104 protein-coding genes, 3 pseudogenes and 1 riboswitch (2 of these 108 cut by a window edge) are annotated in these 115343 nt (G+C 69.8%); of the genes and pseudogenes, 45 read left to right on the top strand and 62 right to left on the bottom strand.

Annotated elements, in window-relative coordinates; genetic code table 11:
* The 6 genes from ACFY0T_RS27565 to ACFY0T_RS27540 form a co-directional block, all read right to left on the bottom strand.
* On the bottom strand, window positions 1–1957 hold the 5' portion of the coding sequence (locus ACFY0T_RS27565; RefSeq protein WP_388875836.1) for a glycoside hydrolase N-terminal domain-containing protein. 266 nt of this gene lie to the left of the window's left edge; the window shows 1957 of its 2223 coding nt (coding positions 1–1957); the start codon lies at window positions 1955–1957; its stop codon lies beyond the left edge, outside the window.
* Entirely contained in the window at window positions 1954–3933 is a 1980-nt protein-coding gene (locus ACFY0T_RS27560; RefSeq protein ID WP_388875834.1) for a beta-galactosidase, read from the bottom strand. The genes ACFY0T_RS27565 and ACFY0T_RS27560 overlap by 4 nt, the downstream gene beginning before the upstream one ends.
* Complete coding sequence (locus tag ACFY0T_RS27555) at window positions 3933–6152, bottom strand: WD40/YVTN/BNR-like repeat-containing protein (RefSeq protein ID WP_388875831.1); 2220 nt, start codon at window positions 6150–6152, stop codon at window positions 3933–3935. The genes ACFY0T_RS27560 and ACFY0T_RS27555 overlap by 1 nt, the downstream gene beginning before the upstream one ends.
* Before the next feature lie 149 nt (window positions 6153–6301).
* Entirely contained in the window at window positions 6302–7249 is a 948-nt protein-coding gene (locus tag ACFY0T_RS27550; protein ID WP_388875987.1) for a carbohydrate ABC transporter permease, read from the bottom strand.
* 8 nt (window positions 7250–7257) lie between these two features.
* Complete coding sequence (locus ACFY0T_RS27545) at window positions 7258–8298, bottom strand: ABC transporter permease (RefSeq protein ID WP_388875829.1); 1041 nt, start codon at window positions 8296–8298, stop codon at window positions 7258–7260.
* A gap of 27 nt (window positions 8299–8325) precedes the next feature.
* Window positions 8326–10014 carry an extracellular solute-binding protein gene (locus tag ACFY0T_RS27540; RefSeq protein ID WP_388875826.1) on the bottom strand — a complete coding sequence of 563 codons (1689 nt, stop codon included), beginning with the start codon at window positions 10012–10014 and terminating at the stop codon, window positions 8326–8328.
* A 359-nt stretch (window positions 10015–10373) separates the two neighbouring features.
* Here ACFY0T_RS27540 and ACFY0T_RS27535 point away from each other — a divergent pair, with 359 nt between their 5' ends.
* Window positions 10374–13241 carry a glycoside hydrolase family 3 C-terminal domain-containing protein gene (locus ACFY0T_RS27535; protein WP_388875823.1) on the top strand — a complete coding sequence of 956 codons (2868 nt, stop codon included), beginning with the start codon at window positions 10374–10376 and terminating at the stop codon, window positions 13239–13241.
* A gap of 206 nt (window positions 13242–13447) precedes the next feature.
* On the opposite strand, the gene ACFY0T_RS27530 is transcribed toward ACFY0T_RS27535, so the two are convergent.
* The 3 genes from ACFY0T_RS27530 to ACFY0T_RS27520 form a co-directional block, all read right to left on the bottom strand.
* Window positions 13448–14893, bottom strand: coding sequence for an aldehyde dehydrogenase family protein (locus tag ACFY0T_RS27530; RefSeq protein WP_388875820.1), 1446 nt, complete (start codon window positions 14891–14893; stop codon window positions 13448–13450).
* A gap of 328 nt (window positions 14894–15221) precedes the next feature.
* Window positions 15222–16889: a PucR family transcriptional regulator gene (locus ACFY0T_RS27525; protein WP_388875817.1), complete on the bottom strand. Its 1668-nt coding sequence runs from the start codon at window positions 16887–16889 to the stop codon at window positions 15222–15224.
* A gap of 151 nt (window positions 16890–17040) precedes the next feature.
* A complete protein-coding gene (locus ACFY0T_RS27520; RefSeq protein WP_388875814.1) occupies window positions 17041–19452 on the bottom strand; it encodes an ATP/GTP-binding protein in 2412 nt (803 codons plus the stop codon).
* 297 nt (window positions 19453–19749) lie between these two features.
* On the opposite strand from ACFY0T_RS27520, the gene gabT reads away from it, so the two are divergent.
* A complete protein-coding gene (gabT, locus tag ACFY0T_RS27515) occupies window positions 19750–21084 on the top strand; it encodes a 4-aminobutyrate--2-oxoglutarate transaminase (protein ID WP_388875811.1) in 1335 nt (444 codons plus the stop codon).
* Window positions 21085–21253: 169 nt separating this feature from the next.
* A complete protein-coding gene (locus tag ACFY0T_RS27510; RefSeq protein WP_388875809.1) occupies window positions 21254–22093 on the top strand; it encodes a phosphatase PAP2 family protein in 840 nt (279 codons plus the stop codon).
* On the opposite strand, the gene ACFY0T_RS27505 is transcribed toward ACFY0T_RS27510, so the two are convergent.
* From ACFY0T_RS27505 to ACFY0T_RS27470, 8 genes are all read right to left on the bottom strand, one after another.
* Window positions 22081–23895 (bottom strand): chitinase, encoded by a 1815-nt coding sequence (locus tag ACFY0T_RS27505; protein WP_388875806.1) that lies wholly within the window; start codon window positions 23893–23895, stop codon window positions 22081–22083. The genes ACFY0T_RS27510 and ACFY0T_RS27505 overlap by 13 nt on opposite strands.
* A 96-nt stretch (window positions 23896–23991) precedes the next feature.
* Window positions 23992–24444 (bottom strand): hypothetical protein, encoded by a 453-nt coding sequence (locus ACFY0T_RS27500; protein WP_388875803.1) that lies wholly within the window; start codon window positions 24442–24444, stop codon window positions 23992–23994.
* 212 nt (window positions 24445–24656) lie between these two features.
* On the bottom strand, window positions 24657–26084 hold the full coding sequence (locus tag ACFY0T_RS27495; protein ID WP_388875800.1) for an NAD(P)/FAD-dependent oxidoreductase: 1428 nt from the start codon (window positions 26082–26084) through the stop codon (window positions 24657–24659).
* 30 nt (window positions 26085–26114) lie between these two features.
* A complete protein-coding gene (locus ACFY0T_RS27490; protein WP_388875797.1) occupies window positions 26115–26915 on the bottom strand; it encodes an ABC transporter permease in 801 nt (266 codons plus the stop codon).
* On the bottom strand, window positions 26916–27839 hold the full coding sequence (locus ACFY0T_RS27485; RefSeq protein ID WP_388875795.1) for an ABC transporter permease: 924 nt from the start codon (window positions 27837–27839) through the stop codon (window positions 26916–26918).
* Window positions 27839–28990 carry an ABC transporter ATP-binding protein gene (locus tag ACFY0T_RS27480; RefSeq protein ID WP_388875984.1) on the bottom strand — a complete coding sequence of 384 codons (1152 nt, stop codon included), beginning with the start codon at window positions 28988–28990 and terminating at the stop codon, window positions 27839–27841. Before ACFY0T_RS27480 ends, ACFY0T_RS27485 begins: the two co-directional genes overlap by 1 nt.
* Before the next feature lie 5 nt (window positions 28991–28995).
* Window positions 28996–30243: a spermidine/putrescine ABC transporter substrate-binding protein gene (locus ACFY0T_RS27475; RefSeq protein WP_388875792.1), complete on the bottom strand. Its 1248-nt coding sequence runs from the start codon at window positions 30241–30243 to the stop codon at window positions 28996–28998.
* Window positions 30244–30319: 76 nt separating this feature from the next.
* Window positions 30320–31846 (bottom strand): gamma-aminobutyraldehyde dehydrogenase, encoded by a 1527-nt coding sequence (locus ACFY0T_RS27470; RefSeq protein ID WP_388875789.1) that lies wholly within the window; start codon window positions 31844–31846, stop codon window positions 30320–30322.
* 175 nt (window positions 31847–32021) lie between these two features.
* Here ACFY0T_RS27470 and ACFY0T_RS27465 point away from each other — a divergent pair, with 175 nt between their 5' ends.
* Window positions 32022–32603 carry an NADAR family protein gene (locus ACFY0T_RS27465; RefSeq protein ID WP_388875786.1) on the top strand — a complete coding sequence of 194 codons (582 nt, stop codon included), beginning with the start codon at window positions 32022–32024 and terminating at the stop codon, window positions 32601–32603.
* Window positions 32604–32645: 42 nt separating this feature from the next.
* On the opposite strand, the gene ACFY0T_RS27460 is transcribed toward ACFY0T_RS27465, so the two are convergent.
* Entirely contained in the window at window positions 32646–33890 is a 1245-nt protein-coding gene (locus ACFY0T_RS27460; RefSeq protein ID WP_388875784.1) for a DUF4190 domain-containing protein, read from the bottom strand.
* Window positions 33891–34241: 351 nt separating this feature from the next.
* Between ACFY0T_RS27460 and ACFY0T_RS27455 the strand changes: the two genes are divergently transcribed.
* Together ACFY0T_RS27455 and ACFY0T_RS27450 are read left to right on the top strand one after the other, a co-directional pair.
* Window positions 34242–35303: an adenosine deaminase gene (locus ACFY0T_RS27455; RefSeq protein WP_388875781.1), complete on the top strand. Its 1062-nt coding sequence runs from the start codon at window positions 34242–34244 to the stop codon at window positions 35301–35303.
* Window positions 35304–35329: 26 nt separating this feature from the next.
* Window positions 35330–36013 carry a glycerophosphodiester phosphodiesterase gene (locus ACFY0T_RS27450; protein WP_388875778.1) on the top strand — a complete coding sequence of 228 codons (684 nt, stop codon included), beginning with the start codon at window positions 35330–35332 and terminating at the stop codon, window positions 36011–36013.
* 106 nt (window positions 36014–36119) lie between these two features.
* On the opposite strand, the gene ACFY0T_RS27445 is transcribed toward ACFY0T_RS27450, so the two are convergent.
* The 6 genes from ACFY0T_RS27445 to ACFY0T_RS27420 form a co-directional block, all read right to left on the bottom strand.
* Complete coding sequence (locus ACFY0T_RS27445) at window positions 36120–37787, bottom strand: RNA polymerase sigma factor (protein ID WP_388875982.1); 1668 nt, start codon at window positions 37785–37787, stop codon at window positions 36120–36122.
* Window positions 37788–38334: 547 nt separating this feature from the next.
* Window positions 38335–38868, bottom strand: coding sequence for a hypothetical protein (locus ACFY0T_RS27440; RefSeq protein ID WP_388875776.1), 534 nt, complete (start codon window positions 38866–38868; stop codon window positions 38335–38337).
* A 31-nt stretch (window positions 38869–38899) separates the two neighbouring features.
* A complete protein-coding gene (locus tag ACFY0T_RS27435; RefSeq protein WP_388875773.1) occupies window positions 38900–39316 on the bottom strand; it encodes a hypothetical protein in 417 nt (138 codons plus the stop codon).
* Window positions 39300–39791, bottom strand: a complete 492-nt coding sequence (locus tag ACFY0T_RS27430) for an RNA polymerase sigma factor (protein ID WP_388875770.1) — start codon at window positions 39789–39791, stop codon at window positions 39300–39302. The genes ACFY0T_RS27435 and ACFY0T_RS27430 overlap by 17 nt, the downstream gene beginning before the upstream one ends.
* A gap of 130 nt (window positions 39792–39921) precedes the next feature.
* On the bottom strand, window positions 39922–40536 hold the full coding sequence (locus ACFY0T_RS27425) for a class F sortase (protein ID WP_388875767.1): 615 nt from the start codon (window positions 40534–40536) through the stop codon (window positions 39922–39924).
* The gene (locus ACFY0T_RS27420) at window positions 40533–40913 is read right to left on the bottom strand and encodes a sortase-dependent protein (protein ID WP_388875764.1); all 381 of its coding nucleotides are present in this window, start codon (window positions 40911–40913) and stop codon (window positions 40533–40535) included. The genes ACFY0T_RS27425 and ACFY0T_RS27420 overlap by 4 nt, the downstream gene beginning before the upstream one ends.
* Window positions 40914–41104: 191 nt before the next feature.
* Between ACFY0T_RS27420 and ACFY0T_RS27415 the strand changes: the two genes are divergently transcribed.
* Window positions 41105–41605 (top strand): cupin domain-containing protein, encoded by a 501-nt coding sequence (locus ACFY0T_RS27415; protein WP_388875979.1) that lies wholly within the window; start codon window positions 41105–41107, stop codon window positions 41603–41605.
* Here ACFY0T_RS27415 and ACFY0T_RS27410 read toward each other — a convergent pair.
* A complete protein-coding gene (locus ACFY0T_RS27410) occupies window positions 41538–42833 on the bottom strand; it encodes an MMPL family transporter (protein ID WP_388875761.1) in 1296 nt (431 codons plus the stop codon). The genes ACFY0T_RS27415 and ACFY0T_RS27410 overlap by 68 nt on opposite strands.
* A 334-nt stretch (window positions 42834–43167) precedes the next feature.
* On the opposite strand from ACFY0T_RS27410, the gene ACFY0T_RS27405 reads away from it, so the two are divergent.
* The gene (locus ACFY0T_RS27405; RefSeq protein ID WP_388875759.1) at window positions 43168–43362 is read left to right on the top strand and encodes a hypothetical protein; all 195 of its coding nucleotides are present in this window, start codon (window positions 43168–43170) and stop codon (window positions 43360–43362) included.
* A gap of 329 nt (window positions 43363–43691) precedes the next feature.
* On the opposite strand, the gene ACFY0T_RS27400 is transcribed toward ACFY0T_RS27405, so the two are convergent.
* Window positions 43692–45131, bottom strand: coding sequence for a gamma-aminobutyraldehyde dehydrogenase (locus ACFY0T_RS27400; protein WP_388875756.1), 1440 nt, complete (start codon window positions 45129–45131; stop codon window positions 43692–43694).
* A gap of 165 nt (window positions 45132–45296) precedes the next feature.
* On the opposite strand from ACFY0T_RS27400, the gene ACFY0T_RS27395 reads away from it, so the two are divergent.
* From ACFY0T_RS27395 to ACFY0T_RS27360, 8 genes and pseudogenes are all read left to right on the top strand, one after another.
* Window positions 45297–45812: an Lrp/AsnC family transcriptional regulator gene (locus tag ACFY0T_RS27395; RefSeq protein ID WP_388875753.1), complete on the top strand. Its 516-nt coding sequence runs from the start codon at window positions 45297–45299 to the stop codon at window positions 45810–45812.
* Window positions 45797–47179 (top strand): aspartate aminotransferase family protein, encoded by a 1383-nt coding sequence (locus tag ACFY0T_RS27390; RefSeq protein ID WP_388875751.1) that lies wholly within the window; start codon window positions 45797–45799, stop codon window positions 47177–47179. The genes ACFY0T_RS27395 and ACFY0T_RS27390 overlap by 16 nt, the downstream gene beginning before the upstream one ends.
* Before the next feature lie 346 nt (window positions 47180–47525).
* Window positions 47526–48263, top strand: a complete 738-nt coding sequence (locus tag ACFY0T_RS27385) for an ABC transporter ATP-binding protein (protein ID WP_388875976.1) — start codon at window positions 47526–47528, stop codon at window positions 48261–48263.
* A pseudogene (locus ACFY0T_RS27380) lies at window positions 48245–48749 on the top strand (hypothetical protein); the annotation flags it as partial. The gene ACFY0T_RS27385 and the pseudogene ACFY0T_RS27380, both read left to right, overlap by 19 nt.
* 965 nt (window positions 48750–49714) lie before the next feature.
* Window positions 49715–50320, top strand: a pseudogene (locus ACFY0T_RS27375) (hypothetical protein); the annotation flags it as partial.
* A 186-nt stretch (window positions 50321–50506) separates the two neighbouring features.
* Complete coding sequence (locus ACFY0T_RS27370) at window positions 50507–50914, top strand: VOC family protein (protein WP_388875748.1); 408 nt, start codon at window positions 50507–50509, stop codon at window positions 50912–50914.
* 50 nt (window positions 50915–50964) lie between these two features.
* Entirely contained in the window at window positions 50965–52080 is a 1116-nt protein-coding gene (locus ACFY0T_RS27365; protein ID WP_388875745.1) for an LOG family protein, read from the top strand.
* Window positions 52081–52269: 189 nt separating this feature from the next.
* Window positions 52270–52923 (top strand): LAETG motif-containing sortase-dependent surface protein, encoded by a 654-nt coding sequence (locus tag ACFY0T_RS27360; protein ID WP_388875742.1) that lies wholly within the window; start codon window positions 52270–52272, stop codon window positions 52921–52923.
* A 68-nt stretch (window positions 52924–52991) separates the two neighbouring features.
* On the opposite strand, the gene ACFY0T_RS27355 is transcribed toward ACFY0T_RS27360, so the two are convergent.
* The 5 genes from ACFY0T_RS27355 to rlmN all read right to left on the bottom strand — a co-directional run bounded on the left by ACFY0T_RS27355 (window position 52992) and on the right by rlmN (window position 58957).
* Entirely contained in the window at window positions 52992–53792 is an 801-nt protein-coding gene (locus ACFY0T_RS27355) for a maleylpyruvate isomerase family mycothiol-dependent enzyme (protein WP_388875740.1), read from the bottom strand.
* A 10-nt stretch (window positions 53793–53802) separates the two neighbouring features.
* Complete coding sequence (locus ACFY0T_RS27350; RefSeq protein WP_388875737.1) at window positions 53803–54837, bottom strand: ABC transporter ATP-binding protein; 1035 nt, start codon at window positions 54835–54837, stop codon at window positions 53803–53805.
* Window positions 54838–56529, bottom strand: coding sequence for an ABC transporter permease (locus ACFY0T_RS27345; protein ID WP_388875734.1), 1692 nt, complete (start codon window positions 56527–56529; stop codon window positions 54838–54840).
* Window positions 56505–57629, bottom strand: a complete 1125-nt coding sequence (locus ACFY0T_RS27340; RefSeq protein WP_388875731.1) for a thiamine ABC transporter substrate binding subunit — start codon at window positions 57627–57629, stop codon at window positions 56505–56507. Before ACFY0T_RS27340 ends, ACFY0T_RS27345 begins: the two co-directional genes overlap by 25 nt.
* Window positions 57630–57707: 78 nt before the next feature.
* A riboswitch (TPP riboswitch) is annotated at window positions 57708–57826 on the bottom strand.
* A gap of 24 nt (window positions 57827–57850) precedes the next feature.
* Entirely contained in the window at window positions 57851–58957 is a 1107-nt protein-coding gene (rlmN, locus tag ACFY0T_RS27335) for a 23S rRNA (adenine(2503)-C(2))-methyltransferase RlmN (RefSeq protein ID WP_388875728.1), read from the bottom strand.
* A gap of 350 nt (window positions 58958–59307) precedes the next feature.
* Between rlmN and ACFY0T_RS27330 the strand changes: the two genes are divergently transcribed.
* From ACFY0T_RS27330 to ACFY0T_RS27320, 3 genes are all read left to right on the top strand, one after another.
* Window positions 59308–61161: a pentapeptide repeat-containing protein gene (locus tag ACFY0T_RS27330; RefSeq protein ID WP_388875725.1), complete on the top strand. Its 1854-nt coding sequence runs from the start codon at window positions 59308–59310 to the stop codon at window positions 61159–61161.
* A 248-nt stretch (window positions 61162–61409) separates the two neighbouring features.
* Window positions 61410–62645: a helix-turn-helix domain-containing protein gene (locus ACFY0T_RS27325; protein WP_388875722.1), complete on the top strand. Its 1236-nt coding sequence runs from the start codon at window positions 61410–61412 to the stop codon at window positions 62643–62645.
* Window positions 62627–63205: a flavoprotein gene (locus ACFY0T_RS27320; protein WP_388875719.1), complete on the top strand. Its 579-nt coding sequence runs from the start codon at window positions 62627–62629 to the stop codon at window positions 63203–63205. The genes ACFY0T_RS27325 and ACFY0T_RS27320 overlap by 19 nt, the downstream gene beginning before the upstream one ends.
* A 216-nt stretch (window positions 63206–63421) precedes the next feature.
* On the opposite strand, the gene ACFY0T_RS27315 is transcribed toward ACFY0T_RS27320, so the two are convergent.
* The gene (locus tag ACFY0T_RS27315; protein ID WP_388875717.1) at window positions 63422–63817 is read right to left on the bottom strand and encodes a GntR family transcriptional regulator; all 396 of its coding nucleotides are present in this window, start codon (window positions 63815–63817) and stop codon (window positions 63422–63424) included.
* 684 nt (window positions 63818–64501) lie between these two features.
* Here ACFY0T_RS27315 and ACFY0T_RS27310 point away from each other — a divergent pair.
* The 21 genes from ACFY0T_RS27310 (at window position 64502) to ACFY0T_RS27210 (ending at window position 79818) form a co-directional block, all read left to right on the top strand.
* Window positions 64502–64768 carry a DUF6284 family protein gene (locus tag ACFY0T_RS27310; protein WP_388875714.1) on the top strand — a complete coding sequence of 89 codons (267 nt, stop codon included), beginning with the start codon at window positions 64502–64504 and terminating at the stop codon, window positions 64766–64768.
* Window positions 64768–65364, top strand: a complete 597-nt coding sequence (locus tag ACFY0T_RS27305; RefSeq protein ID WP_388875711.1) for a hypothetical protein — start codon at window positions 64768–64770, stop codon at window positions 65362–65364. The genes ACFY0T_RS27310 and ACFY0T_RS27305 overlap by 1 nt, the downstream gene beginning before the upstream one ends.
* The gene (locus tag ACFY0T_RS27300; protein WP_388875708.1) at window positions 65361–65726 is read left to right on the top strand and encodes a hypothetical protein; all 366 of its coding nucleotides are present in this window, start codon (window positions 65361–65363) and stop codon (window positions 65724–65726) included. The genes ACFY0T_RS27305 and ACFY0T_RS27300 overlap by 4 nt, the downstream gene beginning before the upstream one ends.
* Window positions 65723–66709, top strand: coding sequence for a DUF2637 domain-containing protein (locus tag ACFY0T_RS27295; protein WP_388875705.1), 987 nt, complete (start codon window positions 65723–65725; stop codon window positions 66707–66709). The genes ACFY0T_RS27300 and ACFY0T_RS27295 overlap by 4 nt, the downstream gene beginning before the upstream one ends.
* Entirely contained in the window at window positions 66706–67356 is a 651-nt protein-coding gene (locus ACFY0T_RS27290) for a GGDEF domain-containing protein (protein WP_388875702.1), read from the top strand. Before ACFY0T_RS27295 ends, ACFY0T_RS27290 begins: the two co-directional genes overlap by 4 nt.
* Window positions 67353–67682 (top strand): hypothetical protein, encoded by a 330-nt coding sequence (locus tag ACFY0T_RS27285; RefSeq protein WP_388875700.1) that lies wholly within the window; start codon window positions 67353–67355, stop codon window positions 67680–67682. Before ACFY0T_RS27290 ends, ACFY0T_RS27285 begins: the two co-directional genes overlap by 4 nt.
* A gap of 29 nt (window positions 67683–67711) precedes the next feature.
* Window positions 67712–69199, top strand: coding sequence for a DNA cytosine methyltransferase (locus tag ACFY0T_RS27280; protein ID WP_388875697.1), 1488 nt, complete (start codon window positions 67712–67714; stop codon window positions 69197–69199).
* A gap of 162 nt (window positions 69200–69361) precedes the next feature.
* Entirely contained in the window at window positions 69362–71599 is a 2238-nt protein-coding gene (locus ACFY0T_RS27275) for a cell division protein FtsK (protein WP_388875695.1), read from the top strand.
* Between the two features lie 141 nt (window positions 71600–71740).
* Complete coding sequence (locus ACFY0T_RS27270; RefSeq protein WP_388875692.1) at window positions 71741–71995, top strand: hypothetical protein; 255 nt, start codon at window positions 71741–71743, stop codon at window positions 71993–71995.
* Between the two features lie 15 nt (window positions 71996–72010).
* Entirely contained in the window at window positions 72011–72196 is a 186-nt protein-coding gene (locus tag ACFY0T_RS27265) for a hypothetical protein (protein WP_388875689.1), read from the top strand.
* On the top strand, window positions 72196–72390 hold the full coding sequence (locus tag ACFY0T_RS27260; protein WP_388875686.1) for a hypothetical protein: 195 nt from the start codon (window positions 72196–72198) through the stop codon (window positions 72388–72390). The genes ACFY0T_RS27265 and ACFY0T_RS27260 overlap by 1 nt, the downstream gene beginning before the upstream one ends.
* A gap of 14 nt (window positions 72391–72404) precedes the next feature.
* A complete protein-coding gene (locus ACFY0T_RS27255) occupies window positions 72405–73010 on the top strand; it encodes a hypothetical protein (protein WP_388875684.1) in 606 nt (201 codons plus the stop codon).
* The gene (locus ACFY0T_RS27250) at window positions 73007–73336 is read left to right on the top strand and encodes a MazG-like family protein (RefSeq protein WP_388875681.1); all 330 of its coding nucleotides are present in this window, start codon (window positions 73007–73009) and stop codon (window positions 73334–73336) included. The genes ACFY0T_RS27255 and ACFY0T_RS27250 overlap by 4 nt, the downstream gene beginning before the upstream one ends.
* The gene (locus tag ACFY0T_RS27245; RefSeq protein WP_388875678.1) at window positions 73333–73608 is read left to right on the top strand and encodes a hypothetical protein; all 276 of its coding nucleotides are present in this window, start codon (window positions 73333–73335) and stop codon (window positions 73606–73608) included. Before ACFY0T_RS27250 ends, ACFY0T_RS27245 begins: the two co-directional genes overlap by 4 nt.
* A gap of 16 nt (window positions 73609–73624) precedes the next feature.
* Window positions 73625–74092: a hypothetical protein gene (locus ACFY0T_RS27240; RefSeq protein ID WP_388875675.1), complete on the top strand. Its 468-nt coding sequence runs from the start codon at window positions 73625–73627 to the stop codon at window positions 74090–74092.
* A gap of 5 nt (window positions 74093–74097) precedes the next feature.
* Window positions 74098–74580: a single-stranded DNA-binding protein gene (locus ACFY0T_RS27235; RefSeq protein WP_388875672.1), complete on the top strand. Its 483-nt coding sequence runs from the start codon at window positions 74098–74100 to the stop codon at window positions 74578–74580.
* 89 nt (window positions 74581–74669) lie between these two features.
* Window positions 74670–75548: a DNA primase gene (locus ACFY0T_RS27230; protein WP_388875669.1), complete on the top strand. Its 879-nt coding sequence runs from the start codon at window positions 74670–74672 to the stop codon at window positions 75546–75548.
* Window positions 75549–75678: 130 nt separating this feature from the next.
* Entirely contained in the window at window positions 75679–77103 is a 1425-nt protein-coding gene (locus ACFY0T_RS27225; protein ID WP_388875666.1) for a phage/plasmid primase, P4 family, read from the top strand.
* Between the two features lie 69 nt (window positions 77104–77172).
* Window positions 77173–77445: a helix-turn-helix domain-containing protein gene (locus ACFY0T_RS27220; protein WP_388875663.1), complete on the top strand. Its 273-nt coding sequence runs from the start codon at window positions 77173–77175 to the stop codon at window positions 77443–77445.
* An 85-nt stretch (window positions 77446–77530) separates the two neighbouring features.
* The gene (locus ACFY0T_RS27215) at window positions 77531–78781 is read left to right on the top strand and encodes a tyrosine-type recombinase/integrase (protein WP_388875660.1); all 1251 of its coding nucleotides are present in this window, start codon (window positions 77531–77533) and stop codon (window positions 78779–78781) included.
* 509 nt (window positions 78782–79290) lie between these two features.
* Window positions 79291–79818 (top strand): hypothetical protein, encoded by a 528-nt coding sequence (locus ACFY0T_RS27210; protein WP_388875657.1) that lies wholly within the window; start codon window positions 79291–79293, stop codon window positions 79816–79818.
* Window positions 79819–80205: 387 nt separating this feature from the next.
* Here the strand turns inward: ACFY0T_RS27210 and ACFY0T_RS27205 are convergent, their stop codons facing one another.
* From ACFY0T_RS27205 to rpsB, 5 genes are all read right to left on the bottom strand, one after another.
* Complete coding sequence (locus ACFY0T_RS27205; RefSeq protein ID WP_388875654.1) at window positions 80206–81345, bottom strand: phosphatidate cytidylyltransferase; 1140 nt, start codon at window positions 81343–81345, stop codon at window positions 80206–80208.
* Window positions 81345–81902, bottom strand: a complete 558-nt coding sequence (gene frr / locus ACFY0T_RS27200; protein WP_010984060.1) for a ribosome recycling factor — start codon at window positions 81900–81902, stop codon at window positions 81345–81347. The genes ACFY0T_RS27205 and frr overlap by 1 nt, the downstream gene beginning before the upstream one ends.
* A 172-nt stretch (window positions 81903–82074) precedes the next feature.
* Window positions 82075–82845 (bottom strand): UMP kinase, encoded by a 771-nt coding sequence (gene pyrH / locus ACFY0T_RS27195; RefSeq protein ID WP_388875650.1) that lies wholly within the window; start codon window positions 82843–82845, stop codon window positions 82075–82077.
* Between the two features lie 178 nt (window positions 82846–83023).
* On the bottom strand, window positions 83024–83860 hold the full coding sequence (tsf, locus tag ACFY0T_RS27190; RefSeq protein ID WP_388875647.1) for a translation elongation factor Ts: 837 nt from the start codon (window positions 83858–83860) through the stop codon (window positions 83024–83026).
* A gap of 95 nt (window positions 83861–83955) precedes the next feature.
* Window positions 83956–84852 (bottom strand): 30S ribosomal protein S2, encoded by an 897-nt coding sequence (gene rpsB, locus ACFY0T_RS27185; protein ID WP_388875644.1) that lies wholly within the window; start codon window positions 84850–84852, stop codon window positions 83956–83958.
* A gap of 270 nt (window positions 84853–85122) precedes the next feature.
* On the opposite strand from rpsB, the gene ACFY0T_RS27180 reads away from it, so the two are divergent.
* Window positions 85123–85746 (top strand): M23 family metallopeptidase, encoded by a 624-nt coding sequence (locus ACFY0T_RS27180; RefSeq protein WP_388875641.1) that lies wholly within the window; start codon window positions 85123–85125, stop codon window positions 85744–85746.
* Window positions 85747–85951: 205 nt separating this feature from the next.
* On the opposite strand, the gene ACFY0T_RS27175 is transcribed toward ACFY0T_RS27180, so the two are convergent.
* The 18 genes from ACFY0T_RS27175 to proS all read right to left on the bottom strand — a co-directional run bounded on the left by ACFY0T_RS27175 (window position 85952) and on the right by proS (window position 100803).
* Window positions 85952–86509, bottom strand: a complete 558-nt coding sequence (locus tag ACFY0T_RS27175; RefSeq protein ID WP_388875973.1) for a TetR/AcrR family transcriptional regulator — start codon at window positions 86507–86509, stop codon at window positions 85952–85954.
* Window positions 86510–86633: 124 nt separating this feature from the next.
* The gene (whiG, locus tag ACFY0T_RS27170) at window positions 86634–87476 is read right to left on the bottom strand and encodes an RNA polymerase sigma factor WhiG (protein ID WP_388875638.1); all 843 of its coding nucleotides are present in this window, start codon (window positions 87474–87476) and stop codon (window positions 86634–86636) included.
* 272 nt (window positions 87477–87748) lie between these two features.
* The gene (gene dprA, locus ACFY0T_RS27165; protein WP_388875635.1) at window positions 87749–88894 is read right to left on the bottom strand and encodes a DNA-processing protein DprA; all 1146 of its coding nucleotides are present in this window, start codon (window positions 88892–88894) and stop codon (window positions 87749–87751) included.
* Window positions 88891–90516, bottom strand: a complete 1626-nt coding sequence (locus ACFY0T_RS27160; protein ID WP_388875632.1) for a YifB family Mg chelatase-like AAA ATPase — start codon at window positions 90514–90516, stop codon at window positions 88891–88893. Before ACFY0T_RS27160 ends, dprA begins: the two co-directional genes overlap by 4 nt.
* Window positions 90516–90887 (bottom strand): YraN family protein, encoded by a 372-nt coding sequence (locus ACFY0T_RS27155; RefSeq protein WP_388875629.1) that lies wholly within the window; start codon window positions 90885–90887, stop codon window positions 90516–90518. Before ACFY0T_RS27155 ends, ACFY0T_RS27160 begins: the two co-directional genes overlap by 1 nt.
* A 185-nt stretch (window positions 90888–91072) precedes the next feature.
* On the bottom strand, window positions 91073–91381 hold the full coding sequence (locus ACFY0T_RS27150) for a DUF2469 domain-containing protein (RefSeq protein WP_003965949.1): 309 nt from the start codon (window positions 91379–91381) through the stop codon (window positions 91073–91075).
* 55 nt (window positions 91382–91436) lie between these two features.
* On the bottom strand, window positions 91437–91913 hold the full coding sequence (locus ACFY0T_RS27145; protein ID WP_388875970.1) for an NUDIX hydrolase: 477 nt from the start codon (window positions 91911–91913) through the stop codon (window positions 91437–91439).
* A gap of 64 nt (window positions 91914–91977) precedes the next feature.
* A complete protein-coding gene (gene lepB, locus ACFY0T_RS27140) occupies window positions 91978–92754 on the bottom strand; it encodes a signal peptidase I (protein ID WP_388875626.1) in 777 nt (258 codons plus the stop codon).
* A gap of 168 nt (window positions 92755–92922) precedes the next feature.
* Window positions 92923–93855, bottom strand: a complete 933-nt coding sequence (gene lepB, locus ACFY0T_RS27135; RefSeq protein WP_388875623.1) for a signal peptidase I — start codon at window positions 93853–93855, stop codon at window positions 92923–92925.
* A complete protein-coding gene (gene lepB / locus ACFY0T_RS27130) occupies window positions 93740–94834 on the bottom strand; it encodes a signal peptidase I (protein ID WP_388875620.1) in 1095 nt (364 codons plus the stop codon). The genes lepB (ACFY0T_RS27135) and lepB (ACFY0T_RS27130) overlap by 116 nt, the downstream gene beginning before the upstream one ends.
* Window positions 94827–95543 (bottom strand): signal peptidase I, encoded by a 717-nt coding sequence (lepB, locus tag ACFY0T_RS27125; protein WP_388875617.1) that lies wholly within the window; start codon window positions 95541–95543, stop codon window positions 94827–94829. Before lepB (ACFY0T_RS27125) ends, lepB (ACFY0T_RS27130) begins: the two co-directional genes overlap by 8 nt.
* A gap of 45 nt (window positions 95544–95588) precedes the next feature.
* Window positions 95589–95939, bottom strand: a complete 351-nt coding sequence (rplS, locus tag ACFY0T_RS27120; RefSeq protein ID WP_030675924.1) for a 50S ribosomal protein L19 — start codon at window positions 95937–95939, stop codon at window positions 95589–95591.
* A 132-nt stretch (window positions 95940–96071) separates the two neighbouring features.
* Window positions 96072–96893: a tRNA (guanosine(37)-N1)-methyltransferase TrmD gene (gene trmD / locus ACFY0T_RS27115; protein ID WP_388875614.1), complete on the bottom strand. Its 822-nt coding sequence runs from the start codon at window positions 96891–96893 to the stop codon at window positions 96072–96074.
* Window positions 96893–97441 (bottom strand): ribosome maturation factor RimM, encoded by a 549-nt coding sequence (rimM, locus tag ACFY0T_RS27110; protein ID WP_388875611.1) that lies wholly within the window; start codon window positions 97439–97441, stop codon window positions 96893–96895. The genes trmD and rimM overlap by 1 nt, the downstream gene beginning before the upstream one ends.
* A gap of 84 nt (window positions 97442–97525) precedes the next feature.
* Window positions 97526–97765 (bottom strand): RNA-binding protein, encoded by a 240-nt coding sequence (locus ACFY0T_RS27105; RefSeq protein ID WP_003973401.1) that lies wholly within the window; start codon window positions 97763–97765, stop codon window positions 97526–97528.
* 2 nt (window positions 97766–97767) lie between these two features.
* The gene (rpsP, locus tag ACFY0T_RS27100) at window positions 97768–98187 is read right to left on the bottom strand and encodes a 30S ribosomal protein S16 (RefSeq protein WP_388875608.1); all 420 of its coding nucleotides are present in this window, start codon (window positions 98185–98187) and stop codon (window positions 97768–97770) included.
* 352 nt (window positions 98188–98539) lie between these two features.
* Window positions 98540–99136 carry a hypothetical protein gene (locus tag ACFY0T_RS27095; protein ID WP_388875605.1) on the bottom strand — a complete coding sequence of 199 codons (597 nt, stop codon included), beginning with the start codon at window positions 99134–99136 and terminating at the stop codon, window positions 98540–98542.
* 251 nt (window positions 99137–99387) lie between these two features.
* Window positions 99388–100803: a proline--tRNA ligase gene (proS, locus tag ACFY0T_RS27090; protein ID WP_388875602.1), complete on the bottom strand. Its 1416-nt coding sequence runs from the start codon at window positions 100801–100803 to the stop codon at window positions 99388–99390.
* Window positions 100804–101003: 200 nt separating this feature from the next.
* Between proS and ACFY0T_RS27085 the strand changes: the two genes are divergently transcribed.
* Window positions 101004–101861, top strand: a complete 858-nt coding sequence (locus tag ACFY0T_RS27085) for an SAM-dependent methyltransferase (RefSeq protein WP_388875599.1) — start codon at window positions 101004–101006, stop codon at window positions 101859–101861.
* A gap of 137 nt (window positions 101862–101998) precedes the next feature.
* Here ACFY0T_RS27085 and ftsH read toward each other — a convergent pair whose 3' ends face one another.
* The 6 genes from ftsH to ACFY0T_RS27055 all read right to left on the bottom strand — a co-directional run bounded on the left by ftsH (window position 101999) and on the right by ACFY0T_RS27055 (window position 111819).
* A complete protein-coding gene (gene ftsH / locus ACFY0T_RS27080) occupies window positions 101999–103924 on the bottom strand; it encodes an ATP-dependent zinc metalloprotease FtsH (protein WP_388875596.1) in 1926 nt (641 codons plus the stop codon).
* Window positions 103925–104046: 122 nt separating this feature from the next.
* Entirely contained in the window at window positions 104047–105597 is a 1551-nt protein-coding gene (gene ffh, locus ACFY0T_RS27075; protein ID WP_388875594.1) for a signal recognition particle protein, read from the bottom strand.
* Between the two features lie 164 nt (window positions 105598–105761).
* A complete protein-coding gene (locus ACFY0T_RS27070; protein WP_388875591.1) occupies window positions 105762–108215 on the bottom strand; it encodes a [protein-PII] uridylyltransferase in 2454 nt (817 codons plus the stop codon).
* 38 nt (window positions 108216–108253) lie between these two features.
* Complete coding sequence (locus tag ACFY0T_RS27065) at window positions 108254–108592, bottom strand: P-II family nitrogen regulator (protein ID WP_028802442.1); 339 nt, start codon at window positions 108590–108592, stop codon at window positions 108254–108256.
* Window positions 108589–109926: an ammonium transporter gene (locus tag ACFY0T_RS27060; RefSeq protein WP_388875587.1), complete on the bottom strand. Its 1338-nt coding sequence runs from the start codon at window positions 109924–109926 to the stop codon at window positions 108589–108591. The genes ACFY0T_RS27065 and ACFY0T_RS27060 overlap by 4 nt, the downstream gene beginning before the upstream one ends.
* Window positions 109927–110343: 417 nt before the next feature.
* On the bottom strand, window positions 110344–111819 hold the full coding sequence (locus ACFY0T_RS27055; protein WP_388875584.1) for a hypothetical protein: 1476 nt from the start codon (window positions 111817–111819) through the stop codon (window positions 110344–110346).
* Between the two features lie 448 nt (window positions 111820–112267).
* Here ACFY0T_RS27055 and ACFY0T_RS27050 point away from each other — a divergent pair, with 448 nt between their 5' ends.
* On the top strand, window positions 112268–112930 hold the full coding sequence (locus ACFY0T_RS27050; protein WP_388875581.1) for a bifunctional DNA primase/polymerase: 663 nt from the start codon (window positions 112268–112270) through the stop codon (window positions 112928–112930).
* Between the two features lie 254 nt (window positions 112931–113184).
* On the opposite strand, the gene ftsY is transcribed toward ACFY0T_RS27050, so the two are convergent.
* Window positions 113185–114396 (bottom strand): signal recognition particle-docking protein FtsY, encoded by a 1212-nt coding sequence (gene ftsY / locus ACFY0T_RS27045; RefSeq protein ID WP_388875578.1) that lies wholly within the window; start codon window positions 114394–114396, stop codon window positions 113185–113187.
* Window positions 114397–114534: 138 nt separating this feature from the next.
* On the opposite strand from ftsY, the pseudogene ACFY0T_RS27040 reads away from it, so the two are divergent.
* A pseudogene (locus ACFY0T_RS27040) lies at window positions 114535–115099 on the top strand (cytosine permease).
* Between the two features lie 47 nt (window positions 115100–115146).
* A protein-coding gene (locus ACFY0T_RS27035; protein ID WP_388875575.1) for an LLM class flavin-dependent oxidoreductase crosses the window boundary here: on the top strand, window positions 115147–115343 show its 5' portion. 784 nt of this gene lie beyond the right edge of the window; the window shows 197 of its 981 coding nt (coding positions 1–197); it begins with the start codon at window positions 115147–115149; its stop codon lies beyond the right edge, outside the window.

The following is a 115343-nucleotide window of genomic DNA, read 5'->3' as shown; positions in this document are numbered from 1 at the left end:
CGGGCAGCGTGTGCGCGGCGTCCGCGTTGTAGACGTGGCGTTTCGGGTAGTGCCCGCTCATCAGGGAGACGTGGAAGAAGTCCCCGGCCAGGACGTTGTCCAGGGCCCTGGCCACTCGGTCGCCGTCCCTCAGCCGGGCCGCCAGCAGGGCGTGGTGGAGGTGGCCGTGCGCGGAGTCGTTCTCGGCGCCGCGCAGTTCGAGCGCGCGATGGGCCGCCGCGGCGAGGTCCGGCGTGTCGTACGGGTTGATCTCGTCGAGCGGCCAGACGCCGTAGAGGTGGCTGAGGTGGCGGTGGTCGTAGGCGTCGTCGAGGCCGGGCCAGGCCCACTCGGCCAGGGCACCCTCGGCGTTGACACGGTGCGGCGGCAGCCGGTCGGCGAGCGCGCGCCAGCGCTCGGCGTCGGGTCCGGGGTGGTAGTCGGCCGCCGTGCGCAGGGCGTGCCGGGCCGCGGAGAGGTCCATGGCGGCGTTGAGGGTGACCCAGCTCGCGTTGGCGGGCCGGTTCTCCGGGGAGTACGACGGCACGATCACGAGGTGGCCGTCGTCGTCGGTCCGGGTGAGGAAGTCCTCGTAGAAGTACGCCACTTCGGCGAGGGCCTCGCCGAGGCGCGGGTCGTGTTCGCCGCGGGTCTCGTCGTGGTCCACCAGCGGCTTGAGCATCCAGTCGGCGCCCGCGGTCCACACATGCAGCGGGTACTCACGACTGAGGTGGTAGATGTGCCCGGACTCGCCGTCGGTGTGCGCGGGGGCCACGACGCCCCGAGTGCCGTAGATCGCCCGGGCGTTGTCGCGCCAGTGGGGCAACTGGCCGTGGATCAGGGCGGCATGGGCCTCGGTGACCTCCGGGAGCGCGGCAGCGGCGGCCGACGCGGTCTGGAGGTTGAGATTGGCGTCCGTGGTGAACGCCCCGGACCAGGCGGTGTCCCAGTCGCCGGTCCACAGTCCGGTCAGCCGCGGCGGCAGCGTCCCGGCTGCGGACAGCAGGTGGTAACGGCCCGCCGCGAAGAGCCGCTCCAGGAGGGCTGGGCTCTTGGGGCGGTGCACCAACTCCGAGCCGGGGAGTGCGCGTTCGGTGGCGTCGGCGTGCAGGTCGAGCGCGGTGCGGAGGTAGGCGGGGCGGTGGAGGGCGGTGTGGCGGACGAGGAGGTGGGTGTACGTGTCTTCGGCTCCGGCGTCGGCTCCGGCTCCGGCTCCGGGCAGCAGGGCGCGCAGCTCGCGCGCCTCCGCCAGTACGTCCAGTTCCCCGGTGTGCCGCCGTACGCGCGTGAGCAGGAGCAGCGAGCGCGCGCCCTCGACGCGAACGCCGGGCAGGGCGGTCCGGGTCCGGCCGCCGGTGACGACGGCGAGCGTCACTCCCGTGTACGCCTTGTCGCTGCCCGGGTAGCGGGCGCGCAGCGTGAGGAGGGCACCCTCGGCGGTGAGGACGGTGCCGTGGCCCACCATCAAGTCCGCCGGAGCGCCCGGCAGTCGGTGGTCGAGGGTCACGTCGACGGTGAGGTCGGCCCCGGTCACGTACTGGACGACGACATCGTCGGCACGTGAGACGAAGACCTCGCTGCGCCGGCTCCCGCACTCGGCACGGACGACGCCGGTCGTGAAGTCGACCTCGCGCCGGTACGAGCGATGCTCCGCGGCCGTGCGGCGCAGTCGCACCTGGAAGGCGGGATGGAACGGCTGCACCCAGAGCAGCGGCCGCCCGTCGGTGAAGTCCTCCCCCGCCGTGACGTCCCCGGCCAGCAACCGGTCCTGTACGTGCGCGAGTCGGTCGGCGAGAGCGGGTGGACGCGCGTCCTCGCTGCCGTTCGGCCGGACCAGGCTGTGATGGTTGACGATGACCCGGTCGTCGTTCGGATCACCGAACACCATGGCGCCATGTGTGCCGTTCCCGCTCAGGAAGGCGTCCTCCCAGCGGGCGGCGGGCTGCGGCTCCCAGGTGCCGTGGACGGGCTCGCTCATGGGGTCGCCTCCAGCACGGCGACGCCATAGCGGCCCAGCTCCACGGTGTCCGCGACGTCGGCACCGGTGAGCAGGTCACGATGGCGTCCGGGCACGGATACGGTGACCCCGTCCCGCCCGTGATTCAGGAGGAACAGCAGCCCGCCACGGCGTACGGCCTCGACCCCGGCGGGCAGGCCGTCGAGGGGCGGCCTCGCACCCGCGTCCGCGGCGATACCGGCCAGCAGGGCGCGCAGCGCCTCGGGCTCGGGAAGCGTGGAGACGTACCATGCCCCGCCCCTGCGCAGCACGGCCGGCAGCCCGTCCAGTTCACCGCCCTTGTACACGGCCTCCGTGACCGCGTCCTCGGCCGGCTCGATCTCCTCGGACCACAGCGTGCCCCGGAAGCCGTCGCACTCGGCGGTCTCCCCCGCGTCCAGCGGCCACCACTCGTGCAGCGTGCGGATGCCGAACAGCTCCCGCAGCCGCGGGTCCATGCCGCCGGGCCGCACCCGGTCGTCCTCGTCGGCGACACCGGTGAGGAAGCCGCAGACGAGGGTGCCCCCTCCTCGTACATACGCGAGGAGGTTGTCGATCGCCGCGTCGGTGAGCAGATACAGCTGCGGTACGACGACCAGCCTGTACGCGGAGAGGTCGTGCTCGGGGTGCGCGAAGGCAGTGGTGAGGTGGGCCTCCCACAGGGCGCGGTGCCAGGCCCGTACGACCTGGGGGTAGTCGACCTCGGAGGAGGGGCGGCCGCCCTGCGCTCCGGCCCACCAGGAGTTCCAGTCGTGCAGGATGGCGATGTCGGAGGGGGGAAGGTGATGGCTCGTCACCTTGCCGCTGATGCTGGCGAGTTCGGCGCCGAGCCGCTTCACCTCCTGGAAGGTGCGCCCGCGCTCCCCGGCGTGGCTGACCATCCCCGAGTGGAACTTCTCCGCGCCCTGCCGGGACTGCCGCCACTGGAAGTAGCAGACGGCGTCGGCGCCGCGGGCCACGGCCTGGAGGGACCAGAGGCGGTTGAGGCCGCGCGGCTTGGGGTGGTTCACGCCGCGCCAGTTGACCGGTCCGGCCGCCTGCTCCATGAGCATCCAGGGGCCGCCTGCGGCCTGGGAGCGCGTCATGTCCTGGATGAGCGCTCCGTTCTGGGCGCCGAAGGGGTCGCGCGGATCCGGATAGATGTCGACGGAGACGACATCCTCCTCGGCGGCCCACCTCCAGGCGTCCTGACCTACCCACATCGGCATGAAGTTGCTGGTGACGGGGATGTGCGGGGTGTGCCGGCGGACGATGTCCCGCTCGGCGACGTAGCACTCCAGGAGCATGTCGGAGGTGTAGCGCTTGAAGTCGAGCAGCTGCGTCGGGTTCTTCAGGTAGTGCGCGTGGCGGGGCGGGAGAACCTCGTGCCAGCCGTCGTAGCCCTGACTCCAGAAGGCCGTGCCCCAGGCCTCGTTGAGCGCCTCGATCGTGCCGTACTTGTCCTGGAGCCAGCGGCGGAAGGTGGCGGCCGCCTCGTCGCCGTAGTCGAAGGTGCAGTACTCGTTGTTGATGTGCCACATCGTGAGGGCGGGGTGGCTGCCGTAGCGGGCAGCCAGGTCCTCGGTGATCGCGGCGGCGTACCGGCGGTAGACGGCACTGGAGTGCGAGAAGTGCTGGCGGCCGCCCCACCACTCGGTGCGCCCCTCCTCGTCCCGGGGCAGCGTCTCGGGGTGGAGACGGCCCATCCAGGGCGGGGGCGAGGAGGTGGGCGTGGCCAGCACGACACCGATGCCGTTCGCGTGCATCAGGTCCATCAGCCGGTCGAGCCAGCCGAACTCCCTTGCTCCGGGGCGTGGTTCGAGCTTCGCCCAGGAGAAGACACCGAGGGTGACGGAGTTGACGCCGGCCTCCTTCATGAGGCGGACGTCGTCGTGCCAGGTCTCCTCGGGCCACTGCTCGGGGTTGTAGTCGCCGCCGAAGAGGATGCGGCCGCGGGTGGCGTCGGTCATGCTCGGCATCAGACGGGCTCTCCGTACTGGATGCCACGCCCGTTGGTGGCGAGGTACACCCGCCCGTAGACGCGCGGATCGCCGACGATCGTCTCGCCGGTCCACCCCCACTGATGCTGGTCGTCGTTGATCCGCACCCAGGTCTTCGCGCCGTCGTCGGAGCGGTAGACGGCGGTGATGGTCTCGGTGGAGCCGACCTGGTAGATCGCCGGGTAGTCGGCACCGTCGGCGGCCTTGCCGAAGCCGAGGGTGTACGAGGCCCAGCAGCTCTCGGCCTTGGAGAAGGTGGCGCCGCCGTCGGTGGACCGGTAGAGGCCGTTCCACTTGGCGGAGAGCCACAGGTCACCGGATCTGCCGGGCGCCGCGACCAGCTTGAACTGGCTGTCACCGGAGGGCAGACCCTCGGCACGCTTGGTGAAGGAGAGGCCACTGTCAGTGCTGGCGAGTAGCGTTCCCGTGTCGGTGTCGTACGCGTAGAAGAGCGTCGGGTCGGCCGGGTCGGCGACCGGCGTGGCGCCCTTCGGGAAGGAGGAGACCTCGGGCCAGGTGACGCCGTTGTCCGCGGAGCGATAGGCGGGGTACTTCGTGCCGTCCCAGTGCACGAAGGTCCACAGCAGCACACTGCCGTCGGCGTTGGTGGCGATCGGCCCCGGTGCGTTCTTGGCGAGGTCGGGCTGGCCCTTGAAGGGCGCCCAGGTCTGCCCGCCGTCGTTGGAGTGGGCGCCGTTGCCGTGGTCGCCCCAGCCGGTACGGACGACGTACGCCGGCTTCTTGGCGGCCTGGGCGAGTCCGGTCGCCGACCCGAAGACGGGGTTGGAGGCCATGCCGCGCGAGGGCGACGCCGTGAGCGACTCGTGGTACATCACACCGATGTCCCCGGACCCGCTGATCAGATGCGCCTCTCCGACCGGGGGCGAAATCAGCTGGCGCGCGGACGCCTCCTCGATGCCACGGATCTGCGGGGCCCAGTTCTTCAGGTCCCGTGTGCCGTAGAGGGTGGCGCCGGTGCCGTAGACGATGTGCTGGGAGTCGTACGGGTCGACGGCGACCGCCTGGATCCACCAGCCGAACTTCGGCTTGTCGGCACCCCACTTGAGGTAAGGAGTCTCGGATACGTCGAAGACAGCAGCGTCCTTGAGGGACGTCCAGGTGCGACCTCCGTCGGTGGTCCGGAAGAGCGTGTCGACGTTCGCCCACCGGTTGTTGGTGGAGACGACGACAGTGCCGGGGCGACGGGCGTCGACGGCCACGCCTCCATACCCGAAGGTGTCGGCGGACCCGTCGGCCGTCGTCCCGCCCGGCTTGACCGGCGTGACGTCCTTCCAGACGCCGGTGGCGGTGCACAGCTTGCGCACGGCACCGTCGGACTGGCCGTTGGGGCCGGGCGCGTTGGCGTACGTGATGTACAGCTCGCGCGTGGAGCGGTCGTACCCGGCGCGGATCGGAACCTTGACGGCAGTGCCGGAGGGCTGGCCGGGGACGGCTTCCCAGGTGGTGCCGTCGGAGGTGCGGTACAGGTTCTTGGTACCGGAGGTCCCGTCGCCGTCGCCCCAGCCGGCGTAGAGGGTACGGCCCGCGGCGACGAGGAAGGTGACGCCCTGCCCGGAGGCACTTGGGCTGCCCGGGAATCCGGTCGCGGCGGCCCAAGTAGCGCCCCGGTCGGTGGACTTGAGCAGCCCGTCGTGCCGGGTACCGAGCCACAGCACATCGCTGTTACGCGGATCGACGAGCAACCGCTCCCCCGCGCCACGCCCGTCCTCGTTGGCGCCGAGCTTCACGGTGAGGTCGGTACGGGTCCAGGTGGCCCCGCGGTCGTCCGAGCGCAGGACGGCGCCGTTGCCCGCCCAGGACTGGGCGTAGGTGCCGAGGGCGAGGTAGACGCGGTTGGGGTGCGCCGGGTCGACGGCGATCGCCTCGACGCCGAGGAGATTCCAGTCGTCCCAGCCCAGATGGTCAGTCAACGGGACCCAGTTGGCGGCGCGTTCGTCCCATCGGTAGGCGCCGCCGATGTCGGTACGGGCGTAGGCGAGACCGCGCACCGAGGGGTGGAAGAGGACGCCGGTGACGAAGCCGGTACCGCCCATGACGGCGTTGCGCCAGCGGTAGGTAGGGGTGACGGCGGACTCGGCGGCATGCGCACGCCCGGAGAGGAGGGGGACGGTGGTGAGCGCGGCGGCAGCCGCGGTCCCAGCTAGAACGGCCCGACGGCTCAGACGGGACGCGAGCATGACATACCTCGTTCTACGAGAGGGGGGAGTGGAGAGACCTAAAGGGGCGCGGGGCTGTATCAATTTGCGGCTCCGCCGCGTGGGCGCGACCAGCCACAAACAACCCGCAGCCGCCGGACAACCGAAGCTCCCCGTTGGGAAGGCTCAGGTCAGCCCTTCACCGCGCCCGTCAGCATGCCCTTCTTGAAGTGCCGCTGGACAAAGGGCGACAGAACAGCAACCGGCAACAGAGCCATGACCATCACAGCCATCTGCACGGCCAACCCCGACAGCTGCCCGGTCTTGATGGCCTGCCCCAGCCCGACCGGAGCCTCCTGCTTCTGCACGAGCTGAATCATGACGTTCTGCAGCGGCATCATGTCCTGGTCGTTGAGATACAGGGACGCGTTGAACCAGGCGCTCCAGTAACCGACGGCGTAGAACAGCGTGATCACCGCGATCACCGCACGGGACAGCGGCATGATGATCTGCCAGAGGATGCGGAAGTCACCGGCGCCGTCGATGCGTGCGCTGTCGACGAGTTCCTGCGAGATCCCCGTGAAGAAGCCACGCAGGACAAGGATGTTGAAGACACTCACCGCACTCGGCAGGATCAGCGCGAGATAGCTGTCCGTCAGGCCGAGGGTCTGCACCAGCAGATAGGTCGGGATGAGGCCGGCGCTGAAGAACATGGTCGCCAGCAGGATCATCAGGATCCAGCGGTGAGCGAGCGACCCCGGGCGGGACAGCCCGTACGCGCACAGCACGGACACGGTCATGGAGAACGCCGTGCCGATCAGGGTGACGAGGATGCTGACGATCGCGGCCCGGGTGACCTGGCCGCCGCTGAGCAGCTCCTTGTAGGCGATGAAGGTGATGCCCTTGGGCACCATCACCAGGCCGCCGACCTCGTCGATGGTCTTGCGCGAGGAGAGGCTGGTGACGACGACGATCCACAGCGGGAAGAGGATCGCCAGGCAGGCCAGCGTCAGGGTGAGCCCCTTGCCCGCGAGGCCGGCCTTGGAGGGCTCCTCCTCCCAGGTGGGCCGGGGCGGGGCCTGCCACCAGCGGGGCGCCTTCTGCCGTACCGGTTCGGTGTCCTGGCGTGGCTCCCACATCACGGACGTCATTTCTTGTACACCCCCTGCTCGCCCATGAGATGGGCCACCTTGTTCGCGGCGAGGACCAGGCCGAGGCTGACGACGCCCTTCACCAGGCCGGCGGCAGCCGCGTAGCTGAAGTCCTGGTTGCGCACGCCGTTCCACCACACGAAGGTGTCGAGGACCTCACCGGCGCCCGGTCCGACGGCGTCGCGTTGCAGCAGGATCTGTTCGAAGCCGACCGTCAGCGCGTCACCGACCCGCAGCACCAGCAGCAGGGCGATCACCGGCCGCAGCGCGGGCAGCGTGACGTGCCACATGCGGCGCCAGCGCCCCGCGCCGTCCATCGCGGCGGCCTCGTAGAGGTCCGGGCTGACCGAGGCCAGCGCAGCGAGGAAGACGATGATCCCCCAGCCGGCGTCCTTCCACACGCTCTGCGCGGTGATCAGCAGCGGGAAGGTGTCCGGGTTGGTCATGATGTTGATGCCGTCGTACCCGTTCTCCCGCAGCAGCTGGGAGAGGACCCCGGCGCCGCCGAAGAGCTGCTGGAACACGGCGATGACCAGCACCCAGGAGAAGAAGTGCGGCAGGTAGAGCACGGCCTGCGCGACCGCCCGCACCCGGGGCCTGACCACGCTGTTGATGAGCAGCGCGACCAGGATCGGGATCGGGAAGAACAGCACGAGCTGGAGGAAGAACAGGATCAGGGTGTTCTGGACGGCGTTCCAGAAGGCCGAGTCCTCGAAGATCCGCTGGAAGTTCTCCAGGCCCACGAAGGGGCTGTTCAGCATGGAGACGACGCCGTTGTCGCTGATGTAGGGGTCGTACTCCTGGAAGGCGATGACGTTGCCGAGGATCGGTATGTAGTTGAACACCAGGACCAGCAGGACGGCCGGCAGCGTCATCAGGAGCAGAACGCGGTCGCGTCTGAACCTGAGCCGCAGGCTGAGCTTGCCCGACGCCTTCTCGTCCCCCGGGCCGGTGGCTCTGCCGGACGCCACCGGAGTCTGTGTCGGGCTCTTCTTCTTCGCCTCGGCCCTGCTGCGAGGCACCGTGCTGTAGGACACGGCGTTCTCCTTGCCTCGAACCCCGGATCAGTTGGCCGCGCTGCCGTTCTCGTCGAGGAGCTTCTTGTACCAGTCCCGCAGCTTGTCGCCGCCCTTGCTCTTCCAGTCGGAGACGGCCTGCTGCATGTCGCTGATCTTCTTGCGACCGCGGATGATGTCGTCCTCGAGCTGCTCGAAGTCGTTGGCGAGGTTGGTGTAGCGGGCGGGCTCGGTGATCTGCAGGCCCCAGAAGGACGACTTCTTGGTGAAGCCGCCCATGCGCTGCTCCCACTCGACCATGGCCTTGGTGTAGTCCGGCAGGTCGGGGTGGGCGGTGGTCGCGGCGGGGCTCGCCACCATGACAAAGGCGTTGATAACCTCGTTGTTGCCCTTGTCGTTCTTGACGGGAATGCCGTCCTTGATCGTGTAGTGCGTGCCCTCGACACCGTAGTTGGTCATCATCCACTCCTTGGTGCCGTACTGCGCCGCGGTGACGTTGGCGACCGCCAGGACGTCGCGGATGACGGACTCGGAGGCCTTCTTGTTGACGAAGGCGAAGATGCCGGCCGGGTTCGCGGCGTACAGCGTCGGGGCACCGCCGTCGTGGCCCCAGATATCCATGCCCCAGACCTTGAAGTCGGGGTTCTGGGTGGCCTGGGAGGCCTGCTGGGCGTACCAGTTGACGATGTTGTTGTTCCAGATCAGGAACTCGCCGGCGGCGAACTTGGGGGCGGGGTCGGTCGCCTGGCTCTTGCCCAGCTTGGCGTCGGGGTGAACGACTCCTGCGGCGAACAGCTTGCGCGTCCACTCGATGGCTTCCAGGTACTCCTGGGTCTCGATGCGGTTGATCAGCTTGCCGTCGACCATGTTCCACCAGAGCGGCTTCTCGCCGCCCCCGAGCACGCCGAAGTTGTTCATCGCGGTCCACTTCATGTCACCGCAGGCCCACCGCTTGGCCCTGGCGTTGGTGATGTCCTTGCACAGGGCCATGAACTCGTCGGCGGACCGCGGGACTTCGTAGCCCTCCTTGTCGAAGATGTCCTTGCGGTAGAGGGGCACGATGGTCGGGACCGACGGGGCGGGCATCGGCAGGCCCATCAGCTTGCCGCCGAAGATGGAGCGCTGCCAGGCGTCGCTGGGGATCGCCGCGAGGTTGGGGTACTCCTTGACCTTGTCCCCGGACAGGTACGGGCCGAGGTCGGCGAACTTGCTGATGATGGCGCTGGGTATCTTGCCCATCATGTTCCAGCCGGGGACGACGACCACGTCCGGGACGTCGCTGGAGGCGAGGACCGCGCCGAGCTTCTGGTCGTAGGTATTGCCGTCCTGGTTCCGCCACTGGACGTCGACGCCGATCAGGTCGTTCATCGACGTGTAGTAGGGGTTGTTCTGCTTCGGCGGCGAACCCCAGAACGGCGACATGATGGTGACCTTGCCGCCCTTGCCGAGCTTCTTCGCGACCGAGGTCTTGAGGGTGTCGACGTCGAGCTTGGCGGTGAAACCCATTGACGACCCGTTCTTGGACGGGATGTCCGGCGTCACCACGTTGCTGGCCACGTAGGCCGGCAGGATCTTCTTGGCGTCCTTGCCCGACGTGGTTCCGTCACGCGAGCCGCTGTCCGAACCGCCGCAGGCGGTGAGCAGCGGCATCCCTCCCGCCACCGCTGCGGCGGCGACCGCCGTGGAGGCGAGGAAGCTTCTCCGGCTGGGGGCGGAGGTGGCGGAGTTCGGCGTCATTGCGTCAACCCTTCATGGCGCACCAGGACACCCGGCGGTGGCCGTCGGCTGCGGTGTCTTGAGTGGAACTGGCTGAGCTGAAGCGGTCCTCGGGGGATTGCGCCCTCTGAGGAGGGCGGTCGATCAGTCGAAGCGCTTCGATGTTGCTGTGAGGTTAAGTGAACGCCTGGGGGTGCACAAGAGTCGATTCCAAGATTCCTCGGAGGTATCGCGTAACAGGGCAGCTCCGCCTGGCACTTGAAATCAGGGCAAGAAAACGGAGTTGTTGCGCCGGGGTGTCTTGACACCCACCCCTCGGTCGAATGAGCATCGAAGCGCTTCGAAAGCGCCCCATCGCTCCATCGCAAAGGGATCACCACGTGACCGCACAAACGCCGCCTACGCCGCCTTTCCGCGATCCGCGACTGCCGTTCGCGAAGCGCATCGACGACCTGCTGGCGCGGCTCACGCTCGACGAACGGATCGCGTTCCTGCACCAGTTCACGCCCGCCGTCGAGCGGCTCGGCGTCGCCGCCTTCCGCACCGGGCAGGAGGCGCTGCACGGGGTGGCCTGGATGGGCCCGGCGACGGTGTTCCCGCAGGCCGTGGGGCTGGGCGCGACCTGGAACGACGACCTCGTACGCCGGATCGGCGAGGCGGTCTCGGCGGAGACCCGCGCGATGCGCGCCCGCGACGACCGCGTCGGCCTCAACGTCTGGTCCCCCACGGTCAATCTCCTCCGGCACCCCCTGTGGGGCCGCAACGAGGAGGGCTACTCGGAGGATCCGAAGCTCACCTCCGCCATCGCCGCGGCGTACACCCGGGGCCTGCGCGGCGACCACCCCGCCTACTGGCGCACGGCGCCGGTCCTCAAGCACTGGCTCGCGCACAACAACGAGACGGACCGCGACACCACGTCCTCCTCGGTCCGCCCGCGCGTGCTGCACGAGTACGATCTGCGCGCCTTCCGCGAGACGGTCGAGGCGGGCGCGGTGGCCGGGGTGATGCCCGCGTACAACCTGGTCAACGGCCGCCCCAACCACGTCTCGCCGTATCTGCGCGAGCACCTGCGCACCTGGACCGACCAGGAGCTGCTGGTCTGCTCGGACGCGGGCGCGCCCTCCAACCTGGTCGACTCCGAGCACTACTTCGACACCCACGAGGAGGCGACCGCGGCCGCGATCCTCGCCGGGGTCGACAGCTTCACCGACCACGGCACGGACAGCTCGAAGATCGTCGAACGCGTCCAAGGTGCCCTGGTCCAGGACCTGTTGAGCGAGGCCGACATCGACGAGGCGGTCCGCCGCCAGCTCGCGATCCGCTTCCGGCTGGGCGAGTTCGACCCGCGGCTGGACCCGTACGCCGACACCAAGGACTTCGACACCCCCGCCCACCGCGCGCTCGCCCAGGAGGCCGCGGAGCAGGCGATCGTGCTCCTCAAGAACGACGGCCTGCTGCCGCTGGGCCCCGACGTCCGCGTCGCCGTCGTCGGCCTGCTCGCCGACGAGTGCAAGCTCGACTGGTACAGCGGCACGCTCATCCACCGCTCGACACCCCTGGAGGGCCTGTACGAGCGTTTCGGCGCCGACCGTGTCGAGTTCGCGGAGGGCGTGGACCGGGTCCGCCTGAGGACGGCGTCCGGGACGTATCTGTCGGTGCCCGCCGTCGACGACGCGGCCGACGAGGTGCGTGGCGCCGAGGGCGCGCTGGACCCGGCGCTCCTCGCGGGCCGCACGGACCTGCCCCCGCTGACCGCCGACGCCACCGGCACCGAGCTCGCGCTGATCGACTGGGGCGAGGGCCTGCTGACGCTGCGCGCCCCCGACGGCCGCTACCTCTCGGTCGCCGAGGACGGCTGTGTGCGCGCCTCCGCCGACCAGCCCGGCGGCTGGGTCGTCCAGGAGACATTCCGCCTGGAACCCGCCGAATCCCAGGCAGGATCCCCTCCCGAATCCCACCAGAACGGCCACCTCCTGAAACACGTAGGGACGGGCAGGTACGTCTCTGTCGCCGCCGACGGCGTAAAGGTTGCCGACGACGGCGCGGAAATCTTCGAGCTGGAGTTCACCGAGCGCGGCGAGGACGCGGTGGCCCGCGCGGCGGCCTCCGCCGACGTCGTCCTCGTCGTCGCGGGCAACGACCCGCACATCAACGGCCGCGAGACGGAGGACCGGACGACGCTGCGTCTGCCCGCGCACCAGGAGCGCCTGCTGCGCGCGGCCCGCGCCGCGAACCCGAACACGGCGCTCGCCCTGGTCTCCGCGTACCCGTACGCGGTGGACCCCGCCGACCTCCCCGCCGTCCTCTGGACGGCCCACGGCGGCCAAGCGGCCGGCACCGCCCTGGCCCGCGTCCTCGCCGGCGACGTCTCCCCCGCGGGCCGTCTCCCGCAGACCTGGTACGCCTCCGACGACGACCTGCCCGACCTCCTCGACTACGACGTGATCGGCGGCCGCCAGACGTATCTGTACTTCGAGGGCACGCCGCTGTTCCCGTTCGGACACGGGCTGTCGTACGCGTCGTTCGCCTACGCGGATCTTCAAGTCCGGCACCGCGCGGGCGCGTTGGCGATCTCCTTCACCGTCACCAACACCGGCGAGGTGGCCGCCGACGAGGTGGCCCAGCTCTACACCCGCGCCGCCGACCCGTCCGTGCCCCGCCCCCGCCGCGAGCTGGTGGCCCACCGGCGTGTCCACCTCGCCCCCGGTGCCTCGACGGACCTCACCTTCGAACTCCCGCTCTCCGCCTTCGAGTTCTGGGACGTGGCACTCGGCCGCCCGCGCCTGGAGCCGGGCGCGTACGACGTGCTCGTCGGCGCCTCCAGCGAGGACATCCGGCTCCGTACGACGGTCGAGCTCGACGGCGAGCCCGGCGCACCCCGCCCCGTCCGCGAACGCGGCCTGAGCGCCGCCGACTTCGACGAGCAGCGGAACATCGCCCTCGTCGACCGTACGAAGGTGGCGGGCGACTCGGTGACGCCGGTGGACGGCGGGACGGGCGAACTCCTCTTCCGGGACTGCGACTTCGGCGACGGGGTTACGCAGTGGACGGTCGAGGTGGCGGGCGAGGGAGTCGTGGAACTCTCCCTGGACGGCGGCCCGTTGACCGCCGCACTGACCCTGAGCGCCACGAAGGGCCCGTACGACTACACCGCGCTCGGCGCCGAGATCGCCGTCGCCGGTGTGCACGACGTACACCTCAGGCTGCGCGGCCCCTTGCGGCTCGCGCACGTCGGCTTCTCCGGTTGAGGGTCCGGAGGAGCTGACACAGGGGCCCGGCACCGGAAGGCATCGGTGCCGGGCCCCTTCACGGGGAGAATATCTGAAAACGATTGTCGTTAGCTAGGGGGCACTTCAAAGGTGTGCCTCAGAGGTACGCCGCCGATCCCCCGACACGGCGACGGCCGGAGCCCCCGCACAGCGGGCTCCGGCCATCGGCTGGTTGCGGGGTCCGGTCAGAGGGCGAGGCCCGTCAGCACCAGCACCCGCTCGTAGGTGTAGTCGTCCATCGCGAACTTCACGCCTTCGCGGCCGACACCGGACTGCTTGGCGCCGCCGTACGGCATCTGGTCGGCGCGGTAGGACGGCACATCGCCGATCACGACGCCACCGACTTCCAGCGCACGGTGGGCGCGGAAGGCGGTCTGCACGTCATGCGTGAAGACGCCGGCCTGCAGCCCGTACTTGGAGTCGTTGGCGGCGGCGAAGGCGGCGGCCTCGCCGTCCACCTTCTGCACGGTGAGGACGGGCCCGAAGACCTCCTCGCAGGAGAGGGCGACGTCCGCGGGTACGTCGGCGAGGACGGTCGGCGCGTAGGAGGCGCCGTCGCGCTTGCCTCCGGTGAGCAGGGCGGCACCGGCCTCGACGGCCTCGTCGACCCACGACTCGACGCGCTGGGCGGCGGCCTCGCTGACCAGCGGGCCGACGTCCGTCGTGGCGTCGGACGGGTCACCGGTGACCTGGGCCTCGACGGCGGCGACGATACGGGGCAGCAGCCGCTCGTACACGGACGCGTCCGCGATCACCCGCTGCACGGAGATGCAGGACTGGCCGCCCTGGTAGTTGGAGAAGGTCGCGATGCGCGTGGCGGCCCAGTCCAGGTCCTCGTCGCTCGCCCAGTCGGCGAGCACGACCGCCGCGCCGTTGCCGCCCAGCTCCAGAGTGCAGTGCTTGCGCGGCACCGAGTCCATGATCGCGTAACCGACCTTCTCGGACCCGGTGAAGGAGATGACGGGCAGCCGCTCGTCCTGCACGAGGGCGGGCATCCGCTCGTTGGAGACGGGCAGGATGCTCCACGACCCGGCGGGCAGCTCGGTCTCGGCCAGCAGGTCGCCGATGATGAGACCGGACAGCGGGGTCGCGGGCGCGGGCTTCAGGATGATCGGCGCGCCGGCGGCAATGGCCGGGGCGATCTTGTGGGCGCACAGGTTGAGGGGGAAGTTGAACGGCGCGATGCCAAGGACGACACCCTTCGGGAACCGGCGGGTGAGGGCGAGCCGGCCCTGACCACCCAGGTCGGTGTCGAGGCGCTGCGCCTCGCCGCCGTTGAAGCGGCGGGCCTCTTCCGCGGCGAACCGGAACACGGACACCGCGCGGCCGACCTCGCCGCGGGCCCACTTGATCGGCTTGCCGTTCTCGGCGGAGATGAGCTGTGCGATCTCCTCGGTGCGCTCGACGAGGCGGCGCGACACGTGGTCGAGGGCGGCGGCGCGGACGTGGGCCGGCGTGGCGGCGAAATCGTCGCGCACTGCGTAGGCGGCGGCCACGGCCTCCTCGACCTGTGCCTCGGTCGGGACGCTGACCTGGCCGACGAGCCGCCCGTCCCACGGGGAGGTGACGTCGAACGTGGTCTCACCGGTGGCCTGGCGGCCGGCGAGCCAGAAAGCGTGGGTGGAAGTCATGTGCGAGTCCCGGCCCTTCCGTGTTGGGGGTGTTGTCCTTGGTTTCCTGGTCCACGGTAGGGCCGCGGCGGCGGGGGGTCGTTTGTCCGAGTCGTAGCAGTCGGGGTGGGGGGTGCGCCGCTTTGGCACGGTAGCCCCGTGGGGGCGGGCCTCGGGGTTTTCTTCGCCCCCTCCGCCCCTGCCCTCCCCCAAGCTCTCGGCTTCGCTCGAGCAGGGGGGACCCCCATCGTCCCTGGGGGCTCCGCCCCCCAGACCCCCTGGATCGCGCTTCGCGCTCGTCCTCAAACGCCGGACGGGATGAAACTGGAGCCGAGGGGGCGAAAAACCTCTACTCCCCGGCCGTCGTCGTCGCCTTCAGGGCCAGCCAGAGTTCCATCCGCACGTCCGGATCATCCAGCGACCGCCCCAGGATCTCCTCGACCCGCCGCATCCGGTACCGCAGCGTGTGCCGGTGCACCCCCAGGTCGGCGGCCGCCGCATCCCACTGCCCGTGCCGCGACAGCCACGCCCGCAGCGAGGCCACCAGATCCCCCCGCCCGGTGGCGTCATGCTCGCGCAGCGCCCGCAGCAGCCCGTCCGCGAACGCCCGCACCGCGTCGTCCGCGAGCAACGGCAGCACAGACCCGGCCGCCAGCTCCTCGTGCTCCACGAGGAACCGCCCGCGCCGTCGCGCCACGGACAACGCCTGCTCGGCCTGCTTGTAGGCGGCGCCCGCCGCGATCGGCCCGGCGGGCGCCGACAGCCCGACGACCAGTTCGTCCTCGTCCCCGGCGGGCTGTTCCCGCGCGGCGGCCCGCGCGGCCTCCAGGGCCACGGCGTGCTCTCCGCACGCGGCGACCGCCGCGCCTCCGTCCACGGCGAGCACGACGAGCCGCTCGCCGTCCGGCACGACGAGCACGGACTCACCGGAGCGCGCGGCGGCGGACTCGACGATCTCGGCAAGCCCGCCGAGCGGGTCGCCGTTGGTTTCGGGCACGGCGACGGCGGCCGCAGAGGGCGCCGTCGCGGCCACGCGCGCGTGCCCGTCCGCATGCGCTCGCGCGGCCGACGCGGACGCCGACTCGGCGAGGATCAGCCGGAAGGGCGCGTCGAGCAGCGCGCCGTACAGGTCCCCGGCGACGGCCCGGGCGTGATCGGGCTGCCCGGCGAGCAGCATGCGCAGTACCGCCGCGCCGATCCGCTGCTCGGCCGCGTGCAGCGACCTCGACCGCTCCGTGGTGAGTGTCAGCAGGGCGATTGCCGAGTGCACGGCGTACCGCTCGGCGGTGCCGAGGGCGGCGGCCGTCCCCACGGCGAGCGCGGCACGCGGCCGCCGCCCGGTTCCGAGGGAGTGCAGTTCCACTCGGTCTTCCCGGTCCTCGCCGCCGACGACGGAGCTGGCCGGGGCGGGCCGCTCCCGCAGCCGCTCCACGTCCGGGGTGAGCCGCGCGGCCCGGCGTCCCGCCCACTCGGGCGCGGTGGCGACGACAGCGCCGGACGCGTCGTACAGCGCCGCCCACCCGTCGACCTGCCCGGCGAGCGAGGTGAGCAGCCCCTCGGGCCCGTCGTTCAGCGCCTGCTTGGTCAGCTCGCGCTGCGCGGCGAACCCGGCCGTGACCGCCCGGTACTGGTCGGCCGCTATCGCGGCGGACACCGCCTTGCTGATGGCAAGGAAGGGCGTACGCCGGGGCACTTCCAGGAGCGGCAGCCCCTCCTCCTCCGCGGCGTCGACGAGCGCCTTCGGGATCTCCTCGTAGTTGACCCCGACGGCGAAGCCGAGCCCGACCACCCCGGCTCCCACCAGCCGCTTCACATAGCGCCGCATGACCTCGGGGTCCTCCGCGTCCAGCTTGAGCGCGGTGATCAGCAGCAGTTCCCCGCCCTCCATGTAGGGCACGGGGTCGGCGAGCTCGCTGACGTGTGCCCAGCGGACGGGCACGTCCAGGCGGTCCTCGCCCGCGCGCACGGTGAGTCTGAGCGCGGAGTGGTGGACGAGCGAGGCGAGCGTGGGGGGCATGAGGCCTTCAGGTCTGTGTGATCTTTGTGATCTTTTGGCCGCCACGTATGAACGGCCTGTGTCGATTCTGCCTCACCGTACGGTCGCCGCGTGACCTCATGTCCATACGTCCTGCTCAACACATCGCGACGTCCCGCTCAACACATCCCGCTCACCCCCGCAGATCCACCAGCAGCGGCGGCGCGTGCTCCCCCTTCACATTGGTCAGCGACAGCACCGCGTGCCCCGGTGGCACTCCATGGGCCAGCTCGGACGCGGACCACCGTTCCCGCTCGACCTGCCGCACGGTGACGGCGTCCGTGGTCACCGCCTTGCCGGTCACCAGCTTGCGCAACGCGTGAATGGCCCGGGTCATGGGCTGATCCGCGAAGACGGTGTGTTGGGCCACGTCGCGTGCTTCCACCCACTCGGTGCCCCAGGCCTCGGCGAAGCGGCCACCGTCCCACGTCGTGACGCCGGAGAACGCCATGCGGCAGCCGACCGCTCCGTACAGCGGCCCGTGCAGGGCCTCGGGGATGTCCCCTATGGTCCGCAGCGCAAGGACCACTCCCGCGTTCTGCGAACGGAAGCCCTGAATACGACGTACCGTCTCGGTGGTCAAGGCCCCGGTCGCGTCGTCGAGAACGAGGCAGGCGAAGTGCCTGCGCTCGCCGCCACTGCGGACGACGGCGGCGAACTGGGCGAGCAGGAGTCGCGTGATCAGCCGGGACGCCTCTTCGTACCCATGTTCCGGGAGATCGATCCGGACCCGCAGCGGATGATGGGCCACGGCCCGGAGTGAGAACGGCCGGGCGCTCCCGCCCGAGCCGAAGAAATCCGCGAAGACAGGCCGGTCCAGGAGCGCCAGCCGGTCGGCGAGTACCGGGCCGGGGTCGGTCGCGCTGCCCGTCTGCCGCAGACGCGCTTCCAGTTCACGGCGCATCGCGGGATGGCCCTCGGCCGACAGAGCTTCCTGCAACGGCTCCAGTGCCGAGGGCACTCCTTCCAGCAGTTCACGCAGTACGGGAATCGAGGGGAACCTGCCGTGCACCGCCCGGTAGGGACCGAGCAGCTGGGCGAGGGCGGTGGCGGCACGCCGGCCGCCGACGGCGTCGATGTCCCCGACCAGGCCTTCGGCGAGAAAAGCGGCCGCTTCGTCGGGGTCGTCGAAGTCGGCGTACAGATCCAGATCATGGGTGGACTCGGGATTCCCGAGCTTCACGACGACGTCGTACGACGTGTCCGGGCCCACCGGCGCTCCGGCGGCGGCCACCACGACAACGGCGCACCGTGCGGTGAGTGCCTGCAACCCGAGCGATTCGGCGACGGGCCTGACGAGGTGTCGTGTCTTCCCGGAACCCGCGGGCCCGACCGCGAGGAGCGAGGTGCCGAGTGTCGCCGGGTCGAGGGCGACGCCCGCGCCGGAGTAAGCGAGCGGAGTGCGTTCCCGGGCGACCCACCGGCCGAGCCGCACCTGGGCCACGAGCAGGTCGTGGGAGGCGGCGCGGGACGGCAGATCGCGGGCTCCGGACGGATGGGGCCAGGCCGCGGCGCCCCGCTGCAGCACCGTGTCGGTGAAGACGGCGAGCCGCCCGTCCCTCTTCGCCGAGGCCCACGCACGCAGAATCCTGGCGCAGTCCACATCGTTCATGCGTCCTGTCAGCACCTCCGAGGACAGCAGTTCGGCCGCTTGGTGCTGTCCGGCCGCCCTCAGCTGGGGCCATTCGGCCGGAGGCCCGGCCGGAGCCGGTGGCTCGGGCGAGGACGCCGCCGTGCCGGCTTGAGCCGACCGGGAGCGGAGCCAGTCCCTGGCGAGCGGCCACCAGCCGCCCAGCTTGGCGAAGGGCAGCAGGACCAGCACGGTGATCAGCGTGTAGATCCCATAGCTGATCGTCTGCGACTGGAACACCTCGTGACCGCCCGCGATCAGCGCCACGAGAGACAGCACCGGATTGACGATCGGCAGGGGGTCCCACCCCACGCCCGGAAAGGCGTCCGGCCAGACGAACGTCAGGGTGAGCAGGGCTGCCAGGGCCGCGATCACGGCCCGTCCGGGCTGTGCGCGCCGGACGACGACATGGTGGGCGACCTCACGCCAGCTTCCGAGACGTCCCATCGTGTAGATCAGCGCGCCGAAGAACAGTCCGTCGTAGACGACGATGACGTCCACGCCCTGCCAGGACTTCGGAGACGTCGTCCCGCCCCACCACCAGTCGTCCGGCGTGAACAGCCTCAGCACGGCCAGCTGATAGGGAATGCTCCCTTGGCGCCACAAGGACCAGACGATCAGCCCGACCACCAAGGGGATCGCCAGGCCGACGATCGTCACGGGAGCGAGCCGGTCCCGGTCCTTCGACGGCCGGGGGGCGACGTACCCGTACCGCCAGATTCCCAGTGCGGCGTCGGGGCGGGGCGCGTTGAGCCAGTCACGGACAGCCGGCTGGGGCGTCGGCGGCTGTCCGGGCACGGGCGGCGCTCCCGAGGGCTTCGGCGGGACACCGCCGGGAACCCCAGGGGGTGCGGCCGGACGAGGCACGGGATTGGCATGTGTGCCACGTGCGTCGCGCGTGCCGTCGAAGTCCATCGTGTGTGCCCCCTGACCAGCCAGTCCGCTTGTCGCTCGCAGGTCAATCTAGTGCCAACCACGGTGAGTTCACCGTGTACACGGCCGGGCCCCCGGCGATACCGGACCACCGGGGGCCCGCCGCTCTATGTCCATCACGGACAAGCAAACCCTCGGACAACGCCCACATGGAGCATGCCCGCCCCCCGCCTCCGGCCCTAGCCTGCGAAGAAAGAAGTCAAGCGTCCGAAAACACCCCCGCCCGGAGCGCCCCGTTCTCCGGGGCGTCCGGTTCGCAAGATCATCAGGGAGCCCCTCATGACCGCACTTCCGCAGGAGCGCCGCGTCGTCACCGCCATCCCCGGCCCGAAGTCGCAGGAGCTGCAGGCCCGCCGTACCGCCGCGGTCGCGGCCGGTGTGGGCTCGGTGCTCCCTGTGTTCACCACGCGCGCCGGCGGCGGCATCATCGAGGACGTCGACGGGAACCGGCTGATCGACTTCGGTTCCGGCATCGCCGTGACCAGCGTCGGCGCCAGCGCCGAGGCCGTCGTCCGCCGGGCCTCCGCCCAGCTGCAGGACTTCACGCACACGTGTTTCATGGTCACGCCGTACGAGGGCTACGTCGCCGTCGCCGAGGCGCTGGCCGAGCTCACCCCGGGTGACCACGCCAAGAAGTCGGCCCTGTTCAACTCGGGCGCCGAGGCCGTCGAGAACGCCGTCAAGATCGCGCGTGCGTACACCAAGCGCCAGGCCGTCGTCGTCTTCGACCACGGCTACCACGGCCGGACCAACCTGACCATGGCGCTGACCGCGAAGAACATGCCGTACAAGCATGGCTTCGGCCCGTTCGCGCCCGAGGTCTACCGCGTGCCGGTGGCGTACGGCTACCGCTGGCTGACCGGCCCGGAGAACGCCGGCGCCGAGGCCTCCGCCCAGGCGATCGACATGATCAACAAGCAGATCGGCGCCGACAACGTCGCCGCGATCATCATCGAGCCGGTGCTCGGCGAGGGCGGCTTCATCGAGCCCGCGAAGGGCTTCCTTCCGGCCATCAGCAAGTTCGCCAAGGACAACGGCATCGTCTTCGTCGCGGACGAGATCCAGTCCGGCTTCTGCCGCACCGGCCAGTGGTTCGCCTGCGAGGACGAGGGCATCGTCCCCGACCTGATCACCACCGCGAAGGGCATCGCCGGCGGCCTCCCGCTCGCCGCCGTCACCGGCCGCGCCGAGATCATGGACGCCGCGCACGCGGGCGGCCTGGGCGGCACCTACGGCGGCAACCCGGTGGCCTGCGCCGGTGCGCTCGGCGCGATCGAGACCATGAAGGAGCTCGACCTCAACGCCAAGGCGAAGAACATCGAGGCGACCATGAAGGCCCGCCTGAACGCCATGGCCGAGAAGTTCGACATCATCGGCGACGTCCGCGGCCGTGGCGCCATGATCGCCATCGAGCTGGTCAAGGACCGCGCCACCAAGGAGCCGAACCCCGAGGCGACCGCCGCGCTCGCCAAGGCCTGCCACCAGGAGGGCCTGCTGGTCCTGACCTGTGGCACCTACGGCAACGTCCTCCGCTTCCTGCCCCCGCTGGTCATCGGCGAGGACCTGCTGAACGAGGGCCTCGACATCATCGAGCAGGCCTTCGCCCGCATCTGACGTCCCATGCGCCCCAGCACCGCAGCCAAGCCGGTTCTCGCACTGGATTCCGGTTGGTTCCGCGGCTGGGGCCGCCAGGGTCGGAGCGTGTGAAGAACGTGTGCGAGGTGCATGACGGGACGCGTTTCCGTCTGTCTATGACCCACCCCCTGTCGTAGGTTCTAAGCAGATGAGAGATACACCCCGCCCACAGGGGACTGTGGGTGACACCGGGTCGAGGCCTCCCCAGCTTCGCCCTGGTCGTGCCCTCGCGCACACACCCGGAGCTTCCGGCTCCGGATCTCCTCACCGATCGGACAGTCGCCCGCCCCAAACCCCCCGGGGCGCGCGGCATTCCGATCCGGACGGCCGCCTCGGAACTACCCCCCCTGTTCCGGGGCGGCCGACCTTCCTCCTCGGCCTTCCGGTCCTGCTCTTCGCGCTCATCACCTGGCAGGTCGTCGTCCACGGCCCCCTCGCCCGCGCGGACGAACGCCTCAGCCGTGCCGTCGTGCATCCGGACCGGTTCTACGCATTCCTCGCCGATCTCGGCAGCGTCACGGTCGCCGTACCCGTCCTCGCCGTCGTCCTCGTGTACGTGGCCTGGAGCGCCCGCGAAGCCGGTACCGACCGGTGGTGGCTGCCGTCCGCGGCCGCTGCCGTGCTGATGGCCGCCGTGCCCGCGCTGATCGTGCCCCTCAAAGCGCTGGTCGACCGCCCGGGCCCGGCCACAGGCACGGGTTTGTATCCCTCAGGCCACACGGCGACCGCCGCCATCGCCTACGGCGCCGCGACCCTGCTCCTCCTCCCCTCGCTCCGCAGCGCCTACGCCCGCCGCGAACTGGTCATCGCCTGCCTCGTGTTGAACCTCGCGGTCGGCTTCGGCCTGGTCCTCCGCGGCTACCACTGGCCGCTGGACGTGGTGGCGAGCTGGTGCCTGTGTGCGGTGCTGCTGACCGCGCTCGCCCTGTTCCTCGACAGAAGCCTCACCACGGACAAGCGCACGGCCCGTGAGCCTCAGCCGAAGTAACCGTCGAAATTCCTCGAGAACTCCCAGCTCCCGTACCGGTCCCAGTTGATCGACCACGTCATCAGGCCGCGCAGGCCCGGCCAGGTGCCGTGGGTGGCGTACGAGCCGCAGTCGGTCTTTCTGGTGAGGCAGTCGAGGGTCTTGTTCACCTCCGTCGGCGATACGTAGCCGTTGCCGGCGTTCGTCGAGGCCGGCATGCCGATGGCGATCTGGTCGGGGCGCAGGGGCGGGAAGACGTTGTTCGCGTCGCTGGCGACCGGGAAGCCGGTGAGGAGCATGTCGGTCATGGCGAGGTGGAAGTCGGCGCCACCCATGGAGTGGTACTGGTTGTCGAGGCCCATGATCGGGCCGGAGTTGTAGTCCTGGACGTGCAGCAGGGTCAGGTCGTCGCGCAGGGCGTGGATCACCGGGAGGTACGCGCCCGCGCGCGGGTCCTGACCGCCCCATTTGCCCGTGCCGTAGTACTGGTAGCCGAGCTGGACGAAGAAGGTCTCCGGGGCCATGCTCAGCACGAATTTCGATCCGTACTTGGCCTTCAGCGTCTTCAGTGCCGAGATGAGGTTGACGATCACGGGCGTGGTCGGGCTTTTGAAGTTGGTGTCGCTCGCGTCCAGGGAGAGCGAGTGGCCCTCGAAGTCGATGTCCAGGCCGTCCAGGCCGTAGGTGTCGATGATCTTCGAGACCGAGGAGACGAAGGTGTCGCGGGCGGCCGTCGTCGTCAACTGCACCTGGCCGTTCTGGCCGCCGATCGAGATCAGGACCTTCTTGCCCGCCGCCTGCTTCGCCTTGATCGCCGCTTTGAAGTCGGCGTCGCTCTCGACGGTCGGGCACTCGGTGACCGGGCAGCGGGTGAAGCGGATGTCGCCCGAGGTGGTGGAGGTCGGCTCGCCGAAGGCCAGGTCGATGACGTCCCAGCTGTCGGGCACGTCGGCCATGCGGGTGTAGCCCGCGCCGTTGGCGAAGCTCGCGTGGAGGTAGCCGACGAGGGCATGGGCGGGGAGATCCGAGGAGCCTCCGCCCGAGCCGGCGGAGGTGGTCGCGGTCACCGTCGCCGACTTCGCCGACTCGCCCGTGTCGTTCGTCGCGGCGACCTGGAAGGAGTACGCCGTGGCGGCGGAGAGGCCGCTCACCGTCGCCGAAGTCCCCGTGACCGTCTGGACTTTGACGCGGTCACGGTAGACCGCGTAGCCGGTGGCGCCCGGCACCGCGGACCAGGACAGGGCGACGCTGGAGGACGTGACCGTGCCGACCGTCAGTCCGGTGGGCGCGGCGGGGGGCTGTCCCGTGTCGACGCCGGGGCCGACCAGGGAGAGGTCGTCGGCGTAGTAGGTGCCGGTGCCGTACCAGCCGTGCGTGTAGATCGTGACCTTGGTGGTGGACGCGCCGGTGCGGAAGGTGGTGGTGAGCTGCTGCCAGTCGGTCGCGGACTGGGTCCAGGTGGAGACGTCGGTGGTGCCGGTGCCGCTCGCGCCGAGGTAGACGTAAGCGCCGCGGACGTAACCGGAGAGGGTGTACTGGGAGTCGGGTTTGACGGTCACGGTCTGCGAGCACTGCGCGTGGTCGCTGCCGGCCGGGGTCGCCTGCAACGCCGAACTGCCGCTGCGCACCGGCGAATTGACGGTGCTGCCCGCCGTACAGGTCCAGCCGTCCAGACCCGACTCGAAGCCGCCGTTCCTGGCGAGGTCGGCGTCGGCCGCACGGGCGGCCGACGAGAGGGCGGTGATGCCGGTCACGGCCAGCGCCGCGGCCGTGAGCGCGGAAAGGAGCCCGCGTTGACGCGCGATTGGTCTGTGGCGATCCACAACTGCCTCCAGGCATGGGGGAATTGGAGGGTGGAGCGCGCCCAACTTGGTCCAGACCAATCCGCTTGTCAAGACCTCTGGCACATCACAGGGCCGTCATATGTCCCCCTCGGTCGCAAGACCCGCCGCCGCCTCGTGCATGGCCAGTTCCAGCAGGGCGGGATCGGTGAGCGTGCCGGAGCCGTCCGGCGGGATCAGCCAGCGGACCGAGCCGGTCGACCTTCCCGGGTACGGCACCACGATCCACGTACCGCGACCCGCCGTGCGCACCCCCGTGCCGAGCCACCGGGCCGCGGTGCCCGGGGGCACGAAGAACCCCATCCGGGCGTCGCCGAAGTCGACGAGCACAGGGCCCAGTTGGTCGATCACCCTGGTGAGCACGTCGAGAGTCGGGTAACCGAGCTCGCCCGGCAGGATGAGTACGTCCCAGGCCTTGCCCGCCGGCAGCAGCGCGACCCCCCGCGGATTGCGCTCCCACTCCCACCGGCAGGCCGCGGGATCCGGAGCCACGGATGCCAGCCACTCGACCGCCGGCTTAGCCCCTGTCATGGCGGAACCTCCCTTTCTCGTGTCGACGCTGGTCGCGTCACAGGGGAGAGGGAGGTTCGGGCCGGGCATTACGCGGGTCCGGCTACTTGTTGGTAGTGAATCGGGTCGCGATGATCACGCAGGGCGCACGCCGAGCCGAGCGAGGCGCGCGCCGCTTGATCACGAACGCTTCAATGCGCCCCCACCAGGCCAGACTGCCGAAGAACCAAGGCCTAACTGTCGAAGCCGAGCCCCAGCTTGTCCATCGTCTTCAGCCACAGATTGCGCCGGCCGCCATGCGAATCCGCCCGCGCCAGGGACCACTTGGTGAGCGCGATGCCGGTCCAGGCGAAGGGCTCGGGCGGGAACGGCAGCGGCTTCTTGCGGACCATGTCCAGCTCGGTGCGCTCGGTGCGCTCCCCCGCCAGCAGGTCGAGCATCACGTCCGCGCCGAACCGGGTGGCGCCCACTCCGAGTCCGGTGTAGCCCGCCGCGTACGCGACCTTGCCCTGGTGGGCCGTGCCGAAGAACGCCGAGAAGCGCGAGCAGGTGTCGATCGCGCCGCCCCAGGCGTGGGTGAAGCGCACGCCCTCCAACTGCGGGAAGCAGGTGAAGAAGTGCCCGGCGAGCTTGGCGTACGTCTCCGGGCGGTCGTCGTACTCGGCGCGCACCCGGCCGCCGTACGGGTAGATCGCGTCGTAACCGCCCCACAGGATGCGGTTGTCCGCGGAGAGCCGGAAGTAGTGGAACTGGTTCGCGCTGTCGCCAAGGCCCTGGCGGTTCTTCCAGCCGATGGACGCCAGCTGGTCGGCGGTGAGCGGTTCGGTCATCAGCGCGTAGTCGTAGACCGGCACGGTGTACGCGCGCACGCGCTTGACCAGGTTGGGGAAGATGTTGGTGCCGAGGGCGACCCGGCGGGCGCGGACCGAGCCGTACGGCGTGCGTACGGCCATGCCGGCGCCGTACGGCTTCAGCTGGAGCGCGGGGGTGTGCTCGTACACCCGTACCCCGAGCTCCAGGCAGGCCCGCTTCAGGCCCCAGGCGAGCTTGGCGGGGTGCAGCATGGCGACGCCGCGGCGGTCGTGCAGCCCGGCGAGGAATGTCGGTGAGTCGACTTGTTCCCGTACCGCGTCGGTGTCCAGGAACTCGATGCCGTCCGCGAGGCCCTCGCGTTCCAGTTCCCGGTGCCAGTCGCGCAGTTCGGCCGCCTGGTGCGGCTCGGTGGCCACATCGATCTCGCCGCTGCGCTCGAAGTCGCAGTCGAGGGAGTAGCGGGCGACCGCCGCCTCGATCTCGTCGAGATTGCGGGCGCCCAGCTCCTCCAGCTTCCTGATCTCGTCCGGCCAGCGGCTGAGGCCGTTGGCCAGACCGTGTGTGAGGGAGGCGGCGCAGAAGCCGCCGTTGCGGCCGGAGGCGGCCCAGCCCACCTCACGGCCTTCCACGAGGACCACGTCGCGCCCCGGGTCGCGCTCCTTGGCGATCAGCGCGGTCCACAGTCCGCTGTAGCCGCCGCCGACGACCAGCAGGTCGCAGGTCTCGGCACCGGTGAGCGCGGGCTCGGGACGGGGTTTGCCGGGGTCGTCCAGCCAGTACGAGACCGGCTGGGCGTCGGAGAGTGACTTTGTCCAATGATTCCAACGGGTCATGGCGCTTGGGGCCATGATTTCAACTCCCTACAAGGGTTTACGGGGTTATGCCTTTTGCTTGTTCCGGCGGTTCCCGATGACCATCCCGGCCAGGACGAACAGTACGGCGACGAGGAACATGGCCGTACCGATGACATTGATCTGAACGGGCGTTCCGCGCTGCGCCGAACCCCAGACGAACATGGGGAAGGTGACGGTCGAGCCCGCGTTGAAATTGGTGATGATGAAATCGTCGAAGGAGAGCGCGAAGGCGAGCAGCGCGCCCGCGGCGATTCCGGGGGCCGCGATGGGCAGGGTGACCCGCAGGAAGGTCTGCGCGGGACCGGCGTACAGGTCCTGTGCCGCCTGCTCCAGGCGCGGGTCCATCGACATGACACGCGCCTTGACGGCCGTCACGACGAAGCTGAGGCAGAACATGATGTGGGCGATCAGGATCGTCCAGAAACCCAACTGAGCACCCATGTTGAGGAAGAGGGTGAGCAGCGAGGCCGCCATGACGACCTCGGGCATCGCCATCGGCAGGAAGATCAGCGAGTTCACGGCGCCGCGCGCGCGGAAGCGGTAGCGGACCAGCGCGAAGGCGATCATCGTGCCGAGGATGGTGGCCCCGATCGTCGCCCACAGCGCGATCTGGAGGCTGATGGAGAGCGAACCGCACATGTCGGCGACACCGCACGGATCGGTCCAGGCGTCCGTGGAGAACGCCTGCCATTCGTAATTGAAGCGCCCCTTCGGTTTGTTGAAGGAGAACACCGTGACGATCACGTTCGGCAGCAGGAGATACCCGAGCGTCAGCAGTCCCGCGATGACGACGAGATGGCGCTTGAGCCAGCGTACGAAGGCCATTTAAACCAGATCCTCCGTCCCGGACTTGCGGATGTAGAGCGTGACCATGATGAGGATCGCGGCCATGAGGATGAAGGAAAGGGCCGCGGCCGTCGGATAGTCGAGAATCCGCAGGAACTGCGTCTGGATGACGTTGCCGACCATGCGGGTGTCCGTGGAGCCGAGCAGATCGGCGTTGACGTAGTCGCCGCTGGCCGGGATGAAGGTCAGCAGCGTGCCGGAGACGACACCGGGCATCGACAGCGGGAAGGTGACCTTCCGGAAGGTGGTCCAGGGCTTGGCGTACAGGTCGCCCGCCGCCTCGTGGAGGCGTCCGTCGATGCGCTCCAGGGAGGTGTAGAGCGGCAGGATCATGAACGGCAGGAAGTTGTACGTCAGACCGCACACCACCGCGAGCGGCGTGGCCAGTACACGGTCGCCGGAGGTGATGCCGAGCCAGCTGGTGACGTCCAGGACGTGCAGCGTGTTGAGGGCGCCGACGACCGGGCCGCCGTCCGCGAGGATCGTCTTCCAGGCGAGCGTACGGATCAGGAAGCTGGTGAAGAACGGCGCGATCACCAGGATCATGATCAGGTTGCGCCAGCGGCCCGCGCGGAACGCGATGAGGTACGCGAGCGGGTAGCCGAGCACCAGGCACAGGATCGTCGCGGCACCGGCGTACAGCACCGAGCGCAGGAACTGCGGCCAGTAGTCGGCCAGGGCGTCCCAGTAGGTCGCGAAGTGCCAGGTGACCTTGTAGCCCTCCTCCAGGGAGCCCGTCTGCACGGACGTGGAGGCCTGGTAGATCATCGGCAGCGCGAAGAAGACCAGCAGCCACAGGATGCCGGGCAGGAGCAGCCAGTACGGGACGAGGCGGCCGCGTTTGCGCGGCGGCTTCTCGACGGGAGCGGGCGCCAGGGGTGGCGCCTCGGTGACAGCGGCCATCAGGCGACCTCTTCCTCGACCGTCTCCACACCCGCGTCGATGTCCTGAGCGGCGTCCAGGCCGAAGGTGTGCGCCGGGCTCCAGTGCAGGACGACCTCGGTGCCGGGCACCAGCCGGGAGTCGCGGTCGATGTTCTGCGAGTAGACCTCGAACCCGGGGCAGACGGCGCTGTCGATGACGTACTGCGTGGAGACGCCGATGAAGCTGGAGTCGGCGATCTTCCCAGTGATCCGGTTGCGGCCCTCCGGGATCTCGCCCGCGTCGTCCGCGTGCGTGAGGGAGATCTTCTCCGGGCGCACGCCGACCAGCACCTTGCCGCCGGTCGTCGTCGACGCGGAACAGCGCGCCTGGGGCAGCAGGAGCTTGCCGCCGCCGGCCTTGAGGACGATCTCGTCACCGCTCTTGGTGTCGACCTCGGCCTCGATGAAGTTGGAGGTGCCGAGGAAGTTGGCGACGAAGGTCGTCTGCGGGTTCTCGTACAGGTCGGCGGGCGAGCCGAGTTGCTCGACACGGCCCGCGTTCATCACGGCGACCGTGTCGGCCATGGTCATGGCCTCCTCCTGGTCGTGCGTGACGTGGATGAACGTGATGCCGACCTCGGTCTGTATGCGCTTGAGCTCCAGCTGCATCTGGCGGCGCAGCTTGAGGTCGAGGGCGCCGAGGGGCTCGTCGAGGAGGAGCACCTTGGGGTGGTTGATCAGCGCGCGGGCTACCGCGACGCGCTGCTGCTGGCCGCCGGAGAGCTGGTGCGGCTTCTTGCGGGCCTGCTCGCCGAGCTGTACGAGGTCGAGCATCTCCTCGACCTGCTTCTTCACCGACTTGATGCCGCGCCGGCGCAGGCCGAACGCGACGTTCTCGAAGATGTCGAGGTGCGGGAAGAGGGCGTACGACTGGAAGACCGTGTTCACCGGCCGCTTGTACGGCGGGAGGTGGGTCACTTCCTGGTCGCCGAGGAAGACGGTGCCGGAGGAGGGTTCCTCCAGGCCCGCGATCATGCGCAGAGTGGTGGTCTTGCCGCAGCCGGACGCGCCGAGCAGGGCGAAGAAGGAGCCCTGCGGCACGGTCACGTCGAGCGGGTGGACGGCCGTGAACGAGCCGTACGTCTTGCTGATCCCGGAGAGGCGGACGTCGCCGCTGTTGTCTGTCGTCATCATCGTCACGCCCCTGTGAGCTTCGCGAACTTCTCTTCGTAGGCCGTCTCTTCCTTGCCGCTGAGCAGGCGGAAGGCATGGGACTTGGCGGCCATGGCCTTGTCGGGAATGATCAGCGGGTTGTTGGCCGCGTCCTCGTCGATCTTCGCGAGATAGGGCTTCACTCCGTCCACCGGACAGACGTAGTTGATGTAGGCGGCGAGCTCGGCGGCCGGCTCGGGCTCGTAGTAGTAGTCCATGAGCCGCTCGGCGTTCGTCTTGTGACGCGCCTTGTTGGGGATCAGCATGTTGTCGGTCGACGTCATGTAGCCGCTGTCCGGGATGATGAAGTCGACGTCCGGGCTGTCCGCCTTGAGCTGCACCACGTCACCGGCCCAGGCGATACAGGCCGCGAAGTCGCCCTTGGTGAGGTCGGACGTGTAGTCGTTGCCGGTGAAGCGCCGGATCTGGCCCTTGTCGACGGCCTTCTGGAGGCGGGCAATCACCGCGTCGTAGTCGTCGTCGGTGAACTTCGCCGGGTCCTTGCCCATGTCGAGCAGGGTCATGCCGATGCTGTCGCGCATCTCCGAGAGGAAGCCGACGCGCCCCTTGAGCTTGGGATTGTCGAGCAGGTCGGAGACCGACTTCACCTCGATGCCGTCGAGCGCCTTCTTGTTGTACGCGATGACGGTCGAGATGCCCTGCCAGGGGTACGAGTAGGCGCGGCCCGGGTCCCAGTCGGGGCTGCGGAACTGGGCGGAGAGATTGGCGTACGCGTGCGGCAGGTTGGCCGGGTCCAGTTTCTGGGCCCACCCCAGGCGGATCAGCCGGCCCGCCAGCCAGTCGGTGAGGACGACGATGTCGCGGCCGGTGTCCTGGCCCGCGGCGAGCTGCGGCTTGATCTTGCCGAAGAACTCGTTGTTGTCGTTGATGTCCTCGGTGTACTTGACCTTGATACCGGTCCGTTTGGTGAACGCGTCCAGCGTCGGGTGGTGCTTCTCGCTGTCGTCGACGTCCATGTACTCGGTCCAGTTGGAGAAGTTGATCGTCTTCTCCTTGGCCGAGTGGTCCTCGGCGGAGACGCCGCCCTGGGTCTTGCCCGCCGCGGGGATCCCGCAGGCGCTCAGCGCCCCGAGACCGCCGACGGCGAGCGCGCCGCCCGCGGAGGCGCGCAGCAGCGAACGGCGGGTGAGGGAGGCCCTGCCGTTGCGGAAGCTGCGCCGCATTGCGGCCACTTGGGCCGGGGTCAGGCGCTCGGGCTCGTACTGCTCCATGCTCGTGGTGCCCTTTCGGGAGGGTCGCGGCCGTGGTCTCGGCCTGGTCTGTCACTCGGCCTGAGCCGACTGTCCGCTAGGCGCGGTCCCCGAAGATCGTGCGGTGCCATTCCTTCTTGGCCACCGCGGTGTTGTCGAACATGACGTGCTTGATCTGCGTGTACTCCTCGAAGGAGTACGCAGACATGTCCTTGCCGAAGCCGGACGCCTTGTAGCCGCCGTGCGGCATCTCGCTGATGATCGGAATGTGGTCGTTGACCCAGACACAGCCCGCCTTGATCTCGCGGGTCGCGCGGTTCGCCCGGTAGACGTCGCGGCTCCAGGCGGAGGCGGCGAGTCCGTACGGTGTGTCGTTGGCGAGCGCGATGCCCTCGTCGTCGGTGTCGAAGGGCAGCACGACGAGCACTGGGCCGAAGATCTCGGCCTGCACGATCTCGCTGTCCTGGGCGGCGTCGGCGACGAGCGTGGGCGCATAGTACGCACCGCTCTTGAGATCCCCCTGGGGGGCGACTCCGCCGGTGACCACGCGCGCGTAGTCACGGGCCCGGTCGACGAATCCGGCGACGCGGTCGCGCTGGGCGTGCGAGATGAGCGGGCCGAGGTCGGTGTCCGGCGCGAACGGGTCGCCCACGCGGACGCTCGCCATCAGGGCGGCGGTCTTCGCCACGAACTCTTCGTAGAGGGGCCTTTGCACGTACGCGCGCGTGGCGGCCGTGCAGTCCTGCCCAGTGTTGATCAGCGAACCGGCGACCGCGCCGTGCACGGCGGCCTCCAGATCCGCGTCGTCGAAGACCACGAAGGGCGCCTTGCCGCCCAGCTCCAGATGGAGCCGCTTGACGGTCGAGGTGGCGATCTCCGCGACGCGCTTGCCGACGGCGGTGGACCCGGTGAAGGAGGTCATGGCGACGTCGGGGTGCCCGACGAGATGCTCACCGGCCTCTTTGCCCAGACCCGTGACGATGTTGATGACGCCGTCCGGGATCCCCGCCTCCGTGGCCGCCTCGGCGAACAACAGCGAGGTGAGCGGGGTCAGCTCGGCGGGCTTCAGGACGATCGTGTTGCCGGCGGCGATGGCCGGCAGGATCTTCCAGGCAGCCATCTGGAGGGGGTAGTTCCAGGGCGCGATGGAGCCGACGACGCCGATGGGTTCACGGCGTACGTACGAGGTGTGGTCGCCGGAGTACTCGCCCGCGGACTGGCCCTGGAGGTGCCGGGCCGCGCCCGCGAAGAAGGCGGTGTTGTCGATGGTGCCCGGCACATCGAACTCGCGCGTCAGCTTGAGCGGCTTTCCGCACTGGAGGGACTCCGCCTGGGCGAACTCCTCGGCGCGCTCGGCGAGCACGGCGGCGAAGCGGTGCAGCGCGTCGGAGCGCTCGCCCGGGGTGGCGCCCGACCAGCCGGGGAACGCCTCGCGGGCGGCGGCGACGGCCGCGTCGACGTCGACGGTGCTCGCCAGCTCGTACGTGTAGACCTCGTCGCCGGTGGCAGGGTCGACGACCGCGTGCGTGCGGCCGGAGGTGCCCTTGGTCAGTCGGCCCGCGATGAACTGCGCGCCGTCCGCGAAGCGGTCCTGCGCCTGGAAGCGATGGCCCGGATTGTGCATGTCGCTCTCCTCCGCCGTCCTCCCCGTTGCGGGGGTCGGCGTAGCTCCAGCTCGATTTGAGTGCCGATCCTGACAGAGCAATGGCCCTCCAACAAGTGATTCCGTTGTTGCCATTTGGTTACGCGACGGAATCTGTCGACCAGGTGTCGAGCCCCACTGGAAAAGGCGGGACGGAATGTCAGTGGTGCGTGCCAGAGTGGCGTGCATGGGGAAGATCGATTCTTGGGAAGCGCTGGTCAGCGCGGTCCACTCGGGGGCAAGGGTCAAGTACCTGCACTTCTGGGGGCACCGCCCGCGACCGGACGGTCAGGTGAGTGCGAGCTGTCTCAGCCAGTGGTGGCCGTCACCGTTCGTGGTCGACGATGTCGCATACGCGACGGCGGAGCACTGGATGATGGCGTCGAAGGCACGGCTCTTCGAGGACGAGGAGGCGGAGCGACAGGTCCTAGCGGCCTCGAACCCCGCCCTCGCCAAGAAGGCCGGGCGGCTGGTGCGCGGCTTCGACGAGGCCATATGGGAGCGCGAGCGGTTCGGGATCGTGGTCGAGGGCAGCGTCCACAAGTTCGCCGCGCATGACGATCTGCGGGAGTTTCTGCTGGGCACGGGCGAGCGGGTGCTGGTCGAGGCGAGCCCGCTGGACCGCGTGTGGGGCATCGGACTCGCGGCGGACGACGAGCGGGCGGCGGATCCCGAGCGGTGGCGGGGGCCGAACCTGCTGGGGTTCGCGCTGATGGAGGCGCGGGAGCGGCTCCGCTAGCCGTTCACGGCTCCCCCAGGGCTGCTCACTGACACGGCTCCCCTACGACTGCTCTCTTACGAGGGACGTGGAGAAGCCGTCGCCGCCGCCCGAGTCGCCGTCGCCACTGTCGTCCGGGACCACGATGAGGAAGACGAGCATCGCGATCCCCAGGGCGATACCGACGGCTCCGCAGATGATCCCGGCCAGCGCCTGCCCCGGGTTCGTCGCCTCGCCCCGGCGCACCTTGCGGCGGCCGATCACGCCGAAGATCACCCCGAGAATGCCCATCACGATGGCGAGCGGCCACAGACAGAACACGACCGCCGCGATGATCCCGAGCACGAGGCCGGCGGTGCCCATCCCGTTGCTCGGCGCGAGCGGCATCACCGGGGGCCAGCCGTAGCCGGGGGCGCCTTGGTAGGCGGCGTGCGGTGGGGCGGGGTCGTACTGCGGATAGCCGTAGCCGTACGGAGGCCGGCCCGGGCCATCCGGGGCGATGGGCGGCGGGGGGACGTGCTCTCCCGGGTAGGGCTGGGGGTAGGGGGTGCGGGCGGCTGGGGGTGCGAAGGGGTTGCCGGAGTTGCCAGGGGGCGTGGGGCCCGTAGTGGATGGGAGGCCGCCCGGGGGTGCGAAGGGGTTGGCGGGCGCGGAGGGGGACGGCGGGGCGAAGGGGTTGTCCCAGGGGTGGGAGCCTGGCGCGCCGGGGACGGAGGTGACCGTGGGCTGGTCGTGCACCGGGGGTGGCGTGGGCGCGGCGCTCCCGCTGGAGGGAGCCGTGTCCATGGGCGGGGCCCAGGGGTTCGGCTCGGGGCGGGGGGCCGTCTCCTTCGGCGGAACCCAAGCGTTCGGCTCCGGACGGGGATCCGTCTCCTTCGGCGGAGCCCAAGCGTTCGGCTCAGGACGGGTATCCGGCTCCTTCGGCGGAACCCAACGGTTCGACTCGGGGCCCAGGTCGGTGCTGGGCTTGTCCAGGGGGACCTTGGGAGCGGAGGCGGCGGGCTCGGGTTCGGCACCCGGCGCATGGCCTTCCGACGACGCGGCCTCCGGCTCGGAACCCGCCGTGCGGCCCTCCGCGGGCCTTGCGTCCTGCGGCTCGGCACCCGGCGCACGGCCCTCCGACGACGCGGCCTCCGGCTCGGAACCCGCCGTGCGGCCCTCCGCAGGCCTGGCATCCTCCGGCTCGGCACCCGGCGCACCGCTCCCCGCAGGCACCGCGTCGCCCCCAGCCGCCGGAACGTCCTGGCCCGGCGGAGCCCAAGCGGCGGCGTTGCGTGGCGCTTCCGGCGTCGAGGCGTCGTCGGACATGCGCGGGGTCCCCTCATCTGTCGAACGTTCCGTCATGCTACGGCCCTGGGTCATGTCCTTCGGATCAGCCCTGGACCGCGGGGTCCGGCTCCCCCAAGCTCTTCGAGCGAGAAGGCACCCCCATCTCCAAGCTCTTCGAGCGAGGGGTACCCCCTGCCGCGTTGCCGTCACTCGCCGAATCACTGGCTCACCGACTCACCGACTCACCGGGAGCCGAAGCCGGCCCGGTCCGAGAGACAGGCCCAAGCCGCGCCGCACGGGCCGCCGCCTACGATGATCCCCGAGTCACCGATCAGCCGATCACCCGCGTCCCCCGACCACGGTCCGGGGACGCCGTTCCGGGGAGGAACCTTGACCGACCACAGCACCGCACGCGACGAGGCCCGCGACCTGCACGCCTTCATCGCCGGACTACCCAAGGCCGAACTGCACGTGCACCACGTCGGCTCCGCCTCCCCCCGCATCGTGTCCGCCCTCGCCGCCCGGCACCCCGACTCCAAGGTGCCGACCGACCCCGAGGCGCTCGCGGACTACTTCACGTTCACGGACTTCGCCCACTTCATCCAGGTGTATCTGTCCGTCGTCGACCTCATCCGCACGCCGGAGGACGTACGGCTGCTGACGTACGAGGTGGCGCGGGACATGGCCCGGCAGCAGGTCCGCTACGCCGAGCTGACCCTCACCCCGTGGTCCTCCACCCGTCGCGGTATCGACGAGCTCGCCTTCATGGACGCGATCGAGGACGCCCGCAAGGCCGCGGAGGCCGAGCTCGGTGTCGTACTGCGCTGGTGCTTCGACATTCCGGGTGAGGCGGGGCTCGAGGCCGCCGAGGAGACCGTGCGGCTCGCCACCGAGGACCGGCTGCGGCCGGAGGGGCTGGTCTCCTTCGGGCTCGGCGGCCCCGAAATCGGCGTGCCGCGGCCGCAGTTCAAGCCGTACTTCGACCGGGCGATCGCGGCCGGACTGCGGTCGGTGCCGCACGCCGGTGAGACGACGGGCCCGGAGACGGTCTGGGACGCGTTGAACGTCCTGCGCGCCGAGCGCATCGGGCACGGCACGAGCTCCGCGCAGGACCCGAAGCTGCTCGCCCATCTCGCCGAGCACCGGATCGCCCTGGAGGTCTGCCCGACCTCCAACATCGCCACTCGTGCGGTCCGCACCCTCGACGAGCACCCCATAAAGGCGTTCGTCCAGGCCGGGGTCCCCGTCACCATCAACTCCGACGACCCGCCGATGTTCGGCACCGACCTCAACAACGAGTACGCGGTCGCCGCCCGTCTCCTCGACCTCGACGAACAGGGCCTCGCCGCGCTCGCGAAGAACGCGGTCGAGGCGTCGTTCCTCGACGAGGCCGGCAAGACGAAGCTCGCCGAGGAGATCGACACGTACGCCTCGACCTGGCTCGCCCCCTGACAGTTCGCACCGCCACAATGGGCGCCATGCGTACCGTGACCGCCGTCGCCCATCGCGGCGCCCCCTACCATGTCCGCGAGAACACGATCGACTCGCTGCGTGCCGCGCTCCAACTCGGCGCGGACACGGTCGAGATCGACGTGCGACTGACCCGCGACGGCGTGCCCGTGCTGCTGCACGACGAGACGCTGAAGCGGCTGTGGGAGCAGGACCGGCCGCTGCGCTCGCTCTCCTCGGACGAGGTGCGCGGGCTCACGGCCGGTGGCGTGCCCACGCTCGTCGAAGCACTCAAGGAGACCGAGGACAGCCGCATCATGGTCGACCTGCCGGGTGCGCCCGACGGCAGGGCGGTACGCCGGATCATCGACGTCATCCGCGACTGCGGGGCGCAGGAGCGGGTGTACTACTGCGCGGGCGCCCCGGCCATGCTGGCGGTGCGCGCCGCCGACCCCGCCGCGGAGATCGCGCTGACCTGGACGAGTGTCGCGCCGCCGCGGCCGGCGCTGCTCGACGCCGTACGGCCGCGCTGGCTCAACTACCGCTTCGGGCTGGTCGACCGGCACCTCACCGACCGCGTCCACCACGGCGGTTACCTGCTCTCCGTGTGGACCCCGGACACCCGCCGCTCCATGCGGCGGCTCCTGGACCTGGGCGTCGACTCGATCACGACGAACCGCATCGACGCGCTGTGCGCCCTGCGCAAGGTCTGAGTCAGGCGACCGCGCCGAGCCCGCGTACGCGGGCCAGCGGCTGCCGGGCGAGCTCGGCCCATGTCCCCGGGGACGACGTGATGGAGGCGCAGGAGCGGGCGGAGGGTCAGGGAGTGACGACGTCCGAGTGCTGGGGGACGGTCGCCGGGTCGGTGGGGGTGGAGCGGGTGAGGTACTGGGGTACCGGAGCCGTGTCCTTGCCGTTGTCGCGGACCAGGCCGTAGCGGATCGCGCCCTGGGCGGGCCCGGTGGTGATGTCCTTGGTGACCTCGTCGCGGCTGGACGGGAAGACGATCAGGCCGTAGTCGCAGCCCCGTTCGTTCTGGGTGAGGGTGACGGTGCCGTCGAGGTAGAAGTACTCGTTCTGCCACATCTGCTGGGTGCCGGACGGCAGTACGGCGTATCCGATACTGGGCCCGCCCATGCCCGTGGCGTAGCCGTCGGGGCTTCCCGCGAGGGCGTCGTCCATGCGACGGCCACCGCCTGACGCCACGTGGAAGAGCTTCCCCTCGAGGCCGGTCCAGGATGGCATGACCAACGCGCCGGGCCGGCTCTTCGGCGAGATCTGCCAGCGCACCAGGACATAGCCCTGCCCACTGAGCGTCACGCTCTCTCCGCGGTGCTGCATCACGGCCTTCGCGCCGCCGGTGCTGGTGATCCCGGACTCGGGCCGGTCCGGGAGGGCGGCGGGCCGCGTGTTTGGGTCCGGTGCCCGGTCGACGGCGTCGACGACCGCGCCGTACGGGCCGGCCTTCCGCTTCGTCGACGACGGCGAGGGCGAGGGCGACGCGGACCGCGTGGGGGACGGGGTGGCGGACGGGGGGCGGGCCGTGCTCGCCGCCGTGGGGGTGACCGCGGCCCGCGGGGGCGGTGCGTCCGGGGTGTGGGTCACGACGTACGCACCGCCGGCCGCGATCGTCGCGCCGGCCGTCACCGCGACCGCGGGCTTGGTGAGCGCACTGATCACCTTGGCGGACCATCCGACGCCGGTGGCGGCCACCGCCGTCTTGCCGCCCAGGGCCAGCGAGAGCGTGAAGCCGACCGGTACCGGGACGAGCGCGATCCCGACGAGGAGCCGCTCGGCCGGTACGACGGCTTCGCGCGCGCCGGAGCAGTACGCGCAGCCCCGGATGTGCCGGGCGAGGCGTTTGCGCCACACCGAGTCGGGCCGCCCGTCCCAGCGGGCGGTCACCTCGGGCAGGTCGGGGCAGGACGAGTCGAGCGCCCGGACGATGCCGCGCGCGGTCTCCAGGCGTTCCTTCATGCGCTGGACGCGGACGGCGGCGTGCTGCCGGCTGATGCCGACGGCCGCCGCCAGTTCGCGCCGGGTGAGCTCGCCCGCGACCTCCAGCCACCACAGTGACAGCAGTTGGCGGTCCTCGTCGTCGAGCCAGCGCACCGCCTCCGCGACTTCGCGCCGCTGCCCCTCCAACTGGAGCCGCAGTACGGTCAGTTCGGCGAAGTCGGCGGCCTGTTCGCCGGCGCCGTCGTCGAGCGTCTCGGAGGTCTGGCGGCGCGCCCGGTCACGTATCTGCCGCATCGCGATGGCGACCAGCCAGGACCGGAAACTGTCCGGGTCGCGCAGCGAGCCGAGGTTGTCGACGGCGCGCAGCATGGTCTCCTGCACGACGTCGTCGACGTCCGCGTGGCCGTTCAGGGCGCGGCCGACGATGTTGTAGACGAGGGGGAGCCAGCCCGCGACCAGCTCGTCGAGCGCGCGCCGGTCACCGGCCTGCGCGGCCGCGATGGTGGAGCGCCACTCCCGCCCGTCCACATCCGCCCTTCCCACGATCACCTACGGTCAACTGCGTGCTCGGAAGCTACTTTCTCAGCCATCGCTGTGCGGGACGGAGCCGCGTCCACGACGGATCACGCAGAAACGACGTATAGCGGTCCGAGCGGGGCATACGGTTCGCTCCTGTGCGTCGGAAACAGGCGTCGTTGGAGGAGACGGAGCCAGACGCTCCGCGATAACAGTTTTTTGCGGGGCCCGGAACTTTCGCCGCATGCCGAGCGCCGGGCCCGGAACCCTCGCCGCGCGCCGGCGCGGGCCCATCCACTAAGGGCGACCCCCCGCCGCGATGCCGGGGGCGGCGCCCTCCTTGATGAGGATCCGGAGGGCTGCGCGCGGCCGGAGGATGACCATCATCTCGGCCGCCACACCGCCCACAGGAGTACTCAATTCCCGTAAGCCGCCCCGTAGTTACCCTCGCCGCCGCTCTCGCACTCGGTCTCGTGGCCGGCCCCTTACTCGGTCAACTCGACCGACGCGAAGGGCGAGTCGATGAACCGGGTGGCCCAGCGGATCGCGCCGGCGGCGCTCAAGTAGCGAGCGTCGGCGTGGAATGCGTGGCCGGACTCGAGGTGAGCGCTTCCAGCCGTTTGATCTTCTTCCGTACGACATACAGCGGGATCACCCCGAAGACGCCGAAGGACATGTCGATGACGGTCCACCAGAAGGGGATCCCACGGATCGGCCCGCAGATCAGCGCGAGCGGGACGATGCCGGCGCAGGCGATCATGCCGAACTCGACGACCCATATGTTGCGGACGGGATCGCGGTACGGCCCGTAGAAGGCGACCGCGATGACGAGGTGCGCGAACGCCAGCCAGTCCGTGCCGTACAGCACGAAGGGGTACTTCGCGTCGGTGGCGTCGATTCCGCGCCGGACCCGCTCGATCCAGTCCATCAGGGCGGGCAGGTGCTCGGGCACGGACAGGGACCGCAACAGGTCCTCGGTCCAGCGGAGTTCGTGCACCAGGGGGAATGCCGTGGCGCCGCTGAGCACCAGGCAGACGACAAAGCTGACCAGCCATGCGCGGATGCCCTTCAGGAGGGCGGCTCTGTCACTCATGGCAGGAGCGTACGCCCCATCTTGAACATGTTCAAAAATGCCGTGTCGGTATCGCCGACGGCGCGCGGGTGGGCACGACGGAGGGGGTCGCGGTGCCGGGGCTGTCGGTCCGGGTCGTGTCCGCGGGGCGGGGGGTGGCGGGCTCGGGCGACGCCGACGGGGTCGGCACGGCCGAAGGGCTGCTCGCGGGCGGCGGGGCGAGCGGGACCGTCGGGGACGCGGGCGCCTCGGACGTCGCCAGGCGGAACGGCAGCGCGACGAGGGCGGCGACGGCGCAGGACACGCCGACCCCGGCCGCGGTGCGGAGCAGCCTGCGCCGGGCCGCACCGCGGCGGATCGCTTCGTAACGGCCGGGGGGTGGGCCGAGGTAGTCGGAGCTGGGCCGCAGAATGACGGCGAGGGGGTCGTGGGGTTCGAACTCCGGCCCCTCGTCAGAGTGTGTGATCAAGGCTTCTCCTCAGATGGGCGCGGAGCAGTTCGCGGGCCGTGTGGAGGTCGGCCTTGATGGTTCCTTCCTTGCGCCCGGTCAGCACGGACACCTCCCGGATCGGCATGTCAGCGTAGTAGTGCAGCAGGATCGGGACGCGCAGTCGTTCTGGCAGCGACTGCACCAGCAGGCGTACCGACGGATCGGCCTGTTCGCTCTGCGGGCGGACGGCAGCCTCGGCGGTGGCACGGTGTACGGCCCTGCGTTCGCGTTCGAGCTTGCGCCAGTGGTCCCGGACGAGGTTGGCCGCGGTGACGTAGAGGAAGCCCCGGGGCTCCGCCACGGATGTCCAGCGGGCCCATAGCCGGGTGAACGCCTCCGAGGCGATCTCGTGCGCCGTCTCGTCGTCGTCGACGAGCCGACGGCACCAGCCGGCGAGGCGCGGGTAGAGGGCGGCGAACAGCTCGGACGCTGCCTTCTCGCGGGACCGTTTCAACGCTCTCCAGGGTCGTGACGTCGTGAGGGCATTCGTACAGAAGGGTGTCAGGGCCGGGTGTCAGGGGCTGGGTGTCAGGGGCCGGGTGTCAGGGACCGGGTGTCAGGGACCGGGTGTCAGGGACCGGGTGTCAGGGGCTCGCGGAGCTCAGGGCGGCGAAGACGATCACGTTGTCGAGGTACCCGTCTCCGGTACGGGGGCCGCCGCACGTGATGAGCCGCAACTCCGGTCGGTCCACGTCCCCGTAAACCGCGTCCGCAGGGAAGTCCGCCTTGGCGACCGTCCGTACGTTGGTGACGGCGAACACCGTCGTCGTCCCGTTCTCCAGGCGCGCCTCGATCCGGTCGCCCCGGCGCAGCCGCGCGAGGTGACGGAAGACCCCGTCGCCGTAGGCGCCGACCGTGACATGGCCGAGGATCACCGACGGGCCGGTCTGACCCGGCGTCGGAGAGTGCCGGTACCAGCCCGCCCGGTCGTGGGCCGTGACCGGGGGCACCTGCACGCTGCCGTCCGAGGCCAACCCCAGCCGCATGACCGGGGTGTCGACCCCGATGGCCGGGATCCGCAACCCGACGGGGACCGAACGCACAAGGGCAGGCGCGGCCTTGGCGGGCGACCGCGAAGGCGAGGGCGTGCTCCTGGGGCGTCCGGGCGCGGTCTGTCCCGTTCGGTCGTGGCCGCCGCAGCTCACGAGCAACGAGGCCATCGCCGCGGTGGCGAACGCGCGCCTGGAGAGCGAGGTCATGCCCCGGTCGCCCGCCGGCGCCGTACGACGAAGACCGCCGCGCCGCCGACCGCGAACACCGCGGCGGCACCCCCGCCGATCAGCCCGCCCCCGGCCCCGGACCGCGCCGACTTCGGCGCCACACCGGTGTCGGGCGCTCCGCTCGGTACGACGCTGACCTGGCTCGGGGCGGGCACCCGGGTCGGTACGGCGCTCGGAGCCGCGGCAGTGGGGGTCGGGGTCGGGGCAGTGGTGGCGGGGGCGGGTGTGGGCGTGGCGGCAGTGGCCGTCGGGCGGCTCGTGGGGGTCGGGGTCGTCCCGTCGGCGAACGCGGGCACCGTGCTCGCCAGCACGGCGGTGCACGCGAGTGCCGTGGCACTGAGGACAGTTCGGCGCATGAATCGCTCTCTCTCGTCGGTCCGCCCGGCCGGTGGGCCGAGGGACTGCGTTACGGATCGAGCGGAGAGACGAGGCAGCGGCGGGACGGGTTGTAAAGAGACGGCAAAGGCGTGAGAAGCCGCCGTCGCGGTCGCGCTGAGCGGACACGTGTGACCAGGATTGCTGGTGGGCACCAACCGCTGTCCCTGACCTGCGCGGGCCCACGGTTCATCGATGCTGCAAGTGCTGCGCGATCCCCCTTGGGCGGTCCAGTACCGGCCCTCTCCCCCCGCTGACGTTGCCCGCGGTCGTGCGGGGCAGCGGATGGGTCGCACTCGACAATGCCGAGCCGATGTGGCTGGCGGAACGCGACGTCGCCGTCGTGCGCGGACCAGTCCCGATCCGGATCGCCAACTCGCTCTTCACCCCGGCCCAGTTGGTGGTGGAGGGCACCCTCTTCATCCGCACCTTGCGCACCTGGTTCGGGCAGCCCGGCGGCGCTGCGCCTTCGTGGTTCCGCACGCTGGAAGATCCGGTCACGGGAGCTGCCCCGAAGCGGTTCCACGAACGTCCCGACCACCCCTGGACGGTCGCCGCGCTCGCCGCCGCCCCCGGTGTCTCCCGCGCCGGTCTGGCGCGGCGGTTCAAGGAGCGCCTTCATCGACGACCACGGTCAGCGGGCCGTTGTAGCCGTCGCCGAAGCCCTTGGTGATGGTGTCGTAGGCGATCCGCTCGCTGCTGCCGGGCGCGGACATGCTGTCGTCGGGCAGGGTCATCCGTAGCGACAGCGCCGGAATGGCCAGCACGACAAGCGCAGTGACCGCGACGGCCAGCACCTTCACCGGATTGCGGGTGACGAACTTCGCCCAGCGCACGCCCAGCGCCTCGCCCTCGCCGCGTTCCAGGGCCTGCAGGCGGCGGGACTTGAGCCGACCCCGCATGATGCGCGTCCCGACGAAGCCGAGGATGGCGGGCAGCAGGGTGAGCGCGATGACGACGGCGACGACGACCGCGAAGGCGGCGGCCAGCCCGATGGCGGTGAGGTTCTGGATGCCGATGACGCTCAGGCCGGCCAGCGCGATGACCACGGTCAGGCCGGCGAACACCACCGCCGAACCGGCCGTGCCCAGCGCCCGTCCGGCAGCCTCCTCCGGCTCGTGGCCGGCCCGGATCTCGCTGCGGTAGCGGGAGACGATGAACAGGGCGTAGTCGATGGCCACCGCCAGGCCCAGCATCAGGGCCAGCGTCGAGGAACTGGAGCTCATGTCGAAGACCGCGGTGGCCATCGTCAGGGCGAGGACCGCCAGCCCCACGCCGAAGATCGCGGTCAGCAGCGGCAGCCCGGCCGCGAGCAGCGAACCGAAGGTGATCACCAGCGTGACGGCGGCGACCGCGACACCGATCAGCTCCGCCGGGCCCGCTCCGGCCTTGCCCTGTACGGCGTTGCCGCCCAGGTTCACCGCCAGGCCCGCCTTCTCGCCCTGGCCGACGACACGGTCCAGGGCGTCGTGCGCCGCCTTGGTGATGTCGGCTGCGGCGACCTTGTAGGTGACCTGGGTGTAGGCGATGCTGCCGGACTCGCTGACCAGGTGGTTGGCGTACGGGTCGGCGACGTTCGCGACCTGCGGCGCCGTCTTCAGCTCGGCGATCAGCGACCGGATCTCGGTCTTGTTCGTGCCGGACGTCAGTTTCTGCCCGCCTGGCGCCTCGAAGACGACCCGGGCGGTGGCGCCGTCGGCGGAGGCCTGCGGGAACTCCTCCTGGAGCAGGTCGATCGCCTTCTGCGACTGCGTGCCGGGCAAGGTGAAGCCGTCCGTCGTCTTGCCGGACACAGTGAGGCCGCCGATCCCCACGGCGGCCAGGACGACTATCCACACCATCAGGAAGAGCCTTCGCCGCCTGAAGGCGAGCCGGCCCAGCCGGTAAAGGAACGTGGCCACGGTAGTACTCCCACCAAAGAGAGGGGCTGTGCTGAAGGGGGCCGCTGCGGCCCGTTCACCAAGCTAAAAGCGCTGTTGGCCGACCTCGGGGCCCGAAGGGACACACTTCGCATCCGGCGGTCTCGTCCGAAAGTAGGAAGGGCGCTCATCCCCGGAGGGCATCCGGCGGCGGAGGCGGGACGGGGCAGGCGGCACAAGCCGGACCGATCAGGCGGAGGGGCCGCGCCCGCTGGCCTGGTAGGCCAGGATCACGAGTTGGGGCTCGGTCGCGGGCTGCACAAGCGCGCACCACGCCACAAGCGCGCACCACAGCCGAGTTCGGCATCGGCCAGCCGTGACGGTCGCCTTGGACGTGTTCGTGGCCATGTTCCGCCACCTGGAGGCCACCGCTCAGGGGCAACAGGACTGGGCCGAGGCCACCGAGGTCGAGGAGGTCAACGTCCTCGGTGACGCGAGCGACAAGTTCTGGGACCTCTTCTGCGGCCCGCGCACCCACGCCTACTCCCTCTTCCGGAACGTCAAGCGCTGACGTACCCCATGACCACGAGGTGGCGTCGACGGAGCGATCCGCCGGCGCCGCCTCGCCGTCTGTCGGGGGCGATACGCCGAGACGTTGGTCGAGGACGAAGTAGCCGTGCGCAACGTGTGCGCCGAGCGAAGTACCAGCACAAGGAGCGGCCCGGCAAGCCGGACCTCCCCTCGCTCAGCAGCGGCGTCGAGAACGCCTGACCATCACGGCGGGGGGAACACCGCGGCCCCGTACGGGATCAACTCCCGTACGGGGCCGCGCGGTTCAAGCGAGGATCAGCCGTCCGCGGCTCAAGCGAAGACCAGCCGTCCGCGGCGCTCAAGCGAAGATCAGCTGTCCAGCGACGTCATCACGTGCTTGATGCGCGTGTAGTCGTCGAAGCCGTACGCCGACAGGTCCTTGCCGTAGCCGGACTTCTTGAAGCCGCCGTGCGGCATCTCGGCGACCAGCGGGATGTGCGTGTTGATCCAGACGCAGCCGAAGTCGAGCGACTTCGACAGGCGCATCGCGCGCCCGTGGTCCTTGGTCCACACCGAGGAGGCGAGGGCGTAGTCGACGCCGTTGGCCCACTCGATGGCCTGGGCCTCGTCCCCGAAGGACTGGACGGTGATGACCGGGCCGAAGACCTCGTTCTGGATGATCTCGTCGTCCTGCTTCAGCCCCGACACCACGGTCGGCGCGTAGAAGAAGCCCTTCTCGCCGACCCGGTGGCCGCCCGCCTCGACCTTGGCGTGGGCGGGCAGGCGCTCGATGAACCCGGCCACCTGCTTGAGCTGGTTCGGGTTGTTCAGAGGTCCGTAGAGCACGTCCTCGTCGTCCGGCTGGCCGGTCTTGGTGTCGGCGGCGGCCTTGGCGAGCGCGGCGACGAACTCGTCGTGGATGGACTCCTGGACGAGGACGCGGGTCGCGGCCGTACAGTCCTGGCCGGCGTTGAAGAAGCCCGCCACCGAGATGTCCTCGACGGCCTTGGCGATGTCGGTGTCCTCGAAGACGACGACCGGGGCCTTGCCGCCCAGCTCCAGGTGGACGCGCTTGACGTCCTTGGCCGCGGACTCGGCGACCGACATGCCCGCGCGCACCGAGCCGGTGATCGAGGCCATCGCCGGGGTCGGGTGCTCGACCATCAGACGGCCGGTGTCGCGGTCGCCGCAGATGACGTTGAAGACGCCCTTGGGGAGGATGCCGCCGATGATGTCGGCGATCAGAACGGTCGAGGCGGGGGTCGTGTCCGACGGCTTCAGCACCACCGCGTTACCGGCCGCCAGCGCCGGGGCGAACTTCCACACCGCCATCATCATCGGGTAGTTCCACGGCGCGACCTGGGCGCAGACGCCGATCGGCTCGCGGCGGATGATGGAGGTCATGCCCTCCATGTACTCGCCGGCACTGCGCCCTTCCAGCATGCGCGCGGCGCCCGCGAAGAAGCGGATCTGGTCCACCATGGGCGGGATTTCCTCGGACCGGGTCAGCCCGATCGGCTTGCCGGTGTTCTCCACCTCGGCCGCGATCAGTTCCTCGGCCCGCTCCTCGAACGCGTCCGCGATCTTCAGGAGAGCCTTCTGGCGCTCGGCCGGGGTCTGGTCGCGCCAGGCCGGGAAGGCCGCGGCGGCGGCCGCCATCGCGGCGTCGACGTCCGCCTTGCCGGAGAGCGGCGCGGTCGCGTACGCCTCACCGGTCGCGGGGTTGACGACCTCGGTGGTCCGCCCGTCGGCGGCGTCCCGGAACTCGCCATCGATGTAGTTGCGCAGACGACGCAGCTCGGTGCTCACTGCCGGCCCTCCAAGTTCAGGTGTCCAATCACTGAGACACCCACACTAGTCGGCAGGCCCACGTTTTCAACACCCCCGATCGCCCCAGAACTGCGAAATCCGCAAGACACGTCCTTGTAAACAACGAATTTCATCGCTACGGCCTTGCGGAACTGTCGAGACGTCGTGCACAGTGAGGTCGTGGCCAGTCGAAGCGCAGACCCCAGGGACTCCCGCGAGTCCAGGAACGGCAGTCCCCAGTTGGACGCCGTCTCCCTCGCCATCATCGAGCAGCTGCAGCAGGACGGACGCCGCCCGTACGCCGCGATCGGCAAGGCCGTGGGCCTGTCCGAGGCGGCCGTGCGCCAGCGCGTCCAGAAGCTGCTCGACCAGGGCGTGATGCAGATCGTCGCCGTCACGGACCCGCTCACCGTGGGATTCCGCCGGCAGGCGATGGTGGGCATCAATGTCGAGGGCGACCTCGACCCTGTGGCCGACGCACTGACCGCCATGCCGGAAGTCGAGTACGTGGTGATGACCGCGGGCTCGTTCGACCTCCTCGTAGAAGTCGTCTGCGAGGACGACGACCACCTGCTGGACGTCATCAACAAACGCATCCGGGCCCTCCCCGGCGTGCGCTCCACCGAGAGCTTCGTCTACCTGAAGCTCAAGAAGCAGACCTACATGTGGGGAACCCGATAGCCGTGAGCACCAAGGACCTCAGCAAGACCGCGTACGACCACCTGTGGATGCACTTCACCCGCATGTCCTCGTACGAGAACGCGCCCGTTCCCACCATCGTCCGTGGTGAAGGCACCTACATCTACGACGACAAGGGCAGGAAGTACCTCGACGGTCTCGCGGGCCTGTTCGTGGTCCAGGCCGGCCACGGCCGCCAGGAGCTGGCCGAGGTCGCCGCGAAGCAGGCCGCCGAGCTGGCCTTCTTCCCGGTGTGGTCCTACGCCCACCCCAAGGCCGTGGAACTGGCGGAACGTCTCGCCGACTACGCGCCCGGCGACCTCAACAAGGTCTTCTTCACCACCGGCGGCGGCGAGGCCGTCGAGACCGCCTGGAAGCTGGCCAAGCAGTACTTCAAGCTCAAGGGCAAGCCGACCAAGTACAAGGTCATCTCCCGTGCGGTCGCCTACCACGGCACCCCGCAGGGCGCCCTGTCCATCACCGGCCTGCCGGCCCTGAAGGCCCCCTTCGAGCCGCTCGTCCCGGGCGCCCACAAGGTCCCGAACACCAATATCTACCGCGCCCCGCTCTTCGGCGACGACCCGGAGGCCTTCGGCCGCTGGGCCGCCGACCAGATCGAGCAGCAGATCCTCTTCGAGGGCCCGGAGACGGTCGCGGCCGTCTTCCTGGAGCCGGTGCAGAACGCCGGCGGCTGCTTCCCGCCGCCGCCCGGCTACTTCCAGCGCGTGCGCGAGATCTGCGACCAGTACGACGTGCTGCTCGTCTCGGACGAGGTCATCTGCGCCTTCGGCCGCCTCGGCACGATGTTCGCCTGCGACAAGTTCGGCTACGTACCGGACATGATCACCTGCGCCAAGGGCATGACCTCGGGCTACTCCCCGATCGGCGCGTGCATCGTCTCGGACCGCATCGCCGAGCCGTTCTACAAGGGCGACAACACCTTCCTGCACGGCTACACCTTCGGTGGCCACCCCGTGTCGGCCGCGGTGGGTCTGGCGAACCTCGACCTGTTCGAGCGCGAGGGCCTGAACCAGCACGTGCTGGACAACGAGTCCGCGTTCCTGTCGACGCTCCAGAAGCTGCACGACCTGCCGATCGTCGGCGACGTCCGCGGCAACGGCTTCTTCTACGGCATCGAACTGGTGAAGGACAAGGCCACCAAGGAGACCTTCACGGACGAGGAGTCGGAGCGCGTGCTCTATGGCTTCGTCTCCAAGAAGCTCTTCGAGTACGGCCTGTACTGCCGCGCCGACGACCGCGGTGACCCGGTCATCCAGCTGTCGCCGCCGCTGATCTCCGACCAGTCGACCTTCGACGAGATCGAGGGGATCGTCCGTCAGGTACTGACGGAGGCGTGGACGAAGCTGTAGTCCCGCGAAGCGACGAAGCCGAAGTCCCGCGAAGCGACGAAGCTGTAGTCCCGAGGCTCCGAGTTTCATCGGTAGCACCGAGTCTCCTCGGTAGCTCCGAGACTCCTCGGTAGCTCCGAGACTCCTCGGTAGCTCCGATCTTCCTTCTGGATGATCAATACCGGCCCCGGTGCCGTCCGTTCGAGTGAGAATGGGCGGCCCGGGGCCGCGTGCTGTCCAGCCTCCCGGCCCCGACTCCCTAGCGTGCCCAGTGACCGATCGGCCCTGCCTTCGTTCCCCCGTCCGGGGGACCGAGCGACCTCTCCGCTTAGGCATGGCACATCAGCTCTGAACCGAGGTGTACGCGATGGTGGCCCCGCCGGACAACGACGTGCTCTGGGCACGCGCCCTGCACGTCAAGCACAACGGCTCGCCCGCGCTCAGCGGTGTCTCGCTCGGCATCCGCGAGGGCGAGATCCTGGCCGTCGGCGGCCCGCGCGGCAGCGGCAAGACAACCCTGCTCCAGTGTCTGTCGGGCCAGCTGCTGCCTCAGCAGGGCGAGGTCTGGTTCAACAGCACGCCCGTGCACACCATGGGCCCGCTCACCCGCGAACGGCTGCGCCGCGACCGCTTCGGCTGGATCGACCCGGCCCCGGGCCTGGTCCCCGAGCTGAACGCCTGGGAGAACGCCGCGCTGCCCCTGATGCTGCGCGGCTGCGCACGCCGGGCCGCCAAGACCGCCGCCCTGGAGTGGCTGGAGCGCCTGGACATCGGCGGCTGCGCACGCAAGCGCCCGCACGCCCTGCTCCAGGCCGAGCGCCAGCGCGTCGCCATCGCCCGCGCGCTGGTCCCCACCCCCACCGTGCTCTTCGCCGACGAGCCGACCGCCCCGCTGCATCGCGCCGACCGCGCCCATGTGCTGCGTACGCTCACCACGGCGGCCCGCTCGCACGGCATCACGGTCGTCCTCGCCACGCACGACGCGGACGCCGCGGCGCTCGCCGACCGCACGATCTCATTGCTCGACGGACGGCGTGTGAACACCGTCCACCTGCCCCCGGTCGCCGAGACGGAAGGCCGGGCCGCGTGCTCGCTCTCCGTCTAGCCCGCGGGGCCCAGCCCCTCGTCCAGCTCCGCCGACTCCTGGTCGCCGCCGCCTCCGGGGGCACCGGGTTCCTCCTGCTCTGCACGCTGGGGTACGCGCTGACGCACCCGGACGCCTCGGCCGCCAGCGTGCTGCGCCTGGCCTGGTGCGTCGTCCCGCTCGCCGCCACGGTGTACTTCGCGGTCGCGGTCGCCCGCACCGACCCCTGCACCCGTCCCCGCCCCGGTCTCGCGGCCATCGGCCTCGGCCCGGGCCGTCTGATGGCCGTCTCCGCCGTCACCACGGCCCTGTCCACCACCCTCGGCTCCCTGCTCGCCCTGCTCTGCTTCCTGCACCTGCGCGGCGACCTGACGGGAATGCCGTTCGACGGCGCGGCGGCGGAGTTCCTCGGCGCGGACCAGTCGCTGCCACTGCCCGCGGCCCTCACCCTGCTGACCCTGGTGCCGATCGCGGCCTGCGTGTCGGTCGCGGTGGTCCTGCGGCCGCGGGGCGGAAAGCCGCCGCACGCGGGATGGTCGTACGGCCGCACATGGATCGCGGCGCGCCAGGGCGCACTGGGGATCGCCGCGGGGCACGGGGCGCGGGGCGCGGGGCGGTACGCCGAGGGCGGTCGCGGTTCGTCCAGCGCGGCGGGCAGGGCCGGTGCGGCTGCTGTGCACGAGGACTCGGGTGCGTACGGCGATCCGGATGCCCCCGGGGCCCCGGGCACGCACGACGGCTCCGACGCCATCGGGGGCACGGCGGCGCACACCGGCGCCAACGGGGACTCGACGGCGCACGCCCGCGGGGACGCCCACCGAAATCCGCGCGCACATGACCGCGCGGGCTCGCACGGGGACGCAACGGCGCACGCCCACCGAAACCAGCGCGCACACGACCGCTCCCGCGCCCACCGGAACGCGGCGGGCCACGACGACGCCCGCCGTGACGCGGCCGCCCTCGACCACTCCGACGCCGACCTCGACCCAGCCGCCGGCGAACGCCCCGACTTCCACTGGACCGCAGAGGCATACGCCAGCGGAGAGACCGACCGGAACCAGGGCGCACACGCCGACTCCGCCGCCCACCATCACCGGAACGCGCCCACCCACGACGACGCCCGCCGTGACGCGCCCACCCACGACGACGCCCACCTCGACGCAGCCGCCCACGAACGCCCCGACTTCCACTGGACCGCAGAGGCATACGCCAGCGGAGAGACCGACCGGAACCAGGGCGCACACGCCGACTCCGCCGCCCACCTTCACCGGAACGCGGCCACCCACGACCACTCCGACGCCGTCGGTCGCGCCCACCGCGGCGCCCGCCCGAACCCCGTCGACTACGGCCACTTCGGCGCCCCAACCCCGTACGACCGTTTCGACGCGCCCGGCAGCCCCGCTCACCCCGACCACCTGGGCCGCGGCCCAGCCGCCGAGTTGGACCCCCGTCAACTCCCGCCCCCGGAGTCCACACCGAGTGGCCTGCCCTGGGGTGCCGCCGCGCTCGCCGCGGGTCTCGCCGTGGAGACGTACGCGAGCCGTTCGGGCCCGGCCGCCTCCGGGCTCGCGCTGCCCGGCGGCTTCGTGGGCGGTCCGGTCGGGGTGCTGGCCGGCTGGGTGCTGACCGCGGTCGGTCTGGCGCTGGCGGGGCCGGCGATCACGTATCTGTGCGGGCGGCTGCTGCAGGCGGTGCGGCCGGGCGCGCTGCGGTTGCTCGCCGGGCGGGTGCTGCAGGCGGAGTCGCGGCGCATCGGGCAGCCGCTCGGCGTGGTGTGCGCGGTGGCGTCGGGCGGCTACGCGATGGCGACGCTGTACGCCGGCGCGCGCCCCGACTTCGGCCCGCTGACCACTCTCGGCGCGCTGCTGGTCGCGGGGTGCACGCTGCTGACCCTGGCGACGGCCGCCGTCGAGGCGAAGCAGGCGCGCGCGGACACCACGGCGGCGTTGTTGCGGCTGGGGGCGCCCGCCACGCTGCTCCGCAGCGCCGCGGCCCTGCGCGTCGGCGCGCTGCTCGCCCTGTTCGCCCCACTGACCTGGGCGGTCGCCGAGCTGGCCGCGCTCCCGCTGGTCCACTGAACCTGGAGGGACGGGGTCCGCTGAACCTGTAGGAACGGGGTCCGCCGATCCCGTACGAACGCATCCGCGGAACCCCCGTGGGAACAGACCCACTGACCCCCTGGAAAAAGTTCGCGTCGAGCGATGAGTTCCGCGCGGGCCCCCGGTCTACCCTCCGAACGGCACCTCACCGACGGGAGACCTCGCATGTACCAGCAGATGATCTTCGTGAACCTGCCCGTGGCCGACGTCGACACCTCGAAGAAGTTCTTCACGGAGCTCGGCTACACGATCAACCCGCAGTTCACGACGGACGACTGCGCCTGTGTGGTGATCAGCGACACGATCATCGCGATGATGCTGAGCAAGCAGCGCTACGCGGACTTCACCAAGAAGCAGATCGCGGACTCGACGAAGACCAGCGAGGTGCTGCTGTGTCTGAGCGCCGAGAGCCGCGAGAAGGTCGACGAACTCGTCGACAAGGCCCTCGCGGCGGGCGGCACGGGCAGCGGGGAGGCCATCGACCACGGCTACATGTACGGCCGCGCCTTCGACGACCCGGACGGCCACACCTGGGAGGTCATGTGGATGGACCCGGCGGCGGTCCAGGGCTGAATCCCGGGGCGGCCGAGCGCCGGTATCGGCACGGCGCCTAGCATGGCCGCGTGCAGCCGACACCCCTTCACGCATCCCATGACCGTGAGATCGAGTCCCTCGCCGAGTTCGACGAGATCGTCTCGGCGGGCGGCTCGCTCGCCCAGTTCCGCGTTCAGGCAGTCGATCTGACGGACCGTACGGCGGCGCTGCTGTCCGTGGACACCGCGGGTGCCGTCTTCCTCGGCTGCGCGATGGACCCCGAGGCCGCGGCGAAGGTCAGGGCCGCGGGCGCGCTGGTCTTTCCGCCCGTGCCCGGACTGCCCTTCGACCCGTACCGAGGCCTGCTCTACTCCCCCGACGAGCTCTTCGACTCGCTCGACGCGGGCTATGAGGCGACGCCGGACGCCCGCGCGTACGCCTGGTTCCAGCAGACCAAGGCCGACGGTGACGTCTTCGCCTCGATGCTGCGCGCGATCCACGACGACTCCGTCTCGGACGCGCTCGACGAACTCCTCCTCGGCGCGCGGGTGGTGGGCGTGATGGGCGGCCACGCGATGGCCCGCGGCACGCAGGCGTACGAGGGGGCCGCGCGCCTCGGCCGTGAGCTGGCGCGCGCCGGTTTCACGGTCGCCACCGGCGGCGGCCCGGGTGCGATGGAGGCGGCGAACCTCGGCGCGTACGCGGCCCCCTTCGAGGACGAGATGCTCACCGAGTCGCTCCAACTGCTCGCCAAGGCACCGTCGTTCACCCCCTCGGTGACGGACTGGGCGCGCGCCGCCTTCGAGGTTCGGGAGCGCTGGCCCTCCGGCGGCCCCTCGATCGGCATCCCCACCTGGTTCTACGGCCACGAGCCGCCGAACGCCTTCGCCGAGCACATCGCCAAGTACTTCGCCAACGCGACCCGCGAGGACGGCCTGCTGGCCCGCTCGAACGCGGGTGTCGTCTTCCTGCCGGGCGCCGCCGGGACCGTACAGGAGATATTCGACAACGCGACCCCGAACTACTACGAATCGCGTGGCGAACCCACTCCGATGGTCCTGGTGAACCGAGCGCATTGGACCGAAAAACATCCCACCTGGCCCCTCCTCCAGTCACTGGCCCGGGAGCGCTCGATGGAGTCGAGGATCGCCCTGGTCGACCGGATCGAGGACGCTCCGGAGGCGCTCAAACGTCTCGGTGGTTAATGACAAGGCAAAGCCAACGGCGGGGCGGGGCCTACGCATTGACAGCCCTTAGGCGGCGCTTATAAACCTGTGAGACTCCTGGGGGTGCTGTTGTCGCAGCTGATGCCACAACAGGGCTCCCATCACCCCCCGCAGTTGCGCAATCTGTGAAGGGCAATCGTGTCCATATCTCGCCGTACCGCACGTTCCGTGCGCATCCTCGGTGTTGCCTCCGCCTCGGCCGTGCTCGCGCTCGGCCTCGCGGGCAACGCACTTGCTTGCAACATCCGTGACTTCTCGGCCGTCGCCTCCTGCGACGACAACGGGAAGGGCATCATCACCGTGACCGACACGGACGCCTCGGGCAAGGAGGCCACCGTCTCGGTCTATCTCGAGTCGAACGGCGCCGACGAGAAGCTGGTCGGCACCCAGACGGTCACCGGCACCCGCGAGGGCGCCACCGTCACGTTCTCGGAGGACTGGGCCCCGAAGGCTCAGTACCGCGTGCACATCAAGGCCGCGGACATCGTCGACGAGGACATCTCGCCGAACCTGACCGCGCCGTCCGAGGCGTGCAAGGGCTCGGGCTCGGAGACCACGCCGCCGGCCTCGGAGACCCCGAAGCCGTCGGAGACTCCCTCCCCCTCGGACTCGGCGACCCCGTCGCCGGCTGAGAGCACCACCGCCCCCGCGACGACGGGCGACAACTCCCCGTCTCCCGCGGCCGGTGACTCCAACCTCGCCGAGACCGGTGCGAACTCCAACACCCCGATGATCGCCGGCATCGCCGGTGCGCTCGTCGTGGTCGGTGGCGGAGCGGTGTTCTTCGGCATGCGCCGCCGTGGCGCGTCGAAGTCCAACTGACGCACACCGTACGCACGTGTGGCCCGTCCCTCACGAGGGACGGGCCACACGCTTGTAGCGGGCCGCGCCTACCCGAACGTCGCCCGCTGCAGCCAGAAGTCCAGCAGCTCCCGCTCCCCCAGCACCTCCAACTGCCCGCTGTCCAGGGACAGTCGGCGATAGAAGCCGAGGAGTACGTCGGTGAGCGGGCCGCGCAGCGCGACGGTCGCCTTCTCGTGGCCGCGGCGCCAGCTGACGCCCTTCTCGCCGAGCTCGACGACCCATTCGGCGTTGAGCTCGGGGGTGGTGTCGGTGGCGTGGAGGTGGATGCTGCGGCCGGGACCGCGCAGTTCGGCCGCCGCGTCGTGCGGCTGCGTCCGCTGCAGGAACTCGACGATCCCGAGCCACTCGTCGATCGCGTCCACGGCCACGTCGGCGGCGACCTCGTACGGCAGCCCGGCGGCCAGCGTCGCGTCCGCGCGGTGGATCGCCAGCTCATGTGTCATCCGGCGCGCCCAGAACCCGGAGCTGAGGTCCCCCGCCCACGCCCACACCCGCGTGTCGGGCCCCGCCTCCCGCAGCGTGCCGACGAGCATCTCGCCGGTCTCCGCGAGCCAGGCGTCGAGGGCCGCGGCGTCACCTTCGGCCTCCGGACCTCCGATGAGCGGAATCCTGTCCTCGGGGACGTTCTCCTGCGCCCGCGTACGGACGATGCACTCGACCCAGCGCAGCGCCCCGCCGGTGTGCCGTACCAACTGCTCCAGCGACCAGTCCGGGCAGGTCGGCACGGTGGCGGACAGATCGGCACCGGCCGAGGCCAGCACATCCCTCAACTGCCGTACCTGCAGCTCGATCGCGTCGCAGTAGCGGTCATGTCCGAGTAGCGTCATGATCCGCACCTTATGCGGCGGGGGACTCCCCGAGTACGACAATTTCGGCTGCGTCGAACTCCACGCCGACCTCGTCGCCGGGCTCCGGCGCATCCCGCAGCGCGCACGCCGCTTCGAGCCGGGGCGCGTCCTCCGGTTGCAGATGTACGGCGACGTGGGTGCCCCGGAAGGTGCGTGCGGCGACGGTGCAGCGCAGCCCGTCCGCCGGGGCCACGAGCCGTACACCGGCGGGCCGTACGAGGAGGGCGCCCGGCCCCTGAGAGGCGCCTTCGGGCACCGGAACCTTCCCCCACGGGGTGTCCGCGGCCTCCCCGCTCACCGTCGCCTCGACCACATTGTCGAAGCCGAGGAAGCGGGCCACGAACGCGTCCGCGGGGTGCTGCCAGACCTCAAGTGGCGTACCGGACTGGGCGATCCGCCCGTCACGCATCACCACGACCCGGTCGGCGAGCGCGAAGGCCTCGCCCTGGTCGTGCGTGACGGCGAGCACGGTCGTTCCCAACTCGCCGAAGAGCTCACGGAGTTCGACGACAAGCCGTTCGCGCAGCGAGCGGTCCAGCTGGCCGAGCGGTTCGTCGAGCATCAGCAGGCGCGGACGGGGCGCCAAGGCACGGGCCAGCGCGACCCGCTGCTGCTCGCCGCCGGAGAGCTCCGCGACGGCCCTCCGCTCGGCACCCGGCAGCCCGACGAGTTCCAGCAACTCCCCCACCTGCAGGGCCTGTTTCCCCTTCGACGCCCCGTGCATCCGCAGCCCGAAGGCGACATTGCCGCCCACGTCCCGCTGCGGAAAGAGCTGGTGGTCCTGGAACATCAGGCCGACGCCGCGCTTGTGCGCGGGCACCGCCGTCTGGTCGCGTCCGTCCAGTACCACACGGCCCGCATCCAGCGTCTGCAATCCGGCCACCGCCCTGAGCAGCGTGGACTTGCCGCTGCCGCTCGGCCCGAGCACACAGACGATCTCGTGCTCGGCGACATCGAGGTCGACGGCGTCGAGCACGGGCCGCCCGCCGAAGCGTACGGTCGCGCCTTCGAGGCTCAGCAACATCTAGAACTCCCCGGTCCGGTCGGTCCGTACGCGCTCCAACAACAGCAGCGCCACCGCGCACACCACCATCAGGATCGTAGAAAGCGCCATCGCCTGCCCGTAGTTGAGGTCGCCCGCCCGCCCGAGCAGCCGGGCCACGGCGACCGGCAGCGTCGGGTTGTCGGGCCGCGCGATGAAGACGGTCGCCCCGAACTCGCCGAGCGACACGGCGAAGGCGAACCCGGCCGCGATCAGCAACGCCCGCCGCACCATCGGCAGATCGACCTCGCGCCACACCCGCCACGGCGACGCCCCGAGCACGGCCGCCGCCTCCCGCAACCGTTCGTCCACCGCCCGCAGCACGGGCAGCATCGTCCGTACGACGAAGGGGGCGCCCACCAGCGCCTGCGCGAGCGGCACCAGGATCCAGGACGCCCGCAGATCCAGCGGCGGCTCGTCCAGCGCGATGAGGAAACCGAAGCCCACGGTCACCGCGGAGACGCCGAGCGGCAGCATCAGCAGCGCGTCGAAGCCTCGTACGAGACGGCCCGCGTTACGGCGGGTGAGGGCCGCGGCCGCCAGACCGCCGATCACCACCGCGATGGCGGTGGCGGCGAGCGCGTACTCCAGCGAGTTGCCGATCGCCTCGATCGGCGCGACGAGGAAGATACCGCCGTCGTCGGAGGTCAGCGCCTTGTAGTACGCGAATCCGTAGCCGCCGGGGGCGTCGAGGGACCGCTGGATCAGCACGCCGAGGGGCAGCACGAGGAGGAGGACGATGCTCGCCAGCACCGCTGCCAGCAGGGCCCACTGCCCGGCCCCGTGCGGCCGGCGCGCCGTCATCTCCGGGGCCACCAGGCGCAGGGCGGTCTCCCGGCGCCGTACGGTCCAGGCGTGCACGGCGAGGATCGCGCCCACCGCCACGAACTGGATGATCGTCAGCACCGCCGCCGTCGCGAGGTCGAAGATCTCCGAGGTCTGCCGGTAGATCTCGACTTCGAGCGTCGAGAAGGTGGGGCCGCCGAGGATCTGCACCACGCCGAAGGAGGTGAAGGTGAAGAGGAAGACCATGAGCGCGGCGGCGGCGACGGCCGGGCTCAGGGCCGGCAGCGTCACCTTGCGCCAAGCGGCGAACCGGGAGGCGCCGAGCATCCGTGCGGCCTCCTCCTGGCGTGGGTCGAGCTGCGACCAGAGCCCGCCGACCGTCCGTACGACGACGGCGTAGTTGAAGAAGACATGCGCGAGCAGGATCGCCCACACGGTGGTGTCCAGCCGTACACCCCACAGCTCGTCGAGCAGCCCACCGCGGCCGACCAGCGCGAGGAACGCCGTACCGACGACGACGGTGGGCAGCACGAAGGGCACGGTCACGACGGCCCGGAGGATCTGCTTGCCCCTGAAATCGAAGCGCGCGAACACATACGCGGCGGGCAGCGCGATCAGCAGCGTGAGCGCCGTCGACGCGAGCGCCTGCCAGGTGGTGAACCAGAGCACGTGGCGGATGTCGGACTGCGCGAGCACGTCACCGATCCGCCCCAACTGCCAGGCGCCGTCGACCTTGAGACCGCGGGCCACGATCGCGGCGACGGGGTAGGCGAAGAAGACGGCGAAGAACGCGACGGGCAGGGCCATGAGCCCCAGCCGCGCCGCCCCTCCGCGCTTCTTGGGTACTGCTCGCGTCTTGGGTGCTACTTCAGTACGAGCGAGGTCCACGACTTGACCCACTGGTCACGGTTGTCGGCGATCTTGGCGGGGTCCATGGTCTCGGGATCCTTGGCCTGCGGGCCGTACTTCGTGAACTCGGCGGGCACGGCGGCGCCCTTGACCACCGGGTACACGAACATGTTCAGCGGCATGTCCTCCTGGAACTGCTGGGAGACCAGGAAGTCGATGAACGCCTTGCCACCCTTGGGGTTCTTCGCGTTGCTCAGCAGCCCCGCGTACTCGACCTGCCGGAAGCAGGTGCCGTTCGCGACGCCGGTCGGCGCGGTCGTCGGCTTCGGGTCGGCGTAGATGACCTCGGCCGGCGGGGACGAGGCGTAGGAGACGACCAGCGGCCGGTCGGCCGTGGCCTTCTTGCCGCCCGCGGACCCGGAGAACTCCTCGTTGTACGCCTGCTCCCAGCCGTCGACGACCTTCACGCCATTGGTCTTGAGCTTCTTCCAGTAGCCCTGCCAGCCTCCCCCACTCTCGGCTTCGCTCGAGCGGGAGGTGCCCCCATCGCCGTACTTCGCGGCGGTCCCGAGCAGGAAGCCGAGGCCCGGCGAGGACGTGGAGGCGTTCTCGGTGACGAGGAGGTTCTTGTACTCGGGCTTGATCAGATCGTCGAAGGACTGCGGCGGCGTCAGCTTGTGCTTGCTGAAGTAGGCCTTGTCGTAGTTGACGCAGATGTCGCCGGAGTCGATGGGCGTGACCCGGTGCTTGTCCTGGTCGACCCGGTACTCCGGCACTATGCGGTCCGAGCCCTTGGCCTCGTACGACTGGAAGAGCCCGTTGTCGAGCGCGCGGGACAGCAGGGTGTTGTCGACACCGAAGAAGACGTCGCCCTGCGGGTTGTCCTTGGTGAGGATCGCCTTGTTGACGGCCTGTCCGGCGTCGCCGTCCTTGAGGATCCTGACCTTGTACCCGGACTCCTTCTCGAACGCCTGCAGCACGCTCTTGGAGTAGGCGAAGGAGTCGTGACTGACGAGGGTGACGTTCTTGGAGTCCGCGGCTGCCTTGTCGCCGGATTCTGACGAGCCGCACGCGGACAGCGTGACGAGCCCAAGTCCGGTCGCCACAAGCGCGGCCGTGAACTTCGTGGTGGTGCTCACTGAATTCCTCCTGGGGTGACCAGGAAGAGACGCGGCCCTGCCCGGGACCCCTTGGCGGTCCCGGGCAGGGCGCAACAGCTTGAGTGATGCCCGAACTTCCTACCCAGAATGACCTGGGCAAGGTTCAGAGGGTCTGCGGCCCACCGGTGGTCCGGCTGCCGCACTCTCAGCGCTGTGGCGCTCCCCTGTCGGAATATGAAGATGTACTGACGCGGATCAGACTACCGTTCGGTCGCGGCGAGCTGACCGCACGCCCCGTCGATCTCCTGACCTCGGGTGTCCCGGATGGTCACCGGCACCCCGTGGGCCGCGATGGCCTCGACGAACGCCTTCTCGTCCTCGGGCCGCGAGGCGGTCCACTTCGAACCCGGGGTCGGGTTCAGCGGGATGAGGTTGACGTGCACCGGCTTGCCCTTGAGCAGCCGCCCGAGCCGGTCACCGCGCCACGCCTGGTCGTTGATGTCGCGGATGAGGGCGTACTCGATGGACAGGCGCCGCCCGGACTTGGCCGCGTACTCCCAGCCGGCGTCCAGCACCTCGCGCACCTTCCACCGCGTGTTGACGGGGACGAGGGTGTCGCGCAGCTCGTCGTCCGGCGCGTGCAGGGAGATGGCGAGACGGCACTTGAAGCCCTCGTCGGAGAACCGGTGGATGGCGGGCACGAGCCCGACCGTCGACACGGTGATGCCGCGCTGGGAGAGCCCCAGCCCGTCGGGCTCGGGGTCGGTGAGCGCGCGAATGGCCCCGACCACCCGCTTGTAGTTGGCGAGCGGCTCGCCCATGCCCATGAAGACGATGTTGCTCAGCCGTGCCGGACCGCCGGGGATCTCGCCGTCCCTGAGGGCGCGCATCCCGTCCACGATCTGGTGCACGATCTCACCGGTCGACAGGTTCCGGTCGAGCCCGGCCTGCCCGGTGGCGCAGAACGGGCAGTTCATCCCGCACCCGGCCTGCGAGCTGATGCACATGGTCACCCGGTCCGGGTAGCGCATCAGCACGGACTCGACGAGCGTGCCGTCGAAGAGCCGCCACAGCGTCTTGCGGGTGGTTTCCTGGTCGGTGGACAGATGCCGCACGACCGTCATCAGCTCGGGGAGCAGCGCCTCCTGGAGCTTGCCGCGCGAGGCGGCCGGGATGTCCGTCCACTCCGCGGGGTCGTGCGCGTACCGCGCGAAGTAGTGCTGTGAGAGCTGCTTGGCGCGAAACGGCTTCTCACCGATCGCGGCAACCGCCTCTTTTCGCTCGGCGGGCGTGAGATCGGCAAGGTGCCGCGGCGGCTTCTTGGCTCCGCGCGGGGCGACGAAAGTGAGTTCTCCGGGCTTAGGCATGGCTGTACCAGTGTCGCAGATCGATTCCTGTGACCTGCGTCAGTCGCTTCGCATGGTGGTCGTTGACGGCCGTTGCTGGTTGTCTTGGGCCACCGTCGGACGGCCCACAGACGGCCCCGCTGCGGCCGCGCGACCTGGAACAACGCTGAGCCAGAGAATCTCGCATCCCCGCACTCGGGGATCATGGGCGGCTCCTTGCCGATCCTCCCCTCTTCGGGAAGACCCGGGGAAGCTCAGGGCGAGCTACTAGGCGCTCCCCCATGGAGGCCGTTGACCTGTGACCCGTCTCGCCGGCTCACGAAATGGCAATGTCACGGTCAGTCTCACCGCAGGTGCGGTAACGGTGGTGCATGACCGACCCCGCCGCACCGCCAAGCCCCCAATGGACCGAGTGTTCCCAACTCACGGAAACCCCGGATGGCACTTCTCGATGCCGAGGTGAAGTTGTCGAACCCTACTCGAAATGCCTCTCGCATATTTCAACGGAAGAACGCACCAGGCATTTCAATTCCATGCACGAACGATCATCGGTGAGCTACCAAGGAACGCGTATTGACCCTGATCTTTTCCGACAGGTCACTTCCGTTCTCAACCATGGCAACACCCACGCTTACTTCACATATTGCAAGTTCACTGGCGCCATCCTAAGGATCACGGGAGCGTTCCGCTCCTATCTCTCATTTGCATCATCAGAGTTTCAAGGAATCACCCAGTTTAGCGACGTGGAATTCCTGGGAGACGTCGAGTTCACTGGAGCGCACTTCAAGGATTCGGCAATCTTTGACAGTGTCAAATTTCACGAAGGCGCCTCCTTTGACGAAGTGGACTTCTCAGACTGGGCTAACTTCGAGGACGCAATTTTCACCAAGGACGCCTTCTTTCAGAATTCGCGCTTCAAGAAAGCAACCTTCGATGGAGTTCAGTTTCTAGACTGGGCCCTCTTCGAGGGGGCTACATTTGGCATAGAGACCACCTTCAATAGGGCAACTTTCGAGAATTCCGCCAACTTCACGAATGTCACCTTCGAGGGTTTCGCCCAGTTCATTGAATCAAGATTTCTTGGGGCCGCCGACTTCCATAGCGTCACAGTCGGATCTGGCGGCGCATTCTTCACTAAGGCACTTTTCGCGGAGATGTCGAGATTCGGCCCTATACATTGCGAACAAGTTCTGGACCTAGCGCACGCACATTTCGAGCATCCAGTCCTACTCGACGTGGATGCAGGGAAAGCATCCCTAAAGCACACCGTATTCGCTTCGCACGCCTCAGTTCAGGTGGCACGGGCCGACGTAGACCTGACACATGCAGTTCTCAACCAGCCAGTCGACATCATTGGTGCACCCTTCACCCTCAACTTCGAAACTGGAGCCGTTCAGTCGGTTGCTTCTCTGACCTCACTTAGAGGTGTCGACTGCGCAATGTTGACAGTAGCGAACCTTTCGCTTACGAACTGCACTTTCAGTGGATCAATCCATCTAGACCAACTCCGTCTCGAAGGCCGCTGGTATTTCAATCGGAGCCCTCGTGGCTTTTCCATGACGCCCCCGTTTCGTCACACGAGTCGCCAAGTTATCGAAGAAGAGCGCCGTCGGCGTGCCCTGTCGGGCAGAGGCTCATCCCATCGCATCTGGGGCAATAGACCAATCGATAGAGTCACTCCTCGGTATGATGCGTTGGCGATAATCTATCGACAATTGCGGAAATCGCGCGAGGACGCAAAGGATGAGCCCGGCGCCGCAGATTTCTATTACGGGGAGATGGAGATGAGGCGCCTCAGTCGCAAATGGATTACGTCTGAGCGTTGGCTGCTGCAACTGTATTGGCTACTATCGGGTTACGGGTTGCGCGCGTCGCGCGCGCTAGGATGGCTTACCCTAGCGATGCTGACCACCATTTTACTCATGATGGCATTTGGGTTGCCCCAGGAGTCATCGAAACAGGAGGCAGTAGGAATAGTCCCGCCGAACGGGGGGAAGGTCACTTTCGAGATAGGCAACGCAGATCCGAAGAACCCTAGCGACGAACGGTTTTCTTCCATACGGTTCGAGAAATCGCTAAAGGCCACCCTCAATTCGGTAGTCTTCCGCTCCAGCGGCCAGGATCTCACAACCTCTGGCGACTATATTGAAATGGCCTCCCGCTTTTCCGAACCGGTGCTCCTCGGCCTCGCTGCACTTGCCGTTCGTGGGCGGGTAAAGCGATGACGGAAGGTCCTGGAGCTGACCACCTGGACAAAAACGAGGCCTCGACGTCATGTCCCTCGCACTGGCTCTACTGAAAGCCGCCCGAGGCGCTGCCTGAAGTGAGGGACCCGGACAGTTCGTCCGGGTCCGTCGCTCTCGCGACATGCACTCTGTGAGGGCTGGCGCCAAGCAACGGCGTCAGCTACCGGCTCCGGCACTGGCTCTGTACCGTGAAATCAGCCCCCACCACCAGCAGGAGGCAGCACGCAATGCGTGGTCTCGGAGATCACCTCAGCATCGGCGAGCGGATCGCGTTCTACCGCAAGCGCCGCGGCTACACGCAAGAGGTTCTGGCCGGACTGGTCGGCCGTAGCACTGACTGGCTGGCGAAGATCGAGACCGGTCGTAGGAAGCCACCCCGGATCGACATGCTCGCGGAGTTGTCGCGCCTCCTGCGCGTACCCCTCGGGGACCTACTCGGTCAGACCGTGCTCATGGAGGACGAGAGGCAGCAGGACGACGTTCCCGCCGTGCGCGACGCGCTCATGAGCCCGCGCCGGCTGTCGCGCTTGCTCTTCGGCCCCGAGACCGAGGTACAGCTCCCGACGCCGGCCCCCGTCGCCGTTCGCGTGGAGCGGGCATGGAACGACTACCAGGGAGGACGGCTCGGCAGCGTCATCGCGGCCCTTCCGGCGCTTCTACAGACCGCTCAAGAGCTGGAGGAGCGAGCGGCGCGCCGCGGAGACGACCGTAGCGACTGCTGGGCCGTGTCGGCTCGCACACACCACCTCGCAGCGACGACGCTCGCAAAGATCGGCGAGTCGGACATCTCATGGCTTGCTGCCGAACGCACGATGCGGGCCGCTGACGAGTCGGATGACCCCCTCGTACTGGCATCGGCCGCGCGTTCCGGCACTCATGCCCTACTGGCAAACGGCCGATACGACGACGCGCTTGAGCTAGGCAACACGGCCGCCGCATGGCTGTCGTCGCAGGTCACCGAGAACGACCCGGCAGCACTGAGCCTGCTGGGAATGATCCACTTGCGCGCCGCTGTAGCGGCTGCTCGTCACCAGGACCGCCCCACCGCGACGGGCCTGCTGAACCGAGCCGAGGAACTTGCGGACGATCTCGGCTCGGATGAGAACTACTGGCAGACCGGCTTTGGGCCCACGAACGTGCTGCTGCACCGTCTGTCCGTTGAGCTGGACCTCGACAACGTGTCGTACGTGGTGGAACACGGGCGGATCAACGTCGACCACATGCCGCAGGAACGAAGCGTCTCGCACCGAATCGACTATGCACGGGCCCTGTCGCTCGCCGGGCAAGGGGATGAGGCGTTCACGGAGCTACGAACGGCTGAGCGCACGTCGCCACAGCTCGTACGCAACAATCCCAGGGTGCGCGAGACGCTGCGTGACCTGATCAAACAGTCACCGGTCACCGGTGGCTCGCGTTCATCCGATGTGTTCGTAATGGCTCAGCGGTGCAGGGCGGTGCAGTGAGTTCAGGCAGGCGTGGAGTGCTCGGGGTCGTCGGGTCTGCGGCCGGAGGCGTTGAGGCACTGCGCACTGGTCTCGTAGAACCCGCGATGGATCGCGGATGGCAGGTGGCTGTCACGCTCACGCCGACCGCGGGGCAGTGGCTCCGGCTAAGCGGCGAGGCCGAGCGGCTGGAGAAACTGACGGGCCTGCCCGTCCGCGATGAGCCGCGGTTGCCCGGCGAGGCCCGACCGCACCCGCCGGTTGACTGCTACGTCGTCGCCCCCGCGTCGGCCAACATGGTCGCCAAGCTCGCGACCGGCCTGATGGACAACCAGGCTCTGACGCAGGTGGGCGAGGCCATCGGCACCCTCGGTCTGCCGGTCGTCGTCTTCCCTCGGGTGAACGCGGCGCACGCTCGCCATCCAGCATGGCAGCGCCACATCGACACTCTCCAGGCGGCAGGCGTGCACCTCGTCTACGGCCCGGAGGTATGGCCGCTGTACGAGCCTCGGGAAGCGCCGGCAGGGCGCGCACTTCCGTGGTCAGCGATACTCGACACGGTGGACGCGGCAACCCGATGACGAATCGTCAACCCGCCTGACCTGTAAGGAAAGAGGACCCGGACAGTCTGTCCGGGTCCTCTGCCGTTCCAGGCCACATCCTCATTGGCATGTCAGGGATCAATGAGCAAAGCGGCGAGCTGGAAGACATGACTCCTGCTGAACTCGCTTTGATCAAAGCGAGTTTGAGCGAGGCGCGCGTCAAGGTCGAAGAACTACTGAGGCGCGCGGACGAACTCACGGCGACGGTGGAGTCTCGCTACCCACAAGCCGCTCAAGGCGATCAAGCCGCTCGCCGAGTAGGTGCAGGGCGTCATGAATCGTGCTGAGCTCGGCGGCGAGAGCGGTGAACGCCGGGCTACTGCCCGGCTCGGTGCCGAGGGGCACAGAAGGATCGCGGACGAACGTCCCGCGACCCTGCTGAGTGAGAACCAGCCCCTCGTCACGGAGCTGCCCGAAAGCGCTCTGAACAGTCATGAGCTGCACGCCAAGTTCCTTGGCGAGCTTGCGAGCGGCTGGGAGCTGATCGCCGGGCTCGTACTCGCGATCGGGGCCCGTGATCTTCTCGCGGAACTCCGCCGCGATCTCCTTGGCCGTAGGCGTCTGCTTGGGCGCTTCGGGGCTCTGGTCCATGGCATCGAGAGTAACCGGACCTAGGTCAATCTCTGATCCCTTCGCCAAACCCTATTGACAGCCAGATTGACATAGGTCAATCTGATCTCGCGACGGAACGAGGATCCCGGAAGGGTGACATCGCCCGCATTCGTAAGCGCTTGACCTGCACCAACGCCCGGAGGAAAGCCCCGGAGGGGTGAGTACGAAGGCAGCGCCCGTTGGTTGACAACTGAACAGGTGTCCCCGGAGCCATGACGCGTCGGCGCCTCCGAGCAAGAGATCTGCGGAGGGGTGCCACACAGGCGGCGTCCTCTGGTCACCCGGGATCAGGCAACACGACAAGCCGTCGGCCCTGCCTGTGCGACTCGCACGCACCTTTTCCCATGCCGCCCTCACGGGACGGACACGTGATCCATGCGCACAGGTGAGACAAGGGCGAAGATCGCGGGCCCCGTCTGCCCGACCTGCAAAGACGGACTCCGCGGCCACTAGCCGCGCCTTTCACGACCTCGCCGCAGCACCCCATTGCGGGGTGGCTGCGGCCGGCTGCCTCTCCCGCCCGTACCCCAACCCGCGCTCGCGGCAGGGGCGACGGGCGGGAGCGCGGGGAGCCGCACAGGCCGCTCCACGGCGAGCGGCCCCCGGGGTGCCACCCGGGGACCGCGATTTGGGCCGTTTCCCTATGAGAGGACACCACGACCCATGAAGCACATCGGTGCTGTTCAGGCGGTTGTTACCGCCGACGACTCCGACCGCGAACCGACCACCGCTGAACTGGACGCGATCGAGCGAGAGCTCCCGCTGGTCCTGGCGGAAGTCGACCTGCTCGACGCACAGATCACGACCCTTGACCGCGTCCCGAGCGAGGTGGACGCGCGCCGTCTGCGGCGGGCCCGCAACCGGGTGCTGGCTGCCCGACGGCACCTCGCCAACAGCACGGCCGTGATGCTGCCGGGGGGTGCCGCGTGATGACGACGGCCCCGGCCCCCGAGATCCTGAACGACCACACCGGCACACCGCGCCCGTTCCTCGACATGCCGCTGACTCACGAGCAGGCCCGGTTGGGCATGGCCTTTCACGAGGCCGGGCACGCCGTGCTGTCCATGGCCTACGGCATGCACGTGATCACCAGCGAGGTCATCGCGTGGAACACCGAGAACGGCGGCTGGCGGCTGACCGGCAACACCGCCCACCAGGCACAGAACACCCCGCCGTGGCAGTTCGCGGCACAGGCCGCGGCCGGAGAACTCGCCCACATCAACTACCTGATGATCTACGGTCTGTGGACGCCGGAGCGTGCTGCTGCCTGCGCCTCGCCGCACGACCGCGACCAGGCCATCGACATCCTCGGGCAGTTCGGGTTCCGGCTTGGCCGCAACTACGTCCCCGAGGACGGCAAGTCCTGGGGCATGGTGCGCGGGATGGCTCGCCGCAAGGTGGCCCACCTGTGGCACGAGATCCGCACCGTGGCACTCGCCATGGACGAGAACACCGTGCTGACCGGCAATGAGATCGCCGCCCTGACCGGCCTGGCCAACCCTGCATTCCAGGTAGGTGCAGCATGAGCACCGAGCGGCCGGCCGTCCCGCCGCTGGCCTTCCCGGAAGGGAGCAGCGGCACGACCGGCACCCCCCGTTGCCCCGCCGCTCACCACGACGACCCGACCCCGTGCGACGGCCCGGCCGTCGTGACCGTGCTGGACGCCCACAACGCCGGGGCGAACGGCTGCGAGCACCATGCAGCCCGGCTCCTGGCCTCGCTGGAGCGCGGCAGGGTCTACGCCCTGCCCGGTGCCCCGGCGGGCGCCGCGATCCGCGTGTTCACGGCCGCCGACGCCATCCGCCCGTTCTGCTGGTACGACGGCCCGCGCATCGACCCGTCGCAGCTCAGCCGCGCCGAGAACCGCCGCAAGGGGGTGGTGCAATGACCACCACCGAGACGACGGAGACGGCCGCCCATCCGGCCGTGCCGCCGCTGACCAAGCCGGAGGTGGGCCTTGCCGGAGTCGGCGCGCTCGCTGCCGCCGCGGTCGGCGCCCTGGGGCTGTACTCATCCTTCGACGCGGTGTCCTTGGCCGCGGCCCGATGGGGCTTCAGCAACCCTCACACCCTGCCCATCTCGATCGACATCGCCATCCCCGTGTTCACCCTGGCCAACCTGCTGCTGATCCGTCTGGACATGGCGTTGGCGTGGGTGCGGTTCGTGCCCTGGGTGCTCACGCTGGTCACGTGCTGGCTGAACATCGCGGCCGGACACTCCCTGTCCGCGAAGGTGGCGCACGGGACGATGCCGCTGCTGTGGGTGGTGTTCTCCGAGATCGGCGCGCACATCTACGCCGTGCGGATCGGCGCCGTCACCGGCCGCCGCATGGACAAGATCCGCTGGTCCCGCTGGCTGCTCGCCCCGCTGTCCACGTTCGCGCTGTGGCGCCGGATGACGCTGTGGGAGGTCACCTCCTACACGGATGCGCTCGCCTGTGAGCGGGAACGGCTGTTGGTCCGTGCGGATCTGCATGAGCGGTTCGGCTGGAAGTGGCGGTGGAAGACCCCGCGGCGCGAGCGCGTCATGCTGCGCATGGGCGACCTCGCCCCCGCTGGCACCGACGTGCCGGTCGCCCCGGAGCCGACACAGGCCCCGGAGGAGCCGACGCGCGCGGCGCCCAAGCCGCCGCGCAAGCGGCAGGCCAAGGGCAAGGCCACCGCGCCGCAGCGCACCCCTGCTGAACTGCTCGCCGAGGCGCGCACGGCCACGGCCGACTGGACGGACGCTGCGATCAACGCCGAGGCGCTGCGCAAGGCCCTGCACTGCGGTGCCCGTCCCGCCCGTCAGGTTCGTGACGCCCTGCTCGCCGAGCGGGCAGACGGTCGCGCGCTGCACCCCATCAACGCCGGTGAGGAGGTGGCGGCGTGAACACCCTGGCCACGGTTCTGCTGTCCGCGCTGCCCCTCGCCGGGGGCTGGTCAGCCCATGTGTGGTGGCTGCGAGGCAGCCTGAACACCGCCCGGCGTGACCCGCTGACCGGATTACTCACCCGCGACGGCTTCACCCGCCGCGCAACGTCCCTGCTCAGGGACCCCCGCGCGGTCGTGGTGCTGGCCGATGTCGACAAGTTCAAGCACATCAACGACACCCACGGGCATGCGGCCGGGGACGCCCTGTTGAAGGCGACCGCGGACCGCCTCGCCCACCACGTCGGCCCGTCCGGGGTCGCCGGACGGCTCGGGGGCGATGAGTTCGCCGCCGTCCTCATCGACGACCACGGCACCGCCGCCGATCTGCTCGCCGTGCTGCACGGCGTGTTCGCCCGGCCGGTCGACGGCCAGGACCCGGCCGTCCGCACCACGGTCTCGCTCGGCTGGGTGCGTGGCGCGGACTTCCCCGCCGATGACCTCTCCGGGCTGCTGCGGCGGGCGGATGAGGCCATGTACGCGGCGAAGCAGGCCCGCGCCGGGATGCGGCGGGCCGGACTGGGACGGCTGTTCGCCACCCTCGCTGGACGGCGGGCCGGCCGCACCGGCGCCCGCACAGACACTCCCGTGGTGGGGGTGGCGGCATGACGTCGCAGCCCCTCGCGGCGCTCGGCACGTGGCGGCCGGTGATGGAGGCGGCGGGCTTCCGCTGCCAGTGCGCGGGCGAGTGCGGCAATGCGCACGCCAAGAGTGAGGGTCGCTGCCCGCGTGAGCACGACGGATACACCAGCAAGCACGGCCACCGCGTCCGGCTGATGGCCGCGCCCGCCGATGTGCTCACCCCGCCCGTCAAGGCCGCCGCGCTGCCGGTGGACCAGCTGCGGGCCTGGTGCCCGGAGTGCCACACCGCCGCGGCCCGGCGCGCCCGCAGCACGAAACCGGCCGACGAGGCGCCGTGCCTGTTCGAGCTGTGAACCCACCTGCGTTGAAAGGGAGATCAGGCATGAGCCTGACGTTCACCGACCTGTTCTGCGGCGCGGGCGGGTCCTCCACCGGCCTGGTGGCCGCCGGGCTGGAACTGCGGCTCGCGGCCAACCACTGGACGCGCGCCGTGGAGACGCACGCCGCCAACCACCGCGAGGCGGACCACCTGTGCGCCGACATCAACAACTACGACATGCGGCGCCTGCCCAGGACCGACATCCTGTGGGCCTCGCCCATCTGCACCGAGCTCTCCCCGGCCGGCGGACGGCGGCGCACGCACGGCCAACTCGCCTTCGACCTGGAGGAGTACGGCCGCGTCGAGGACGCCGGGTGGGAGCGCACCAGGGCGACCGCCTACGACGTGATCCGCGCGACCGAGGTCCACCGCTACAAGGCGGTGTTGTGTGAGAACGTGCTGGAGTTCGCCGTCGACTGGGAGCTGTTCGACTGGTGGCGCAAGGGCATGGAAATGCTCGGCTACCGCTCCCAGATCGTCTCCGTGTCCTCCGCCCATGTCGGCGGCGCGGACAACGCGCCCGCGCCGCAGTGGCGGGACCGCATCTACGTCGTGTTCACCCGCACCGACATCCCCCTGCCGGACCTGGCCCCGTCCCCGCCCGCCTGGTGCTCCCAGTGCGGTAAGGACGTCCACGCCGTGCAGTCGTGGCGCAACGGGCGCCGGGTGGGCAAGTACAAGCAGCAGTACGACTACCGCTGCCCCAACGCCGCCTGCCACCACGCCATCGTGGAGCCCTACGTGCGCCCGGCCGCGTCCATCATCGACTGGACCAACCTCGGGGTGCGCATCGGCGACCGCCCAGCACACGGGCTGCGCCCGCTCGCAGCGAACACGGTCAAGCGCATCCGCGCCGGGCTGAGCCTGCTCGGCACGGAGCGGATGGTGCTCACGGTCAACCACGGCGGCCACGACGGCCGCGCCGTGCCCGCCGACACCGCCCCGCTCGCCGCCCGCACGGTGAAGATCGGGGATGCGGTCCTGGTGCCTGCGGGCGGGACGTGGAACACGGAGCCGACCCACGTGGGTGAGCCGATGCGCACCCGGCTGGCCAACCCCAAGGGGTTCGAAGCCCTGCTGACGCCGCCGCAGGCCGATGACTCGTTCATCGTCACCCTGCGCCGCAACGCCACCGCCCGGACGGTCGGCGAGCCGGTCGACACCGTCACCGCGAAGGGGCGGCATCACTGGCTGGTCATCCCCTACCGCAACTCGGCCAGCAAGTCGGCCAGCGAGCCGCTGCACACGCTCGGCACGAAGGACTCGGCCGCCCTGCTCGGTCCCGCACCGGAGTTGGAGGACTGCCGTTACAGGATGGTGCAGCCGCGCGAACAGCTGCTCGCTCAGCGGTTCCCGGCGGACTACATCGTCCACGGCAACAAGGGCGAGCAGACCATGCAGGCCGGAAACGCTGTGTCCTGCAACGTCGCCCAGTGGATCGGCGAACGCGTCACCGATGCCCTCAACCGCACCGCCGCGCACGCCGCTTGATCACCAAAGGGGTAGAAAACCTACCCCTCGACGAGGGGGTAGGACCCCTCCCCCTTACCGCCCGGTAGGGCGCCCACCATCACTACACGGGCCCGGCCGCCCACCTCCTACAGCGTCGGCCGGGCCCGCGATCCCTCACACCCAAAAGTGGAAGGACCCTCAGTGAAGCACCCCGACGACGACAACGAACTCTTCAACCGGCTGGAGGCCGAGATGGCCGCCGACACCGACTCCGGGGCGGACGTGCTCGACCTCGACAAGGCCCGATCCGCCCGGACCGAGTCGGCCGACCCGACCACCCGACCCGACGCCGACGCGTCGGCCGACTCCCGCCCCGGCGAGTCGGATAGCGAGTCGGACGACCCAACCACGCGCGTCATGGTCGACCAGTCGGCGACCGCCGCGAGCGGTCCGGGCTACCTCGGTCGGCTCGCCGCAGCCAAGCGGCGTGACGTGCTCCCCCTGTGGCTGCGCTCGGTCGCGGAACTCAAGACCGCGTCCGCATGGGTGGCCCGGCACTACACGCATACCGCCGCCTACCACGCCCTGCGCTCCCCCTGGTACGCCGCCCGCCTGACCATGCAGGCGCCGACCGGACTGGCCCGATTCGTGGGCGGCACCATGCGGTGGGTCGCCGACCGCGAGGGCGAGCCGGTGCGACTCGCCGCCGTGCGCCGCGAGGACGCCGCCGAGTATCTGAAGCTGTCGCGGCAGCGCGACGGCCGCGTCCGGCTCCGCACCCTGGTAGCGGTGCTCGGGATGTTCATCGGCCTCGGTCTGGCGCTCGCCCTGTACGTGCTGGCACCCGACTGGCTGCAAGCCCTCTCGGTCGGCGCCCTGGTGCTCGCGCTCGGGGCCGCCGGGCGCAAGGCTGATGATCCGGTTATCCACAGGGCTGTGGACGTTCCGAAGGCGTCCAAGCTCACGTCGGACATCGTGCTGCGGGCGCTCGGTGCGATCGGCATTCCCGCGATCAACCAGGCGCAGGCCAAGGGGCGGGACGGGTTCGAGTTCACCGCCCCGATCACCCGCGACGGCCCCGGCTGGCGTGCGGAGGGCAACCTCCCCTTCGGTGTGACCGTCACCGACGTGATCGAGAAGCGGGAACGCCTCGCGTCCGGCCTGCGCCGGCCGCTGGGCTGCGTGTGGCCGGAGGCGGAGTCGGAGGAACACCCCGGTCACCTGGTGCTGTGGGTCGGTGACCAGACCCTCAAGTCCGCCCCGAAGCCCGCATGGCCGCTGCTCAAGTCCGGCACGGTCGACCTGTTCAAGCCGGTCACCTACGGCACTGACCAGCGCGGACGCTGGGTCGAGGTCACGCTCATGTTCATCGCCGGAATCATCGGCGCCATTCCCCGCATGGGCAAGACCTTCCTCCTTCGGCTGCTCCTGCTCATCGCCGCCCTCGATCCGCGTGCTGAGCTGCACACCTACGACATGAAGGGCACCGGCGACCTCGATCCGGTCGGCGAGGCCGTCTCCCACCGGCACGGCGTAGGCGAGGAAGACGAGACGATCCAGTACGCGCTTCACGACTTCCGCGCCCTGCGCGAGGAACTGCGGCGCCGCACCAAAGTGATCCGCTCGCTGCCCCGGGACATCTGCCCCGAGTCCAAGGTGACCAGCGCTCTTGCCGACAAGCGCTCGCTGGGCCTGCACCCCATCATCATCGGGGTGGACGAGTGCCAGGTGCTGTTCGAGCACGCTGAGCACGGCAAGGAGTTCGAGGAAATCGCCACCGACCTGGTCAAGCGTGGTCCCGCGACCGGGATCGTGCTGCTGCTGGCCACCCAGCGGCCCGACGCCAAGTCCCTGCCCACCGGCATCAGTGCGAACGCCAGCACGCGTTTCTGCCTGAAGGTGATGGGCCAGACCGAGAACGACATGGTCCTCGGCACGTCCTCCTACAAGCGCGGGGTGCGCGCCACGATGTTCGCGTGGGGTGACAAGGGCCTGCACTACTTCGTCGGTGAGGGCTCCGACGCCCGGATCGTCTCCAGCGCGTTCCTGGACGCGCCCCTCGCCGAGCGCGTCGCCGTCCGCGCCCGCACGGTGCGGGAGAAGGCCGGGCGGCTGTCCGGCTACGCCCTCGGGGAGGCACCCGAGCAGGTCACCGGCCCGTCCTACGACCTGCTCGCCGATGTCGCGGCGGTCGTGCCGGAGAAGGAAGAGCGGGTGTGGAACGAGCGGATCGCCGCCCGCCTCGCCGAACTGCGGCCGGACGTCTACGGCGGGTGGAAGGGCGAGAACGTCACCTCCGCCCTCAAGCCGCACGGCATCAAGACCCGCGACGTGGCTGGGACGACCGACGACGGCACCCGCACCACCCGGCGCGGCATCGTCCGCGCCGACATCCTCAAGGAGATTGCGGAGCGTAACGAAAAGCCGGGCGCCGCATAGACCCGGAACGGTGCTACCGGTAGCAACCACACCTGCTACCGGTAGCACCCCCGCTAGCACCCCATATCCACTCCCACCTGTGATCTAGCGGATAGCACCCCACCTGCGGAAACCCCTGGAAACCGCCTGGGAGGGCCCCTCATGACCCCCATCCTCGCTGCTATCGCCTGCCTGATAGCCGTCACTCTCGGTTACGGCGGGCTGTGTGCGGCCTCACCGTTCGGCAACTGCCGCGCCTGCCGTGGCATGGGCCACGCGCTCAAGACCGACCGCAAAGGACGCCTCAAGCGCGGCAAGGACTGCCGCCGCTGCAAGGCCACCGGCAAGCGCATCCGCATCGGCCGCTGGCTCTACAACCGCTGGGCCCGCATCTACCGCGCCGGCACCGCCGACTGACCCCGGAGAACAGCCATGACACACAACCCCGAGCACCGTCAGCCGCCCGTCATCATCTGCCGCGACGAAACGGCCGACTTCCTCCCCACCGACGTCCAGGACCGGTTCCGCGCGGCGCCGCTCACCGTCGCCGACCTCCAGCGCCTGGCCGCCGACGTGGACGCCCGGTTCACCAACCCCACCGGTCCGGAGGGCTGCTGATGGTCCTGAACATCTCCGCCGTGCTGCTGTTCGGCGCCGCGTCCGCCCTCGCCGTCAAGACCAAGTCCGCCGGGGGCGGCGCCGCCCTGGTGCTGTTCCTGTTCGGATTCTTCGTCGCCGGGACCGGCGCGTACGAGCCCATCCACAACCTCGTGCAGGCGTCCGCCGACGCCCTGTCCGCCCTCGGCAACTGACGGGAGACATCGTCATGAATGAACCCATCGTCGCCCGGCACTGGCTGGTTGCCGCCGCACCGAAGGCGGCGCCCGCCATCGCCACCACGACCGTGCTCGCCCTCGCGAGGATCTGGAACGCCAACGGCGCCGAACACTCCGTCGGCAACGCCGTGCTGATGGCCGTCCTGTCCACCGGGGCCGCCGCAGCGGGAGCGTGCGCGAGCGTCGGCCACGCCGGAGACAGCACGATCGCCGGGACCGCGTTCGCCGCCTCCGGAGGGCTCGCCCTGGCCGGGGTGGCCGGATACGCCGACGGGATGTCCCTACCGCTGCTGCTGTGGACGCTCGCCACGGCCGGCGCCTACGGGCTCGCCGCGCGGTACTGGCGCGCCGACCGCCGCGAACGCGTCGCCCACGAGCGGCACGTGAGCGAGCGGTGCGAGGAACACGCCCACATCGAACGCGTCGAGACCCTCCGCGCCACGACACAGATCGAGGTGGCCCGCACCGGCGCCGCCTACGCCGAACAGCTCGCACATGCACTCATCACCCGCGCCGCGCTGCCCGGCTTCGACCCCACCGCCCTGGAGCGCGCGGGCCTGCCCGAACTCCCCACGAACGAGAGGAAGTCTGCATGAGCGCCGTTCTGTGGCCCGTCACGGCCAGCATCGCTGCCGTCCTGAACGCCGCCAACGGCAGCGGCGAGCACGAGATGGCCATGCGGCTGTTGAAGGTGACCGAGGAAGCGGGCGAGACCGCCGCCGCGTACATCGGCATGACCGGCCAGAACCCCCGCAAGGGCACCACCCACACCCCGGCGGATGTGGCCGACGAACTGTGCGACGTCATCATCGCCGCCGCCGTCGCCCTGCACGCCTTCACCACCGTTCCGCCCGCCGTCCTGGACGCCAAGCTGCACGCCGCCGCCCGGCGCCTCGACCACACCCCGGAGCGCGCCGTATGAGGCTCGGCACCCTGCCCCGGCTGCGCATCCAGCGCACCCACTGGCCCCGGCCCGCGCTGGTCCTCACGGACACGCCCCGGCCCAACTGCCCGCAGTGCGACGGCGACGGCGGCACCGGACGCGACTACGGCGACCCGGAGACCGGCGAGTACGCGGGCACCGACTGGGAGCCCTGCACGTGCTGGGACGAGACCCGCCGATGGGTCCTGCTGCCGCTGCCCCGATGGCACCGGCGCACGCCGCCCGGCTACAGCAACGAACCCCCGTTCTGACCCGAGAAGAGGACCCGTGTTCGAGATCCGCGTCATCTGTGACGCCGCCGACACCGACCCCGTGGTCGCCGCGCTGGATCGCACCTTCACCACCGGCACCGCGACCGTCTACCCCACCCGCGACCACAAACGGCACCGCCTCTACATCCGCGCCGACCACAAGCCCACCGACGGCGCCACCGCAGAGGAGTGGCCCACCGCCGACGAGGCGTACGCCAACGCCCCCGACCCGCGCGAAGAGTTCGACTGGCTGCTGGCTCAGGCCCACGTCGGCAAGCGCAACCGTGAATGGTGGCTGCGCCGCGCCGCGGTCGTCGACCGCAAGACCGCCCACCTCCCACCCGGCCACCGCCTCAGCGACGAACACGCCCTGGAACTGGCCCACTTCCTCATCGAGCTGGACGGCGCGGACGCTCCCGACGACCCGCGCGCCTACGTCCGCCAGCAGTACGCCGCCTTCACCCACACCCCCGAGAGCGAGTGATCCTCATGGCCGTAGGCGAGACCCCTCTCACCGTCGTTGGCAACCTCACCGACGACCCCGAACTCCGCTTCACCCCCTCCGGGGCCGCGCTGGCGAAGTTCTCCGTCGCCTCCACTCCCCGCACCTACGACAAGGCCTCCGGGCAGTGGCAGGACGGCACCGCCATGTTCCTGCGCTGCACCGCATGGCGTGACCTGGCCGAGCACATCGCCGAAAGCCTGACCAAGGGCATGCGCGTGGTCGTCACCGGCCGTCTGCGCCAGCACAACTGGCAGAACGAGCAGGGCGAGAACCGTTCCATGCTCGGCCTGGAAGTCGACGACATCGGCCCCTCGCTCCAGTTCGCCACCGCCACGGTTGAACGCGCCGGTCGCAAGCCCGCCGCGTCCGCCCCCGGCAACGATCCGTGGAAGACCGCCGCGCCCGCCTCCGGCGGACGGGGCACCCCCGCCCCGGCGTCCGGCTCGGGCGAGGAACCGCCCTTCTAGATACGCCAAGGGCGGCCCCCACCTCACGCCAATGACAGCGGGGCCGCCCTTGCCTCCGGTCCTGAACAGACCTGTTGGAGGTCCCCAGCATGACCCAACCCACCCACCTGCGGCGAGTAGCCTGCGCCCTCGCCGCCGCCCGCGTGCCCGTGCTGCCGCTGCGGGACGGGAAGGTGCCTGTCGGCAACTGCCCCGCCTGCGCGCACAACGCCTGCGGCGGGCGCCCGAACATGAAGACCGCGGGCCCCTGCACCTGCCACGCTCCCTGCCACGCATGGGCCGCCGCCACCACCGACCCGGCCGTCATCACCTCACCCGCGTGGGCGCCGGCATGGCGTGAGGCCGTGGCCGTCGCCTACCACCCCGGCGGCGCCGGACTCACCGTCGTCGACCTCGACAACGAGGCCGCCATCGCGTGGGCCCGCACGAGCCTTCCGGCGACCCGGACCGTGCCGACCACGCGCGGCCAGCACTGGATCTACCAGGGCGCCATGCCGTCCGCGAACGCCGTCCGGGCGGGCGTGGACATCAAGTCCCTCAGCCAGTACGCGCGTTGGCTCGGACACGGCACCGGACGCATGACGGTTCTGCCGCCTGCCGTCCGCGCCCTGGTGGTGAAGGAAGATGCCACCCCCGCCCGGCGCGGGGTGGCGTCTTCCTCCCCGGCGCGCGCCAGGTGGGACCGCACGGTGGCCACCGGGTGCCGCCACACCGAGCGCTACGTGCGCACCGGCCTCGAACGCGGCCTCGCCCTGATCAAGTCCCACACCGAATCCGGCGCCGGATCACAGGCGTTCGGCGTGGCCCGCTTCCTCGCCGCACAACACACCGCCTGCCCCGGACCCTGCGGCCTCGACGCCATCGGCGAGGAAATCGTGGCCGCCGCCGTCCTGGTGGACGTTCCCGAGCCCTACGCCCGCCGGGCGGTCGCCAACGGCTTCCAGACGGCCGTGGAGCGCGCGGCATGAACAAAGCACCACAGAACACCATGAACAACCGTCACGGCGCCGTACAGGGCGCGCCACGGCCGCGCGTAGGCGCCTCAAAGGGCGCCGCCCGCAAGGGCGTCCACATTGTCCTGGGAGGGAGGACCGCAGCGTGACCGACACCCCCACCACCGACGCCCCCACGACCGAGGAACTGCCCCCGCCGTCCAACCCCCTCGCTGTCGCCCGCCGCCTGTTGCCGGACTGGCAGACCGAGGACGGACAGCTTGTGTACCACCGCTGGCGCGCGTCCTGGATGCGCTGGAGCGGAACCCACTGGCGCGAGATCGACGAAGCACAGGTACGCAAAGCCATGTACGAGCGACTTGAGTACGCCGTCTACCTGGTGCCCGCCAAGGACGACACCACCGAACAGCGCGACTGGGCACCCACGAAGCAGAAGATCAGCAACCTGCTCGATGCGCTCGGCTCCATCACTCTCCTGCCCTCCGAGGTGGACGCACCCGCGTGGCTGGACAGCGGCGGCGCGGACACCACCTGGTGGGGGCCGATCGTGGCCTGTGCGAACGGGTTGCTGCGCATCCGCGACCGAGAACTATTGCCGCACACCCCCGGGTTCTTCAACCACGTCTCCGTCCCGTTCGACTACGACCCGAACGCCACCGCGCCGGAGTGGGAAGCGTTTTTGGCGAAGATCTGGCCCCACGCCCCCGATGCCATCACTGCGCTTCAGGAGTGGTTCGGCTACATCCTGTCCGGCCGCACCGACCAGCAAAAGATCCTGCTCATGGTCGGCCCGTCGCGCTCCGGCAAGGGAACCATCGCCCGCGTGATGAAGGAGCTGGTCGGCAAGAACAACCTCGCCGGCCCCACCCTCGCCGGGCTCGGCACCAACTTCGGTCTTGCCACCCTGATCGGCAAGCCGCTCGCGGTCATCTCCGACGCCCGGCTGTCCGGCAACGACAGCAGCCAGGTCGTCGAACGGCTGCTGACCATCTCCGGCGAGGACACCATCGACATCGACCGCAAATACCGCGAGCAGTGGACCGGCAAGCTGCCCACCCGGCTGATGATGCTGTCCAACGAACTGCCGCACTTCGGCGACTCATCCGGCGTCATCGCCCGCCGGTTCATCGTCCTCAACCTGACCGTCTCGTGGCTCGGCAAGGAAGACGCCACCCTTCTGGACCGGCTCGTTGCCGAAATGCCCGGCATCCTCAACTGGGCTCTGGACGGGCTCGCTCGTCTCCAGCAAACGGACCGGATCGCCGAGCCGGCCGCCAGCCGCGAGGCCATCACCACCATGCAGGACACCGCATCCCCCACGTCCGCGTTCATCCGCGAGCGCTGCACCACCGGGCCCGCCTGCACGATCCCCGTGGACAGCCTGTGGGCCGTCTGGCGCGAGTGGGCCGAGGACAACGGCGTCCGCCCCGGCACCAAGCAGGTCTTCGGTCGCAACCTGCTCTCCGTCGTCCCCCGGCTCAACCGCACCCGACCCCGTGACGCCCACGGCCGACAGGTGGCGACCTACAACGGGATCACCCTCAACCAAGTCCCACCCACATTTGCCTGAGTCGCGACTCATCGCGACTCAGGCCCCTTCAGAGCCGCTTTGAGTCGCGATGAGTCACGACTCAGAGCAATGTCACTCCAACTTGTGGAGGACGCAGTGAGCGCGATCGCTCCCACACACGACGGCCCCCGCGCCACCCTCCGGGGTGGCCTCCCGGACCGGTACCTCACCCCCGACGACATCGCCGAGATGTTCGAGGTGCCCCTCGAAACCGTCTACCAGTGGCGCAAGAAGCGGACCGGCCCGCCCGGATTCCGCATCGGCAAGTACCTGCGCTACGACCCCGCCGACGTACGCACCTACGTCACCCAGCGCAAGAACGCCGACCAGGCCGCCGCCTGACGCAGCCACACACCAGACCGCACAACCCCAGGGAGGGCCGCACCGCGGCCCTCCCTTCCCCATGCCCAGAAGGGACCGCCGCCGCATGGCAGGCCACATCCAAGACCGCTGGTACAAGACCGAGACCGACACCCACGGCAAGACCGTCCGCATCAAGACCGGCCGCCATGGCACCGGCATGCGGTACCGCGCCCGGTACATCGGCCCCGACGGCACCGAAAAGAGCAAGTCCTTCCCCGACCGGCAGAAGCGCCTCGCCGAGAAGTGGCTCACAGACATCGCGTCCGACATGTCACGCGGCCAGTACATCGACCCGCGCGCCGCCCGGATCACCTTCAAGACCTATGCCGAGAGGTGGCTCACCGCCCACACCGCCGATGTGTCCAGCCAGATCGTGACCGAACAGCGGCTACGTCTGCACGCCTTCCCCGTCCTCGGTACGCGCCCGCTCGACTCGTTCCGCCCCGAGCACATCCGCGAACTCACGAGCGCCCTGGAAGCGAACTCCGACGTGAGCGGGGCCTACGCGCGCAACATCTACGGTGACGTTCGAGCCGTGCTGAGCGCGGCCGTGGACGACGGCCTGTTGCCCCGGAACCCGTGCTCCGCTAAGTCCGTCCGCCCGCCGGCGGCCGAGCGGCGGCGCGTCGTGCCGTGGCTGCCCACACAGGTGCACGCCGTTCGCGCCGCACTCCCGGAGCGGTACCGGACCATGGTGGACACGGGCGCAGGGTGTGGACTCCGACAGGGTGAGATCGTGGGACTCGCTGAGGACGCGCTCGACTTCGAGGGCGGCATCCTGCGGGTGGTCCGACAGGTGAAGCTCATCCGAGGGAAAGCCGTGTTCGCCCCGCCGAAGTGCAACAAGGAGCGGGATGTACCGCTGCCGTCGTCGGTGGCTGAGGCCCTGCGTGCCCACATGGACGCCTGCAAGCCGGTTGAGATCACACTGCCGTGGCGGAAGCCGGACGGCCCGAAGGTGTCGGCCCGCCTCCTGTTCACGAACACCGCGAGCGGGGTCGTGTGGCGCAGCAACTTCAACATCCAGGAGTGGAAGCCCGCGCTTGCTGCGGCAGGCCTGATCTCGGGAGCCGGGGAGGACGGCAAGTACGAGTCCGCACGCGAGCACGGCATGCACGCGTTGCGGCACTTCTACGCGTCCATGCTCCTGGACGCCGGGGAGAGCATCAAGGCCGTCTGCCAGTACCTGGGACACTCCGACCCCGGGCTGACGCTGCGGGTATACGCCCACCTGATGCCGTCGAGTCAGGAGCGTACGAGGAATGCCGTTGACCGGGTTTTCCTGCCCGCTGAACGCAAGTCTGAGAACCTGTGAAAAAAAATCAGGAACATCCGGATTTGGTCGACGCGCGTCCCCAGGTCCCTGCCCTTGATCGCCCGGAAACCGTGAGCCGCTTGCACGGAGTTGGCAGATCATGCTCCGAGGCCGCCGGAACAGGCCCGGCGGCCTCGGAGGCTACTCGGCCACTTACCTTCAGTCGAGCTGCTTGCCGATCACTACCATGTCGAGTTGCTGGCAGCCCTGGTAAATAGTAACGTCATTGATGAGCGGTCCCAGTTGGGGGATTCTGGTGGACCCGTAGTCTGTATTCTCCCCGGCCGCGCGCCAAGCAATTAATCAGGCGCAATTCGCGCAGACCAGTCCCGCACGGGCCCAGATTGTGGCTCCAGGCTGCCCTCCGCTTTCAACACTGAGACCATCCCGGTAACGGCCGCAGCTTTTTGCCGAGCAAGAGGATGACTCCCGCCATTTCAGGCAATTCTCTATCCAGCTGCCCTCGATGCAGCAGCGAATGTGCACCCATTTTGATGGGAGGAACCTTCGTGAAGACGGAAACCATACGCCCTGGCCTCTGTGGCTCCACGCCCTGGCGGGCGCTCGTTGTTCCCGCCGCGACGGTCATAGCGGCCACCGCGCTGGGAACGACCGCCCAGTCGGCCCCTCGGCAGGCCCCGGTAACCGGCAACGTCGTGTTCCAGATGATGGATCACGAGGATTTCGGCAAGAACGAACGCTGCCGCCATGACAACCCGGTCGTCAACAACCTAGGGCGCGCGCCCGGGAGGTTCTGGTATTTCGGGAAATGCGGCGGAGAGGTGAGGGCCGAAATTCACTACCAGCTCTCACGCAACAACGATGGCTCGATAGAGTTGAGGGACGGCGAGGTCAAGCTCTTTGAGGGTGACAGCGCGGACACCAACGACCCGGGCGGCGGGTTTCCCTTCGCTTTGTCGCCGATCAAAATCCCGCAGGGGCAAACGCGCACCATGCAATTCCACGTGGATAACGTGTTGGAGGATGAGCCCGACGACAAGGCCGACATAACGCTCACCCTTACCAACAACCGGTGACCTGCTGGGCAGAGTGATCCCCGCCGCGCAGCAGCACGACAGGCTCAACCTGCGCCACTCACTGCGGGCGAGGCAGGGGCATCGCCTAGATCCCCAGATCGCTTCAGGCATCCGCCGAACGCCGCAGTTCTGAACCCTTGGAACGGGTCCTAGCCGCGTGCCAGACGGCCCAGAGACGGCCCAGTGACCACAACAGGCCCCCTCCCGAACGCCAAATGCGCAGGTAGAGACCCTGTTGATGACGGATCACCTACAGTTCTCCGGGCTTAGGCATGGCCATACAAGTGTCGCAGACATACGGAGGGGGGCTCGCCGCCCTGTGGACGACGAGCCCCCCACGTACAAAACAGCACGTCAGCGGCGTACGGGCATGGCTACGAGCGCAGGTCAGCCGGACCCCACGAAGATCACCATGAGCAGCCACACCACAGGAGCCGTCGGCAGGAGCGAGTCCAGCCGGTCCATGATGCCGCCGTGGCCCGGCAGCAGGGTGCCCATGTCCTTGATGCCCAGGTCCCGCTTGATCATGGACTCGCCGAGGTCGCCGAGTGTGGCGCTGGCCGCGACGGCGAGGCCGAGGAGCAGGCCCTGCCACCAGGTGCCGTCGTCGATCAGGAACTGCATGCACAGCGCACCCGCCGCCATCGCGAAGGTGACCGCTCCGAACAGGCCCTCACGGGTCTTGCCAGGGCTGATGCGCGGCGCCAGCTTGTGCTTGCCGAAGCGCCAGCCGATCGCGTACGCACCGGTGTCGCTGACAACCGTCAGCAGCAGGAACGTCAGAACGCGGCGCGGCCCGTCGTCGGCCGTGAGCATCATCCCCACGAACGTGGCCAGGAACGGCACGTAGAAGGCCGCGAAGACCCCCGCCGTGACGTCCTTGAGGTAACCCTCGGGCGGTTCCGTCATCCGCCAGACCAGGACAGCCAGTGCGGTGAGCGCCATCGCCACCCATGCGCCCTCGGCGCCGCGAACGTATCCGGCGACGACCATCGCGGCGCCGCCGAGCGCCAGGGGCACGAGCGGCGCCTTGATGCCCTTGCGCTCCTCGAGCCGCGACGTGAGCTCCCACAGCCCCACGACCACGGCGACTGCTATCACGCCCACGAAGACGGCCTTGACGATGAACAACGACGCGACGATCACCGCACCGAGCCCGACGCCCACTCCTATGGCCGCGCCCAGGTCGCGTCCCGCGCTCTTCTTCTGCGGCGCGGAGGCGGGCTGGGGGGCGGCGCTGGGCATGGGCTCCTGCGGGCTCTGCGGATTGTGCGACGGATCCCCGTAGGGCGCCGCCGACGGTGTGTCGTCGCGGAACAGGGGGCCGCTCAGCCGAGCGGCCCCCCGGTCGTCATCCTGGTCTCCGCCATGTGCGGGTACGCCGGGCACGGTGGGCATGGGGCGAGTCTGCTGCGCGTCATGCGCATCGTATGCGGGACCCGCCGGGGCTGCCCCCTGGACAGGCCCCTGCTCGGACGGCCCCCAGTACCCAGCTTGTGGCGGCGCCCCCCAGGAAGAGTCGTTCATCAGACCTCGAGCAGCTCCGCTTCCTTGTGCTTCAGGAGCTCGTCCACCTGAGCGACGTACTTCGCGGTGGTGTCGTCGAGCTCCTTCTCCGCACGGCGGCCCTCGTCCTCGCCGACCTCGCCGTCCTTGATCAGCTTGTCGATGGCGTCCTTGGCCTTGCGGCGTACGGAGCGGATCGAGACCTTGGCGTCCTCACCCTTGGTCTTGGCGACCTTGATGTAGTCCTTGCGGCGCTCTTCCGTCAGCTCCGGGAACACCACCCGGATGATGTTGCCGTCGTTGCTGGGGTTCACCCCCAGGTCGGAGTCGCGGATCGCCTGCTCGATGTTGCGCAGCGCGCTCTTGTCGAACGGGGTCACCACGGCCATACGCGGCTCCGGCACCGAGAACGAGGCCAGCTGGTTGATCGGCGTCAGCGCGCCGTAGTAGTCGGCCACGATCTTGTTGAACATCGCCGGGTGCGCACGGCCGGTGCGGATCGCGGCGAAGTCCTCCTTGGCGACCACGACGGCCTTCTCCATCTTCTCCTCGGCCTCGAGGAGGGTCTCTTCGATCACCACTTGCTCCTGCGTGTCTTGAGTAGGCCCGGCAGCTGTTTCCTCGTCGGGGTCGGCGGCCGGCTGCGTCGCGTCTTATTCCTGCACGGTTCCGGACCGACAGGACATTGTCCATCCCCCGGTCAGGGTCCGTCCTCGGCCGGGGTTCGTCCCCCGTCCGGGGTGGACCCCGTCAGGCCCGGCTGCTCTGGTCGCCCACGAGTGTGCCGATCTTCTCACCCTTGACGGCCCGCGCGATATTGCCCTCCGCCAGGAGCTCGAAGACCAGGATCGGCAGCTTGTTGTCCCGGCACAGCGTGATGGCGGTCATGTCGGCAACCTTGAGGTCCCGGGTGATGACCTCGCCGTAGCTGAGCGAGTCGAACTTGACGGCTTCGGGGTTGGTCTTCGGGTCGGAGTCGTAGACCCCGTCCACGCCGTTCTTGCCCATCAGCAGCGCCTCGGCGTCGATCTCCAGGGCGCGCTGCGCGGCGGTGGTGTCGGTGGAGAAGTACGGCATGCCCATACCGGCGCCGAAGATGACGACCCGGCCCTTCTCCAGGTGGCGCACGGCGCGCAGCGGAATGTACGGCTCGGCGACCTGGCCCATGGTGATGGCGGTCTGCACGCGGCTGTCGATGCCCTCCTTCTCCAGGAAGTCCTGGAGGGCGAGGCAGTTCATGACCGTGCCGAGCATGCCCATGTAGTCGGAGCGGGCCCGGTCCATGCCGCGCTGCTGGAGTTCGGCGCCACGGAAGAAGTTGCCGCCGCCGATGACGACCGCGATCTGGGCGCCGCCGCGCACGACGGCCGCGATCTCGCGGGCGATCTTGTGCACCACGTCGGGGTCGACGCCCAGTCCGCCGCCACCGGCGAACGCCTCGCCGGAAAGCTTCAGCAGAAAGCGTCCCGCGCCTTTGCCGTCGTCGGTCTTCTCGCCCTGGTCGGCCTGGGTGGTGGTCATGGAGATCTCCTTGTGGTGCACATACGAAGAAGGCCATTGCCGGTGGGGTGTTGTTCCCATGCTCGGCAATGGCCTCCTCGTCAGATCTGCTGTCGTCCGGCACACGCGCGTGCCTGCCGGCGTACGCGGACGACTGCTGTCGACCCTATAGGGGTCGCGCGTCGATCGCGGTACGGACTCAGATGCCGACCTTGATGCGCACGAAGCGCTTCAGGGTGACACCGGCCTCGTCCAGAACCTTCTGGACGGACTTCTTGTTGTCGAGCGCGTACGGCTGGCCGAGGAGGGTGGCCTCCTTGAAGAAGCCGTTGACGCGACCCTCGACGATCTTCGGGAGGGCGGCCTCGGGCTTGCCCTCGGCGCGGGTGGTCTCCTCGGCGACGCGGCGCTCGGACTCGACGACGTCGGCCGGGACGTCCTCCTTGGAGAGGTACTTCGGCGCGAAGGCGGCGATGTGCTGCGCGACACCCTTGGCGAGGTCGGCGTCGGCCTTGTCCAGCTCGACCAGGACACCGATCTGCGGGGGCAGGTCGGGCATGGTGCGGTGCATGTACGCGGTGACGTAGGCGCCGGAGAACTGGGCGAAGCGGTCCAGGACGATCTTCTCGCCCAGGTTGGCGTTGGCCTCGTCGACGAACGCCTGAACCGTCTTGCCGGGCTCGATCTCGGAGCCGAGGAGCGCCTCGAGGTCGGCCGGGGAGGTCTTGGCGACGTGCTGGGCGATCTGGCCCGCGACGGCCTGGAACTTCTCGCCCTTGGCGACGAAGTCCGTCTCGCACTTCAGCTCGACCAGGACACCGGAGGTGTTGTCGTCGGCGATGACGGAGACCACGGCGCCGTTCTCGGCGGAGCGGCCCTCGCGCTTGGCGACGCCCTTCTGGCCCTTGATGCGCAGGGCCTCGACGGCCTTGTCGACGTTGCCCTCGGCCTCGTCCAGCGCCTTCTTGCAGTCCATCATGCCGGCGCCGGTGAGCTCACGGAGCTTCTTGACGTCGGCGGCGGTGTAGTTCGCCATGATTCCTGGAATCTCTCTCGGAGTCTGAAGATCTACGGGCCGAACGGCGGGGGCTTTGTGGGCCCCCGCCGTTCACAACCCGAAGGGGTGAGGGGTCAGGCCTGCTCGGCGTCCGCGGCCGGGGCCTCAGCGGCGGGGGCCTCAGCGGCAGCCTCGGCCGGAGCCTCAGCGGCAGCCTCAGCCGGAGCCTCAGCGGCGGGGGCCTCAGCCTCGTCAGCCTTCTTCTCGCCCTCGAGCAGGTCGCGCTCCCACTCGGCGAGCGGCTCGCCCGCGGCCTTCTCACCCTCCGCCTTGCCGGCGCCGGAGCGGGCGATGAGGCCCTCGGCGACGGCGTCGGCGATCACGCGGGTGAGCAGGGTGACGGAGCGGATCGCGTCGTCGTTGCCCGGGATCTTGTAGTCGACCTCGTCGGGGTCGCAGTTGGTGTCGAGGATGGCGACGACCGGGATGTTGAGCTTCCGGGCCTCGCCGACCGCGATGTGCTCCTTCTTGGTGTCCACGATCCAGACGGCGCTGGGCACCTTCTGCATCTCGCGGATACCACCGAGGGTCTTCTCCAGCTTGGCCTTCTCGCGCGAGAGCACGAGAAGCTCCTTCTTGGTCAGACCGGAAGCGGCGACGTCCTCGAAGTCGATCTGCTCGAGCTCCTTGAGGCGCTGCAGACGCTTGTAGACGGTGGAGAAGTTGGTGAGCATGCCGCCCAGCCAGCGCTGGTTGACGTAGGGCATGCCGACGCGGGTGGCCTGCTCGGCGATGGCCTCCTGCGCCTGCTTCTTCGTGCCGACGAACATGACCGTGCCGCCGTGGGCGACGGTCTCCTTGACGAACTCGTAGGCGCGGTCGATGTACGACAGCGACTGGAGCAGGTCGATGATGTAGATGCCGTTGCGCTCGGTGAAGATGAAGCGCTTCATCTTCGGGTTCCAGCGACGGGTCTGGTGACCGAAGTGGACGCCGCTCTCCAGCAGCTCCCGCATCGTGACGACGGCCATGGCCGTTCTCCTTGGTGTTCTCGGTTGTGCCGCGTGTGCCGGACGGCACGCGCGCCTGACGCCCGCGATGCGCCTTGCCACGAGGGACCGAGAGGCGCTGACACCGGTTTTTGATGACCGAGTGTCGGGGCGTGCGAAGTCGACCCGGTGACCCGGATCGCCACCAGAAGTGTACGGGACCCGAGAGGCACCGGGTGACGCCGCTGTCCACAACCGGCCGGTACTCCACAGATCCCGGCCATGATCCGCCCGATGCGGCACGGTTCTCGCATGCGAGCGAAACGATGTGTGCGTACGTGGCTGGGGTTGCTCCTGGGGCTGACGATGACGGCTCTGGGGGCGCTGACCCCGTCCGCCCTGGCACGAACGAACGGCCCGGCGCCGCCGTCACCCGCCGGCCCTCCGGGAGCACCCGGCCCGCCAGGCACCGATCCGACGGTCCCGACTGTCGCCCGCACGTGGCCCGTGGGTGTACGCCCTTTGGTCGTACGGGGCTGGCAGCCTCCGGCGACGACCTACAGCCGGGGCCACCGCGGCGTGGACCTGGCAGCGCCCCCGGGCACACCGGTACGAGCGGTGGCCCCTGGCCGCGTGTCGTTCGCGGGCCGGGTCGCGGGCCGCGGCGTCGTCTCGGTGGAACTGTCGGGGACGGGCACGCCGCCGCTGCGCACGACCTACGGCCCGGTGCGGGCAGCGGTGCAGAAGGGCGACGAGGTCACGACCGGCGACGTACTCGGCACTGTGGAACCTGCGCCCTCACACTGCCCGACGTCCTGCCTGCACTGGGGCCTACTGAGAGGCAGGACCTACCTGAACCCACTCTCCCTACTCCCCCCATGGCTGCTGTTCAGGGGCCCGTCCCGCCTACTGCCAGTAACGAAGACCCCGTCCTAGCAGTGGCCATGCCCGCCGCGAGGGGCACCTGAACTGTGGGCAGGCGCGCCGCAAGGGCCGGCAACCCACCCTCAGCGGAAGCAACTGTGGGCATGCGTGCCGCTAGGGGCGGCACGGGTGGGCACAGCGGCACCCCGTACAGCGCCGGGCTGCGCGACCCACCCCGAGCTCAGCCCCCGCCCCCGGTGCCCAACAAAAACGGGGCTCAGCCCCGAACCCCCCGCAGAGCCACCGCAACGGCCGCTTCGGTGATCGCCGAAGGCTCCTCCGCCGCCCCCAGCTCAATCCGCCGCACAGCCGCATCCACCACACCCTGAAGCAGCATCGCGGCCAACCGCGGCTCCGCGTGCCCCATCTCCCCGAGCGCCTCGACGATCATGGCGACCAGCCCGCCATGAGCCGCACGGATCTTCTCCCGCGCCCCGGCATCGAGCTCACTCGCGGAGATGGCCACGACGGCCCGGTGCCGCCGGTCCCCGACCAACGCCAGCTGCTGGCGCACATACGCCTCGACCTTGCCCTCAGGCGTGTCGGCCCGCTCCATCGCCGCCGAGACCTCCGCCGCCCAGACGGGAAAGTCGACCTGGCACAGCTCCTCGACGACGGCGGCCCGCGACCGGAAGTACTCGTACACGGAAGACCGCGCGAGCCCCGTGCGCTCGGCGAGAGCCGGGAAGGTCAGCGCCTCCGTCCCACCCTCGGACAGAAGGGACCGCGCCGCGTCCAGCAGGGCGGCTCGCTGCATCGACCGGTGCTCGGCCACGGAGGCCGCTCGAATCCTTGGCACGTCAACCACTCTACGGACGGACCGCACCGAACGGCAGCCAATCGACCACCCGAAAGGATTCAGCCAACGACGAGGCAGAGACGATTCAGCGCCCTGGACCTCAGCGGCCGAAACTCGCCAGCTTGGCGCGCAACTGGAGCACCGACTTGGTGTGGATCTGACTCACCCGGCTCTCGGTCACCCCCAGCACATTGCCGATCTCCGCGAGCGTGAGCCCCTCGTAGTAGTAGAGCGTGACGACGGTCTTCTCCCGGTCGGGCAGCGTATTGATCGCCCGCGCCAGAAATCTCCGCAGCTCCCGGTCCTCGGCCACCTCGACCGGATTGTCGGCCGCGGTGTCCTCCAGCGTGTCCATCAGGCTCAGCCGGTCACCGCCCTCGCCGCCGACGTGCAGCAACTCCTCCAGAGCCACCACGTTCGCCAGCGACAACTGGCTGAACACCGCGTGGAGTTCCTCCACCCCGATGCCCATCTCGGAGGCCACCTCACACTCCGACGGGGTGCGCCGCAGCCGTGCCTCCAGCGTCGCGTACGCCCGCTCCACATTGCGCGCCTTCTGCCGCACCGACCGCGGAATCCAGTCCAGCGCCCTGAGCTCGTCGATCATCGCGCCCCGGATCCGCGTGATCGCGTACGTCTCGAACTTGATCTCCCGCTCGATGTCGAACTTCTCGATCGCGTCGATCAGCCCGAACACCCCCGACGAGACGAAGTCGGCCTGCTCGACATTGGCCGGCAGCCCCACGCTCACACGCCCCGCGACATACTTCACAAGCGGCGAGTAGTGCAGGATCAACTGCTCCCGCAGCCGCTCGTTACCCGTCGCCTTGTACGACCGCCACAGCTCGTCGAGCGTCGAGGGAGCGGGCGGGCGCACGCTACCGCCGTCGCGGGCGGCTGGCGGGATCGCCGCCCGGTCGGACCCGGAGGTGTGCTGGGGCATTCGTCGCCTTGTGTCGTTCTGCCGTGAACTGGGATTACCTGGGTGACCTGTCGGTGTGATGTCGAGATTGCCTGTCTGAGTCGGAATCCTCGTGAGCGTAGCGTGACTGGGGTGTCGCAGTGCGCGAAGGACGGGAGAACACCCGCACGCAGCGTCGTCCCCCGGGGCGTCCCCCGGAGTCACGACCGTCGCCCTGCGTGACCGCCGGAAGACACCAACTGCGGGAATTCCCAAGGGTGTCGGCGTTCGCCCGGACGGCTGAACACGCTCGGTCAGCGCCCTCCCCGATCACCGCGGACGGAGATCATCGCCTGGCGTGTCAACTTCCAGCCATCGCCGTGTCGTTCGACGAAACCAAGTGCTCGGAGTTCGTACAGTCTCCCGATCGCGTCGTCCATGGTGGTTCCCGCACCCCGGACGATCTCCTCCACCCCCGCCAGACCTCGCGCCGGCAGCGCGGCCAGCACACGTCCCGCGCCTGGGTCCAGCAGGTCGCGCGGCAGCACCGGCCCGCGGCGGTCGGGGGCCAGGTCACCCATGTCGCCCACCAGTTCGGCGACTTCCGCGGCGTCGCTGACCAGGGTCGCGTCCCCGCGCAACAGTTCGTGCACCCCGGCCGACAGCCCGCTCGTGACGGGGCCGGGCACCCCCATCGTGAACCGCCCCAGCCGCTGCGCCGCCCGCGCCGTGACCAGCGCACCACTCCGGTACGCCGCCTCGACGACCACGGTCCCCCGGGTGAGCGCCGCGATGACCCTGTTCCTGAGGATGAATCTGCTCGGTGTGGGATGGTCGCCGGGTGGCAACTCCCCCACCACCAGCCCCTGTTCCGCGATTCTGGTGATCAGCTCGGTGTGTCCGCGCGGGTAGGGCCGGTCGACGCCGCAGGCCAGCACGGCGACGGTCGCGCCGCCCGCCCCGAGGGCCCCCCGGTGCGCGGCACCGTCCACGCCGTAGGCACCGCCGGACACCACCACCCAGCCGCGCTCGGCAAGGCCGGCGCCGAGAGTGGCCGCCATATGGGCGCCGTACTCGGTGCAGGCTCGGGCTCCGACCACGGCGACGGAACGCAGCGCCCATATCCGCAGGCTGGGGTGGCCTCGTACCCACAGGCCGATGGGCCGGGCATCGCCCAGATCATCGAGTTGCGCGGGCCACTCGGGGTCACCGGGGCAGATGTACCTCACCCCGGCGTCCCGGGCCTCAGCCAGATCCCGCTCCGGTCGCGCCCTCGAGGCCCGACCCCGCAGCCCCTCCCACCGCTGGACGCTCACCCCCGGCAGCATCTTCCCTCCCCCGACCAGCCGCCGTGCCACCTCCACGGCCCCGAACTCGCGCAGCCACCGTCCGCCGATCTCGTCCCCTGGTTCGATGACCCGCGCGAGGGCGGCGCGGGCCATGCGCTCGTCGTGCGTCATGTCGGCGAGCCGATCGTCATCGGCACCCCTCGCGGGACTCCGGTACGCAGTTGGAGAGCCAGGGCGACATCCCCTGCGTCGGGTCGGTGGTGTCCCGACAGGTCCGCGACGGTCCAAGCCACGCGAAGCACCCGGTCCAGGCCACGGGCGGTCAGCACACCGCGCTCCAGGCCGCGCTCGGCCTCGTCCATGGCTCCCGGCATGGCCTGCCAGCGGCTGCGCAGTTCGCGTCCCGGCACCTCGCTGTTGGTGTGCCAGGGAGTCCCCGTCAGCCGGGCGGCGGCACGCTCGCGGGCGGCACGTACGCGGTCGGCCACCGTCCGCGTCGTCTCGCCCTGTGCGCCGCGTGCCGTCAGTTCGGAGCGGGTGACCGGCTCGACGTCCACCCTCAGATCGACCCGGTCGAGCAGCGGTCCGGAGAGCCTGGCCTGGTAGCGGCGAATGGAGGAGGGCGGGCACTCGCAGAAGTCGTTCGCCACGCTGAAGCGCCCGCACGGACAGGGGTTGGCCGCGAGGACCATCAGGAACTTCGCCGGGAACCGCACGACACCGGCGCTGCGCGCGATCACGACGTGCCCGGCCTCCAGCGGCTGCCGCAGGGCGTCGAGCACGAAGCCGCTGAATTCCGGTGCCTCGTCCAAAAAGAGCACGCCGCGGTGCGACAGGGACACCGCGCCCGGCCGCGCGAGCCCCTTGCCGCCGCCGACGAGCGACTGCATCGTCGCCGAGTGGTGCGGTGCGCAGTACGGCGGGACGTCCACCATGGGCTTTCCCGGCGGCAGCAGGCCCGCGACCGAGTGGATCGCCGTCACCTCCAGGGACTCCTGCCGGGTGAGGGGCGGCATGAGTGACGGCATCCGCTCGGCGAGCATCGTCTTGCCCGCGCCGGGTGGTCCCTGCAGGAAGACATGGTGCCCACCGGCCGCCGCGACCTCCATCGCGGTGCGCGCCGACAGCTGGCCGACGACGTCGGCGAGGTCGTGCCCCTGGTCGTGTTCCGGCACGGCGATGCCGCACAGGCCGGTGGCCTCCCCCGTGCCGGGCACCCGCAGGCCCGCGAGCAACGGATCCGGTCGCCCCTGCTCGTCCGGATCCTCCTCGGGCACCGGCTCGTCCGAGAGCACCGCGATCAGCTGACGCAGACTGCGGACCCCGAGCACGGAGACGCCCGGCACCAGCGAAGCCTCGGCGGCCGCGCACTCGGGCACGACCACCTGTTCGTATCCGGCGTCCGCCGCGGCCAGCACCGCCGGCAGCACACCCCGTACCGGCCGTACCCGTCCGTCGAGTCCCAGCTCCCCGATCATGACGATGTCGGAGAGCACCCGTGGATCGATCCGCTCGGAAGCCCCGAGGACCGCGCAGGCGACAGCGAGATCGAACCCACTGCCGCCCTTTGGCACCGAGGCCGGACTCAGCCCCACCGTGAGCTTCTTCTGGGGCCAGGACGCCCCGGAATTGACCACAGCCGCCCGAACCCGGTCCTTGCTCTCCGTCAGGCTCTTGTCGGGGAGGCCGACCAGGGTGAAGGCCGCGACGCCGGGCTCCAGGTCCGCCTGGACCTCGACCACGACGCCCTCGACGCCGACGAGCGCCACGGAACACGTCCGCGCGAATCCCATCAGGCCACCCCCCGCGCGTGCTCGACCACGGGCGCGCCACGGTCGGGGAGGACGACGCCGATCAGGTCGATGCGGACGCCGCCGGGTGGGGCTCCCCCATGTTCCTGGAGCCAGCGTTCAGCGAGGCCGCGCAGGCGCTGGGCCTTGGCCGGGGTGACGGCCGCCATCGGGTGTTCGAAGGCTCCCGCCTTGCGCGTTTTGACCTCGCAGACGACCAGAGCGTCACCGTCGCGGGCCATGATGTCGATCTCGCCGGTCCTGCCGCAGCGCCAGTTGCGGGCCAGGACCGTCATCCCGGTCTCGGTCAGCCGCCGCGCGGCCAGTTCCTCGCCGTACTTGCCGAGTGCACTGCGTGCCTTGGGTGTATTCATGTCGGCACCACCTCCGGCGCCAACATTGAGGCCACTTCAGCCCGCTATTGGATCTTGGTGGACGAGCGAAGGGTTGTGGAAAACTCCCTCACCCGTCCGAGCGGCGGTCACCGCACGACACCGCCGCCCGTCACAGCCGCACGGCCTCAACCGCACGTCATCAGCCGTCCGGAATCTCCACGTCATCAGCCGCCCGGAAGCTCCAGATCGCTCTTGTTCAGCTCCTCGATATTCACGTCCTTGAACGTGAGTACCCGTACCTGCTTCACGAAGCGAGCGGGCCGGTACATGTCCCACACCCAGGCGTCCGCCATGGACACCTCGAAAAACACCTCGCCCTGGACCGAGTGCACCTGCATCTCGTAGTCATTGGTGAGGTAGAAGCGCCGTTCGGTCTCGATCACATATTTGAACAGACCGACGACATCGCGGTACTCCCGATAGAGCTTCAGCTCCATCTCGGTCTCGTACTTCTCGAGGTCCTCGGCGCTCATGGCATGTTCCCCTTCAGCCGTGCGTCCCCCTATTGTGCGCCAGCCCCGCGAGCCCCTAGACGATTTCGGTGTCGAGGACTTCGGGAGTGGCCGGGGGACCCTCGTCGAGCACCCTGCGCAGCAGCTCGGCGAGTCTGGTCGGATACACCGTCTCATGTGCCTCGGTCAGTTCCTGGCACGTCCACCAGCGCGCTCCGGCGACACTGCGCCGTTCAAGGTCCGTCAGCCCCGCGGCCACCGTGGCCGTCTGGGTCGTACGGGCCAGGTAGTACCACTCGTCCTGGTCCCAGCGGCGCCCCGCGAACGGGAAGGAACACATCCGCCGCCACAGCACGGGGCCCAGCTCGACCTCGGTGATTCCGGTCTCCTCCGCGAGCTCCCGCAGCGCGGCCTGCTCGCGGGTCTCGCCCCCCTCCAGGCCGCCGCCGGGCGTGAACCACCAGTCGTCGGCGGCATCGTCCGGCTCGTGCCCGTGGAGCAGCAGGATGCGTTCCTCGGGGTCGAGCAGCACCACGCGGGCGACCTTCCGCAGCCCGCCTCGGTACTCGTCCGGGGTCCCCGTTCCGCCGTCGTGCGGAGTTTCGTCGTACGACACCTCAGCGGGCACCCGCGAGCTCCGTCCGGGCCCGGCCACGCCGGCCCGCGCGCTTGGCGATCGGACCGTACGCGGCACCGCCCAGGACGAGCACCGCACCCGCCACCACAGCGCCCACGATCAGCCGCAGCGGACCCGGCTCGGAGAGACTGCCCAGCGCCTCGAAACCGGTGGGCCGCTTCAGCATGCCGTTCATGGGCCAGGCCACGGCATCGACGCGGGCGGTGACAGCGCCCCGCGACACCGTGCCGCTGGCCGCGTCCGTGAGGTGGGCGCTGGAGTCCAGGGAGCCCTGGCGTTCGTCGCCGAGCAGGAACAGGCGTCCCTTGGGGACCGTCACGGTCGGGAAGTTCGTGATCTCGGCCAGGCTGCCCTTGGGCAGATACGGTTCGTCGATCTGCTTGCCGTTGACGGTCAGCTTGCCGTTCGTGCAGCAGGAGACCGTGTCGCCGCCGACGGCGACCACGCGCTTGACCACGGCCGCGTTGGTGACCCAGCTCTTGTCGCGGAAGACGACGACGTCGCCGCGGCGTACCTCACTGCCGTCGACGCGCTGCGCCAGCACGCGGTCACCCGCGTCGATCGTCGGCGTCATCGAACTGGTGGGAACGGTGTACGGCCGGTAGACGACCGCCCCCCAGGCGAACCCTCCGAGGAACAGCACAATGCCCAGCGCGACGGCGATCCCGGACAGCCTCTCACCGATCCGGCTGCCCGTCGGGCCCTTGCTTGCGCCACCGCTGCGCGGGGCCGTACGTGTCGTGCTCTCGCCACCCATGGGTCCGCACCCTACCCGGGGGTACGGGCCACGTCAGCCCATGGACTGGATCACGGATACCGGCTCCGGGCTCCCCGGCGGAACGACGTCGCGTGCGCCGTACGGCCGAGGGGCCGGTCCGCTCGGACGAATCCGAGCGGGCCGGCCCCAAGGGGACGCTTCAGCGCGTTACTTCGACGCCTTCCGCTTCCGCCGCACCAGCACCAGAGGCACCGCGCCCACGAGCGCCAAGGCGCCCGGGGAGGAGACCGCGGCCGCCGCCTGGTCGCTCAGGCCGGTCTGGTCGAAGGTGTCCGGGACCGGGAGGGTGCCCCAGCGGTTGATGGGCCAGGCCTTGACGATGGCGCGCCCGACGACCTTGTCCACGGGGACCATTCCGTGGTTCTTGTCCGACTGGTTGTAGCGCGAGTCCCGCGAGTTCTGGCGGTGGTCGCCCATCACCCAGATCATGCCCTCGGGCACCTTGACCTTGAACTGGCCGCCCTCTTCGTCGACGCTGCACGGGGTGTTGCCCGGGTACACATACGGCTCGTTCAGCGCCTTGCCGTTGACGGTGAGCGGGCCGGTGCCCTTGCACTGGATGGTGTCGCCGCCGACGCCGATGACCCGCTTGATGAGGTCCTTCTCCTCGGCGGACGGCATCAGGCCGATCCAGCTGAGGACCGTCTGCAGGGCGTTCGGATTGGCCGTGGGCTCGCCCGCCAGCCAGTTGTCGGGGTCATGGAAGACGACGACCTCGCCGCGCTCCGGCTCGGAGCCGAACCACGGGGTCAGCTTGTCGACCAGGACACGGTCGCCCTGCTGGAGGGTGTTCTGCATCGAGTCCGAGGGGATCGAGAACGCCTGCACCAGGAAGGTCTTGATGAGCAGCGCGAGGACCAGGGCGATGCCGATCAGGATCGGCAGCTCCTTCCAGAAGGAGCGCTGCTTCTTCGACTTCGCGTCCCGCTCGGCGCGCTCGGTCGCAGCGCTGCCGTCCTTGGACTCACTCCCGGAGCCGGAACCGTCCTCTACGGCCGGGGAAGCCGAATCGTCGGGCCGCTCCGGCTGCCCTTCGGGACCTTCGTGTCCGGACCGTGCGCCGACCGCCACATCCCCCACATCCACTCCTCACTCCGTGCCGCCGCCCGCGTCGTCGAATTCGGCGCAGGCCCACCACTCCCATAACGAGCGGGAGTTCCGCAGGGGTCGGGAGGGGGATCAATCCGTCTGGATCCGCAGGGGCCACCCTATGCGACTGAGCGAGAGCGGAGGTCGACCCTCCAGGCGCGTCGGCGACGGTCGCGTACGTGCTCGGTTCCTTCAGGCGGGCCCAGTGACCGATGGGCCAGCCGATGATCATGGCCCGGCCGACGACCGACTCCTCGGAGACGGTGCCGCTGAACTTGTCGGTGCGGTGGTAGCGGGAGTCGGCGGAGTTGCCTCGGTGGTCGCCCAGAACGAACAGGCGGCCCTGGGGCACCTTCACCTCGAAGGCGAATTTCGACGGCTTGTCACCGGCGTAGATGTAGGGCTCAGTCAGCGGCGTGCCGTTGACGGTCACCCTGCCTTGTGTGTCACAGCACTTGACCGTGTCGCCGCCGACGCCGACGACCCGCTTGATGAGGTCCTTCTCGTTGTCGGACGGCAGCAGGCCGATGAAGGTCAACCCCTCCTTGACCTGCTTGACGACAACCGGGTCTTCCTTCTTCTTGGTCTCCTCGGCCGTGAGCCAGCCCCCGGGGTCCTTGAAGACGACGACGTCACCGCGTTCAGGCTTGGAGCCGAACCAGGGGGTGAGCTTGTCGACGAGGACGCGGTCGCCGATCTGGATCGTGTTCTCCATGGAGCCCGACGGGATCACGAAGGCCTGGACGAGGAAGGTCTTGAGGACCAGCGCTATCAGCACCGCGACGCCGACGAGGAGGGGTATCTCCTTGATCGCCGAGCGCCGCCTGCGCCGCTTGATCTTGCGGGCGAGCTTGCGCCGCTCGACACGGCTGGGCCGCGCCGCGCCTCCGGCAGCGCGCCGGGTGCCGGTGGGCAGCAGGTTGTCGGCGGCGCTGGTGGGGGCTCCGCGCGGTTTGCCACGGTTACCCATGGGCACCGCCCACGGCCGGCACGCGCGCGTAGGCATCGGGACGCGTCAGCCGGGTCCAGTGGCCGGCGGGCCAGGCGATCCAGTCCGTTCTGCCGATGACGTCGCCGACGGGGATCATGCCGCCGCCGGGCGAGCCCAGGTGGTCGCGGGAGTCGCGGGAGTCGCTGCGATGGTCGCCGAGAACGAAGAGCGCGCCGTCGGGCACGACGACGTCGAAGCGCACGTCGGAGGGGTTGTCCCCCGGATACAGAAACGTCGACTCGTCGACCGACCGGCCGTTCACTTCGAGCCTCCCTTCCTTGTCGCAGCAGACCACATGGTCCCCACCTACACCGACGACGCGCTTGATGTAGTTGGCGTTCCCGAAATACCCAGTGCCGTCGAACACAACGACGTCGCCCCGCTGCGGCTCAGCACCAAAACGGTACGCCAACTTATTTACGAGAACGCGGTCCCCGATCCTCAATCCGGACTCCATGGAGCCGCTGGGAATTTGGAACGGCTGCATCACGAACCTGCTGACGAACAGCAGAAAGACCAGGCAGACCAGCAGGGTCAGGGTGATCCGCCCGCCCGGGAGCCAGTCGGCCGCCCGGTCCACCAACGCGAAACGCGACCGCCCCTCCGGTCCCTCGGTGTCCGAGATCTCCTCGGATGCGGAAGGGCGGGAGGAGCGGTCGCGCTCCACGGGCTGTGCTTCGGTGTCCATCGGGGCCAGATGTTATCCGGCCTGCATATGAACCCCGGCGCGAGCTCAGCTCTCGCGCTTCTCCTTGATCTTCGCGGCCTTGCCGCGCAGGTCACGCAGGTAGTACAGCTTCGCGCGACGCACGTCACCACGGGTGACGAGCTCGATCTTCTCGACGATCGGGGTGTGCACCGGGAAGGTGCGCTCGACGCCGACCGAGAAGGAGACCTTGCGGACCGTGAAGGTCTCGCGGACACCAGCGCCCTGGCGACGGATGACTACGCCCTTGAACTGCTGCACACGGGAGCGGTTGCCCTCGATGACGCGGACGTGGACGTTGACGGTGTCACCCGGGCGGAAGGCCGGGATGTCGCTGCGCAGCGACGCGCTGTCGACGGAGTCGAGCAGGTGAGACATTTCGTCTGCTTTCTTCGCTGATGCCACAGGTCATCAACGGGAGATAGTTTTCCAAGAGGATGCCGCCGCGTCGGGGCGGGCGTCGTGTCCCCCTGTGGCAGGGGCGCACGCCGGACGACGTACAGCAGCGGTCTATTCTTCCACGGCCTCTGGCTTGCGCCAAAATCGGCCGTCGGGACCCGGCTGCCAGCCCAGGATGGAGAGCATCTCGCGGTCCTTCTTGTCGAAGACGGACGGGTCGCAACGCTCGATGAGGTCGGGCCGGTTCGCCGTCGTACGGCGCAGGGCCTCGTCGCGGCGCCAGCGGGCGATCTTCCCGTGGTGGCCGCTGAGCAGCACCTCGGGGATCTCGCGACCGCGCCACGCCGGGGGCTTGGTGTAAACCGGCCCCTCCAGGAGGTTGGCCATGGCTCCGGGCGCGAAGGAGTCGTCTCTGTGGGACTCGGCGTTGCCGAGGACACCGGGGAGTAGCCGGGCCACGGCCTCCGTGACGACCAGGACGGCCGCCTCGCCGCCGGCAAGGACGTAGTCGCCGATGGACACCTCGTAGACGGGCATCCGGGTCACGTACTCGTCGATGACGCGGCGGTCGATGCCCTCGTAGCGGGCGGGCGTGAAGACCAGCCAGGGACGCTCGGAGAGCTCGACGGCGAGTTCCTGGGTGAAGGGGCGCCCGCTGGGGGTGGGGACCACCAGGACGGGCCCGTGGGAGCCCGTCTCGTAGCCGTCCGCCAGTACGGAGTCCAGGGCGTCGCCCCAGGGCTCGGTCTTCATGACCATGCCGGGGCCGCCGCCGTACGGGGTGTCGTCGACCGTGCTGTGGCGGTCGTACGTCCACTCCCGAAGATCATGCACGTGCACATTCAGCTGTCCACGCGCGCGTGCCTTGCCGACGAGCGAGACGTTCAGCGGTTCCAGGTACTCGGGGAAGATCGTGACGACGTCGAGCCGCATTACGCCTCGTCCTCGTCCCGGGAAGAGTCGATCTCGGCCCGGTCGTCGATCAGGCCCGGCGGCGGGTCGATGACGGCCCGCTGCTCCTCCAGGTCGACCTCGGTGACGATCTCCTCGACGAACGGGATCAGTACCTCGGTCCCGTCCGCACGCTCGACCACGAACAGGTCCTGCGAGGGCAGGTGCGAGATCTCCGTGATCCGTCCGACCTCCACACCGTCCTTGGTGACCACGTCCAGGTCCATCAGCTGGTGGTCGTAGTACTCGTCCGGGTCCTCCGGCGTCTCGTCCGGGTCGACCTCGGCGATCAGGAGGGTGTTGCGCAGCGCCTCGGCGGCGTTCCGGTCGCGTACGCCCTCGAAGCGCAACAGGAGACGGCCACTGTGTACGCGGCCCGTCTCGATGGTCAGCGGTCCGGCGGAGGCCGGGTCGGTGAGCAGGACGGCACCGGGGCCGAGCCTGAGTTCCGGCTCGTCCGTACGGACCTCCACGGTGACCTCGCCCTTGATGCCATGGGCGCGGCCGACGCGAGCGACTACCAGCTGCACTGTGCTTGATCTCCTGTCGATACGACTACGGGCCGGGAAAGGCTCGTAAGCCCTCCCCGGCCCGAGCCGGTGCTGCCTGTTACGTCAGCGGACGTGGTCCACGTCGACGAGGTCGACGCGGACGCCGCGGCCGCCGATGGCGCCCACGACGGTACGCAGAGCGCGCGCGGTGCGGCCGTTGCGGCCGATCACCTTGCCGAGGTCGTCGGGGTGGACCCGGACCTCGAGAACGCGCCCGCGGCGCAGGTTGCGCGAGGCGACCTGCACATCGTCGGGGTTGTCGACGATGCCCTTCACGAGGTGCTCGAGAGCCTCCTCGAGCATGCTCAGGCCTCGGTCGACTCGGACTCGGCGGCAGCCTCGTCCTTCTTCTCAGCCTTCTTCTTCTGGGTGATGGCCTCACCCTTGCCCTCGTCCTCGCCGCCAAGGGCGTCGAACGACGGGCGCGCGGCCTTCGGCTCGGCCACGAGCAGCGGAGCCGGGGCGGGCTCGCCCTTGAACTTCTGCCAGTCGCCGGTCTTCTTCAGGATCGCGAGAACGGGCTCGGTCGGCTGCGCGCCGACACCCAGCCAGTAGGCGACGCGCTCGGCGTCGACCTCGATGCGCGACGGGTTCTGCACCGGGTGGTACAGACCGATCTCCTCGATGGCCCGGCCGTCACGGCGGGTACGGGAGTCGGCGACGACGATGCGGTAGTGAGGCGAACGGATCTTGCCCAGACGCTTCAGCTTGATCTTGACTGCCACGGGAGTGGTGTCTCCTGGTCTTGACGTGGTTGGGCACGGCGAGATGGCCGCGTGGGGTTGCGGTACCCGAGTGCCCGATGGACGCGTCAGCCGGAGGAGAGAGGGGTCCTGTGCGGCTGTCGAGTACAGCTAGCCATTGTGCCACATCCTGGCGGGGCGCCTTCACCGGGCCGGGTGCGTCCGCCCACGCCTGAGCGGCACCCGGCGCCGAGCCGAAGCCCGACGTCCGCCGCGCGCGACCGGCATCCACGAGATGCCGCTTCTCACCGCGGAGGACAGCTGCGCAACCCGGCGCTATGGGGTAACCCTCTTTGGGACCGGCGCCGCCCCCATCGGCACGCCTGCCCGCAGGCTACGAGGCCGCCGCGCCGACCACCTCGGGGATCCGGAACGGCTTCCCGCAGCCGCCGCAGACGATCGGTGCCTGGGCCAGGACCGAGGGGACGACGCGTACGTTGCGGCCGCAGTCGCAGACCGCCTTGACGCGGACGCCTCCTCCGGAGGAGCCGTGGCGCGCGGCCGGGCCGCGGAACGAGCGGGCGGTGTCGGCGCTGGTCGCGGCCGAGTGGGCCTTGAGCGCGCGCTGCAGCCGCTCGATCGTCGGGCGGTAGCGCCGCTTCGCCTCGGGGTTGAGCGTGACCAGGGAGAAGCCACTGCTCGGATGCGGCTCCTCTGGGTGGTCGAGGCCCAGCTCCTCGGCGATCGCGAGGAATCTGCGGTTGTGATACCGGCCGGCGCGCGAGGTGTCGCGGACTCCTCGGGCGGCGGCGATGCCGTGGACTGCCTCATGAAGCAGTCGCTCGAAAGAGAGTTCGTGCCCGCAGGCGGACGACGACTCTCCGATCAGGGACTCTGGCGCGGCAAGATCCGGCAGCTCGGGGTGGTGCCGCTGAATGTCGGCCCACGCCCCTGCCAGCTCTGCGGCGAGAACAGGTGGTGTCGTGCTCACGTCGTGACAACGAGCCGGGGTGCCTCTGTGTTCCTATTCCGGGGCATCCCAAATAATTTGCACGTACCCGTCAGTTGCCGCTGATGCGTCCTGACGAGGGCGGGTGCGCTGATCTGCGGAGAAGCCTCACAGCTCATACCAAGGCGGTACGTAGGCACACGTACGCCCCGGCGCGTAGACGATGTCCGCGCGCCGGGGCACCTGAGGTCAGCAGATGCGCAAGAGGCGTTTCGGTCGCCCTCGGGGGCTACTTAGTAAGCGCGCGCGACGACCGCGACGTTACCGGGTGCGTCGTCGGCGTCGGGCACCGACCCGTCCTCGGCGACCAGACACCGTACGGTCACCGAGTGCTCGGCCAGCTTGGCCTCGCCCTCTTCGCCGAGGTCGGCCCAGGGAATGCGCGCCCAGCCGCCGGCGGTGGCCGCCTCGGCGGCCTCCTCGATCGTCGCCACGTCCGATGTACGGGACTCGCGGCGCTCGCGCGACTGCCGCAGAAGCAGCGCCTGGTCCTCTTCGAGGACCGTGGGGAGCAGACCTACGAGCGCGTCGATCGCCACCGGCTCCTTGCCTCCGGGGATGCGGCGGGCCAGCATCGCGGTGCCGCTCTCCAGGTCACGGGGGCCGACCTCGACGCGTACCGGGACGCCCTTGAGCTCCCAGTCGACGGCGCGGCGCCCGAAGGGGGTGTCCGTGCGGTCGTCCACATGGACGCGCACACCCGCCGCCTTCAGCTGATCGCCGATTTCGCGGACCTTGGCCAGAACCGCCTCGTCTCCCTTGATCGCGAGGACGACCACCTGCACCGGGGCGAGCCGCGGCGGCACCCGCAACCCATTGTCATCGCCGTGCGACATGATCAGGCCACCCACCATGCGGGTCGACGACCCCCAGGAGGTCTGCCAGACGAGCTCCTGCTTGCCGTCCTTGGACAGGTACTGGGTGTGGAAGGCCTTGGCGAAGTTCTGGCCGAGCTCGTGGCTGGTGCCCATCTGGAGGGCCTTGCCGTCGCCCATCATGGCTTCGAGCGTGAGGGTGTTGATGGCGCCGGCGAACCGCTCGGTCGGGGTCTTGCGGCCGAGCACCACGTCGATGCCGAGGACGTTCACCATGAAGTCCTCGTACACCTCCTTGTGGATGTACGCGGCGTAGTCCCGGGCGTCCTCGTACGTGGCGTGGGCGGTGTGGCCCTCCTGCCAGAGGAATTCCGTCGTACGGAGGAACACGCGCGGGCGCATCTCCCAACGCACCACGTTCGCCCACTGGTTGATCAGCAGCGGCAGGTCGCGGTAGCTCTGCACCCACTTGGAGAAGTAGTCGTTGATGATCGTCTCGGAGGTGGGGCGGACGACGACCGGCTCCTCCAACTCCTTGCCGCCGCCGTGCGTGACGACCGCGAGCTCGGGGGCGAAGCCCTCGACGTGCTCGGCCTCCTTCGTCAGGTACGACTGCGGGATGAAGAGTGGGAAGTACGCGTTCTGGGCGCCCGCCTCCTTGATGCGGGCGTCCATCTCCTGCTGCATCCGCTCCCACAGCCCGTACCCGTACGGTCGGATGACCATGGTGCCGCGCACCGGACCGTTGTCGGCCAGTTCGGCCTTGTTGATCAGATCCTGGTACCAGCGCGGGAAATCATCCGCCTGGGGTGTGAGAACGGGTGCCTTTGCCATGCGGCGATGGTACGGGCCCACGTTGCCGGAATGTGAATTCTCGCCGCGCGCACAGGGAGCGCACAAGCCGGGCGCCGCAACCCCTGGACGCCACGTCGAGCGCGGAGTTTCCTGACATACGGGGGGGAGTGCGCGCGCACTGCACGGGGGCCAGGGAAACGGGGCACAGCGGCAACTCTCGGCGGATTGGGGCGCTTTCGATGACACCTACGCTCGTGCGGCAGCACCTACCTCACGCGGGGGCGCCGCCCCGGGTGAATCAGTCTGCACGCGCGCGTGACTGGGCCGAGATCCAGGAGCGGATGCTGGTACCGCTCTACGAGGCCGTCTACGAGCGACTCGAAGTGGGCGGCGGGACGCGGCTGCTCGGCCTCGGCTGTGGATCGGGGCTCGCACTCCTCATGGCGTCCGCTCGGGGTGCCACCGTCACCGGTGTCGACTCCTCCTCGCCCGAGCGGCTGGCCCTCGCGCGGGAGCGGCTGCTGCCGGAGGCGTGGGGCACGCGCGCGCGTGCGAAGGCCCGGCTCGTGGACGGGGCCCCCGCGGACGCGGCCGTCGCGGAGGCGCCGGCGTACAACCTGGTGACCGCGTTCGAGCCGATCGGGTGTGTGGCCGGGGACTCGGAAGGGCTCGGGTCGCTGCTCGGCTCGGCGACGCCGCTCGCCGAGCGGGGGGCTCCCGTGGTGCTGGTCGGGTGGGGGCCGCCGGAACGATGCACCACGTCCGCGGTGTTGCGGGTCGCGACCAAGTTGGCCGATCCCCTGCGGGGGGTGGGCAGTTGGCGGGCCGCCGGTCGTGATGACCTCGAGGAGGTCGCTCAGCGGGCCGGGCTGCGGCCGGACGGGTCGGGGCGGGTTGCGTGTCCGTTCGGGTATGCGGATGGGGAGAGTGCGGTGCGGGGGCTTCTGTCGACGGGGCTGTTCGACGCGGCTGTCGCCGCGACGGATCAGGCGCAGGTGGACAAGGAACTCACGGAGGCGCTTCATCCGTACCAGCGGCGGGACGGGACGGTGTGGATGCCGAACGTCTTCCGGTATCTGATCGCCCGCACGGGTTGACGTCACGGGCCTTTTTCGCCCCCTCCGCCCCTACCCGTCCCGTACTGGGGGCTGCCGCCCCCAGACCCCCGATATCGCGCTTCGCGCTCGTCCTCAAACGCCGGACGGGCTGAGAGCCTGCGCTTAAGAGACCCCCTCTACGCCAGTCGTTTGACCCCCGCGATGCGGTAGGCCTCCGCCTCCTCCAGGGTCTCGTTCACGAGGAGTGCCTCCGCCAGGGCGTCCAACTGGGCGCGGTGGTCGCGGAGTTTCTGGCAGGCCTCCTCGTAGCACTCGTCGACGATGCGGCGCATCTCGTGGTCGATGGAGTCGAGGGTCGCGGGCGCGGCGGAGAGGCCGTAGGCCTGTTGGGCATCGCTCGGGAGGGCGGAGAGGCGGCCGACGCGTTCGCTCATGCCCCAGCGGGCGACCATGCCCCGGACGATGTTCGTGACCTGTTCCAGGTCGTTCTCCGAGCCCGTCGTGATGACTCCGTAGACGACGTGTTCGGCGGCCATGCCTCCCACGGCGCCGATGATGCGGCCGCGGAGGAACTCCTCCGTGTAGGAGTACCTGTCCGCTTCCGGGGTCGACAACGTCACGCCCAGGGCGCGGCCGCGCGGGACGATCGTGATCTTGCGGACCGGGTCCGCGCCCGGCTGCAGCATGCCGAGGAGGGCGTGACCGCTCTCGTGGTAGGCGGTGCGGCGGCGTTCCTCCTCCGGCATGACCAGCGAGCGTTCCGCGCCCAGTTGCACCTTTTCCAGCGCCTCGGAGAGGTCCGTCTGGGTGACCTTCTCCTGCTTGCGCTTCACCGCGAGCAGGGCCGCTTCGTTGGCGAGGTTGGCGAGGTCCGCTCCGGTCATGCCCGGGGTCGTGCGGGCCACCTGGGAGAGGTCCACCTCGGGGGACAGCGGAATCTCGCGGGTGTGGATCTCCAGGATCGCCTCGCGGCCGCCACGGTCGGGGGGCGAGACGTTGACGATGCGGTCGAAGCGGCCGGGGCGGGTGAGCGCCGGGTCCAGGATGTCCGCGCGGTTCGTCGCCGCGATGACGATGACGCCCTCGGCGCCCGAGAAGCCGTCCATCTCGGTGAGGATCTGGTTCAGCGTCTGCTCGCGCTCGTCGTGGCCGCCCATGGCGGAGCCGCCCGCCCGCGCCCGCCCGATCGTGTCGATCTCGTCGATGAAGATGATGGACGGGGCCAGTTTGCGGGCCTCGGCGAAGAGCTCGCGGACCCGGGACGCGCCGACGCCCACGATCATCTCGATGAACTCCGACGCGGAGGCCGAGAAGAAGGGAGCCCCCGCTTCCCCCGCCACCGCCCGGGCGAGCAGCGTCTTGCCCGTCCCCGGCGGACCGGCGAGCAGCACGCCCCGCGGCATCTTCGCGCCCATCCGGCGGTATGCGTCCGGGTTCTTGAGGAAGTCCACGACGTCGTTCAGTTCGCCCGCGACCTCGTCGATCCCGGCCACGTCCGCGAAGGTGGTGCGCTTGGCACCGGGCACCAGTTCGATCGGCTTCGGGGGCGCCTTGCGGCCGAGCATGCCGCCCGCGCCGCCGAGCCCCGTCCGCATCCGGCGGGCGATGAAGATCCACAGGACGACCAGCAGGAGCATGGGGGCGAGCGAGAGCAGGACGTTGTAGAGGGTGCTGCGCTGCTGGACCACCGGCGAGGCGGTCACCGTGACGTTGCGCTTCTCCAGGTTCTGCCAGAGCTGATCATCCGCGAAGGCGGGGCGCTGGGTCTTGAACTTGGTGTACTTCCCACCGCCCCCCGGGTTGTCCTGGGCGTTCTTGAGCTGGCCCTGGATCGCGTCGCCCTTGGAGTAGATCTTGGTGACGTTGCCGTCGTCGACCTGCTTGCTGAACTCCGTGTACGAGATCGTCGGCTCGTCGCCCTCGTTGAAGAAGGACAGCGCCAGGTTCGCGATCACGAACACGACCAGCGCGGCGAGAGCCAGACTCCACCAGCCACCGGGAATCTTCCTCTTACCGGAAGGCGGTGGTGTCGGCTCGGGCGGAGTGCCCTCGGTACGCCACGGCTGGTCAGGCGCTTTGCGCGGCGGCACGGAGTTGCTCATATTCGGACGTTACGCCACGCAGCGGACACCGGCACCCGCGGCGGTCATACGACGGGGGCGCCCCTCCGGCGAGGGGCGCCCCCAGTGACGTACGACAGGACAGCAGTCCCGTAACCGAACCGTCAGCCCATGAACTTCTTGAACTCGTCCGGCAGCTCGAAGTCCTGGCCGCCCTGCTGCGGCAGGCCGAACGCGTTGCCGCCCTGGGCGCCCGCCTCGCGGCGCTGCGCCTCCTCCAGCTCCTGCTGCTTGCGCTTCATCGGGTTGCCGGAGCGCTGCTTGCCCTTGGCCTGCTTCTGCTTCTTCTTGGCGCGGCCGGGGCCGCCGCCCATGCCCGGCATCCCGGGCATCCCCGGCATGCCGCCGCCCTGAGCCATGCGGGACATCATCTTGCGAGCCTCGAAGAAGCGCTCGACCAGGCCCTTGACGGCGCTGACCTCGACGCCGGAGCCCTTGGCGATACGGGCGCGGCGCGAGCCGTTGATGATCGTCGGCTCCTGGCGCTCGGCCGGGGTCATCGACTTGATGATCGCGGCCGTGCGGTCGACGTCGCGCTCGTCGAGGTTGTTGATCTGGTCCTTGATCTGGCCCATGCCCGGGAGCATGCCGAGCAGCTTGCTGATGCTGCCCATCTTCCGGACCTGCTCCATCTGGGCCAGGAAGTCGTCCAGGGTGAAGTCCTGGCCCTTCTTGGACGCCAGCTTGGAGGCCATCTTCTCGGCCTCTTCTTGGCTGAACGTCTTCTCCGCCTGCTCGATCAGGGTGAGCAGGTCACCCATGTCGAGGATGCGGGAGGCCATCCGGTCCGGGTGGAAGGCGTCGAAGTCGTCGAGCTTCTCGCCGTTCGACGCGAACATGATCGGCTTGCCGGTGACCGAGGCGATGGAGAGGGCCGCGCCGCCTCGGGCGTCGCCGTCGAGCTTCGCCAGGACGACGCCGTCGAAGCCGACGCCGTCGCGGAAGGCCTCCGCGGTGTTGACCGCGTCCTGACCGATCATCGCGTCGACGACGAAGAGGATCTCGTCCGGGGAGACGACGTCGCGGATGTCCGCGGCCTGCTGCATCATCTCCTGGTCGATGCCGAGACGGCCGGCGGTGTCCACGATCACGATGTCGTGGACCTTCGTCTTGGCGAACTCGATGGAGTCCTTGGCGACCTTGACCGGGTCGCCGACGCCGTTGCCCGGCTCGGGCGCGTACACCGCGACGCCCGCGCGCTCGGCGACGACGCTGAGCTGGTTCACCGCGTTCGGGCGCTGGAGGTCGGCGGCGACGAGGAGCGGGGAGTGCCCCTGCTCCTTGAGCCACTTGCCGAGCTTTCCGGCGAGCGTGGTCTTACCGGCACCCTGCAGACCCGCGAGCATGATCACACTGGGCGGGTTCTTGGCGAACCGGAGGCGTCGGGTTTCGCCGCCGAGGATCGTGACGAGCTCGTCGTTCACGATCTTCAGGACCTGCTGGGCGGGGTTCAGCGCCTTGGAGACCTCGGCACCGAGGGCGCGCTCCTTGACGTTCTTGATGAAGGTCCGCACGACCGGCAGGGCCACGTCGGCTTCGAGGAGCGCGATACGGATCTCGCGTGCGGTGGCGTCGATGTCAGCTTCGGACAGCCGGCCCTTGCCCCGCAGGTTCTTGAACGTCGCTGAGAGGCGATCGGAGAGAGTATCGAACACGGCGCTCGTCGGTCCTCAGGGGTCGGGGGCGATGGGAATCGCCCTCCAGGGTATCTGGCCGCGTGCGGTGGGGTCTCCACCGCGTTCATACGAGAGTGGCAGCACCCCCGGCTACAGGCCGGGAGTGGCCTCGCTCGCGGGCCGGGAGTGGCCTCGGTCACAGCTCACCCCCGCAACGTCTCCTCCAGCGCACGCGCCACCGAAGCCGCCTCCTCCCCCGGCAGGGGCGAGCCCTTGACGCCCGTCACGTAGAAGGCGTCCACGGCATTCGCGCCCAGCGTGGAGACATGCATGCTGCGCACCCGCACGTTCGCGTCCTCCAGGGCGCGCCCGATGCGGTGCAGCAGGCCGGGGGCGTCGTGGGCGCGGACCTCGATGACCGTGGCGTGCCGGGAGGCCGCCGAGGCGACCGTCACACGGGGCGGCGGAGCGACCGTGCCCCTGCGGCGGGGGTAGGCGGCGTCCCGCTCGGCGAGACGGGCCGTGATGTCGAGGGAACCGTCCAGGGCGCGGACGAGGTCGGCGCGCAGACGGGCGGCCTGCGGCAGGGAGCCGTACTCGGCGGCGACCCGCCAGTTGAGCAGCAGGACCGAGCCCTCGACGCCGTCGGGCAGGTCGAGGGCGCGCAGCTCGGCGGTGCGGACGGTCAGCCGGTGCATGGCGAGGACGCCCGCGACCGCGGGGAGCACGCCGGGCTGGTCGGGCACGGCGATGAGGAGCTCCACGCCCAGCGGCTCCGGGTCGTCCGAGGTCGGGACGGCGTCGGAGTCGACCGGCTCGGTCTGTGCGCGCAGTGCCAGGACGGGGCCGCCCGTGCGGAAGGCCTCGATCGCGAGCCGCTCCTGCTCGGCCGTGATCGCCACGGCCTCGGGCTCTTCGGGGGCATCCCCGGCGAGCACGGCCGAGACCCGCTTGACCAGGTCGGCGACGAGGGAGCCGCGCCACGAGGACCAGGCGGCGGGCCCGGTGGCCAGCGCGTCGGCCTCGGTCAGCGCGTGCAGCAGCTCAAGGGTGCCCTGCGAGCCGACCGCCTCGGCGACCGAGCGGACGGTGGCCGGGTCCTCCAGGTCGCGTCGGGTCGCGGTGTCGATCAGCAGCAGATGGTGGCGTACGAGGGCGGCGAGCACCGCCACGTCCGCGCGGTCGAAGCCGATCCGGGCGGCCACGTCCCGCGCGATGATCTCGCCTGCCACGGAGTGGTCGCCGGGCCAGCCCTTGCCGATGTCGTGCAGCAGGGCGGCGACGAGGAGGAGGTCGGGGCGGCCCACGCGGCGGGTCAGCTCGGAGGCGCGGACGGCCGTCTCGATAAGGTGCCGGTCGACGGTCCAGATGTGCACGGCGTTGCGCTGCGGCCGGCACCGCACCCGCTCCCAGTCGGGCAGCAGCTGGGTGATCAGGCCCTCCGCCTCCAGCGCCTCCCACACCTCGACGGTCGGGCGGCCCGAGCCGAGGAGCGTGACCAGTTGTTCGCGGGCCTCGGCGGGCCAGGGTGTGGGCAGGGGGCGTGCGACAGCGGCCATGCGCCGTACGGCGTGCAACGACAAGGGAAGCCCGGACTGCGCGGCTGCGGCCGCCGCGCGCAACGGGAGCACCGGGTCGCGCTCGGGGCGCGCGGCGCGGGCGAGCACCACCTCGCCGTCCTGCTCCACCACGCCCTCCGCGAGGGGCGAACGCTCGGCGACCGGCTTGCCGCCGCCCAGCATGGCGCGCAGCCGTGGACGCACGGCGCGTGAACGCAGCACGCGCCCCACCTCGCGCCAGGTGACGTCACTCGCGTACGAGACGACGCGCGCGGCCTCGTACACCTGGCGCAGCAGGGTGTCGGCGTCCAGCAGCCCCAGGTCCGCGGCGACCTGGTCCTGCTCCTGGAGCGAGAGGCGGTCGGTGGCGCGTCCGGTGGTGAGGTGGAGTGCGTCGCGGACGTCCAGGAGCCTGCGTCGCGCGTCGGCGAGGCCCTCGCGGGGCGCGTCGGCGAGCCAGGAAGCGGCGACGGCGCGCAGGGCGGTGGCGTCGCGCAACCCGCCCCGCGCCTCCTTCAGGTCCGGCTCCAGGAGGTACTGGAGCTCGCCCTGGCGCTCGGCGCGCTCGGCGCACAGCTCCTGGAGTTCGGGGAGACGTTTCGGCGCCTGGTTACGCCAGTCGGCGAGGACGGCCGTACGCAATCCGGCGGTGAGGCCGAGGTCGCCCGCGAGGTGGCGGGCGTCCAGCAGGCCGAGCTGCACCTTGAGGTCCTCGCCCGCGGTCTTGCGGGCCTCGGCGGGCGTCCGGACGGAGTGGTCGAGGGCCAGGCCCAGGTCCCAGACGGGGTACCAGATGCGGTCGGCGAGGGCGGCGACGGCACCGGAGTCGCTGCCGTCGTGGAGCAGGAGCAGATCGAGATCGCTGCGGGGCGAGAGTTCGCCGCGTCCGTAGCCGCCGACGGCCACCAGCGACACACCGCGCAGTCCGTCGGAGCCGGCGGTGAACAGGCCGGTCAGCCAGTCGTCGGTCAGTTCGGCGAGGGCGGCACGGCGCGGCGGCCCGGACCGCGCCTCCTCCTGGAGGAGGCGCAGCCGGGCCGCCGCGTAGCCGCTGGGTCCCGAGTCCTCTGCTTCCGTACGCATGTCCGTACTCGTCACCCAGCGACTCCTGTCTTTCTCTTTTTGGGCCGGTCCGGTCAGAGCGCGTCCGGGCCGCGCTCGCCGGTCCGGACCCGGACGGCGGTGTCGACCGGGATGGACCACACCTTGCCGTCACCGATCTTGCCGGTGCGAGCCGCCTTCACGACGACCTCGATGAGCTGTTCGGCGTCGTCGTCCTCGGCCAGCACCTCGATACGGATCTTGGGGACCAGGTCGACCGTGTACTCGGCGCCACGGTAGACCTCGGTGTGTCCCCTCTGGCGACCGTAGCCACTGGCCTCGGTGACCGTCAGACCGTGCACCCCGAAGGCCTGCAGGGCTTCCTTGATCTCGTCGAGCCGGTGGGGCTTCACGACGGCGGTGATGAGCTTCATGCGTCCACCTTCTTGGTCTCGGCGTCAGCAAGGGCAGGGACGGCGGTCCGGGCCGCGCCGCCGCCGGCGCCGCTGAAGTCGTATGCGGTCTCGGCGTGCTCCGCCTGGTCGATGCCCGCGATCTCCTCGTCCTCAGTGACCCGCATACCGATCGTCTTGTCGATCAGGAAGGCCAGGATCGCGGAGGCGACGAGGGAGTAGGCGAGGACGGCGAAGACACCGGCGCACTGCTTCCAGAACTGGGTCATGCCGCCGCCGTAGAAGAGGCCCTCCACGGTGGACTGACCCTTGCCGCTGGCGAAGAGACCGATCAGCAGGGAGCCGACGACACCGCCGACCAGGTGGACGCCGACGACGTCGAGCGAGTCGTCGTAGCCGAACTTGTACTTCAGGCCGACGGCCATGGCGCACAGCACACCGGCGATGACGCCGACGGCGATCGCGCCGAGCGGGGAGACCGCACCACCGGACGGGGTGATGGCGACCAGACCGGCGACAGCACCGGAGGCGGCACCCAGCGTGGTGAAGGCGCCGTGGCGGATCTTCTCGTAGGCGAGCCAGGCCAGCATGGCGGCGGCGGTGGCGATCTGCGTGTTGACGAACATCAACGCGCCGACGCCGTCGTCGTTGCCGAGCCACGAACCGGCGTTGAATCCGAACCAGCCGAACCACAGCAGACCGGCGCCGAGCATGACCAGCGGGAGGCTGTGCGGGCGCATCGGGTCCTTCTTGAAGCCGACGCGCTTGCCGATGACCAGGATCACGCCGAGCGCCGCGGCACCCGCGTTGATGTGGACCGCCGTACCACCGGCGAAGTCGATCACGCCCAGTTCGAAGGCCCAGCCGCCGGCGCCCCAGACCCAGTGGGCGACCGGGAAGTAGACAACCGTGGCCCACAGCGCGATGAACAGCGTCCACGCCGTGAACTTCACGCGGTCCGCGAGCGCGCCGCTTATCAGGGCGGGCGTGATGATCGCGAACATCAACTGGAAGACCATGAAGACGAAGATCGGGATGGTGTAGCCGTCCCACAGCTCCGTCAGGCCGACGTTGCTGAGGCCGACCCAGTCGGAGGTCCAACCGATGAACGAGCCGTGGTCGGTACCGAAGGCGGCGGAGAAGCCGTACAGCACCCACAGGATGGTGATGACGCCCATGCTGATGAAGCTCATCATGAGCATGTTGAGGGTGCTCTTGACGCGGACCATGCCTCCGTAGAAGAAGGCCAGGCCGGGCGTCATGATCAGCACCAGGGCGGAACAGATGAGCATGAACCCTGTGTTGGCGGCAGACAGCTTGGGTGCCTCTGCGGCAAGGGTGATGGCTGGTGCCATCGGCGTCTCCTCGTCGTTGGTACGGCCCCGTGCGGGCGAAGCCTGAGTGGGCGTGAGGGGCGGGCCGGTTATGCGCCATGAGATTGGCGCAGCGCGGTTTCCGTCGAAGCCCCTCGATGTTTCGTCCGGGTGACGAAGGCGCCTTGCGTGTTACGCATCCATGAACTGCCGGATAGTGGCCGAGTCGATCGTTATCGTGACGCAATCTTCGCGAAGCCCACCGCAACGATCAATTGAGGGACCCCCGCGGCGACCAGCCAGGTCCGCGAGAGCGGCACCGGTTCAGGCGCACAAACGGAGCACATGAACCGGCCACGGCTGGTCGTCCGATGACCGGGCATGGGGGAGCCGAGTCGGGCAGTTCGGGACGACCGGCCGTGGCCGGAGTACTGGGCGGGGGCCGCTCGCTCCGCCGGTTCAGACCGCCTCGGCAGTCTCCGGCAGGTCCGCGGCGAGCTGGTCGGTGAGGTCGACGACCTCGGCGAGGTCCCCGAAGTCGCGGGCCGCCGTGTCGACCGTCTTTCGGATACGAGTGTTCACCCGCTCGGAGCGCACCTTCTTGGCGATCGCCATCGCCTCCTTGGCCACGACCGCGCTCTGCTCGGGCTCGCGCTGCAGCAGGTGCACGGTGGCCATGCCGATGAGGTTGAGTGCGTACGAACGCTGGTGCTCGGCGTCCTTGCCGAAGCGGTCGACGGCCTCCTGCATGAGGGGCTCGGCCATGGACGCGTACGTGGGGCTGCGCCCGGCGACATAGGCGAGGTCACGGTAGGAGTGCGAGTTCTCGCCGTACAGCTCGGCCTTGGAGAAGAAGCGGATCCAGTCGGGGTCCGGGTCGTCCCACTCGTGGACGTCGGCGAAGGTGTCCTCGGCCATCCGGACGGCCCGCTTGCACTTTCCGGGCTGGCCCATGTTGGCGTAGGCGCGGGCCTCCATCGCATACAGCATCGACTGGGTGCGCGGGCTCGCGCAGTCGCGGCTGCCGTACTGCGCGAGGTGGATGAGTTCCAGGGCGTCCTCGGGCCGGCCGAGGTGGATCATCTGGCGGCTCATGCTGGAGAGGATGTACGAACCGAGCGGCTTGTCGCCCGCTTCCTTGGCGGCGTGCAGCGCGAGCACGAAGTACTTCTGCGCGGTGGGCTGGAGCCCCACGTCGTAGCTCATCCAGCCCGCCAGCTCGGCCAGCTCGGCGGCGACCTTGAACAGGCGCGTGTTGGTCGCGGCGGGCTGCGGCTCCTGGAGCAGGTCCGTCACCTCGTGCAGCTGGCCGACGACCGCCTTGCGGCGCAGGCCGCCGCCGCACTGGGCGTCCCACTGCCGGAACATCACGGTGGTGGACTCCAGGAGGTCCAGCTCGGGCTTGGAGAGCCGACCGCCGCGGCGGGTCGAGGCCGGGGGCTCGGGCTCCTCCTGCGGCGGTGTGGGCGCGGGCACGAGCCAGCGCTGCATGGGCTCGATGAGGGCCGGGCCGGCGGAGAGGGCCAGCGAGCTGCCGAGGAAGCCGCGGCGCGCCAGCATCAGGTCGCTGCGCGAGTACTCGCTGATCAGCGCGACGGTCTGGGGGCCCGTCCAGGGCAGGTCGACGCCGGACACGGACGGTGACTGGTGGGCGGCGCGCAGGCCCAGGTCCTCGACGGCGACGACACACCCGAACCGCTCGGAGAACAGCTCGGACAGGATCCGCGGGATCGGCTCCCGCGGGTTCTCCCCGTCCAGCCAGCGGCGCACCCGCGAGGTGTCCGTGGAGATGTGATTGGCCCCCAACTGGCGGGCCCTGCGGTTCACTTGACGTGCGAGCTCGCCCTTGGACCAGCCGCTGCGCACGAACCACGAGCCGAGCAGCTCATTGGGGCGCCTGTCAGCGTTCGTCCCACTTCCGCCGTTGCCGCCCACTGGAACGCCCCCATCCCTGAGACCACTTGCACGCTGCGTGCGCCCAAGCCCTATCAGAATGCCGGTAAATACGGCCGCGCGTCCGGCAGTTCTCACCCTTCGAACGGGAAGCCGACTTGCCCTTGGCATACCCACGAGTGCATACGTCCCCAGGACTCGTGCACTCAAAGTAATCCTACGATCACCCGTCCAGCCATGGCGATTCCGGAAACGCCACCATTCGCCACCCCTTCGGATGAACTCCGGGTTGCCTGCACGCGATTCACTTGACACATGACGGCCGGGAGTGGGCGGAGCGGTGCGCATCGGGGCGCACGCGGTCGAGTGCACTACCCGGGGCACTACAAAGCGCCGCCTGGATCGCGCCGCAGAGGGAAGTCGGGATACAGAGGGTCACGTTCCGCTTTCGTCACGTAACCACCGGTGCGTTGGACCCGTTGGAGGGGGCATGGGCTTCACGATCGGCAACAGTCGGGGGATGCGCGAAATCCGGCCCGGCCCGCGGCGCCGCAGCCGCTCGTCGGAGTGCACCGCCGTGGCCGAGTTCACCGGGCTGTGGGGCTGGGACGTGGTCCCGGGCGCGCGGGCTGCCGCCGGGGCGTGCTCGTGCGGCAGGGCCGACTGCCCCGCGCCGGGTGCGCATCCGCTGGACTTCGCCCCGGTGATCCCGGCCGGCGCCACACTCGACGAAGTGTCCGAGGCCTGGGCCGAGTGCCCGGGCGCCGCGGTACTGCTGCCGGTGGGCCGCGCCTTCGACGTGATCGAGGTCGCCGAACCCGCCGGGCGCCGCGCGCTCGTCCGCCTCGAACGCATGGGGCTCCCCCTCGGACCGGTCACCGCCACCCCGGACGGCCGCGCCCACTTCTTCGTCGCCCCCGGCGCCGCGGCCGAACTCCCCGAGCTGCTCTACCGAATGGGCTGGGACGACGCGTCTCTCGACCTGCACGGCCTGGGCCCCGGTACGTACGTCACCGCCCCGCCCTCCGACCGAGGCGGCCTCGGCCCGGTCCGCTGGCTGCGCTCCCCCGCGCTGGACTCGGCGACGAAGCCACCGCAGGCCCGGCTGCTGCTGGGCACCTTGGCCTACGTGGCGCACCGGTCGCGCGTGTAGCCGCGCCGGGCGGCAACAGCGCGCACGGCCCGCTGGACGACAACCGCGCGCACAGCCCCGCCGGACGGCAACGGCTCACGGAGCCGCCCGGCGACAACAGCGAAGGGCCCCGCCTCATCTGCACCATGCGGCGGGGCCCTTCCCCTTTTTCGCGCCTGAACCGGCGCCGCTCTCGCGGACCTGGCGGATCGCCGCCGTGGTTCCCCCATCGATGGCTGCGATCCGTGGGCGGAGAGAGCGATGACCAGTGGCCGCTAGTCGCCGATAAGAGCATCCACGAACGCTTCCGGCTCGAACGGCGCCAGATCGTCCGCGCCCTCGCCCAGACCCACCAGCTTGACCGGCACGCCCAGCTCGCGCTGTACGGCGACGACGATGCCGCCCTTGGCGGTGCCGTCGAGCTTGGTCAGCACGATGCCCGTGATGTCGACGACCTCGGCGAAGACGCGGGCCTGAACGAGTCCGTTCTGGCCGGTCGTGGCGTCGAGGACGAGCAGCACCTCGTCCAGCGGGGCGTGCTTCTCGACGACGCGCTTGACCTTGCCGAGCTCGTCCATGAGGCCGGTCTTGGTGTGCAGCCGGCCCGCGGTGTCGATGAGCACGACGTCGTAGCCCATCTCCTTGCCTTCCTTGACCGCGTCGAAGGCGACGGAGGCGGGGTCGCCGCCCTCGGGCCCGCGCACGGTGTAGGCACCGACCCGGTCGCCCCAGGTCTGCAGCTGCTCGGTCGCGGCAGCGCGGAAGGTGTCGGCTGCGCCCAGGACGACGGTGCGGCCGTCGGCCACCAGGACGCGGGCGAGCTTGCCGGTGGTGGTGGTCTTGCCGGTGCCATTGACGCCGACGACCATCACGATGCCGGGCTTGCTGGCTTCGGGCTCGGTCCTGACGGTGCGGTCGAAGTCGGTACCGACCAGGTTGAGGAGCTCCTCGCGCAGCAGTCCGCGCAGCTCCACCGGAGTACGCGTACCGAGCACCTTGACGCGCTCGCGCAGCCGCTCGACCAGCTCCTGGGTGGGCTGCACACCGACGTCGGCGGTGAGCAGCGTGTCCTCGATCTCCTCCCAGGTGTCGTCGTCGAGGTGCTCGCGGGAGAGCAGCGTGAGCAGCCCCTTGCCGAGCGCGTTCTGCGAGCGGGACAGGCGGGCGCGCAGGCGCACGAGGCGCCCGGCGGTCGGCTCCGGGATCTCGATCTCGGGGACTTCGACAACGGGTGTGGGCTCCTCGACGGCGACCGACGTGGCCGCCGAGGCCTCGGGGAGATCCACCTCCTCGATCGTGCGGCGCGGTTCTTCGCGCGGCGTCTCGGCCTCGTCGCCGACATGCGGTTCGGCCGGAGGGGCGGTGATGTCGGGGGCGGCGGGGGGCGGCGGGGGCAGCTGCTTCCGCTTGCGGCTGCCGATGACGAGCCCGCCGAGCGCACCGATCACGACCACGGCGATGACTACAGCAAGGATGACGATTTCCATAACGCCCCCCAGTATCGGCCATCCCTCCCCGGGGAGGGAGATTCCCTTTCCGAGAGTCGAAACTGTGGTTTCCTCCAAGGACATAGGTCCCTAGAGGTGACTTATCGGATTAAAGTGCGATGATTCGCCACCAGCACCATCGCATCGGACGATGGCGCACTCGAAACACATCCCCACAGCGCCCTGGAAACCCGTGGCATCGAGCCCGTCCCCCACTCCGAGGGCCGCGCGAAAACCCGCGGACTCCTCCCCACCTGGGTCGCCGCCCACATCAGCGTCTTGCCGCTGACCATGGGCGCGCCCCTGGCTGTCCCCTACGGAGTCAACTTCTGCAGGCCCTGACCGTCGGCGTCGCGGGGCCGGTCGTGTCGTACGACCTGGTCGGACCGATCGGCTCGCGGGCAAGCGCGGTGGCGCCCTCGACATGGCCCTGTCACGGGCGGTCTTCGGGCAGCGCGGGAACCTCGTCCTCGGCTCGCTGATCTGGATCACCCGCTGGGGCTGGGAGACGATCGGTGCCGGGCTGATCGCCGCCGCGATTCACGGGTCCGCCGGCGACGGGCAGCGCCCCATCGGCGCGTACGGCCTCGGCTGGGTGGCGACGATCGCGGTCTCCTTCCTCCTGTACGTCGTCCTGCCGAAGCCCGCGGTGACCTCGCCCGCGGCCGAGCCCGTCAAAGCGCCCACCGCTATGGCTGTCTGACGAACCGTCAGCTACCGTCCCCCTCCACACACGAAGGGGGGCTCCCCATGCCCGTAACGGTCGTACGCTTCAACCTCGTTGACCCCGACGCCACCCCCGCCTCACTGAGTGCCCGCTACAAGGCGGCCGTTGAGATGGCCGCGTACGCCGACGACCGCGGGATCACCACCGTGCAGACCGAGGAGCACCATGGCGTGGCCAACAACTGGCTGCCCTCGCCGTTCGCTTTCGCGGGCGCGGTGTT

Source organism: Streptomyces sp. NPDC001530, from assembly GCF_042894545.1.
Classification (GTDB): Bacteria; Actinomycetota; Actinomycetes; order Streptomycetales; family Streptomycetaceae; genus Streptomyces.
This window is presented reverse-complemented; position numbering and strand designations above follow the sequence as displayed.

Coding starts and splice junctions, on each gene's coding strand:
- rlmN (WP_388875728.1), bottom strand. CDS start 58,957: ATGCCTAAGCCCGGAGAACTCACTTTCGTCGCCCCGCGCGGAGCCAAG.
- ACFY0T_RS27295 (WP_388875705.1), top strand. CDS start 65,723: ATGACCACCACCGAGACGACGGAGACGGCCGCCCATCCGGCCGTGCCG.
- whiG (WP_388875638.1), bottom strand. CDS start 87,476: ATGCCCCAGCACACCTCCGGGTCCGACCGGGCGGCGATCCCGCCAGCC.
- ACFY0T_RS27265 (WP_388875689.1), top strand. CDS start 72,011: ATGACACACAACCCCGAGCACCGTCAGCCGCCCGTCATCATCTGCCGC.
- ACFY0T_RS27510 (WP_388875809.1), top strand. CDS start 21,254: ATGAGAGATACACCCCGCCCACAGGGGACTGTGGGTGACACCGGGTCG.
- ACFY0T_RS27460 (WP_388875784.1), bottom strand. CDS start 33,890: ATGTCCGACGACGCCTCGACGCCGGAAGCGCCACGCAACGCCGCCGCT.
- lepB (WP_388875626.1), bottom strand. CDS start 92,754: ATGGGTGGCGAGAGCACGACACGTACGGCCCCGCGCAGCGGTGGCGCA.
- tsf (WP_388875647.1), bottom strand. CDS start 83,860: ATGGCGAACTACACCGCCGCCGACGTCAAGAAGCTCCGTGAGCTCACC.
- ACFY0T_RS27440 (WP_388875776.1), bottom strand. CDS start 38,868: ATGAGTGACAGAGCCGCCCTCCTGAAGGGCATCCGCGCATGGCTGGTC.
- ACFY0T_RS27235 (WP_388875672.1), top strand. CDS start 74,098: ATGGCCGTAGGCGAGACCCCTCTCACCGTCGTTGGCAACCTCACCGAC.
- gabT (WP_388875811.1), top strand. CDS start 19,750: ATGACCGCACTTCCGCAGGAGCGCCGCGTCGTCACCGCCATCCCCGGC.
- ACFY0T_RS27485 (WP_388875795.1), bottom strand. CDS start 27,839: ATGGCCGCTGTCACCGAGGCGCCACCCCTGGCGCCCGCTCCCGTCGAG.
- ACFY0T_RS27085 (WP_388875599.1), top strand. CDS start 101,004: ATGACACCTACGCTCGTGCGGCAGCACCTACCTCACGCGGGGGCGCCG.
- ACFY0T_RS27285 (WP_388875700.1), top strand. CDS start 67,353: ATGACGTCGCAGCCCCTCGCGGCGCTCGGCACGTGGCGGCCGGTGATG.
- ACFY0T_RS27060 (WP_388875587.1), bottom strand. CDS start 109,926: ATGGCACCAGCCATCACCCTTGCCGCAGAGGCACCCAAGCTGTCTGCC.
- ACFY0T_RS27490 (WP_388875797.1), bottom strand. CDS start 26,915: ATGGCCTTCGTACGCTGGCTCAAGCGCCATCTCGTCGTCATCGCGGGA.
- ACFY0T_RS27065 (WP_028802442.1), bottom strand. CDS start 108,592: ATGAAGCTCATCACCGCCGTCGTGAAGCCCCACCGGCTCGACGAGATC.
- ACFY0T_RS27150 (WP_003965949.1), bottom strand. CDS start 91,381: ATGAGCGCCGAGGACCTCGAGAAGTACGAGACCGAGATGGAGCTGAAG.
- trmD (WP_388875614.1), bottom strand. CDS start 96,893: ATGCGGCTCGACGTCGTCACGATCTTCCCCGAGTACCTGGAACCGCTG.
- proS (WP_388875602.1), bottom strand. CDS start 100,803: ATGGCAAAGGCACCCGTTCTCACACCCCAGGCGGATGATTTCCCGCGC.
- ACFY0T_RS27310 (WP_388875714.1), top strand. CDS start 64,502: ATGAAGCACATCGGTGCTGTTCAGGCGGTTGTTACCGCCGACGACTCC.
- ACFY0T_RS27520 (WP_388875814.1), bottom strand. CDS start 19,452: ATGGACTTCGACGGCACGCGCGACGCACGTGGCACACATGCCAATCCC.
- rpsB (WP_388875644.1), bottom strand. CDS start 84,852: ATGGCCGTCGTCACGATGCGGGAGCTGCTGGAGAGCGGCGTCCACTTC.
- ACFY0T_RS27475 (WP_388875792.1), bottom strand. CDS start 30,243: ATGGAGCAGTACGAGCCCGAGCGCCTGACCCCGGCCCAAGTGGCCGCA.
- ACFY0T_RS27105 (WP_003973401.1), bottom strand. CDS start 97,765: ATGCTCGAGGAGGCTCTCGAGCACCTCGTGAAGGGCATCGTCGACAAC.
- ACFY0T_RS27300 (WP_388875708.1), top strand. CDS start 65,361: ATGAGCACCGAGCGGCCGGCCGTCCCGCCGCTGGCCTTCCCGGAAGGG.
- ACFY0T_RS27270 (WP_388875692.1), top strand. CDS start 71,741: ATGACCCCCATCCTCGCTGCTATCGCCTGCCTGATAGCCGTCACTCTC.
- ACFY0T_RS27215 (WP_388875660.1), top strand. CDS start 77,531: ATGGCAGGCCACATCCAAGACCGCTGGTACAAGACCGAGACCGACACC.
- dprA (WP_388875635.1), bottom strand. CDS start 88,894: ATGACGCACGACGAGCGCATGGCCCGCGCCGCCCTCGCGCGGGTCATC.
- ACFY0T_RS27315 (WP_388875717.1), bottom strand. CDS start 63,817: ATGGACCAGAGCCCCGAAGCGCCCAAGCAGACGCCTACGGCCAAGGAG.
- ACFY0T_RS27420 (WP_388875764.1), bottom strand. CDS start 40,913: ATGCGCCGAACTGTCCTCAGTGCCACGGCACTCGCGTGCACCGCCGTG.
- ACFY0T_RS27530 (WP_388875820.1), bottom strand. CDS start 14,893: ATGACTTCCACCCACGCTTTCTGGCTCGCCGGCCGCCAGGCCACCGGT.
- ACFY0T_RS27500 (WP_388875803.1), bottom strand. CDS start 24,444: ATGACAGGGGCTAAGCCGGCGGTCGAGTGGCTGGCATCCGTGGCTCCG.
- ACFY0T_RS27325 (WP_388875722.1), top strand. CDS start 61,410: ATGCGTGGTCTCGGAGATCACCTCAGCATCGGCGAGCGGATCGCGTTC.
- ACFY0T_RS27250 (WP_388875681.1), top strand. CDS start 73,007: ATGAGCGCCGTTCTGTGGCCCGTCACGGCCAGCATCGCTGCCGTCCTG.
- ACFY0T_RS27355 (WP_388875740.1), bottom strand. CDS start 53,792: ATGACGCTACTCGGACATGACCGCTACTGCGACGCGATCGAGCTGCAG.
- ftsY (WP_388875578.1), bottom strand. CDS start 114,396: ATGGAAATCGTCATCCTTGCTGTAGTCATCGCCGTGGTCGTGATCGGT.
- ACFY0T_RS27050 (WP_388875581.1), top strand. CDS start 112,268: ATGGGCTTCACGATCGGCAACAGTCGGGGGATGCGCGAAATCCGGCCC.
- lepB (WP_388875620.1), bottom strand. CDS start 94,834: ATGGGTAACCGTGGCAAACCGCGCGGAGCCCCCACCAGCGCCGCCGAC.
- ACFY0T_RS27370 (WP_388875748.1), top strand. CDS start 50,507: ATGTACCAGCAGATGATCTTCGTGAACCTGCCCGTGGCCGACGTCGAC.
- ACFY0T_RS27330 (WP_388875725.1), top strand. CDS start 59,308: ATGACCGACCCCGCCGCACCGCCAAGCCCCCAATGGACCGAGTGTTCC.
- ACFY0T_RS27480 (WP_388875984.1), bottom strand. CDS start 28,990: ATGACGACAGACAACAGCGGCGACGTCCGCCTCTCCGGGATCAGCAAG.
- ACFY0T_RS27255 (WP_388875684.1), top strand. CDS start 72,405: ATGAATGAACCCATCGTCGCCCGGCACTGGCTGGTTGCCGCCGCACCG.
- pyrH (WP_388875650.1), bottom strand. CDS start 82,845: ATGACCACCACCCAGGCCGACCAGGGCGAGAAGACCGACGACGGCAAA.
- ACFY0T_RS27450 (WP_388875778.1), top strand. CDS start 35,330: ATGCGTACCGTGACCGCCGTCGCCCATCGCGGCGCCCCCTACCATGTC.
- ACFY0T_RS27230 (WP_388875669.1), top strand. CDS start 74,670: ATGACCCAACCCACCCACCTGCGGCGAGTAGCCTGCGCCCTCGCCGCC.
- ACFY0T_RS27245 (WP_388875678.1), top strand. CDS start 73,333: ATGAGGCTCGGCACCCTGCCCCGGCTGCGCATCCAGCGCACCCACTGG.
- ACFY0T_RS27495 (WP_388875800.1), bottom strand. CDS start 26,084: ATGGCCCCAAGCGCCATGACCCGTTGGAATCATTGGACAAAGTCACTC.
- ACFY0T_RS27470 (WP_388875789.1), bottom strand. CDS start 31,846: ATGCACAATCCGGGCCATCGCTTCCAGGCGCAGGACCGCTTCGCGGAC.
- ACFY0T_RS27305 (WP_388875711.1), top strand. CDS start 64,768: ATGACGACGGCCCCGGCCCCCGAGATCCTGAACGACCACACCGGCACA.
- ACFY0T_RS27465 (WP_388875786.1), top strand. CDS start 32,022: ATGTCAGTGGTGCGTGCCAGAGTGGCGTGCATGGGGAAGATCGATTCT.
- ACFY0T_RS27560 (WP_388875834.1), bottom strand. CDS start 3,933: ATGCCGAGCATGACCGACGCCACCCGCGGCCGCATCCTCTTCGGCGGC.
- rplS (WP_030675924.1), bottom strand. CDS start 95,939: ATGTCTCACCTGCTCGACTCCGTCGACAGCGCGTCGCTGCGCAGCGAC.
- lepB (WP_388875617.1), bottom strand. CDS start 95,543: ATGGACACCGAAGCACAGCCCGTGGAGCGCGACCGCTCCTCCCGCCCT.
- ACFY0T_RS27180 (WP_388875641.1), top strand. CDS start 85,123: ATGCGAGCGAAACGATGTGTGCGTACGTGGCTGGGGTTGCTCCTGGGG.
- ACFY0T_RS27160 (WP_388875632.1), bottom strand. CDS start 90,516: ATGGGATTCGCGCGGACGTGTTCCGTGGCGCTCGTCGGCGTCGAGGGC.
- ACFY0T_RS27425 (WP_388875767.1), bottom strand. CDS start 40,536: ATGACCTCGCTCTCCAGGCGCGCGTTCGCCACCGCGGCGATGGCCTCG.
- ACFY0T_RS27540 (WP_388875826.1), bottom strand. CDS start 10,014: ATGACGCCGAACTCCGCCACCTCCGCCCCCAGCCGGAGAAGCTTCCTC.
- ACFY0T_RS27385 (WP_388875976.1), top strand. CDS start 47,526: ATGGTGGCCCCGCCGGACAACGACGTGCTCTGGGCACGCGCCCTGCAC.
- ACFY0T_RS27220 (WP_388875663.1), top strand. CDS start 77,173: ATGTCACTCCAACTTGTGGAGGACGCAGTGAGCGCGATCGCTCCCACA.
- ACFY0T_RS27550 (WP_388875987.1), bottom strand. CDS start 7,249: ATGTGGGAGCCACGCCAGGACACCGAACCGGTACGGCAGAAGGCGCCC.
- ACFY0T_RS27350 (WP_388875737.1), bottom strand. CDS start 54,837: ATGTTGCTGAGCCTCGAAGGCGCGACCGTACGCTTCGGCGGGCGGCCC.
- ftsH (WP_388875596.1), bottom strand. CDS start 103,924: ATGAGCAACTCCGTGCCGCCGCGCAAAGCGCCTGACCAGCCGTGGCGT.
- ACFY0T_RS27555 (WP_388875831.1), bottom strand. CDS start 6,152: ATGCTCGCGTCCCGTCTGAGCCGTCGGGCCGTTCTAGCTGGGACCGCG.
- ACFY0T_RS27525 (WP_388875817.1), bottom strand. CDS start 16,889: ATGCCCCCCACGCTCGCCTCGCTCGTCCACCACTCCGCGCTCAGACTC.
- ACFY0T_RS27205 (WP_388875654.1), bottom strand. CDS start 81,345: ATGAACGACTCTTCCTGGGGGGCGCCGCCACAAGCTGGGTACTGGGGG.
- ACFY0T_RS27155 (WP_388875629.1), bottom strand. CDS start 90,887: ATGAATACACCCAAGGCACGCAGTGCACTCGGCAAGTACGGCGAGGAA.
- ACFY0T_RS27280 (WP_388875697.1), top strand. CDS start 67,712: ATGAGCCTGACGTTCACCGACCTGTTCTGCGGCGCGGGCGGGTCCTCC.
- ACFY0T_RS27260 (WP_388875686.1), top strand. CDS start 72,196: ATGGTCCTGAACATCTCCGCCGTGCTGCTGTTCGGCGCCGCGTCCGCC.